Source organism: Micromonospora sp. AP08 (assembly GCF_008085935.1).
Lineage (GTDB): Bacteria > Actinomycetota > Actinomycetes > Mycobacteriales > Micromonosporaceae > Micromonospora > Micromonospora chersina.
Genome location: NZ_VSEZ01000002.1, coordinates 164,337 through 279,679, shown reverse-complemented (window position 1 = coordinate 279,679; position 115,343 = coordinate 164,337). Strand labels below are relative to the sequence as shown.

The 115,343-nt window shown below is 71.2% G+C and carries 97 protein-coding genes and 2 pseudogenes (2 of these 99 cut by a window edge); 52 read left to right on the top strand and 47 right to left on the bottom strand.

The window, feature by feature from the left end; all coding sequences use genetic code 11:
• From FXF50_RS29165 to FXF50_RS04550, 3 genes are all read right to left on the bottom strand, one after another.
• A protein-coding gene (locus FXF50_RS29165) for a hypothetical protein (protein WP_187399513.1) crosses the window boundary here: on the bottom strand, positions 1-233 show its 5' portion. Its footprint begins 46 nt before the window's first position; 233 of the gene's 279 nt are visible here — the first part of the coding sequence; it begins with the start codon at positions 231-233; its stop codon lies beyond the left edge, outside the window.
• 453 nt (positions 234-686) lie between these two features.
• Positions 687-5,792 (bottom strand): hypothetical protein, encoded by a 5,106-nt coding sequence (locus tag FXF50_RS04555; protein ID WP_148425945.1) that lies wholly within the window; start codon positions 5,790-5,792, stop codon positions 687-689.
• A gap of 21 nt (positions 5,793-5,813) precedes the next feature.
• Positions 5,814-8,681 (bottom strand): hypothetical protein, encoded by a 2,868-nt coding sequence (locus tag FXF50_RS04550; RefSeq protein WP_148425944.1) that lies wholly within the window; start codon positions 8,679-8,681, stop codon positions 5,814-5,816.
• 233 nt (positions 8,682-8,914) lie between these two features.
• Between FXF50_RS04550 and FXF50_RS30215 the strand changes: the two genes are divergently transcribed.
• Positions 8,915-9,259 carry a transposase gene (locus FXF50_RS30215; protein ID WP_148425943.1) on the top strand — a complete coding sequence of 115 codons (345 nt, stop codon included), beginning with the start codon at positions 8,915-8,917 and terminating at the stop codon, positions 9,257-9,259.
• A 654-nt stretch (positions 9,260-9,913) separates the two neighbouring features.
• Here the strand turns inward: FXF50_RS30215 and FXF50_RS04540 are convergent.
• Positions 9,914-11,134, bottom strand: a complete 1,221-nt coding sequence (locus tag FXF50_RS04540) for an alpha/beta hydrolase (protein WP_148425942.1) — start codon at positions 11,132-11,134, stop codon at positions 9,914-9,916.
• A gap of 1,083 nt (positions 11,135-12,217) precedes the next feature.
• Between FXF50_RS04540 and FXF50_RS04530 the strand changes: the two genes are divergently transcribed.
• The 6 genes from FXF50_RS04530 to FXF50_RS04505 all read left to right on the top strand — a co-directional run bounded on the left by FXF50_RS04530 (position 12,218) and on the right by FXF50_RS04505 (position 23,528).
• Positions 12,218-14,803, top strand: a complete 2,586-nt coding sequence (locus tag FXF50_RS04530; protein ID WP_187399512.1) for a caspase family protein — start codon at positions 12,218-12,220, stop codon at positions 14,801-14,803.
• A 51-nt stretch (positions 14,804-14,854) separates the two neighbouring features.
• Complete coding sequence (locus tag FXF50_RS04525; protein ID WP_148425940.1) at positions 14,855-18,022, top strand: helix-turn-helix transcriptional regulator; 3,168 nt, start codon at positions 14,855-14,857, stop codon at positions 18,020-18,022.
• Positions 18,022-18,249, top strand: a complete 228-nt coding sequence (locus FXF50_RS04520; protein ID WP_148425939.1) for a hypothetical protein — start codon at positions 18,022-18,024, stop codon at positions 18,247-18,249. The genes FXF50_RS04525 and FXF50_RS04520 overlap by 1 nt, the downstream gene beginning before the upstream one ends.
• Positions 18,250-18,258: 9 nt before the next feature.
• Positions 18,259-21,897 (top strand): CHAT domain-containing protein, encoded by a 3,639-nt coding sequence (locus tag FXF50_RS04515; protein ID WP_148425938.1) that lies wholly within the window; start codon positions 18,259-18,261, stop codon positions 21,895-21,897.
• Positions 21,898-22,037: 140 nt separating this feature from the next.
• Complete coding sequence (locus FXF50_RS04510) at positions 22,038-22,832, top strand: AfsR/SARP family transcriptional regulator (protein WP_148425937.1); 795 nt, start codon at positions 22,038-22,040, stop codon at positions 22,830-22,832.
• Between the two features lie 81 nt (positions 22,833-22,913).
• A complete protein-coding gene (locus tag FXF50_RS04505; protein WP_148425936.1) occupies positions 22,914-23,528 on the top strand; it encodes a hypothetical protein in 615 nt (204 codons plus the stop codon).
• A gap of 157 nt (positions 23,529-23,685) precedes the next feature.
• On the opposite strand, the gene FXF50_RS04500 is transcribed toward FXF50_RS04505, so the two are convergent.
• Positions 23,686-24,972 (bottom strand): erythromycin esterase family protein, encoded by a 1,287-nt coding sequence (locus FXF50_RS04500; protein ID WP_148425935.1) that lies wholly within the window; start codon positions 24,970-24,972, stop codon positions 23,686-23,688.
• Between the two features lie 160 nt (positions 24,973-25,132).
• On the opposite strand from FXF50_RS04500, the gene FXF50_RS04495 reads away from it, so the two are divergent.
• Positions 25,133-25,465 carry a nuclear transport factor 2 family protein gene (locus FXF50_RS04495; protein ID WP_187399511.1) on the top strand — a complete coding sequence of 111 codons (333 nt, stop codon included), beginning with the start codon at positions 25,133-25,135 and terminating at the stop codon, positions 25,463-25,465.
• 80 nt (positions 25,466-25,545) lie between these two features.
• Here FXF50_RS04495 and FXF50_RS04490 read toward each other — a convergent pair whose 3' ends face one another.
• From FXF50_RS04490 to FXF50_RS04470, 5 genes are all read right to left on the bottom strand, one after another.
• A complete protein-coding gene (locus FXF50_RS04490; protein WP_148425933.1) occupies positions 25,546-26,538 on the bottom strand; it encodes a TIGR03842 family LLM class F420-dependent oxidoreductase in 993 nt (330 codons plus the stop codon).
• A gap of 13 nt (positions 26,539-26,551) precedes the next feature.
• Positions 26,552-27,955 (bottom strand): dihydropyrimidinase, encoded by a 1,404-nt coding sequence (hydA, locus tag FXF50_RS04485; RefSeq protein WP_148425931.1) that lies wholly within the window; start codon positions 27,953-27,955, stop codon positions 26,552-26,554.
• Positions 27,952-28,794: a nitrilase-related carbon-nitrogen hydrolase gene (locus tag FXF50_RS04480; RefSeq protein WP_148425930.1), complete on the bottom strand. Its 843-nt coding sequence runs from the start codon at positions 28,792-28,794 to the stop codon at positions 27,952-27,954. Before FXF50_RS04480 ends, hydA begins: the two co-directional genes overlap by 4 nt.
• Positions 28,791-30,353, bottom strand: coding sequence for an NCS1 family nucleobase:cation symporter-1 (locus FXF50_RS04475; RefSeq protein WP_148425929.1), 1,563 nt, complete (start codon positions 30,351-30,353; stop codon positions 28,791-28,793). The genes FXF50_RS04480 and FXF50_RS04475 overlap by 4 nt, the downstream gene beginning before the upstream one ends.
• Positions 30,354-30,580: 227 nt before the next feature.
• Positions 30,581-32,182 carry a PucR family transcriptional regulator ligand-binding domain-containing protein gene (locus FXF50_RS04470; protein WP_148425928.1) on the bottom strand — a complete coding sequence of 534 codons (1,602 nt, stop codon included), beginning with the start codon at positions 32,180-32,182 and terminating at the stop codon, positions 30,581-30,583.
• A gap of 130 nt (positions 32,183-32,312) precedes the next feature.
• On the opposite strand from FXF50_RS04470, the gene FXF50_RS04465 reads away from it, so the two are divergent.
• Positions 32,313-33,617, top strand: a complete 1,305-nt coding sequence (locus FXF50_RS04465) for an aspartate aminotransferase family protein (protein ID WP_148425927.1) — start codon at positions 32,313-32,315, stop codon at positions 33,615-33,617.
• Positions 33,614-35,104, top strand: a complete 1,491-nt coding sequence (locus FXF50_RS04460; RefSeq protein WP_148425926.1) for a CoA-acylating methylmalonate-semialdehyde dehydrogenase — start codon at positions 33,614-33,616, stop codon at positions 35,102-35,104. The genes FXF50_RS04465 and FXF50_RS04460 overlap by 4 nt, the downstream gene beginning before the upstream one ends.
• 93 nt (positions 35,105-35,197) lie before the next feature.
• On the opposite strand, the gene FXF50_RS04455 is transcribed toward FXF50_RS04460, so the two are convergent.
• Positions 35,198-35,377 carry a DUF6069 family protein gene (locus FXF50_RS04455; RefSeq protein ID WP_255509920.1) on the bottom strand — a complete coding sequence of 60 codons (180 nt, stop codon included), beginning with the start codon at positions 35,375-35,377 and terminating at the stop codon, positions 35,198-35,200.
• 215 nt (positions 35,378-35,592) lie between these two features.
• On the opposite strand from FXF50_RS04455, the gene FXF50_RS04450 reads away from it, so the two are divergent.
• Positions 35,593-36,411, top strand: a complete 819-nt coding sequence (locus FXF50_RS04450; RefSeq protein WP_148425925.1) for an alpha/beta fold hydrolase — start codon at positions 35,593-35,595, stop codon at positions 36,409-36,411.
• A 61-nt stretch (positions 36,412-36,472) separates the two neighbouring features.
• Here the strand turns inward: FXF50_RS04450 and FXF50_RS04445 are convergent.
• Positions 36,473-36,853 (bottom strand): annotated as a pseudogene (locus FXF50_RS04445) (transposase); the annotation flags it as partial.
• 218 nt (positions 36,854-37,071) lie between these two features.
• Here FXF50_RS04445 and FXF50_RS04440 point away from each other — a divergent pair.
• The 5 genes from FXF50_RS04440 to FXF50_RS04420 all read left to right on the top strand — a co-directional run bounded on the left by FXF50_RS04440 (position 37,072) and on the right by FXF50_RS04420 (position 41,256).
• A complete protein-coding gene (locus FXF50_RS04440) occupies positions 37,072-37,653 on the top strand; it encodes a hypothetical protein (protein ID WP_148425924.1) in 582 nt (193 codons plus the stop codon).
• A 368-nt stretch (positions 37,654-38,021) separates the two neighbouring features.
• Positions 38,022-38,939, top strand: coding sequence for a CapA family protein (locus tag FXF50_RS04435; protein ID WP_187399509.1), 918 nt, complete (start codon positions 38,022-38,024; stop codon positions 38,937-38,939).
• Between the two features lie 472 nt (positions 38,940-39,411).
• Entirely contained in the window at positions 39,412-40,101 is a 690-nt protein-coding gene (locus FXF50_RS04430; protein ID WP_255509890.1) for a hypothetical protein, read from the top strand.
• 294 nt (positions 40,102-40,395) lie between these two features.
• Positions 40,396-40,776 (top strand): transposase, encoded by a 381-nt coding sequence (locus tag FXF50_RS30210; RefSeq protein ID WP_370464075.1) that lies wholly within the window; start codon positions 40,396-40,398, stop codon positions 40,774-40,776.
• Positions 40,777-40,893: 117 nt separating this feature from the next.
• A complete protein-coding gene (locus tag FXF50_RS04420; protein ID WP_148425922.1) occupies positions 40,894-41,256 on the top strand; it encodes a YciI family protein in 363 nt (120 codons plus the stop codon).
• A gap of 213 nt (positions 41,257-41,469) precedes the next feature.
• Here the strand turns inward: FXF50_RS04420 and FXF50_RS04415 are convergent, their stop codons facing one another.
• The 4 genes from FXF50_RS04415 to FXF50_RS29700 form a co-directional block, all read right to left on the bottom strand.
• Complete coding sequence (locus FXF50_RS04415; protein ID WP_148425921.1) at positions 41,470-41,976, bottom strand: GNAT family N-acetyltransferase; 507 nt, start codon at positions 41,974-41,976, stop codon at positions 41,470-41,472.
• Positions 41,977-42,040: 64 nt separating this feature from the next.
• Positions 42,041-44,569, bottom strand: coding sequence for an FtsX-like permease family protein (locus FXF50_RS04410; protein ID WP_148425919.1), 2,529 nt, complete (start codon positions 44,567-44,569; stop codon positions 42,041-42,043).
• A 1-nt stretch (position 44,570) separates the two neighbouring features.
• On the bottom strand, positions 44,571-45,347 hold the full coding sequence (locus FXF50_RS04405; RefSeq protein WP_148425918.1) for an ABC transporter ATP-binding protein: 777 nt from the start codon (positions 45,345-45,347) through the stop codon (positions 44,571-44,573).
• Positions 45,348-45,378: 31 nt separating this feature from the next.
• On the bottom strand, positions 45,379-45,510 hold the full coding sequence (locus FXF50_RS29700) for a hypothetical protein (protein WP_255509889.1): 132 nt from the start codon (positions 45,508-45,510) through the stop codon (positions 45,379-45,381).
• A 123-nt stretch (positions 45,511-45,633) separates the two neighbouring features.
• Here FXF50_RS29700 and FXF50_RS04400 point away from each other — a divergent pair, with 123 nt between their 5' ends.
• Complete coding sequence (locus FXF50_RS04400) at positions 45,634-45,873, top strand: heavy-metal-associated domain-containing protein (protein WP_187399508.1); 240 nt, start codon at positions 45,634-45,636, stop codon at positions 45,871-45,873.
• Here the strand turns inward: FXF50_RS04400 and FXF50_RS04395 are convergent.
• From FXF50_RS04395 to FXF50_RS04385, 3 genes are all read right to left on the bottom strand, one after another.
• Positions 45,870-48,878, bottom strand: a complete 3,009-nt coding sequence (locus FXF50_RS04395; protein WP_187399507.1) for a BTAD domain-containing putative transcriptional regulator — start codon at positions 48,876-48,878, stop codon at positions 45,870-45,872. The genes FXF50_RS04400 and FXF50_RS04395 overlap by 4 nt on opposite strands.
• 130 nt (positions 48,879-49,008) lie before the next feature.
• A complete protein-coding gene (locus tag FXF50_RS04390; protein ID WP_148425915.1) occupies positions 49,009-50,079 on the bottom strand; it encodes an NAD(P)/FAD-dependent oxidoreductase in 1,071 nt (356 codons plus the stop codon).
• 23 nt (positions 50,080-50,102) lie between these two features.
• Entirely contained in the window at positions 50,103-50,300 is a 198-nt protein-coding gene (locus FXF50_RS04385) for a heavy-metal-associated domain-containing protein (protein WP_148425914.1), read from the bottom strand.
• A gap of 217 nt (positions 50,301-50,517) precedes the next feature.
• Here FXF50_RS04385 and FXF50_RS04380 point away from each other — a divergent pair, with 217 nt between their 5' ends.
• Complete coding sequence (locus FXF50_RS04380) at positions 50,518-53,757, top strand: cation-translocating P-type ATPase (RefSeq protein ID WP_148425913.1); 3,240 nt, start codon at positions 50,518-50,520, stop codon at positions 53,755-53,757.
• Between the two features lie 27 nt (positions 53,758-53,784).
• Entirely contained in the window at positions 53,785-54,420 is a 636-nt protein-coding gene (locus FXF50_RS04375; protein ID WP_148425912.1) for a DJ-1/PfpI family protein, read from the top strand.
• A 288-nt stretch (positions 54,421-54,708) separates the two neighbouring features.
• On the opposite strand, the gene FXF50_RS04370 is transcribed toward FXF50_RS04375, so the two are convergent.
• The 4 genes from FXF50_RS04370 to FXF50_RS04355 all read right to left on the bottom strand — a co-directional run bounded on the left by FXF50_RS04370 (position 54,709) and on the right by FXF50_RS04355 (position 59,322).
• A complete protein-coding gene (locus FXF50_RS04370) occupies positions 54,709-56,031 on the bottom strand; it encodes a glycoside hydrolase family 32 protein (RefSeq protein ID WP_148425911.1) in 1,323 nt (440 codons plus the stop codon).
• A gap of 108 nt (positions 56,032-56,139) precedes the next feature.
• Complete coding sequence (locus FXF50_RS04365; protein ID WP_222865991.1) at positions 56,140-56,895, bottom strand: carbohydrate ABC transporter permease; 756 nt, start codon at positions 56,893-56,895, stop codon at positions 56,140-56,142.
• Between the two features lie 10 nt (positions 56,896-56,905).
• Entirely contained in the window at positions 56,906-57,862 is a 957-nt protein-coding gene (locus FXF50_RS04360; RefSeq protein ID WP_148425910.1) for a carbohydrate ABC transporter permease, read from the bottom strand.
• The gene (locus FXF50_RS04355; protein ID WP_222865990.1) at positions 57,862-59,322 is read right to left on the bottom strand and encodes a sugar ABC transporter substrate-binding protein; all 1,461 of its coding nucleotides are present in this window, start codon (positions 59,320-59,322) and stop codon (positions 57,862-57,864) included. Before FXF50_RS04355 ends, FXF50_RS04360 begins: the two co-directional genes overlap by 1 nt.
• A gap of 119 nt (positions 59,323-59,441) precedes the next feature.
• On the opposite strand from FXF50_RS04355, the gene FXF50_RS04350 reads away from it, so the two are divergent.
• From FXF50_RS04350 to FXF50_RS29695, 4 genes are all read left to right on the top strand, one after another.
• A complete protein-coding gene (locus FXF50_RS04350) occupies positions 59,442-60,479 on the top strand; it encodes a LacI family DNA-binding transcriptional regulator (RefSeq protein WP_148425909.1) in 1,038 nt (345 codons plus the stop codon).
• A gap of 3 nt (positions 60,480-60,482) precedes the next feature.
• Positions 60,483-61,187 carry an IclR family transcriptional regulator gene (locus FXF50_RS04345; RefSeq protein ID WP_148425908.1) on the top strand — a complete coding sequence of 235 codons (705 nt, stop codon included), beginning with the start codon at positions 60,483-60,485 and terminating at the stop codon, positions 61,185-61,187.
• Between the two features lie 218 nt (positions 61,188-61,405).
• Positions 61,406-61,891 (top strand): DUF6882 domain-containing protein, encoded by a 486-nt coding sequence (locus FXF50_RS04340; protein ID WP_255509888.1) that lies wholly within the window; start codon positions 61,406-61,408, stop codon positions 61,889-61,891.
• Between the two features lie 959 nt (positions 61,892-62,850).
• Positions 62,851-62,982, top strand: a complete 132-nt coding sequence (locus FXF50_RS29695; protein ID WP_255509887.1) for a hypothetical protein — start codon at positions 62,851-62,853, stop codon at positions 62,980-62,982.
• Positions 62,983-63,645: 663 nt separating this feature from the next.
• Here FXF50_RS29695 and FXF50_RS04335 read toward each other — a convergent pair.
• Positions 63,646-65,031, bottom strand: coding sequence for a glycoside hydrolase family 6 protein (locus FXF50_RS04335; protein ID WP_148425907.1), 1,386 nt, complete (start codon positions 65,029-65,031; stop codon positions 63,646-63,648).
• A gap of 319 nt (positions 65,032-65,350) precedes the next feature.
• On the opposite strand from FXF50_RS04335, the gene FXF50_RS04330 reads away from it, so the two are divergent.
• The 3 genes from FXF50_RS04330 to FXF50_RS04320 all read left to right on the top strand — a co-directional run bounded on the left by FXF50_RS04330 (position 65,351) and on the right by FXF50_RS04320 (position 69,424).
• The gene (locus FXF50_RS04330; RefSeq protein WP_187399506.1) at positions 65,351-66,046 is read left to right on the top strand and encodes an SDR family oxidoreductase; all 696 of its coding nucleotides are present in this window, start codon (positions 65,351-65,353) and stop codon (positions 66,044-66,046) included.
• Positions 66,040-67,674: an MFS transporter gene (locus FXF50_RS04325; protein ID WP_148425905.1), complete on the top strand. Its 1,635-nt coding sequence runs from the start codon at positions 66,040-66,042 to the stop codon at positions 67,672-67,674. The genes FXF50_RS04330 and FXF50_RS04325 overlap by 7 nt, the downstream gene beginning before the upstream one ends.
• A gap of 313 nt (positions 67,675-67,987) precedes the next feature.
• Positions 67,988-69,424: an aspartate aminotransferase family protein gene (locus tag FXF50_RS04320; RefSeq protein ID WP_187399505.1), complete on the top strand. Its 1,437-nt coding sequence runs from the start codon at positions 67,988-67,990 to the stop codon at positions 69,422-69,424.
• A 100-nt stretch (positions 69,425-69,524) separates the two neighbouring features.
• Here the strand turns inward: FXF50_RS04320 and FXF50_RS04315 are convergent, their stop codons facing one another.
• The gene (locus FXF50_RS04315; protein WP_148425903.1) at positions 69,525-70,664 is read right to left on the bottom strand and encodes an ROK family transcriptional regulator; all 1,140 of its coding nucleotides are present in this window, start codon (positions 70,662-70,664) and stop codon (positions 69,525-69,527) included.
• 91 nt (positions 70,665-70,755) lie between these two features.
• Here FXF50_RS04315 and FXF50_RS04310 point away from each other — a divergent pair, with 91 nt between their 5' ends.
• Both FXF50_RS04310 and FXF50_RS04305 read left to right on the top strand, forming a co-directional pair.
• Complete coding sequence (locus FXF50_RS04310) at positions 70,756-72,027, top strand: YbiU family protein (RefSeq protein ID WP_255509886.1); 1,272 nt, start codon at positions 70,756-70,758, stop codon at positions 72,025-72,027.
• 65 nt (positions 72,028-72,092) lie between these two features.
• Positions 72,093-72,380, top strand: a complete 288-nt coding sequence (locus FXF50_RS04305; protein ID WP_148425901.1) for a DUF2277 domain-containing protein — start codon at positions 72,093-72,095, stop codon at positions 72,378-72,380.
• Positions 72,381-72,766: 386 nt separating this feature from the next.
• Here FXF50_RS04305 and FXF50_RS04300 read toward each other — a convergent pair whose 3' ends face one another.
• Both FXF50_RS04300 and FXF50_RS04295 read right to left on the bottom strand, forming a co-directional pair.
• The gene (locus FXF50_RS04300; RefSeq protein WP_148425900.1) at positions 72,767-74,320 is read right to left on the bottom strand and encodes a GH25 family lysozyme; all 1,554 of its coding nucleotides are present in this window, start codon (positions 74,318-74,320) and stop codon (positions 72,767-72,769) included.
• A 363-nt stretch (positions 74,321-74,683) separates the two neighbouring features.
• The gene (locus FXF50_RS04295; RefSeq protein WP_148425899.1) at positions 74,684-75,613 is read right to left on the bottom strand and encodes an NAD-dependent epimerase/dehydratase family protein; all 930 of its coding nucleotides are present in this window, start codon (positions 75,611-75,613) and stop codon (positions 74,684-74,686) included.
• Positions 75,614-75,926: 313 nt separating this feature from the next.
• Between FXF50_RS04295 and FXF50_RS04290 the strand changes: the two genes are divergently transcribed.
• On the top strand, positions 75,927-76,220 hold the full coding sequence (locus FXF50_RS04290; protein WP_148425898.1) for a DUF1330 domain-containing protein: 294 nt from the start codon (positions 75,927-75,929) through the stop codon (positions 76,218-76,220).
• A 99-nt stretch (positions 76,221-76,319) separates the two neighbouring features.
• On the opposite strand, the gene FXF50_RS04285 is transcribed toward FXF50_RS04290, so the two are convergent.
• A complete protein-coding gene (locus FXF50_RS04285; RefSeq protein ID WP_148425897.1) occupies positions 76,320-77,192 on the bottom strand; it encodes an LLM class F420-dependent oxidoreductase in 873 nt (290 codons plus the stop codon).
• 138 nt (positions 77,193-77,330) lie between these two features.
• Between FXF50_RS04285 and FXF50_RS04280 the strand changes: the two genes are divergently transcribed.
• Genes FXF50_RS04280 through FXF50_RS04270 form a run of 3 tightly spaced genes read left to right on the top strand, consistent with a single transcriptional unit; the run spans position 77,331 to position 80,556 of the window.
• Positions 77,331-78,296 carry a carbohydrate ABC transporter permease gene (locus FXF50_RS04280; RefSeq protein ID WP_222865989.1) on the top strand — a complete coding sequence of 322 codons (966 nt, stop codon included), beginning with the start codon at positions 77,331-77,333 and terminating at the stop codon, positions 78,294-78,296.
• Positions 78,293-79,123: a carbohydrate ABC transporter permease gene (locus FXF50_RS04275; protein ID WP_148425895.1), complete on the top strand. Its 831-nt coding sequence runs from the start codon at positions 78,293-78,295 to the stop codon at positions 79,121-79,123. Before FXF50_RS04280 ends, FXF50_RS04275 begins: the two co-directional genes overlap by 4 nt.
• A 47-nt stretch (positions 79,124-79,170) precedes the next feature.
• Complete coding sequence (locus FXF50_RS04270; protein ID WP_148426269.1) at positions 79,171-80,556, top strand: ABC transporter substrate-binding protein; 1,386 nt, start codon at positions 79,171-79,173, stop codon at positions 80,554-80,556.
• 61 nt (positions 80,557-80,617) lie between these two features.
• Here FXF50_RS04270 and FXF50_RS04265 read toward each other — a convergent pair whose 3' ends face one another.
• Positions 80,618-81,826, bottom strand: coding sequence for a glycerophosphodiester phosphodiesterase family protein (locus FXF50_RS04265; RefSeq protein ID WP_255509885.1), 1,209 nt, complete (start codon positions 81,824-81,826; stop codon positions 80,618-80,620).
• 257 nt (positions 81,827-82,083) lie between these two features.
• On the opposite strand from FXF50_RS04265, the gene pepN reads away from it, so the two are divergent.
• Positions 82,084-84,534 (top strand): aminopeptidase N, encoded by a 2,451-nt coding sequence (pepN, locus tag FXF50_RS04260; protein WP_148425893.1) that lies wholly within the window; start codon positions 82,084-82,086, stop codon positions 84,532-84,534.
• A 50-nt stretch (positions 84,535-84,584) separates the two neighbouring features.
• Here the strand turns inward: pepN and FXF50_RS04255 are convergent, their stop codons facing one another.
• Positions 84,585-85,808: an NAD(P)/FAD-dependent oxidoreductase gene (locus FXF50_RS04255; protein WP_148425892.1), complete on the bottom strand. Its 1,224-nt coding sequence runs from the start codon at positions 85,806-85,808 to the stop codon at positions 84,585-84,587.
• Positions 85,809-85,837: 29 nt separating this feature from the next.
• Entirely contained in the window at positions 85,838-86,413 is a 576-nt protein-coding gene (folE, locus tag FXF50_RS04250; protein ID WP_255509884.1) for a GTP cyclohydrolase I FolE, read from the bottom strand.
• A 124-nt stretch (positions 86,414-86,537) separates the two neighbouring features.
• Here folE and FXF50_RS04245 point away from each other — a divergent pair, with 124 nt between their 5' ends.
• A complete protein-coding gene (locus FXF50_RS04245; protein WP_148425890.1) occupies positions 86,538-87,197 on the top strand; it encodes a metalloregulator ArsR/SmtB family transcription factor in 660 nt (219 codons plus the stop codon).
• A 4-nt stretch (positions 87,198-87,201) separates the two neighbouring features.
• Here the strand turns inward: FXF50_RS04245 and FXF50_RS04240 are convergent, their stop codons facing one another.
• Positions 87,202-88,347 carry a hypothetical protein gene (locus FXF50_RS04240; protein WP_148425889.1) on the bottom strand — a complete coding sequence of 382 codons (1,146 nt, stop codon included), beginning with the start codon at positions 88,345-88,347 and terminating at the stop codon, positions 87,202-87,204.
• 149 nt (positions 88,348-88,496) lie between these two features.
• Here FXF50_RS04240 and FXF50_RS04235 point away from each other — a divergent pair, with 149 nt between their 5' ends.
• From FXF50_RS04235 to FXF50_RS04220, 4 genes are all read left to right on the top strand, one after another.
• Positions 88,497-89,969 (top strand): M1 family metallopeptidase, encoded by a 1,473-nt coding sequence (locus tag FXF50_RS04235; RefSeq protein WP_148425888.1) that lies wholly within the window; start codon positions 88,497-88,499, stop codon positions 89,967-89,969.
• Between the two features lie 260 nt (positions 89,970-90,229).
• Positions 90,230-91,189 carry a ketopantoate reductase family protein gene (locus FXF50_RS04230; protein ID WP_148425887.1) on the top strand — a complete coding sequence of 320 codons (960 nt, stop codon included), beginning with the start codon at positions 90,230-90,232 and terminating at the stop codon, positions 91,187-91,189.
• An 11-nt stretch (positions 91,190-91,200) separates the two neighbouring features.
• Positions 91,201-91,542, top strand: a complete 342-nt coding sequence (locus tag FXF50_RS04225) for a MarR family transcriptional regulator (RefSeq protein WP_255509883.1) — start codon at positions 91,201-91,203, stop codon at positions 91,540-91,542.
• Between the two features lie 138 nt (positions 91,543-91,680).
• Positions 91,681-92,475 (top strand): trypsin-like serine protease, encoded by a 795-nt coding sequence (locus FXF50_RS04220; protein ID WP_148425886.1) that lies wholly within the window; start codon positions 91,681-91,683, stop codon positions 92,473-92,475.
• A gap of 71 nt (positions 92,476-92,546) precedes the next feature.
• Here the strand turns inward: FXF50_RS04220 and FXF50_RS04215 are convergent, their stop codons facing one another.
• From FXF50_RS04215 to FXF50_RS04195, 5 genes are all read right to left on the bottom strand, one after another.
• A complete protein-coding gene (locus FXF50_RS04215; RefSeq protein WP_148425885.1) occupies positions 92,547-92,831 on the bottom strand; it encodes a hypothetical protein in 285 nt (94 codons plus the stop codon).
• 32 nt (positions 92,832-92,863) lie between these two features.
• Positions 92,864-93,736: a class I SAM-dependent methyltransferase gene (locus FXF50_RS04210; protein ID WP_148425884.1), complete on the bottom strand. Its 873-nt coding sequence runs from the start codon at positions 93,734-93,736 to the stop codon at positions 92,864-92,866.
• 5 nt (positions 93,737-93,741) lie between these two features.
• Positions 93,742-95,145: a Si-specific NAD(P)(+) transhydrogenase gene (sthA, locus tag FXF50_RS04205; RefSeq protein WP_148425883.1), complete on the bottom strand. Its 1,404-nt coding sequence runs from the start codon at positions 95,143-95,145 to the stop codon at positions 93,742-93,744.
• A 52-nt stretch (positions 95,146-95,197) separates the two neighbouring features.
• A complete protein-coding gene (locus FXF50_RS04200) occupies positions 95,198-95,638 on the bottom strand; it encodes an MmcQ/YjbR family DNA-binding protein (protein ID WP_148425882.1) in 441 nt (146 codons plus the stop codon).
• Positions 95,639-95,735: 97 nt separating this feature from the next.
• Positions 95,736-96,449 (bottom strand): hypothetical protein, encoded by a 714-nt coding sequence (locus FXF50_RS04195; RefSeq protein WP_148425881.1) that lies wholly within the window; start codon positions 96,447-96,449, stop codon positions 95,736-95,738.
• A 73-nt stretch (positions 96,450-96,522) separates the two neighbouring features.
• Between FXF50_RS04195 and FXF50_RS04190 the strand changes: the two genes are divergently transcribed.
• The 4 genes from FXF50_RS04190 (at position 96,523) to FXF50_RS04175 (ending at position 98,708) form a co-directional block, all read left to right on the top strand.
• Positions 96,523-97,350, top strand: coding sequence for a PIG-L family deacetylase (locus tag FXF50_RS04190; protein WP_148425880.1), 828 nt, complete (start codon positions 96,523-96,525; stop codon positions 97,348-97,350).
• Between the two features lie 119 nt (positions 97,351-97,469).
• Entirely contained in the window at positions 97,470-97,913 is a 444-nt protein-coding gene (locus FXF50_RS04185) for a phage holin family protein (RefSeq protein ID WP_148425879.1), read from the top strand.
• 24 nt (positions 97,914-97,937) lie between these two features.
• Entirely contained in the window at positions 97,938-98,372 is a 435-nt protein-coding gene (locus tag FXF50_RS04180; RefSeq protein ID WP_255509882.1) for a ChaB family protein, read from the top strand.
• Between the two features lie 33 nt (positions 98,373-98,405).
• Positions 98,406-98,708: a GNAT family N-acetyltransferase gene (locus FXF50_RS04175; protein WP_148425878.1), complete on the top strand. Its 303-nt coding sequence runs from the start codon at positions 98,406-98,408 to the stop codon at positions 98,706-98,708.
• Positions 98,709-98,730: 22 nt separating this feature from the next.
• Here FXF50_RS04175 and FXF50_RS04170 read toward each other — a convergent pair whose 3' ends face one another.
• Entirely contained in the window at positions 98,731-98,964 is a 234-nt protein-coding gene (locus FXF50_RS04170) for a hypothetical protein (RefSeq protein ID WP_187399502.1), read from the bottom strand.
• Between FXF50_RS04170 and FXF50_RS04165 the strand changes: the two are divergent.
• Both FXF50_RS04165 and FXF50_RS04160 read left to right on the top strand, forming a co-directional pair.
• Positions 98,965-99,135 (top strand): annotated as a pseudogene (locus FXF50_RS04165) (transcriptional regulator); the annotation flags it as partial.
• Between the two features lie 37 nt (positions 99,136-99,172).
• On the top strand, positions 99,173-99,667 hold the full coding sequence (locus FXF50_RS04160) for a hypothetical protein (protein WP_148425877.1): 495 nt from the start codon (positions 99,173-99,175) through the stop codon (positions 99,665-99,667).
• Positions 99,668-99,684: 17 nt separating this feature from the next.
• Here FXF50_RS04160 and FXF50_RS04155 read toward each other — a convergent pair whose 3' ends face one another.
• A complete protein-coding gene (locus tag FXF50_RS04155) occupies positions 99,685-100,176 on the bottom strand; it encodes an aldo/keto reductase (protein WP_255509881.1) in 492 nt (163 codons plus the stop codon).
• Positions 100,177-100,263: 87 nt separating this feature from the next.
• Here FXF50_RS04155 and FXF50_RS04150 point away from each other — a divergent pair, with 87 nt between their 5' ends.
• Positions 100,264-100,683 (top strand): OsmC family protein, encoded by a 420-nt coding sequence (locus FXF50_RS04150; RefSeq protein WP_255509879.1) that lies wholly within the window; start codon positions 100,264-100,266, stop codon positions 100,681-100,683.
• A gap of 21 nt (positions 100,684-100,704) precedes the next feature.
• Here the strand turns inward: FXF50_RS04150 and rph are convergent, their stop codons facing one another.
• Together rph and FXF50_RS04140 are read right to left on the bottom strand one after the other, a co-directional pair.
• Complete coding sequence (gene rph, locus FXF50_RS04145; RefSeq protein WP_148425876.1) at positions 100,705-103,302, bottom strand: rifamycin-inactivating phosphotransferase; 2,598 nt, start codon at positions 103,300-103,302, stop codon at positions 100,705-100,707.
• A 426-nt stretch (positions 103,303-103,728) separates the two neighbouring features.
• Complete coding sequence (locus FXF50_RS04140) at positions 103,729-104,385, bottom strand: DNA alkylation repair protein (RefSeq protein ID WP_148426266.1); 657 nt, start codon at positions 104,383-104,385, stop codon at positions 103,729-103,731.
• Positions 104,386-104,563: 178 nt separating this feature from the next.
• Between FXF50_RS04140 and FXF50_RS04135 the strand changes: the two genes are divergently transcribed.
• Positions 104,564-105,091: a hypothetical protein gene (locus FXF50_RS04135; protein WP_148425875.1), complete on the top strand. Its 528-nt coding sequence runs from the start codon at positions 104,564-104,566 to the stop codon at positions 105,089-105,091.
• A 25-nt stretch (positions 105,092-105,116) separates the two neighbouring features.
• Here the strand turns inward: FXF50_RS04135 and FXF50_RS04130 are convergent, their stop codons facing one another.
• Both FXF50_RS04130 and FXF50_RS04125 read right to left on the bottom strand, forming a co-directional pair.
• Positions 105,117-106,397 carry a D-alanyl-D-alanine carboxypeptidase family protein gene (locus FXF50_RS04130; RefSeq protein ID WP_148425874.1) on the bottom strand — a complete coding sequence of 427 codons (1,281 nt, stop codon included), beginning with the start codon at positions 106,395-106,397 and terminating at the stop codon, positions 105,117-105,119.
• A gap of 129 nt (positions 106,398-106,526) precedes the next feature.
• Positions 106,527-106,829, bottom strand: a complete 303-nt coding sequence (locus FXF50_RS04125; protein WP_148425873.1) for a helix-turn-helix transcriptional regulator — start codon at positions 106,827-106,829, stop codon at positions 106,527-106,529.
• 66 nt (positions 106,830-106,895) lie between these two features.
• On the opposite strand from FXF50_RS04125, the gene map reads away from it, so the two are divergent.
• A complete protein-coding gene (gene map / locus FXF50_RS04120; protein ID WP_148425872.1) occupies positions 106,896-107,660 on the top strand; it encodes a type I methionyl aminopeptidase in 765 nt (254 codons plus the stop codon).
• Here map and FXF50_RS04115 read toward each other — a convergent pair.
• The 3 genes from FXF50_RS04115 to FXF50_RS04105 are packed head-to-tail and all read right to left on the bottom strand — an operon-like array spanning position 107,657 to position 110,228.
• On the bottom strand, positions 107,657-108,367 hold the full coding sequence (locus FXF50_RS04115) for a DNA alkylation repair protein (RefSeq protein WP_148425871.1): 711 nt from the start codon (positions 108,365-108,367) through the stop codon (positions 107,657-107,659). The two genes, map and FXF50_RS04115, sit on opposite strands and share 4 nt — an antisense overlap.
• Before the next feature lie 21 nt (positions 108,368-108,388).
• On the bottom strand, positions 108,389-109,051 hold the full coding sequence (locus FXF50_RS04110) for a response regulator transcription factor (protein ID WP_148425870.1): 663 nt from the start codon (positions 109,049-109,051) through the stop codon (positions 108,389-108,391).
• 1 nt (position 109,052) lies between these two features.
• Positions 109,053-110,228, bottom strand: coding sequence for a sensor histidine kinase (locus tag FXF50_RS04105; protein WP_255509877.1), 1,176 nt, complete (start codon positions 110,226-110,228; stop codon positions 109,053-109,055).
• A gap of 143 nt (positions 110,229-110,371) precedes the next feature.
• Between FXF50_RS04105 and FXF50_RS04100 the strand changes: the two genes are divergently transcribed.
• Genes FXF50_RS04100 through FXF50_RS04090 form a run of 3 tightly spaced genes read left to right on the top strand, consistent with a single transcriptional unit; the run spans position 110,372 to position 113,562 of the window.
• A complete protein-coding gene (locus FXF50_RS04100) occupies positions 110,372-111,361 on the top strand; it encodes a carboxymuconolactone decarboxylase family protein (protein WP_148425868.1) in 990 nt (329 codons plus the stop codon).
• Positions 111,362-111,370: 9 nt separating this feature from the next.
• Positions 111,371-111,823 (top strand): DUF6220 domain-containing protein, encoded by a 453-nt coding sequence (locus tag FXF50_RS04095; protein WP_148425867.1) that lies wholly within the window; start codon positions 111,371-111,373, stop codon positions 111,821-111,823.
• Positions 111,820-113,562 (top strand): multicopper oxidase family protein, encoded by a 1,743-nt coding sequence (locus FXF50_RS04090; protein ID WP_148425866.1) that lies wholly within the window; start codon positions 111,820-111,822, stop codon positions 113,560-113,562. The genes FXF50_RS04095 and FXF50_RS04090 overlap by 4 nt, the downstream gene beginning before the upstream one ends.
• A 6-nt stretch (positions 113,563-113,568) precedes the next feature.
• On the opposite strand, the gene FXF50_RS04085 is transcribed toward FXF50_RS04090, so the two are convergent.
• Complete coding sequence (locus FXF50_RS04085) at positions 113,569-114,036, bottom strand: hypothetical protein (RefSeq protein WP_148425865.1); 468 nt, start codon at positions 114,034-114,036, stop codon at positions 113,569-113,571.
• A 170-nt stretch (positions 114,037-114,206) separates the two neighbouring features.
• Between FXF50_RS04085 and FXF50_RS04080 the strand changes: the two genes are divergently transcribed.
• On the top strand, positions 114,207-114,635 hold the full coding sequence (locus tag FXF50_RS04080; RefSeq protein ID WP_148425864.1) for a Fur family transcriptional regulator: 429 nt from the start codon (positions 114,207-114,209) through the stop codon (positions 114,633-114,635).
• Between the two features lie 23 nt (positions 114,636-114,658).
• Positions 114,659-115,343: the beginning of a catalase/peroxidase HPI gene (gene katG, locus FXF50_RS04075; RefSeq protein ID WP_148425863.1), read on the top strand. 1,592 nt of this gene lie beyond the right edge of the window; the window shows 685 of its 2,277 coding nt (coding positions 1-685); the start codon lies at positions 114,659-114,661; its stop codon lies off the right edge, out of view.

Here is a 115,343-nt window from a genome sequence, read left to right as displayed (position 1 = left end):
TAGCCGATGATCAGGCGGCGGCGGGAGGCGTTCGACGTTGCACCGGACGCACCCGAGACCGGCCGGTAGAGCGTTCGCGCCGTTCCCGGGCCCACTTCGTGGCGCTGGTCGGCACCCGGATGGCCGGCCTGCACCCGCTGGTTAACGACGAACAGCTCGCCCTGCTGCGGATTTTGATCGACCGCCGCCGGTTCCTCGGCGCCGATCACACCCGCACGATCTGCCAACTGCACCAGCTACTGCTGGAACTGATCCCCGGCGGGGCGAGGCAGCATCATTGCCGGTCGATAGCGGACCCCCGAACCCGTCGGATGTCCGTCTCATCCAACCCGTTCCGGCCCCGCCCCCGCCAACCCGGTAAACGTTCCCGGTCAGAGCACTAGCTTGATTTTCTACCTTTGCGTTTTTGCTGGTCGGCTTGGGTGCGGGCGCGGTGGATGGTTTTGCCGACGTCGTGGCGGGGTGCGCGGTGTCGGTTGGGGTTGGGTGGATGCGGGACGGGACGGTCAGGCTGTGGCGGTGGCAGATCCCGTACGCGTGCGGCGGCTGAGTGATCAAAGGTCGGCAGCTGTTGCGCATCACCCGCAGAGGTACCGGTTCACCGATCCGATTACGGGGAGCGATGGTCGTGCTCGCCTCGGCCGTCGCGAGCACTGGTCCGGCGATTGCTGTGAACGCGGCACCGTTTACGACCACCAGGTGCGCACGAGGTCGCCGTTCACCTTCTCGACGTACAGCTCCAGTTGCCTGTTGACGCGGTGCACGAGCAGTGGGGTGCGGCTGGCGGCGCGGAAGTCCGGCGGGTTCGGGCCCGCCGGAACCCAGCCGCCCCAGCCGGATTCGGTCCAGGTCGCCGTGTAGGGGGCGGCGCCGGCGACTACGAAGATGTCCAAGCGATCCGGGTGCGTTGTCGCGCAGGCCACACGGACGCCCGGCGGCACGGTGCCGGCGGCGGGGAAACCCAGCGGCATCCACAGCGGGGATTCTCCTTCTGAGATGGTCACGTCCCACACGTGCCCGGCCGCGGAGGTCACGAGCAGCCGCACCGGGGATGAGCCGGCGACAACGGTGAAGGTCGTCACGGCGACCTCGGCTGGGCTTATCCGCACCCACTCGGGATCCGCCGGGAGAAGCGGTGCGCGTTCGATGGACGTGGACCACATCGCGCCGCCGGTGTCGAGGACGAACAGCCTGTCGTCCACAAGTTCGCAGTCACCGTCGGGCTTGAGGGTGAAGCCGGAGACCTCGAGCTTGCGCCACGGCGCCGATCCCAGGACCCACCAGTCGAAGTTGGCGTAGATGTGCCCGTCCGCGCCGGTGACCACCAACTCGATGCCCTGGTTCGACAGGTGCGAGGGTCCGGCGTAGACCATGCCCGGCGAGGCGAGCGGAACCGGTTGCGGCGCGGAACCCGGCAGCAGTGGCTCGTCCCGCGTCCAGGCGTCCCACCGTCCGCTGCTGTCGGGGGAGGAACGGAACAGCTTTCCCGACTCAAGCACCACTGCAACCAGGTCCCCGGGAAACCGGGAGAACGCCCGGACCGAACATCCCGGCGTGAACTCAGGTCCGCCCGGCGGAGTGGGGATCGCGGCCCAGCGGACCGGCTTTTCCAGGCACGGCTCCAGCCGACGATGCTGCATCAGCAGCCGCGGCGCCGCGACAAGTAGATCGGCGTGGTCGTAGTAGGAGCGATCCGGCGACGGAAGTTGCGCCAGGACAACGATTTCCCACATTCGGCTGTCCGGCACCGGTTCCCAGGGCCGCCACCGATCGGTGCCGACCGCGAACGGCAACGGACCGGCGGCGCGGCGATCCTCGTCGAACTGAGCTGCGTTGAACGACAGCGCGCAGTCACGGAGCGTGTGGTCGCCCATCAACGCCTTGAGGCTGAAGCTCATTACCCATTCGGCCTCGTCGTCACCGTCGTCGATCGCCCGGTGCGCCAGCTCGATGGTGCAATCCGGCGACAAGCGGATGGGCATGTCGAAGAAGATCCATTCCGCGTCGTGTGCGGAGTTCTCCGCCGCAGGCCCGACGGCGATGATCTCGTTGTCGGCCACGGTCGCGCATCCGATCCGGACCGTCGCCGTGCCGATCGTGAGCTCCTCCATCTCCTCCTTGCCTGTGTGGGCGAACATGACCAGGGCGCGGACCGTGTCCCGATCGGCGTCGGAGACCGGAACATCTTCGGTGCGAACAGGATCGGTGAAGTCGTGGAAGTCGTGGAGCAGCGTCTTGCCGTTGTACTCGATGACGTAGGCGCGTTGCCCCCACTCCACACGGCGACCGCGTAGGTAGGGGTTCTCGAACCGCGGATACAGGTTGGTCGCCAGCGGACTTCCGCCGAGGCCGAACTCGCCGCCGTCCTCGTACTTGAGGGACAGCGCCGTGCTGGTGCCGTCGGGCAGCGGCATGTGATAGGTGCACTCCAGGTCGCCCGCGTCGTCGAGGGTCACCTTCGCGCGGCTCACTGAGGACTTGAACGTCTCGTAGTCCCCGAACTCGGCCTTGCTGCCAACCTGGATGATCCACACGTTCTTGCCGTTGACATACCAATCCCGGTCCGCGAAGTAGTCCTTGGGCAAAGGCTCGCCCCAGATTCGCTCCAGTTCCACCTTGTCGTGTTCGAGCTTGCGTTTCTCGTCCGAGTTCTCGGTGTCGTCGATTTTGTCTTGCAGCTCCTCGATCGGCTTCTCGCTCGCGTCCTCAAACACGCGATCGTAGACATCGGCGTGCTCTTCCCGACTGAGCCAGTCGGGGCGCCGGTTGGAGAACAGCCCGATGTAGGCCTCCGGCCGATCCGCGACCGCGACGCCCTCGACCTGGTGGGTCACCTTGCCGAACAGCCAGAATCCCTTCGGCCCGATGTCGAAGACGTCTTGCAGGAAGAGGTTGTCGTCGTCGTAGGCGGAGCAACGAACCTCGTCAGTGCGCTCAAAACCATACTTGGGGAACCAGGCATGCGATCCGGTCTCGGCGAGCAGGCTCTGGATGTCGTGGAAGTTGTAGGCGATGATCGAGGCTCCGCGGTCCTGGACCACCATCGGCAGCGCCCAATACCCGGTCCACCACGCCGGCCCGTCGGTCTCGTCACCGAACAGGTTCTCGCCTTCGAGCCCGAATTCGTTCCCGGCGACAGCGCCCGCCGCGCCCACGATCGCGCCGGGGATGCCGCCGGCGGCGCCGCCAACAACGGCCCCAACGCCCGCGGCGACGAGAAACGAGATGTCGATCCCCGCGTACCCGGCCGTGGTGAAGACGTTGAGGGCGCTGTTCACCGTCGCCTGGTTGACGTTGGACTGGTAGTTCAGCTGGCCGGCACGGAAGTTCTGGATGCTGGACAGCATGATGTCGCCGTTGCTGTAGGTGTAGATGTTGGCGCGCGTTCGCGTAGAGCCCTCGAGAAGCACTGAGACGTCATCGGCGATGTCCTCGACGTTGTCGCGCGTGAGGAACCCGATTACGGCACCGGCAACGGCACCCACCCCGCCGCCCACGGCCGCACCAATCACCGCCCCGGCCACGGTGTCGATCACATCTTTGACCGCAGTGAGGATCCCCATGATCAAGGCGAGATCCTTGAATGCCTTGTTTTCGTTGAGGCCGAACGCCTCTATGCAGTCGAGGGAACCGACAGCCATCTGCTTGTTGAAGAGTGCCGAAGTGCCCCACCAGAAGACGATGCTGTCCTCGAACTGACCGTAGCCGCTGTGGCACTTGGCGATCTTGTCGTTCACGTCCCCGATGAAAGGGAAGTGTTTGGCCAGCTTCGGCGCGTAACCCTTGCGGAGCGAGTCGATCTCGTCCGACTCCTGCGATTGGAGGATGCCGTACTTGGGGGCCTCGTCGAAAGTTATGGATACCCGTGAGCGGTCCACGAACCCCGTCTTCGGCGGGTTCACGCCGATCTCGAGCAGCACATCGGGGACCTTGTAAGTCGACGTCGCAAAGCTCGCGCCCACAAGCGAATCGCCGTCGGTGAACAGGCCCCGGGTCCCGAAAGCCATCTCCACCACGTCGCCGAGCGCGTTATCCCATCCGCTGCACTTCGACTTGAACTGGCTGCGCCCGCCCGCCGCGCCCATCGCACCCTTGTGCTGGAACCGCGCCACATCGAACATCAGAAGATCGGTGACAAGGGTGGCCTTCTTGCGTACCTCATCGTCCAGCGCGAAATCGACAAGGTTCAGCAACGCCCACAGATGCTCGCGGTAGTAGCCCGACGAGTTGAACTCGGTCCAGCCGAACATGAGCCGGTGGTTGAGCCAACGCAACACCCGCGCCTTGCCGCGCTCCCTGCGCTCGGCCCCGGTCCGCACGCCCGTCTTGCTGCCCGCATCGAGAAACTCCTTGCCTGGCTGGAACTCGTCCCCAGGCCACAGCTGTCCAGCCAGATACTCCGAGGACGCAAACATGATGTAGTGGTTCTCTGACCAGTACTCCATCTCACCCATGGCGATGTCGCCGAAACCGAGGTCGGTCCGCGCCTGCTGCAGCTTGGTGTTGCGGTTGGCGTGCAACGGCTCGTCGAGCCAGAACTTGTAGCTGTGGATGGCCTGCCGCAAGACCTCCTCGACGACCGGTGAGAAGGTGACAGCGGCGGTGTGGGGCAGCGCGGCGCTCGCCTCCAAGATCTTCCGCAGTTTGGTGCGAGCATCGGAGAGCCTAGTGAAGTCGTCGGGGTGTTTCTTGAAGTACTCATCGGCGGCGCGGTTGGCGAAGAACTCCTCGAACTCCGGTCCGGGCGCCGCGCGGGTGCGCCACCGCAGATTGTCGGCGGTGGTCACGTCCTGCCTGACGGTCCCGAACAGGTACAGCATCCGGATGAGCAAGCACAGGCCCATGTCGGAGTTTTCCTTGTTGACGTAGACCTCTTTGACGGTCGAGTCGATGACCCGCGTCCAGTACTTCACCTTGTGCGAGAACGGGTACGCGTCCGCGTCGCGGAGCGGGTACCCATTGGTCTCGACGCTGATGCTGTAGGAGTAGGTGAGCCCGCCCTTCTCTTTGGGATTCTGAGCCAGGAACTGCACCTTCACCTTGGGGTCGTTCTTCAACGACTCCGTCAAGAAGTGCTCTACCCAGCCGCGGTATGCATCTGGGGCGAGGCGATCGAAAGGTAGCCTGCTCCAGCCGGACCCGCCCACGCTGTTGAGCAACTCGCGCTCAAAGTCGGCGACCAAGCGTTCGAGATTTTCGAGCCACCTCGACATCTCCGTGCTGTCGCGGTGAACCGGATGATAGAGCTCGGGCAGCAGCCAGGGCTTCGCCGCGGCGATCATCGCCCGGCAGATCGCCTGCCCTTTCTGGTCGGTGAGGTCCCGCTCGTCCCACGGGGTGTTCGGGTCGTTGTCGGCCGTGGCGGCCCTGCGCCGGAACAAGCCGATGGGCGACTTCTCCAGTACCGAGGTGAACCTGTCGGTCTCGAACTGCGCGGCATAATCGGCCAGCATCTCGGCCAGCCGGCGGGGCTCCTTAAACTCCAGCCAGTCGCAGCGCGGCCCGATGAAGTTAGCGAACGCGCCCCGCCGTGCCCGTTCGTCGAACGTCCAAACCGGTTGCCTGCTGTCCAGGTACACGTCGCCGAGCGGGGACTTCGAGCTTCCCACCTGCAGGCGAGGTATCGCCGGCGACACGAAGGGTTCGCTGATCAGGTCGAGCAGCTGCTTCTCGTCCGGGTCCGCCGTCTCCCTAACGAGGTCACGGAAGGTGCCGAGGTTGAGCCGACGAAGCTGCGTCTCGAAGAACCACCTCCGGCGCTTCGCCAGCGCGGCCTGCAGATCATCAGCCATGGCTGGTCACCGCGATCCGGCTCAGACAGCTGGATTGCAAGGCGTGGGAGTCCATACCGGCAGAGTGTCGTCCTCGCGCAGCATGACCAGCGTCGTCGGAAGCCGGACCTCCCATTCCTCCACGCAGACTTCCTGACCCGCGTTGGCGTTGCGGGCCTTGATCTCGGCGATGATCGACACATAGCGTTCGCTGAACATGTCCGGGATCTCCTCGCCCATCCACACGTCCCCGGTCTCGTGGAAGTGCGCCAGCGCGGCCTCGTAACCCGGCCTGACCGGCACCACGACGCGGGCCGCGCCTGCCTTCAGGAACGCTTCGAACCCCGGGTCGAGGTCCTGGATGAGGATCAGCTCACCCCACTTCGCGCTGCGGCCCCAGAAGTACGGGTAGTAGACGTACATCAGGTGTTCCCACTCGAAGGCGCGCTCGAAGAACGCCACCACCGCGCCCCAAGCCTTGATGTAGTGGGGATCCGGCGGGAAGCTCTCCGGATTCGGTGTCGGGTAGTAAACGGCCCCGAAGTGCTCGCTCATCAGCAGATGGATGAAGGCCTTCTTGAGCTCCTGGCGCTCCATGCCAGTGTCGCGGGAGAATCCGTGCGCCAGGGCCATCTGGGTGCGCACCGCCGCCTGGTGGCGGGAAAGCTGGTCGAGGTACTCGGCACGCTGGCGGTGGTAGCCCGCGACGATCTGCGCGTGGGTCTTCAGCTGCCATTGCCCGTAGGCCTCAGGGGACAGGCGGCAGTTGATCCCGACCGCGTAGTTGAACTGGACGATTTCCTCGAAGGTGCGCACGGTGACCGGGATCTCGCCGCTCTCATCGTTGAGGGCGAACGACTTGTTGAGGCGGTCGATGTCGTTGGCCCCGAACCGTAGGAAGGTGTTCTCACCAATGAAGAACTCGAACAACTTCTTGTGCTCGGTCTCGTTCGCCCGGTTGTGGTTGGTGCGCTGGACGTAGCCGCCGATGGCGCGATAGCCGTCCGGTATCCGGATCTTGAACTGGCTGAAGTGCTGGGTGAAGAATCCCTCGTAGGGGTTGGTCTTCTCGGTCACCTTGCCGGCGTCGCTGTGCGCGACGGTCGTGATGAGGTCGGGCGGGGGAGGCGTGACCGCCCCGCTCACCCCGTACTGGGCCGCCCAGTACATGTAGTTCGCGACATTGAGCGCCGAGGGTGAGATGGCCGGCTCGGTCGGCCGGACGAGCTGGAAGTTCTCCGGCTGCGCGGCCGTCTTCAGCGATTTGATCAGGAAAGCGGCCGGTTCAGGCACGACTACGTCGTAGAGCAACCGCTTGCCGTAGTTGAGGACCTTCGTCTTGTACTTCTTGTCGACCCATTGATACAGACCACGAATCGGATGCTGCCCCGGCCCCTGCGTGTTGTTGATCTCATGCATGACCTCCTCGGTGTAGACCCGCTTCTCGCGCTGGATCCGTTGCTGCTGAACGCCCTGCGTCACTTTGTTGACGGCGCGGTCGGTCACGCTGCGCGCGTAGTTGGTCTTGCTGTTCTCCACGAGGCTGCCGTAGTTGGAGGTCGAGGTCTGCTCTTGGGTGGAGAAGCTTTCCTGGCCCGCCTCTTTCTGAGCTTCGACCGCCAGTTCGTTGCGCTGCGTGGTCTGGGTATCGCGTTCCTGGCTTTGCGTGGTCCCGGTTTCCTCGGTGACGACCAGCTCGCCGGTCTCCTCGCGTTTCGTGGTGCGGCGCACCAGCTCCCTGGGTAGCACGTTCTCGATGTGGGAGATCTCGGCGGGCACATAGCCAATCAGTTCCTGGCGTACCACCTGCAGATCGCCGACCCCGACCGGGCGGGTGACGGCATGGCTGAAGTCGGGCGTCGGTTCCTCCTCCGCTGCTGCTTTCGCCGACGGCGCGGGCTCCTGCACGGCGAAGACGTGGGCGCCGAGGCGGTAGGTTCTCGCGGGCGCGGGCACCTTGCCCGGCTCCACCTCGCGCGAGACCTCGAGCCACCGGCGTTTCACTACCTCGAGGATGTCGGTCAGGGGGGCGGACCCGACATCGAACAGCTCGGCCCGCAGGTGCTCCAGAACCGTGGGATCCAAGGCTTCCAGGGTGTGCTGGGACACCCCGAGCACGCTTGGCGCCGCGACGGCCTGATCGCTGGTGGCGTGACCGTCACTCCTGTCTCCCGGATAGGCGGTCTCGTTTCCGGTGTCCTCCGCGGTGCCTCCCGTGACCGCGAGCTGGCCCGGGCGTACGGTCATCAGCAGGTCGTAGGCGCGCTGCAAGGCTTCCTGGTCGGCGACCAGTGAGGCGGTCCTCGCGGCCTCGTGATCGGGAGGCGATGTCGCGGTGAGCGACGCGGCGGGGGTCGGCTCCGGCGGCAGGAAGGCCTCCGGGAAGCGCAGCGGCCGCTCCAGCAGCTTGACAATGGTCTCGGCAGTCAGCGGGGTGACCCGGCCGGCCACGAAGTCCTCCAGGAACGCGATCACCACTCGCATGGTGGCGATCGTCGGAGTGTCGACCCTGTCGAACCGCGTCGTGATCTTCACCGCGACGAGCACGTCGCTGGACAACTGTTTCTCGTTCGCGAACGCCTGCGAGCCGACCAGGCTCTGTGCGTTGTTCACGCCGAACACGTCCTTGACGGCTTGATCAATCTTCGTGGGCGTAGGCGGGGGCAAGGTGGCGAGCATGTCGAGCAGCCTCTGCCGCAGCGTCCGGTAGTTCGCCGCCCGGGACAACCCACTGCTGGTGAACGTGTTCAGGAACTGCTCGGCCTTGGTTCGGACCGCGCTGTACGGCTGACCGCTAGTGATCAAACCGCGCAGTTGATTCTGGAAGGTCGATGTCGTCGTGAGATCGATGGACCCTCCGTCCACCGGAACGACGACCGCCTTCTGAATGAAGCGGAACAGCTCTACCACTAGAACCCCTCAGCGGATCATCCTCAACAGAGGGAGGTAACGGCTCGTGCTCAGCACACTACCCCATAATGGCAGATACGTCGCAAAGGGGTCGAAAGGTGCACGCCTTTTGCAGCTGTCTCACCCAACCCGGGGGGCGCAGCGATCACCTCAGTGCCGCAGACTGGCTACGGACCCGGACCCGGACCCGGCCCCAGCCGCCGGCCGTGTCCCGGCGACCGCGCTACCGCCAGGTGATCGCGATCGATGGCAAGACAATGCGGGCCGCCCACCGCGCCGACGGCAGCCAGGTGCATCTGCTGTCCGCCCTGGACACCAGCACCGGCATCGTCCTGGCCCGGGTCACCGTCGCGGCGAAATCCAACGAATTCCCGGCCTTCGGCCCGCTGCTGGACGCGGTCGAATGGGTCCTCGGCACAACCTCCCGATGCTTCAGGAGGTGGTGCGGATTCAGCCGGAACCACGTGGTCAGTTTTCAGGCGGAGCCGACAAGAGGTCACTGGCTCGGCCGAGCGACGGCCGCCAGACGCGAGCCCGGATCAGGGTTCGCCGCAGCGGACCGGCGGACGAGTTGGTGAATACCTCGCCGCGAGGGGCGGCCGAAAACGCCTCGCAATGGGCCGCCATTAGGTCAGCCGCGAAGTCCGGCACCGGGACGGTACGCCGGCCTGCCCGTGACTTCGGGTATGCCTTGATCGTGATCGTGTCCGCAACCCTCGGCACGGCCTCCCTCAAAGACCCCAATGGGTCTCCTCGCCGGCCATCACAAGGGGCTGCCCGAGAACCCCCGGCCAGGTCAAGGCCAAGCCGCTGCGCGGTGGCCTTCCGCGAACCGTGACCCCACCGAGAACCCTGGGGCAGGAATTTGCCCGCCCGACCGAGAAGGCCCGCCACTGCAGCGGCGCTTGCCAGCCTCCAATGAGACTCGTCCAGTAGGGCGCGTCACCTTGTCGCCCTGGCCCCGGCCCGCTCCAGGGAGTGTGGGTCGACGGCAGACAGTGAGGATGGTGGGATGGGTCGCCGGGTTGGTCTGACTCACCGGCAGACCGACGTTGCTTCGTCGGCCGGCCCGGTGGCCCTCGCGAGCCGCACGTCACCGGTCAGGCGTCGTGACCTGATAGGAGCCTGTGCGAGAGGGCGCCCACCGCTGTGTTGTTTGCATCGCCCACAGATTGTCGACGCAGACGAGAAGGACGGACTTCACAGCATGGAGGTCGCCTAACAGTCACTACTCAGGGGACGGATACCAGGCCGCCGGAGCTGTCTCGGTGGTAACGCCCCTGGGTTTTATTCTCGATCGACTTCTTTGTAATCCAATCTGCGGTATACCTGTGCAGGACCTCGGCCTGTTTTTCCCATTGCATGAAGTGCCCCGTCTTGTCGATAGAAATCTCCAGCTTGCTGCCACCCTGTATTGCGGGGTATAGCCGTCTGCAGTCGAATGGGGGGCCGGACTTTTCCGGCCGGGGGCTCGGATCGATATCAAGTACGGGCTTGCCATCATCGGGTCGTCTCGTAATCACCTGCGTGTCGCTTGTTCCGTAGACAATGGCTACCCGAACGTCGTTGCCGAGGTGACTGTCGGCTCTCACCTTGGCGTCGTTCCAGCCCCACCACAGGCGTGTCGGGTACCGGATTACGCCTCCTACTTGACGACCCCACTCGGCGCCTTTCGGGTCATGTTCTAGGATCCTTTCCCACACCATGTCCTCGACATACCCCTCCCGCTCTGCCCCGAGTCTTTTGTCGAAGTTCCATGCGGCCAATGTTTCTTTCTTGCCCTGAAGCTTCAGCGGGAAGCCGAACAGTTCCGGCACCGGGTTAGCTGGTTTCTCGCTCAGGCCCCATGGTGGGAAAGCGGGAGCGCACAGGAACAGGCTGGCGACCATTTCCGGCCACTCCATTGCGCACCGCCCAACGATGAAAGACGCCCCGGAGTACCCGACGAGGTGAATGGGCCCCGCTAGGCGAGTCGCGATCCAGTTGAGGACCGTGCACAGTTCCGCTATCTCGCTGCTTGAGTCGGTCAGATGATGCGGATACGAATACGGAAGGGTGGAAGTCGGCGGGCCCGGGATGGTTCCTCCGTAAAGCTTCGGCAGATCGGTCCTGTCCGCATTGATCACATCGTCCATCACGACAGGTCGGGTCGAGTCGCCCAACCCTTGAAAGTCCATGAAGAAGACGTGGATACCCGACTTTGTCAGACTTTGGGCCCACTGGTAGGTGCCTCCCCATCCACTGAACACCTCTTCAGCGGGCACGCTCCTACCGCCCACCATGAGCACGATCGGAGCATCTCCTGTCGCTCCCGGTCGTGGGTCATATTCCGTCACCGCGAGTTTGACCAGCTGACCCCGGTTCGCCTCAAGGGTCGAGTAGTGATCAATGAACCAGTCTCTAGCGGCGTAGCCCATGTCGATCCAATCATGGATGTAATCAGTTGCACCCAATCTTGGATGATCGATCTGTGTAGTTGCGGGCAGTCGGACCAACGATCACCTAGATGAGCGATTGGCGCAGGTCGGCGGCGGCGAGCACGGCCACGGAGGTGTAGCCGTCGGTGTCAGCCTGCAGGGCAGTGAGGCATCCACCTCCCCATAGTCATCGCCGCGGCTGGCTTCGATAGCCGGCTCGGCGTACATCCCGGGATCTTTTCCTACACCAACGCCGTCGATGATCTTGTCCACTACGTCATCGACGTCATGGAACGCGTCAAGTCGGGACAGCCTTTTGGCATCGAGCCGGCTAGGACGACACATGGCTCTGCCAGTTCTCGCGAACCCACAAGTCAGCGGAAAGTCAGGTGAACCCGTCCGGCGGGCGATCAACGCCGCGACGACCCTGCTGTCATACGGGCCGCTGAGCTGGGCAGTGGCTCGGCGGCAAATTGCTGGTGCGCGACATCGCACAGGTGGCCCGCTATCTGGCCCGCGGTGAGGCGGACGAGCATGGACTGTGCCTTGATGTGCGGATCCGTCAGCGGCTGCACGCAGCATTCGCCAGCCGCCCCGTGGTCCTCGTCGCACACTCGCTCGGATCGGTCGTCGGCTGGGAGGCCCTGCACGAGTATTCCCAGCAGGTGCCGTTGTTGGTGACGCTCGGTTCGCCGCTGGCCATGCGCACCGTCGTCTGGCCTGATCTCATGCCGGCCCCGCTCGTCACACTCCCGACGGTGCAAGCGGTGGCTCAATATTTGGGACCGCGACGACATCATCGTCGCCGTAGAAGGTGCGCTGTGGTTCACCGATCACCACGGCATCGAATCGCGGCGTGTGTCGCGTAGCGCCGCGAGCAGGCGGGCCGCTTCCGGGCGGCGCTGCCACGGCACGGAGCGGGACAGGCCGACGTCGAAGAACTCGACGACCACTTGGCCGCCTGCCGGCTCGATTCAGCGCTCGTGATCGGGACAGTTGCCAGGACCGGGAAGCATTGTGGACGGAAATCCGACGATGGACCTGGTGACCGGGAAGTCGACAGCGCGTAGCCTGTTGGCTACGCCGGGGCAGGACAGCGGGGCATGGGGAGGCGGCGCGGTGCTCAGGGCTCTGTTGGTCGGGTCGCAGACCGGGGAACTGTCCGGCGTGGCCAACGACCTCGCCATCATGACCTCGCTGCTGGAGTCCCGCGGGTTCGAGATCCGCCTGCTCACCGGCGGGGACGCGACGCGCGGCGGCATCATCGACGGGTACGAAAGGCTGATCGCCGACAGCGGTCCGGACGACGCCGCCGTGGTCTACTACAGCGGCCATGGGCTGACGGTCTCGCCCGCCGGCGTGGACCCCGCCGAGGCGGCCGCGCTCATGGGAACGTCCGGGCCGCCGCCGGACCTGCAGGCCATCGTTCCGACCGACTTCGCCGAGTCCACCGAGACGGACTTCCGGGGCATCACCGCCGTCGAACTCTCGGTGCTGCTGGCCCGGCTCACCGACGCCACCCGCAACGCCACCGTCATCCTGGACTGCTGCTACGCGGCCCACATGTCCCGCGACACCGACCTGCTGCCGAAGGCCCTGCCGCACCCCAGCTACCTCGACATCGCCGCTCACCTCGGCCGCCAGCGCCGGGCCAGCCTGCCAGTCGACCAGCCCCACCCGGTGAGCAACCCCCACGCGGTACGGGTGGTGGCCGCCGCCGCGTACCAGAGCGCCTACGAGCACACCAACGCCGACGGCGTGCGGTGCGGCCTGCTCACCGACACCCTCCGGGTCGCCTTCACCGAGGCCGGGGACCTGCCGGTCACCTGGGACACGCTGCTGCGCGCGGTCCGGGCCCGCATCGCCCGCAGCCTCCTCGGGCAGCGGCCGGACGTGGAAGGGCCACGGGACCGGTTGCCGTTCGAACTGCGCGAGGCCACCCGGTCCGGCGTCCTTCCGGTGGTGCCACTGACCGGAAACCGGGTGTCCCTGCCCGGCGGGCGGCTGGTGGGCGTCGAACCCGGGGACGAGTTCTCGGTCATGCCCGCCGGCGCCGCGACCCGCGACCCGGCCACCGAGATCGGCACCGCCACCGTCACCGCCGTGGGCACCGTCGCCGCCGACGCCACCGTCGCCTTCCGGCCCGGCCACGACACGCTGCCGCTCGGCGCGGAGGCGCATCCGGCACGGGTCGCGGGACGCCGCCAGCCGATCCGCGTCTACGGCGACGGCTCGGCGGCCGACGACGTCCGGGCGGCGATCACGGCGGCACCGCAGTTGCGGCTGGCCACCGCCACGGATCCGCTGCCGATCGCCGAGGTGGCGGTGGGTGAGCGGCTCCGGCTGCGCGACCGGACCGGTCCGCTCGCGCCGGAGCGGCCCGCCGACCCGGCAGGCATCGCCGGGATCGTCGCCGACCTGGAACACCTGTCCCGCGCGGCGACCCTGCGCGCCCTGGAACCGACCCCCGCCGAGCAGCTTCCCGACCCGTTCACCGTCGAATGGGGCCGGGTGGTCGACGGCCAGCGCCGTGCGCTACCGCCCGGCGACGAACGGCTGCATGTCGACGAGCCGGTCTATCTGCGGCTGCGCAACGACAGCGACCGGAACCTGTTCTTCTTCGTCTTCGACATCGGCGTGCACGGCCGGGTGGAACTGCTCACCGCAGCCGACCCGAGCGGCCTGCGGCTGCGGCCCGGCCAGGAGGAGACGATCGGCGCCGACCGCGGCGGCACCCTCACCGGCCTGCCGCTGCGGTGGCCGTCGGGAGCGGTCGCCGACGGTACGCCCCGCGGCGAGTCGCTGCTGGTCATCGTGACCTCGACCGAGCAGGACCTGTCGGTGCTGCGGCAGGACGGGATACGCGGCGGCGCGGCCGAGCCGGCCACCCGTAACCTGCTGGCGTCCGGTTCGTCGCTGGAGCGCCTGCTGGCCCAGGTCGCGACCGGGGCTGTCCGCGACCTGGCGCCGCCGTCCGCGGCACCCGTCGTCCGGTACGCGACGCGGCACCTCACCTTCCTGCTGGATCCGGCCCCGGCGCCGAGCGCGGAGACCGTCCGCTTTCTCGTCGACGAGCGGCCCGATGCGTCGGTACGACAGCTCGCCGCCCGCGGGGCAGCGGCCGCCCCGGCCACGGCGGGCGCCCCGGCGTCGGTCGCCGTCCGGCTGCCCGAGATCGTCGTGCACCGCAACCGGGCCCTGCGCAGCGCCGACATCCGGGTCGACACGCTCGTGGTCACCGGTGCCGACGGTGACACTCCGGCGTACCGGGCGGCGAGTGCGCGGTTCAGCGGGATCCGCGACGAGACCCGGCTGCCGATGGACAACATGCTGATCTACCACGGTCCGGCGGTCGGCTTCCTCGACATCGCGGTCTTCCTGTCCCGGGACCGAGCCGGCAGCCTGGAACTGAGCCAACTGCTCCAGGACCAGCTCACCGCTGCCCCCGTACAGCAGGCGGCGGTCCAGGTGGCGGGCCTGGCGGTGGCCGCCCCGCAGGCGGCGGTGGCGGTCGCCGTGGTCGGCGCCAGCGCCGTGCTGGTCAACACCGCCTACCGACTGCTGTCCAAGGCTGTCGGCGACAGCATCGGCCTCTACCGCACGTCGCTGCTGGCCTCCGAGGGCTTCGGCGTCGGGCGGCATCCGGCGGGCGGGCTGCTGCGCGCCCAGGACTACTCCTTCGCGTACGAGGTCGTGCCCGCATGAGCCGGGTATCCGACTGTGGCAACCGCCGGACCGGGGGGTGAAGATCACGTGATGCCCGTCCCCCCGCCGGCGCGACCGCCGCTGAGTCCCCGGTTCGTGGGCCGCGACGCCGAACTCGCCGGCTTGGACGAGGCGCTGCGGCAGGCGGTGGCCGGCTCCGCTGTCACGGTCCTGGTCAGCGGTGAGGCGGGGGTCGGCAAGAGCCGGCTGCTGCGGGAGTTCGCCGAGCAGGCCCGGGCCGGCGACGCGCGGGTGCTCTGCGGGTCGTGCATCGACCTCGGCGCGGGTGACCTGCCGTACGCGCCGCTGATCGAGGCGGTGCGGCGGCTGGTCCGCGAACTCGGGGTGCCGGCCCTGCGCGAGCTTGTCGGCCCGGCCTACGAGGAACTTGCCCGGCTGGTGCCCTTCGTCGGCGACTCCGAGGAGCGCGACAGCGTCCCAGAGACCTCCCGGTCCCGCTTCTTCGGCGCCGTACTGCGGCTGCTGGAGCAGCTCAGCGCGGACGCCCCGGTGCTGCTCGTCGTGGAGGACCTGCACTGGGCCGACCGGTCCACCCTGGACCTGCTCACCTTCCTGGTCCGCAACCTGGGCGAGGAACGGGTGCTGCTGCTGGCCAGCTACCGCATCAGCGACCTGCCGCCGGGGCACCCCCTGCGGGCCGTGCTCGCCGAGTTGGACCTCGGCCGCCGGGTACGCCGCCTGGAGCTGTCCCGGTTCGGCCGCGATGAGCTGCGGTCGTTCCTCGCCGGCCTGCTCGGCGAGCAGGTGCGCTACGACCTGGTCGAGCTGGTGTGGGAGATGTCCGACGGCAACGCCTTCTTCGCCGAGGAGATCGCGGTCGCGCTGGCGCCCAGCGGGACCCAGCCCGCCGCCGTCCAGCCCGGCGAGCCCGGAACCCCGCTCGCCGGGCACGGCGTCCGGCCCGGCGAGGCCACCCGGCCGCCGAGGACCGGTCTCGACCGGTCGCTGCCCCGGTCGCTGCGGGACCTGGTGCTGTCCCGCATCGAGGTGCTCGGCGAGGACTCGCAGGAGGTGCTGCGATCCGCCGCGACCGCGGGCCGGCGGGTCAGCCACACGCTGCTCGCCAGCGTCTGCGACCTGCCACGGCGGCGGTTGGTGGCCGCGCTGCGGGAGTGCGTGGACCGTCACGTGCTGCTGGCCGACCCGGCGGACGGCACCTACGTGTTCCGGCACGCGCTGACCCGCGAGGCGGTGCACCAGGACCTGCTGCCGGGCGAGCGGATCCGACTGCACGCCACGCTGGCCGCCGCCCTGGCCGAGGACCCGAGCCTGAGCTACGCCCAGGAGCTGAGCGTCGCGGCGGAACTCGCCTACCACTGGCACGAGGCCGGCGACCTGCCCCGGGCGCTGGCCGCCTCGGTGCGGGCCGGCGAGGCGGCGGCCGGCGTGCACGCCTTCGCCGAGGCGGAACGGCAGTACGAGCGGGTGCTGCTGCTGTGGGACCGGGTACCGGACCCGGCCGCGGTGACCGGCCTGCCCCGCGAGCAGGTGCTGGCCCGCGCCGCCGACGCCGCCCGGTGGCAGGGCCACGTCGGCCGGTCGGTGGAGCGGGTGACCGCGGCGCTGGCCGAGGTGGACGAGACGGCGCGGCCGGTGCGGGCCGGGCAGCTCCACGAACGTCTCGGACGGTACCTGTGGGAGAGCGGCGACATCGCCCGCTGCCGGGATGCCTACGAACGGGCCCACACGCTGCTCGCGGCGCACGCCCCGGCCGCCCTGACCGCCGGTGTCCTCGCCGACCTGGCCGGCACCGATCTCATCACCGGCCGCTACTCGGCGGGACTGCGCCGCGCCGCCGAGGCGGCCGAGCTGGCGCACGCCGCCGGGGCGGTGGCCGAGGAGGGGCGGGCGCTGAACTTCACCGGCGTCGCCCTCACGATGATCGGCAAGCCGGAGGACGGCGTGGGAGCGCTGCGCCGCGCCGTCGAACTCGCCGAGGCCGGCGGCCACCTGGAGGACATCTTCCGCTCGTACGGCAATCTGAGCTTCGCCCTGGAGAACGCCGGCCGGCTGGAGGAGTCGTTGGCGGCCGCGCTCGCCGGCCTGGAACGCGGCCGCCGCTACGGTCTCGACCGGGCCAGCGGCACCGCGCTGCTGATCAACAACGCCACCGCCGCGCTGCTGCTGCTCGGGCGCTGGGACGAGGCGGAGAAGCTCGCCGGCGCCGCTGTCGACCGGCAGACCCCCGCCGGCGTGGCCGTCTATCCGCACCTCGTCCTGGCGCAGATCGGCGCCGCCCGGGGCCACGTCGCCGACGCCGAGCGGCACCTGGCCACCGCACGCGAACTGCTGGCCGTACGCCCCGAGACACAGCTCGTCGGGCCCCTGCACGCCGCCGCCGCGGAGCTGGCCCTGTGGCGGGGTGAACCGGCCGCCACCCGGTCCGCGGTCCACGACGGACTGGACGCCCTCGACGGCGTGGAGGACACCCCGCAGGTGCTGCGTTTGGTGGCGCTCGGCCTGCGCGCCGAGGCCGACCACCACGAACGCCTGCTGGCCCGGTCCCGGGGCACGGCGACCGGTGACACGGACGCGGGGGAGCGGGTCGAGGCCCTGTGGCGGCGTGTTTGCGACCTCGCCGGGCAGCCGCTGCTGCCGGAGGCCGCCGCGCTCGCGGCGCTGGCCGGCGCCGAGTACGCCCGCTTCCACGACAAGGCCGACCCGCGGAGGTGGGCGGCGGTCGCCGCCGCCTGGACGGCCTTGGGCTGCCGCTACGCCGCCTCCTACGCGTACTGGCGGCAGGCCGAGGCGGCCCTGGGTGACCGGCTGCTGCCCGGCGGCGGCCCGGCCGGCACTGACCCCGCGAAGGTCCTGCGCCAGGCGAGGGACATCGCCGCCGACCTGGGAGCCGCGCCGCTGCTCGCCGAGATCGACGCTCTGGCCCGGAGGGGCCGCATCCACCTGTCCACACCGGCCGGTGCGCCGCCGCCCCAGCCGGCCGCCGCCGGACCCGAGGACCCGTTCGGCCTCACCCCCCGGGAACGCGAGGTGCTGCGGCAGGTGTGCGCCGGTCACAGCAACCGCCGGATCGCCCGGGAGCTGTACATCAGCGACAAGACGGTGAGCGTTCACGTGTCGAACATCTTGACCAAGCTCGGCGTGTCCAGTCGCGGCGAAGCCGCGGCCGTGGCGCACCGGCTCGGTCTTGACGGCCGCGACGAGCCGGCCACCCCGCCCAACACCACGAGGAGAACCTGATGGCAAAGCGGATCACGATCGGTGACCGGTCCTACTTCCTCCCGGACGACACGGACATCCAGGAGACGGTCGACGCGATCAAGACGGCGATGGACGCCGGCACCTCGTTCACCTGCCGGGTGATCGACAGCAGTTCGAACATCCTGGTGCTGGTCGTCAGCACCCGGGCACTCGACCTGGTCGAACTGGACACGGACGCCGACGCCAAGGGCCAGATCTCGTTGTAGGAGGCGGTCATGGCGAGCCCGGTCGAGGCGCTCCCCGGCGGTCTGCTCGACCGCCTGGTCGGCGGCCTCGACCCGGCCGCCCCGACGGCGGAGGCCGCCCGCCGGTGCGCGGCGGGCGGCTACGCCGCGGCCCTGCGCGCCGTGCCGGCGACTGACGATCCCGTCACCGCCGCCTGGCGTCACTTCGCCTGGCACTGCCGCTGGCTGGGCCTGCCTGACGGCACCGCCCGCCCGATGATCTCCCTCGGCGCACGGCTGGCCGAACGCCCGCCCCGGCCCGTCCCCGAGCAGGCGACCAGTGCGCAGGTGTGGATCGTCGGCCGGCTGCTCACCGAACTGCGCGACACCCGGGCCCTGTTCACCCCCGACCTCGCCCTCGGCGAGCACCGCGCGGGCCTGCTCGCCGGCGCCTACGCCGCCATCGAACAGGCCCGGTCGGCGGTGGCCGACCTGCCGGATCTGCATCCCCACCTCGATCTGGTCGCCGCTGACATGGCCGCGCGGGGCGGCGACCACGAGGCGTCGGCCCGGTATCTGGCCGCCGCCTGGCAGGGGCTGTCGCGCGGTGAGGACCACCGTGGAATGGGCGTCGCCGCCCTGCTGGCGGGCGACGTGGCCGCCGCGCCGCTGACCTCGCCGCTGCACTGGAACTGCCTGCTCACCGTCAACCCGTCGGCGCCCGACAACGGGCTTGTGGACGCCGTCGAGGCGCTGGAGTTCACCGGCTCCATCGGGGAACTCGACCAGGCCCGGGCCGCGTACGACGAGGCCGCCGGCCGGTACGCGGCCCTGGGCGACCCCGCCGGCCTGGCCACCGTCGGGCTGCGGCGCGCGTACCTGCTGATGCTGGACGGGCAGCCGGCCGCGGCGTACGACGAGGCCGACATGGCGTACCAGGCGTTCGTCGCCGCCGGGCGGCCGGGCGACGCCGCGACTGCCGCGACCCACCGGACGCTGGCGGCCATCGCGGACGGCCGGCTTCCGGTGGACCCGGCCGGTCCGGAGGCCGTCGTACGGGCCGCCGGCGAGGTCGGACCCGGGCCGGCCACCGGTCTCGGCCTGCTGTACGGGCGACTCGGCCGGTACTGGGCCCGGGACCGGCGGGAGCCGGAACGCGCCACCGCCGCCTTCGGCGCCGCCGAGCGGATCTGGGCGGAGCTGGCCGAGCCGGAGCTGCGCGCCAAGGCCCTGGTCGACACCGGGCAGGTGGCCGGGGCGGTCGGCGAGTTGGCCGCCGCCCGGCTCGCCGCGCTGGCCGCCCTCGACGCGGACCCGGCGCCGCTGGCCGAGCCCGCCGACCCGGAGGATCCCCGCCGCTGTGCCCGCGCCATCCTCGCCGGCCGGCTCTACAGCCTCGCCAACCAGGTCCGGGACGTGGCCGCGATGGAACGGGCGGAACAGACGATCCGGGAGGCGGTGGAGCCGCTGCGCGCCCGGTTGAGCGAGTTCACCGGCACCGCCCGCCTGATGGCCGAACACCTGCTGTCGCTCGCCGACATGTCCGGCGGCCAGGTGGTGAGCCTGGTGTACCGGGCCAGCCAGGCGCGGGAGAACGGCGACGACGACCGGGCCGCCGCCCTGTTCGCGCAGGCCCGAGCGGCACGACGGCCGGGGTGGGACGGCGACTTCGACGAGGCGGTGGTGCGCGCCTACCAGGGCGACGACGCCAGCGCCTCGGCGGCGTACGCCCGGTTCGCCACCGCCGCCCTGGCCGACCTCGACGCCGAGCCCGCGGACCAGTACACCCGCGCCCGGCGCCGGATGCTGCACGTGCAGGCGTTGACGTTCCAGCTCAACGTGGGCAACCCGGCGCTGGCGCGGGCCCACTTCGACGCGCTGCGCGCCGACGCCGAACCGTGGTGGGCCGGCCTCGGCGAGGCCTGGCAGCACCTGCACCTGGAGGGCCGGCTCGCCGAGCAGGAGGACGACCTCGCGGGGGCGTCGGCCGCGTACGACCAGGCGCTGACCGAGGTCGAACGGATGCGCGGCGCCCTGCGCCGTGACGTGCTGAAGGCGTCGTTCTTCGCCGGGCGGGACGTCCAGGAGGCCTACCGGGACGCCGCCCGCGTCGCGCTGCGCCGCCGGGAGGCCGCCGCGGCAGCCGGCGATCCGGACGCCGTCCGCCGGTGGAGCGCCACCGCCTTCCGGTACGCCGAGCGGGCCCGCGGCCGGGCCCTGCTCGACCTGTTGACCGCCAACGGCGGGGTCGAACGGTTCGACCTGCCGCCGGATCTGGTGCGGCGCTGGCGGGCGGCCGACGCTGAGGTGGCGCTCGCCCGCGACCGGTTGGCCGCTGCGCCGGACCAGGGCCCCGACCCGGATGCGCCGACCGCAGCGACCGATGAGGACGCCGGCCAGCATCACCCGGGGCCGCGCGATCAGCTCGCGAGCCTGCGCGACCAGCTCGCCCGCGACACCGACGCGCTGCACCAGATCGAGGACGAGTTGCGCCGGATCGACCCGCAGTTCTGGGCGGCGATCAACCCGCAGGCCGACGTCCGGGACCTCGACACCGTGGCCGCGGCGCTGCCGGCCGGCGCCACGGTCATCCAGTACCTGGTGGGGCGCACCGACCTGCTCGCCTGGGCGATCACCCGGGACGGCATGGCCGCCGCCCATCGCCTGGCCGGACCCAACGATGTCGAGCCACTGACCGCCCGGGTCGTGGCCGGCTGCGCCACCGGCGGCCGGTACGAGGAGTGGGCCCGCCAGTTGGCCGACCTGCTGCTGGCACCGCTCGGCGACGCCATCGACGCCGCCACCGCGCTGCTGGTCGTCCCGGCCGGGGCCACCATGCGGCTACCGTTCGCGGTGCTGCCCTGGCGCGGGACGACGCTGGGCGCGACCGTCCCGCTGACCGTGCTGCCCAGCGCCGGCACACTCTGCCTACCGGCGCCGCCCCCGGCCACGGGTTCGCCGCTCGTGGTGGGCGACCCGGCCCACATGGCCTACCCGCCGGCACCGGGCGCCGCACCGGTGCCCCAGGCCGCGCTGCCCGGCGCGGGCGTCGAGGCCGGCTGCGTGGCGGACCTGCTGCCTGGAGCGACACTGCTGCTCGGCCCCGACGCCCGGGCGACCACCGTCCGGGAGCGGATGGCCCAGGCGCCGGTGATCCATCTGGCGACCCACGGGGTGCTCGACCCGATCGCGCCCCTCGGGTCGGCGTTGCTGCTCGCCGACGGCGACAGCCTCACCGGTGCCGAGCTGCTCGGCCTGCGGCTCGGCGCGGAGCTGATTGTGCTCAGCGCCTGCCGTACCGGCACCGGCTCGGTCGTGCGCGGCGAGGAACTGCTCGGCCTCGGCCGGGCCCTGCTCGCCGCAGGCGCCCGGGCGGTGGTGGCCACGCTATGGGCGGTGAACGACGTCTCCGCGGCGCTGCTGATGACCGAGTTCCACCGCCGCCGGCTGGCCGGCGCCCCGAACCGGGCCGCGCTGCGACAGGCCTGCGAACACGTCCGGCGGCTCGGCCGCGACGAGGCGATCGCCGCGTACGAACGGCTTCGCATCACCGCCGCGGCGGCCGGCCTCGACCGGTTCGCCTCGTCGGTCGGCGCCGAGGTCCGTGACCTGCGGGCCGCCGAGGCCGGCGAGACGCCCTACGCGCACCCGTACCACTGGGCGCCGTTCGTGCTGGTGGCCGCCGCCTGACGGCCTGCCCTGAGGCCCCGTCCCGGAGCATCTGAGGGGTTCCTGAGCCGCGATCCACGCATTGCTTCCGATGTGGTGCCACCGTGCCCGGCGCGACCGTGGGAGGGCGGTGAATCGCCGCGGCCCACGAAGGAGGACGTGTGAGGATCGATGTCCTTGGCATGCTGCGAGTGCGCGGCGACGACGGCGCGGAACACCGGCTCTCGGGGGAAAAGGCGCGCGGCATGCTCCGGCTGCTCGTCGCGGCCGGCGGGCAGCCGGTGCCCATCCAGACGATCAGTGACGTCCTGTGGGACGGCCGGCCGCCGCGATCCTGCCTGCCCAACATCCAGACGTACGCCTCGCGGATCCGCGCCCTGCTCGCGCGGGCGGGCTGCCCCGGCGACCAGCGACTCGACTACGCGTCCGGGGCGTACCGGCTGCGGCTGCTCCCGCACGAATCCGACCTGTTGTGCTTCGCCGACCTCGCCCGCCGCGGCCGGACGGCCGTGACGCACGACCCGTCGCTGGCCGCCCGGGTCCTGCACGAGGCGGCCGCCCTGTGGCAGGGACCGCCGCTGCCCGCCGACCTGCTCAGCGCGACGAGCCCGGCGTACGGGATCGCCCGGCGCTGGGAGGAGCTGCGGTTGTGCGTCTACACCGGACTGGTCGACGCCACCTGTGCGGGTGCGCACCTGTCCGGGCTGGTGGGGGAGTTGCAGCAGCTCGCGGCGCAGCATCCGCACCGGGAGAGCGTGCAGCTACTGCTGTTGCGAGTGCTGTATCTCAGCGGCGACGTGGCTCTGGCCCTCGCCACGTACCACCAGTTCCGGTGCGCCCTCAGGGACGAGATGGGGGTCGAGCCGGGTGCCCGGCTGCGCCGGATCTACGAGGCGATCCTTCGCGAGGAACCGCTCGACGCGGCGGCACCCCACCGGGCTATGGCGAACGTGTAGTGGCCGTGTGGCCGGCGTCGCGATGCTCAGAACGTGCCGCTGGACATCCCAGCAAACAGCACAACCCGAAGGGAGCACATCATGTTCCGTACCTCTCTCCGCCGCACGCTTGTCGGGCTGGCCGCCGTCGCCGCGATGGCCACCGCCGCGCTCGCCGGCTCCGGCTCCGCGGCCGTCGCCGCGCCGTCGGACAGCCCGAAGGCCGCCGCAGTGGACAGCGCGCGCATCAAGGCCGCCGCCTACAAGGAGGCCGCCCGGATCAAGGCCGCCGGTGGCGTCACCACCCTCGCGACGTACCCGAGCGTGTGGACCCTCAGCAAGCGCGACACCACCTACGACGGTGGCTGCGACGCCACCACGTCCGTCTCGTACTACCCGGCCAACGACCAGGCGGTGATGCGGACCACGATCACCGACCCGTACTGGTTCGCGGCCTGCCGGGTCAACGCCCGGCTGTGGATCAACACGAATGGCGGCTCCTTCCCGAGCGCCGTCAACTACGCCATGGCGTGCGCCGTGACGGACGCGAGCTGCGCCTCCACCCAGACCTGGACCGGCAACTACTACGGCGCCACCCCGCAACTGACCGCGTACGTCGACTCGGTGAACGCCGCGTTGGTGTCGATGGGGCTGCCGCCGACCTACACCCGCGCCCAGGCCGTCACCGGGATCAGCATCACCCACTCGAAGGCCTGACCCGACCGGAAACAGTCGCCGGCGCCGCGAGGCGTCGGCGACTTCCGTGTGTGACCTTCGTCCTGTTCCGGCGCTGACCGGGGTTCATCGCGTATCGCAGTCCGGGCCGACCCGCGGCTCCACGCGCACATCCGGGACATGACCCAGAGGGCTGCCGTCAGACGCCGGAGGGGTACGTCTCGGGCTCGGCGAAGCGGCCGGGCCGCACGCGCAGCGGCTGGACCGCCTGGGTCTCGTCCATCCAGCAGAACGCGTCGTAGCGGTCGCCGAGCACGGTCGGGACGTAGTTGCCGAAGCGCTCCCGTTCGGGGTGGTAGACGACCCCGATCGCCCGGTGGTCGAGTTCGTCGGTGAGCAGTTCGACGCGGCCGTCGTGGGGAAAGACGAAGAGGGCCTGCGCCGGTGCCGCACCGTGCAGGGCCTCCTCCAGCGAGTGCCGGCGCCCCGGCGGCACCGGCATGACCTCCATCGGCGCTCCCCAGGCGTCCCCGGCCACCACGGTGCCGTGGTGGGTGCCGAAGCCGACCAGCACGACCTGGTCCGAGCCGTACCGCTCCCGGGCGAGCTGGCCGATGTTGACCTCGCCGGCGTCGGCCATGTCGGTGGCGCGGGCGTCACCGACGTGCGTGTTGTGCGCCCAGACGACCGCCTTCGCGCCCGGCCCGTAGTGCTGCAGGAGCCGGTCCAGGGTTTCGTCCATGTGCCGGTCGCGGACGTTCCACGACTCGCGGCCACCGCGCGCCATCGTCCGGTAGTAGCGCTCGGCCCCGGCGACGACCTCGGCGTTCTGCCAGGCCCCGAAGCGGCCCTCGCCGCCGGCCACGGCCCGCGCGCGGAGCCCGACGAGCAGGTCCACCACCTCGTTCTCGCAGTTGTTCGGCACGAGTCGGGTAGCCAGCGCGTACTGCTGCGGGTCCTCGTCGTACGGCTGAAAGCAGCGGTACGCCGCGAGCGCCGCCGGCACCTGCTCCGGGTCGTGCTCCTGCAGCCAGGTGAGGATCTCGCGCAGCGACTCCCACAGCGAGTACACGTCCAGGCCGTGGAAGCCGGCGCGGTCCGGCTCGTCCACCGCCGCGTTGCGGGTACGCAGCCAGCGGGTGAAGTCGATGACCTCCTCGTTGGCCCACATCCAGGTCGGCCAGCGCGTGAAGGTGGCGAGCGCGTCGCGCGGGTCGGTGGGCGCGTCGGGGCGGCAGCGTACGCTGCGGTCCACCCGGTCGCAGTCCGGCCAGTCGCCCTCGACCGCGACGAACGAGAAGCCCTTCTCCTCGATCAGCCGCCGGCTGATCGCGGCGCGCCAGGTGTAGAACTCGTGCGTGCCGTGGCTCGCCTCGCCGAGCATCACCACCCGGGCGTCACCGATCCGGTCCAGCAGCACGTCCAGGTCTCCCGGGTCGACCAGCGGCGCTGCCAGCCCGGTCACCTCGTCGTCGTAGCGTCCCATCGTTCACCCCCGCCGCGTCGGATCCGGGCGCTGTAGGCCTCGGAGGTACCCGGTGCGGCCCGGGCCATGCGGAACCACCGGGGGCAGGTCCCCGAGGTCGCGGTGGCGAATGACGGGGGACCTGTCGGGTATGCGGGCGGCGACATGCGAGGAGAGGCAGATGACCGTAACCGTTCCCAACGTGATCGTCCGCTACTTCGAACTGACTGCCGAACCTGACGTCGACGCCTTCGTCGCCTGCTTCACCGACGACGCGATCGTGGCCGACGAGGACCGGACCTACGAGGGCCCGGCGGCGATCCGGGCCTGGCGCGAGCGGACCACGGCCGAATACGACTACAAGGCCATTCCGGAGACGGTCGAGGAGGAGGCCGGCGGCAACGTTGCGGTGACGGCACTCGTCTCGGGCACGTTCCCGGGCAGCCCGGTCCGGCTGCGCTACCGCTTCACTCTTCGCGACGGCCTGATCGGCGCCCTGGACATCCGGCCGTAGGCTCAGCCGTCGGCGAGGGGCGGTGCGGCTCCGGCCGGGACGGGATAGGCAGGGCGCAGGCCGCCGCCGTGCGCGACGCACTAGACGTGCGTGATCACGTTCTTGCCGTACGCGGTGAGGGTCTTCTCCTTGTCGTCGTGCATGAGGTAGAGGGCGAAGTTGTGGACCCCGATCTCCTTGAGTTCCTGCAGCCGGTCGACATGGGCCGACTCGGGGCCGAGCAGGCAGAACCGGTCGACGATGGCGTCGGGGACGAAGTCGGTGGACGGATTGCCGGCCCGGCCGTGGTGTGCGTAGTCGTAGCCTTCGCGGCCGGTGATGTAGTCGGTCAGCGCCTTCGGCACCACGCCCGAGTCGCCGTAGCGGGCGACCAGGTCGGCCACGTGGTTGCCGACCATGCCGCCGAACCAGCGCAGCTGATCCCGTTGGTGTGCGAGGTTCGTGCCCACGTAGGCGGGGGCGGCCACGCACATCGTGATCGAGTCCGGATCCCGGCCGGCGGCGCTGGCCGCGGCGCGTACCGTGCCGATCGTCCAGCGGGCGATGTCCGGGTCGGCTGTCTGCAGGATGAAGCCGTCGGCCTGCTCGCCGACCAGCCGCAGCGCCTTCGGGCCGTAGGCGGCCATCCAGATCTCCAGCTTGCCGTCACGCACCCACGGGATGCGCACCGGCGTGCCGTGGTGTTCGACCTCGCGTCCCTCGGCCAGTTCCTTGATCACGCGCATGGCGCTGCCGAGGGTGGCAAGGCTCGCCGGCGGTTGGCCGATGACCCGGCGCGCCGAGTCGCCGCGGCCGATCCCGCAGACGGTCCGGTTGCCGAACATGTCGTTGAGGGTGGCGAAGAGTGACGCGGTGACCGACCAGTCGCGGGTGCTCGGGTTGGTCACCATCGGTCCGACGATCAGGTGCTTGGTCGCGGCGAGGACCTGCGAGTAGATGACGAACGGCTCCTGCCACAGCACGCAGGAGTCGAACGTCCACCCGTAGCGGAAGCCGTTGTCCTCGGCGGCGGCGAGGCCCGCCACGACGTCGCGGGCGGGCGGGTCGGTCTGCAGTACGACACCGAAGTCCACGGTTGCCTCCTCGTCAGACCAGGTACTGGCTGAGGTCGCGCTTCAGGAACGTGCCGTGTCCGGCGGCGCCGTGGAAGGCGTTGTCGTCGACGACGATCCGGCCGCGGGACAACACGGTGGAGACCTTCCCGGTCAGCCGCATGCCCTCGTACGCGGAATAGTCCACGTTCATGTGGTGGCTGCGGGCGGAGATGGTCTGCTCGGCCGTCGGGTCGTACACCGTGATGTCCGCGTCCGCGCCCGGGGCGATGACGCCCTTGCGGGGGTAGAGGCCGAACATCCGGGCGGGCGTGGTCGAGCTGATCTCGACCCAGCGTGGCAGGGTGATCTCGCCGCGCACGACGCCCTGGTAGAGCAGGTCCATTCGGTGCTCGACACCCGGCATCCCGTTGGGGATCTTCGAGAAGTCGCCCCGGCCCAGCTCCTTCTGGTCCTTGAAGCAGAAGGGGCAGTGGTCGGTGGACACCAGCGACAGGTCGTTGGTGCGCAGGCCCCGCCACAGTTCCGCCTGGTGTTCCTTGGGTCGCAGCGGGGGAGAGGCGACGTACTTCGCGCCCTCGAAGTCGGGTCGGGCCAGGTCGTCCAGCGACAGGAACAGATACTGCGGGCAGGTCTCGGCGAACACGTTCTGCCCGGTGTCGCGGGCCTGGGTGACCGCGTCGAGGGCGTGCGCGGCGGACAGGTGCACGATGTACAGCGGCGCGCCGGTGACCTTCGCCAGGGTGATCGCCCGGGAGGTCGCCTCGCCTTCCAGCTCGGGCGGCCGGGTCAGCCCGTGCTGTACCGGGTCGGTCCGCCCGCTCGCCAGTGCCTGCACGACGAGCTGGTCGATGGCGATGCCGTTCTCCGCGTGCATCATGATCATCGATCCGGTGTCGCGGGCCTTCTGCATCGCCCGCAGGATCTCCCCGTCCGTGGCGTAGAAGACACCCGGGTAGGCCATGAACATCTTGAAGGTGTTCACGCCCGCGTCGATGCAGGCCTCCATCTCCTTGAGCGACGTGTCGTTGACGTCCGAGACGATCATGTGGAACCCGTAGTCGATCGCGCAGTTGCCGTCGGCCTTGCTGTGCCACCTGTCCAGCGCGGACAGCAGCGACGTGCCCTTGCCCTGCACGGCGAAGTCGATGATCGTGGTCGTGCCGCCCCAGGCCGCCGCGGTCGTCCCGCTCTCGAAGGTGTCGGCCGAGAAGGTGCCGCCGAACGGCATCTCCATGTGGGTGTGGCCATCGATGCCGCCCGGCACCACGTACTTCCCGGCGGCGTCGATCACCCGCTCGGCGCCGGAAGACCACTGCTGGGCCAGACCCGAGTCCGGCGCGGCGAGCGCGACGATCCGCTCGCCCTCCACCAGCACGTCCGCCGGGTACTCCCCGGTGGCGTTGACGACTGTTCCGTTGCGGATGACGATGCTCACGGCGTCACCAGCGATTCGTAGGTCTCCGGCCGGCGGTCGCGGTAGAACGCCCACAGGTCGCGCACCTCGGCCAGCCGGTCCATGTCGAGATCGCGGACGACGACCTCTTCCTCGGTGTCCGACGCGGCGTCGCCGACCAGTTGCCCCCGCGGGTCGACGAAGTAGGACTGGCCGTAGAAGTCGTTGTCGCCCAGCGGTTCCACGCCGACGCGGTTGATCGTGCCGACGTAGTACTCGTTGGCGACCGCGGCGGCCGGCTGCTCGAGGCGCCAGAGGTACTCCGACAGGCCCCGGCTCGTGGCGGAGGGGTTGAAAACGATCTTCGCGCCGGCCAGCCCCAGCGCCCGCCAGCCTTCGGGGAAGTGCCGTTCGTAGCAGATGTAGACGCCGATGCGGCCCACCGCGGTGTCGAACACCGGATAGCCGAGGTTTCCGGGCCGGAAGTAGAACTTCTCCCAGAACCCCTTCACCTGCGGGATGTGGTTCTTGCGGTGCTTGCCGAGGTAGGTGCCGTCGGCGTCGATCACCGCCGCCGTGTTGTAGTAGACGCCCGGTTGTTCCTGCTCGTACATCGGCACGATCAGTACCACGCCGTGCTGCTCGGCCAGCTCACGCATCAGCGCGGTCGTCGGCCCGTCGGGAATCGCCTCGGTGTACGAGTAGTAGTCGGCGTCCTGCACCTGGCAGAAGTACGGACCGTAGAACAGCTCCTGCAGGCAGACGACCTGTGCGCCCTGCGACGCGGCGCTGCGGATCGCCTCGACCGCGTTCGCGATCATCGACTCCTTGTCGCCGGTCCACTTCTGCTGCACCAGCCCGGCTCGGACGATGTTGCTCACCTGATCTCCCCCTTCGCGTGGCCGCGGCGCGGCGGCATCGACAGCGCCAGGTAGACGAGGAACCCGGCGATCAGACCGACCACCCAGCTGTAGTCGTAGAGCGGCTTGAGGAACGGGATGAGCCCGTCCTCCGGGAACGGCCCCTTGCCGGGGGCGGAGTAGGCGCCACCCACCGCGAGGACCGCGCCGACGACGGTGGCGACGATGGCCGCCCAGTTCCAGCCGCCGGAGAACCAGTAGCGGCCCTCGGGACGGTAGAGGGCGGGCAACTGGAGGCGCGTGCGGCTGCGGACCCAGTATCCAGCGATGAGCACCCCGGCGACGGCGCCGAGCAGGCCGCCGTAGAACCCGAGCCACACGAAGATGTAGATGTTGGGGTCCTGCACCAGCCGCCACGGCTGGATCAGGATGCCGAGCACGCCGGTGATCAGCCCCCCGGTCCGGAAGCTCACCAGTCGGGGTGCCGCGTTCGAGAAGTCGTACGCCGGGCTGACCGTGTTCGCCGCGACGTTCACCGACAGCGTCGCGACCACGACCGTGAACAGGCCGAGCGCGACCACCAGCGGGTTCTCGAACTTGGCCGCCAGCTGGATCGGGTCCCAGATCGCCTCGCCGTAGATCACGGCCGTGCCCGAGGTGATCAGGATCGACAGGATGGCGAAGAACGACATCGTCGTCGGCAGGCCGAGGACCTGGCCGACCGCCTGCTGCCGCTGGCTACCGCCGAAGCGGGTGAAGTCGGGGATGTTCAGCGAGAGGGTCGCCCAGAAGGCGATCATCCCCATCAGCGACGGCGCGAACAGCTTCCAGAAGTCGGCGCCCCAGCCCAGCTTCGACGGCTCGGACAGGATCGGGCCGAGCCCGCCCGCCTCGACCAGGACCCAGATCAGCAGGGCGACGGCGACCACGATGACGAACGGCGCGGCCCAGTTCTCGAAGCGCCGCAGGGTGTCCATGCCCCGCCAGATGATCGCCATCTCGATCGCCCAGAAGACGAGGAACGAGGCCCACAGCGTCCACGGGTAGTCCATGACCTTCGCCGCGTCGACCCACCAGGAGCCGAGCAGCTTGCCGGCGATCGCGTAGATCGCCTCGCCGCCGATCCAGGTCTGGATGCCGAACCAGCCGCACGCGATGAACGCGCGGAGCAGGGCCGGGAGGTTCGCGCCGCGGACTCCGTAGAACGCCCGGGCGAAGACCGGGAACGGAATCCCGTACTTGGTGCCCGCGTGGCTGTTCAGCAGCATCGGGATCAGGACGAGCAGGTTGCCCAGCGTGATCGTGAGGAACGCCTGTACCCAGTTCATCCCGAGCTGGATGAGCCCGGCGGCGAGCAGGTAGGTGGGGATGTTGTGCGCCATGCCGATCCACAGCGCCGCGAAGTTGTACGTGTTCCAGGTGCGCTTCTCGATCGGTACCGGGGCGAGCTCCTCGTTGAAGTAGCGGCTGCCGGCGATCGTGGAGAAGTCTCGCAGCTCGACCCGGCCGTCCGGATGGGTGATCTGCGTGCCGGGTTCGACAGCGGTGGTTTCGGCCGGGGGCAGGGGTTCGACGGTCATCGGTCACCTCCTGTTACGGTGCCGCAACACTGGCCGACCAACCCGGCTCACGCGCTCCTGGTGGGCGGTTCAGCGCGATCTTTATGGGGGAATGGTGGGTGTCGCGGGCCCGCCACGGGCAGCGGCAAAGTGTCCACGCTTGCCATGATCGGGGCACACTCTGTCCACGGCATGCCCGCGCCGACCTGTCAATCAGCACGGTGGGTGGATTAGCGCGGCGAGGGGCCCTACGCGTCGAGTTCGTGCACCAGGAGCGCGACGTACAACGACAGCACCGACTCCGGGTCCTCCAGCGACACCCCGAGCACCTGCGCGATCCGCGACAGCTGCTGGTAGTAGGCCGTGCGCGACAGGTGCGCCGCTGCGGCCGCCGCCGACTTGTTCCCGCCCTGCTCGCAGTAGCAGCGCAACAGCTCCACCAGTCGGCTGCGCTGGTGGGCGTCGCGCGCCAGCAGCGGGCCCAGCTCCCGATCCGCGAACGCCTGGACCCGCTCGTCGTCCCGCAGCAGGTGCAACAGGCCGCGCAGGCGCACGTTGTCCAGCTTGTGGTAGAGCTGCGCACCGGGGGCGCGCAGGGCCGCCCCCGCGACGTGGGCCGCCTCGCCGAGGCTGCGTCGCACCTCGGCGGCGTGGGACACGGTGGTGCCGACCGCCACCAGCACCGGGCCGGCTGTCGAGCGGTGCACCTCCTCGGCCAGCCGACGCAGGACCGCGTCGACCCTGGCGTGGGCGGGCAGCGACAACAGCGCCCGTACGCTCGTGTCGTCCACGACGCCCACCAGGGCGGGCACCGACACCCGCCGTGCGGCCGACGCGGTCACCTCGGCGAGGTCGCGCAGCACCTCCTGGGTGGCCAGCGCAGGCGCGCGTGGCGTCATGTGCCCGGGCCGGATCGCCACCCCGACAAGCTGCCGCCGTTCGAGGGCGACGCCCAGCGCGGCCGCCCGGGCGGCCAGATCCGGCGGCGGTACCGCCTGACCGAGCAGTTGGGCGAGCAACATCCGATGGGTCTGCCGTTCCAGGCTCTCCCGATCACGTGCCACGAGGCGGTGCACCGCCAGCGCCGACGCGGCCCGCTCCGCGACCACCATGTGCCGGTGCGGCGGAGGGTCCGGCGAGAGCAGCACCAGGCGTCCCCAGTCGGCGCCCTGCGCGCCGACCACCGTGACCAGCCACCCGGCCTCCTCGTCGTAGGCCGTTCGCTCGGGCACCGCCACGGACCGGGACCGCTGGCTCCAGTCCGCGAGCAGCTCGGTGGGATCCTGCCCGGCCGCGTCGTACGCGAGCACCTCGTGCCCCAGCGTCTCCAGCACGACGGGCAGCCCGGAGATCCTGGCCACCTCGCGCAGCACCTCGGCCGGCTCGGCCCCGGCCACGGTGAGCGAGGTGAACGTCTCGTGCACCTGCTCGGCGGCCCGCAGCTCGGCCAGCTGGGCGTCGACGATCAGTGCCACCACCGCCTCGGTGACGGACACGAACCGCGTCTCCTCCGCGAGCGTGATCAGGGGGAGCCGGTGCCGGTCGGCCGCTGTCACGAGCGCCTCGGGTACGTGATCGTTCCACCGGCGGACCAACTCGATGACCAGTCCCGCCGCGTGGACCGCGGCCAGGTCGTCCACGTAGCCCGTGAGCGCCTCCGGCTCCTCCGGCAGCGCGATGCCGGTGGTCAGCACCAGTTCCCCGCCGCGGAGCAGGTGCGCGATATCGGCGACCTCCGCCACGTGGACCCAGCGGACCCGGCCCTGCATCCCGGCCGACCCGGCCACCACCTGCGGCCTCGCCCGCCGGATCACCGGCAGCGCGACGGCTTCTGCGACAGAGGGATACATCGCGACCTCCCTACTACCGGGATTGCACACAACGTAATGGCAGCGGCCGCGAAGCGGTACAGGTTGCACATAGCGGTTGCACAACGAATGCCGCCACACTCGGCCTACCGGCGGAGATACGGAGGACGCGATGGCGCACCGCGAGCTGCTGACCAGACACCGGTCCGTGATGCCGAAGTGGCTGGCGCTGTACTACGAACAGCCGATCGAGTTCGCCAGCGCGTCCGGTCGCCGGGTGACCGACCGGGAGGGACGCACCTACCTCGACTTCTTCGCCGGCATTCTCACCAACGCGATCGGCTACGACGTGGCCGAGATCAGCGACGCGGTCCGGTCGCAGATCGACACCGGCGTGCTGCACTCCTCCACGCTCTACCTGATCCAGTCGCAGGTCGAGCTCGCGGAGAAGATCGCGGAGCTCTCCGGGATCCCGGACGCCAAGGTGTTCTTCACCAACTCGGGCACCGAGGCGAACGAGACCGCGCTGATGCTCGCCACCCAGCGCCGGCGCAGCGAGCAGGTGCTCGCCCTGCGCAACTCCTACCACGGCCGCGCTTTCGCCACCGTCGGCATCACCGGCATCCGTGGCTGGTCGGCCAGCGCGCTCAGCCCCGTCAAGGTGAGCTGGGTGCACGGCGGCTACCGCTACCGCAGCCCCTTCCGGGACCTGTCCGACGCGGACTACGTCCGCGCCTGCGTCGCCGACCTGCGCGAGATCATCGAGACGACGACCGCGGGTGACGTGGCGTGCATGATCGTCGAACCGATCCAGGGCGTCGGCGGTTTCGCCACCCCACCGGACGGGCTGTTCGGCGAGTTGAAGAAGGTGCTCGACGAGTACGGGATCCTTCTCGTCTCCGACGAGGTGCAGACCGGCTGGGGCCGCACCGGCGAGCACTTCTGGGGCATCCAGGCCCACGGCGTCGTACCCGACGCGATCACCTTCGCCAAAGGCCTGGGTAACGGCCTGGCGATCGGCGGAGTCGTCGCCCGGCCGGACCTCATGGACTGCCTCGGCGCCAACTCGATCTCCACCTTCGGCGGCAACCCGCTCGCCACCGCCGGCGCACTGGCCTCGCTCAACTACCTCCTGGAACACGACCTCCAGGCCAACGCCGCAGACCTGGGCGCCCGGCTGCTGGACGGTCTGCGGGCGGTCGCGCGGGCGCATCCCGTGGTCGGCGACGTCCGTGGCAAGGGCCTGATGATCGCGCTGGAACTCGTCGGACCCGACGGCGCGCCCCACCCGGCGGCCGCCGCCGCACTGCTGGAGGAAACCCGGGAACGGGGACTGCTCGTCGGCAAGGGCGGCCTGTACGGCAACGTCATCCGCCTGGCACCACCGATGACGCTGACCCGGGCCGAGGCGGACGAGGCGCTGGAGATCCTCACCCAGTCGATCGAGGCCGTGGCCAAGGAGGTACAGCAGCGATGAGGACCACCCATTGGATCGGCGGCAAGCCCTGGACCGGCGTCGCCGAACGCGCCGGCGACATCTACGACCCCGCCACCGGACAGGTCGCTGGGCACGTCGACTTCGCGTCCGCCGCGGTCGTCGACCAGGCCGTCGCCGCCGCCGGCGAGGCCTTCACCCGCTGGCGTACGGCGTCCCTCGCCCAGCGGTCGAACGTGATGTTCGCCTTCCGGGAACTGCTGAACGCCCGCCGGCGCGAACTGGCCGAGATCATCACCGCCGAGCACGGCAAGGTGCTGTCCGACGCCGCGGGGGAGATCCAACGCGGGCTGGAGAACGTGGAGTTCGCCTGCGGCATCCCGCAGATGCTCAAGGGCGGGTTCAGCGAGAACGCCTCCACCGGAGTCGACGTGTACTCCATCCGGCAGCCGCTCGGGGTGGTCGGCGTGATCACCCCGTTCAACTTTCCCGCCATGGTGCCGCTGTGGTTCGCGCCGAACGCGATCGCGTGCGGCAACAGCGTGGTCCTCAAGCCGAGCGAGAAGGACCCGTCCGCGGCGAACTTCCTCGCCGAACTGTTCGGCGAGGCCGGGCTGCCGGACGGCGTGTTCAACGTCGTGCACGGCGACAAGGAGGCGGTCGACCGCGTTCTCGAACACCCGGCGGTGAAGGCGATCTCCTTCGTCGGCTCCACCCCGATCGCCCGCTACGTCTACGAGACCGGCACCCGCAACGGCAAGCGGGTGCAGGCGCTCGGCGGCGCGAAGAACCACATGGTCGTACTGCCCGACGCCGACCTCGACCTCGCCGCCGACGCCGCCGTCTCGGCCGGCTTCGGCTCGGCCGGCGAACGCTGCATGGCCATCTCCGTCGTCGTGGCCGTCGACCCGGTCGGCGACGCGCTGGTCGGCAAGATCAGCGAGCGGATCGCCGCGCTCCGGGTCGGCGACGGCCGTCGGCCGGGCTGCGAGATGGGACCGCTGGTCACCGGTGCCCACCGCGACCGGGTGGTGTCGTACCTGGACGCCGGACGGGCCGCGGGGGCCGAGCTGGTGATCGACGGGCGGAGCCACCCGATCGACGGTGAGCGAGCCGGCTTCTGGCTCGGGCCGACCCTCTTCGATCGCGTCGACACCGACATGTCCATCTACACCGACGAGATCTTCGGACCGGTGCTCTCGGTGCTGCGCGTGCCCAGCTACGACGACGCCGTCGAGGTGGTCAACACCAACCGCTACGGCAACGGCACCGCCATCTTCACCAACGACGGCGGCGCGGCCCGGCGCTACCAGAACGAGATCGAGATCGGCATGGTCGGAGTGAATGTGCCGATCCCGGTCCCGGTTTCGTACTACTCCTTCGGCGGGTGGAAGGACTCCCTATTCGGTGACGCGCACGCGTACGGGCCGGAAGGAGTGAACTTCTTCGTCAGATCCAAGGTGGTCACCAGCCGGTGGCTGGACCCCTCCCACGGTGGAGTGAACCTCGGCTTCCCACAGAACAGCTGAGCTACGCGGAGGTGGGTCGTCCGTCCCCGCCGGTCCACAGGCGCAACCCGGCGCCGCGCGGTCCATCGGTAGTTCGACGTGGGTGCCGGCAGATCAGGCGGCCAGGCGGCGTGCGACAGCGGAGATCACGATCGCGGCCGCGACGAGGTGGGTGAGCATCAGCAGCGCCTTGGTGGCCGTCCCGGCGTCGGCGATCACGTCCAGCGACAGGACGGTCAGGGCCACCGTCGTGCGGACGAACGTGCGGCGCGGACGCCGGGCGAAACGGGACAGGATGCGAGACTCGCGCCATCATGCCGGCGAGTATGGTCAGGCAACGTCCGCTTCTACCACTGGTCGGGCGTTGACAGCTCACCGAGCGGGCACGTCCGACCCTGCCGAGCTGCGGACGTTCACCCCGCGCCAGGGTCCAACAGGTTGGCGGTGCAACAGATCAATCAGATCGACCAGAGTGCGTGTCGCTGAGACCACGTCGGCCCGGGGTAGCGATGGGGGATCGCGAAGAATGCGCGGAAGGCCGTAAGACTGCCATGAGTTCGGCACGATCACCTTCAGAGCCCCTCTACTTCACCGAGCGCGGATCGGGGTCGCCACTCCTGCTCGTGCATGGGCTGATGGTCACCGGCGAGATGTTCGAGCCGGTGATGGAGCATTTCGCCAAGCGGCATCGCGTGATCGTTCCCGACCTGCGCGGCCACGGGCGCAGTCGGGGGCTTCCGCCACCGTACGCGGCGACGCGGCTCGCCAGCGACCTAGCGCAGCTGCTCGACCATCTGGGCATCGACACCACCGCCGTGCTCGGCTACTCGCATGGCGGTGCAATAGCTCAACAACTGATTCTCGACTTCCCCAACCGATGCGACCGCCTCGTGCTCGCTTGCACCTTCGCGTTCAACATGGCGACCCGCCGCGAGAAGGTTGAGGGGCGCCTCCTGCCGTTGGTACTCCAGGTCCTCGGCATGCGGCTGCTGGCGAAGTTGGTCGTCTCACAGGCGGCGCCGCAGCTCGGCAAGGACCGCGCCGACTGGCTCGCCGGAATCATGGCGGACCAGGACCGCAAGCTGATGGTGTCTGCCTGGAAGGAGACGATGGCGTTCGACAGCAGGCGCCGGCTGGCGGAGATCAGTTGTCCGACGCTCGTCATCGCCGGGTCGAACGATCAGGCCGTACCGATCCACCACGCGAACATGCTCCACGACGGTGTCGCTGGTTCCCAGCTGGTCGTCATCGACGATGCTGACCACGCGCTCATCTGGACGCACTCCGAGGAGTTCGAGCGTGTGACAGACGATTTCCTCGGGGCCTGATCGGGGTAACCCCCGCAGAGGGACATCTGCATTTGCCGCCGATCGGCGCGCCGTGCAACGGCTATCGGGGCAAGTCCCGCCCTCGGGCCGCATCGACCGCAGCACGTCCATGGGCGTGCGGACGGTTGCCGCCGCTGAAGGTGATGGCGAAGGCGTTCAGGGCGGGTTTCCAGCGCACCGTCCATCGGGTCCTGCATGCTCCAGTGGGGTCCAGGGATCGGGTCACCAGGCACAGACACTTCAACGCGGCCTGCTCGTTGGGGAAGTGGCCGCGGGCCTTGACCGCCCGCCGGTAGCGAGCGTTCAACGACTCGATCGCATTCGTCGAGCAGATGACCTTGCGGATCTCCAGGTCGTAGCCGAGGAACGGAATGAACTCCGCCCAGGCGTTGTCCCACAGCCGGATCACCGCCGGGTACCGGCCACCCCGTCCTGCCACGTCGGTTGGGCGAGGAGGCCTGCCCGGGAGTCGCAGCTCGCGGATGGCCTACCACGACCCTCTGGCCCTCCGGGGAAAAGCGGGATTCTGGCAACCTGCAGCCGCCATCCGTGGTTGCCTGGCATCGGGTCGCGCCCACTTTACGAGGTGTTAACAATAATACGCTTTCTGGGGGGATTTCGTTGACCAGACCATCATTCACCCGCATTGCGGGGGCAACCGTGCTGGCCGCCGTGATCGGCCTTGGGTCTGCCGCACCAGCGTGGGGCAGCGGGGGTGGCACGACGATCAACATCGATCCGGCGGACACCGGCACGACGGCGGCCGCGTTCGGCACTCACAGGTGCGACCCGAACCTCGGTGGTGGCCCCTTCCAGGCCGAGGACGTCTGGGTCTTCGCCCTGCCGGCCGCGCAGCAGGGCAACTTCACCTCACTGACCATCCAGTTCGCCACGGAGGGTGGCCCCGACACGGAGACCATCACGACCACGCCCGCCGGTGACCGTGCGATCGTCGGCAACCGGGCGTGGATCAGGACGCCAGCCGGCCTGTCCTCGACCGGCGAACTGGTGAATCCGTTCGCCCTCACCAACGCTACGGCGGTGATCACGGGGACCGACGGAACGTTCGACCTGGCACAGACCTGCCCGGCGAGTGGCGCGACAGCCAGCCCCCGCCTGCCGGTGACCGGCGCGGCATTCTCCGGCCCGACGCTCGGCAAGCTCACTGCCGTGGGAGGCAGTCTCATCCTGGTCGGCCTCGTGCTGCTTCGCGCGCAACGGCGCCGTCGCTTCGTCGCCTGACCTGAGCCGGTTCATCCGCACAACGGGGTCTGCCCCGGCGGGACGGGTCAGCCGTCGCCCATGAATGGATGTGCTGCCTGGCCGGCACCCGACATGTCGGGCGCCGGCCAGGCAGCTGTCGTCCGGGTTCCGCCCACCGTGCCACCTCGGCTCCGACATCACGCCGGTCAGGCCGAGGTCAATCCTGCAAGTAGGCCCAGGGTGCGGCGGGTTTACGTACGCTGCGCTGAGTGAAATGGGCACGTTTCTTCGTCGCGCTGGCAGCGACTCTGACGGTGACGGCGTGCGAGGCCGCCCGGACCCCACCGGCTGGTGCGCCCACCCGTCCTGCGCCGGCGGGGCCCCCGTCCCAGCCTGCCAAGATCACCTTGGCGTTCGCGGGCGACGTGCACTTCACCGACCGTACGCGTGATCTGCTGGACGACCCGGCGACCGCGTTCGGGTCGATCTCGTCAACCCTGTCGGCCGCGGACCTGGCGATGGTCAACCTGGAAACGGCGGTCACCACGCGGGGCGCTCCTGAGCCGAAGGAGTTCCATTTCCGCGCGCCGGCAAGCGCGTATGACGCGGTGAAGGCCGCCGGCATCGACGTCGTGTCGATCGCGAACAACCACGCGCTGGACTACGGGCGGACCGGGCTGGCCGACACCGTGGACGCGGCCAGGGCCGCCGGGGTGCCGGCCGTCGGGGCGGGCGCCGACGCTGCGGCGGCGTACCAGCCGTGGATCACCAAGATTCGCGGCACCAGAATCGCCGTACTCGGGTTCAGCCAGGTCGACGAGCTGTGGTCGCAGTGGCGGGCCACAGATACCCGGGCCGGCATCGCGATGACCAGGGACCTGCCCCGCGCCGTCGCCGCGGTCCGGGCCGCTCGACAGCAGGCCGACGTGGTCGTCGTCTACGTCCACTGGGGCATGGAGGGCGACGCGTGTCCACCCGACGAGGCTCGCGCGTTCGCCGGTGAGATGGCCCGGGCGGGCGCCACGATGGTGGTCGGCACCCACGCCCACCTCCTGCTCGGCGACGGGTGGCTCGGCAGGACCTTCGTCCAGTACGGGCTCGGCAACTTCGTGTGGTGGCGCGACGACGCGTACAGCAACGACACGGGGGTGCTGCGGGTGACCCTCGACGGATCGGCGATCTCGAAGACGGAACTGGTGCCCGCGATGATCTCCCGACGCACCGGCCTTCCCGAACCCGCTGGCGGGGAGGACGCGGCCCGGATCCGCCGGGAGTACGCGGACCTGCACACCTGCACCGGACTCGCCGCGAGCCCCGCCCCATAGTCGGACCAGGTGCGGACGGGCACCGTGGAGCACAGGGGAGTGAAGCGGGCCGACCCCTCCTAGCTGGAAGGCGGATGACCAGCCGGACAGCGAGCGGCTAGCACCCGACTTTCGGCATGTGAGGGTGTCCGCCACCGCGCCTGGAACCCATAGATCCAGGGCCGAACAGACAAGATCCGAACATGTACGGCATGGTCAAGGCGGCCGCTGATGACCTTGGCCGGCCCGGGCAGAGCCCGTTGGTCAGCGCTGACACGGTGCGCCGGCCTGGCGCGAGCCGGGCGAGCAGCGACAGCCGCCCGGGCGAGGCACGGCTTCCGGCAAGGCAGTGATCGCGGCGCGCCTGTCGCGTGCCCGATGAGACCGGACCCCGACGGGTTCAGCGGCGGTCATCTTTGGTCGGCTAGCTGTACTGCCCAGGCCCGGCTAGACCTGCCGCGAGGGTCTGTGTCGGTACTGGCAGGCTGGCGGAGTGTCTGCGGAGTTGCATGGCGACTGCTTCTGGATGTTCGACCTGGTTGCCACGGACCAGGCTGTGCGACGCCGTGCGCTTGCTCGTCATCAGGCGTTGGTTGCGGCTGCGAGCGAGGCGCTTGACCGATGGAACGCGCTGTGGGCCGTGGAGAGAACGGCCGCGCCGACCCAACCCCACCTCGTCGCCGAGATGGACCAGGCCAGCGCCGACCGGTTCTGGCATCAGAAGCGAACGATCAAGGGGCCGATTCGCGCGTTCCTGGACTCGGCCCTCGGAGATGACGTCACGGAGGCGTTATGGGCGCCGTTTGCGGTGCTGTACCTGCGATGGGAGGCCGACTATCCGACCGAGTGGGGAGCGCCTGAGTCGTGGATGTGGTCCCCATGGGGGACCAAGGAAGCGCTTCTCCGGCGGTTCGAGCGCGGCGGTCTTCCGGAAGGTACTCGGCCTCAGATAGCCGAGTTGATTCTCTCAGCGTTGGGGCGACCGTATCGGTGCAAGGACTGGATGTACGCTCGGCTGGTCCGCCACCTTGACCCGTCGTTCCTCGACAGGGTCGCCGCACTGGCTTCGGCGGACGACCCGTTCGTCCGGCTCCGGGCGCAGTTCGTCCTACACGCGACCGAGAGCGGCAAGCCGCGGATTACACGTACCAGCTGGCAGCGTTGGCTCAGCGCAGGCGGATGACTCAGCGTTTCGACTTCACCGTGCCACTGGCAAGTGTCACCGAGGTGCTGATAACGATGTGTCACGCAGGTTCCTAGACCGGACACAGGCTAGACCTAGGCCTGCTTCAAAAATGAAAACCGTCTGATCGCCCGTCGTTGGCCTGGGCTGGGCCGGCACCCGGCGTGTCGGTGATCGATAGATGGCGAGGTCTCCGGTAGAGGGTTCATCGACCAAGACGAACTTTCATACCGGAGACCTCGTGGCCACGTTAGCGGTGACAGGCGACACGACCTGACCGACGCTCAGTGGGCGGTGCTGGAGCCGTTGCTGCCGAGGCCGTGTGGGTCAGGAGGCCCGCCGAAGTGGAGCAGACGGCAGTTGATCGACGGGATCCGGTGGCGCACCCGGGTCGGCTCGCCGTGGCGGGACGTGCCGGCGCTGTATGGGCCCTGGCAGACCGTCTATGGGCTGTTCCGCAGGTGGCAGCGGGCGGACGCGCGGATCTGCCGCATTCCGCGCGCCGACTGTGGCGGATCAGTTGGCGGACGCGTGTCGTACGTCAGTCGACGGCGCTCGACCGCGTCTGTGATCCGACAGCTGATGTGCGACGCAGCTCCGCCAGGTGACGTGCGACAGACCAAGCGATATAGGGCGGCAGGAGCCGCCGACGAACGCCCTGTCATACCGATGTGAGTGCGACGGTTGACCGGTTGACAGAAATCAAGCTGGAGGGTGTCGGATCTGCCGGATGCCGTTCGTAGCGTATGCAGAGACGGACGTCGGGTCCGGGGACGATCAGAGGGAGCGGACATGCCTGAGTACCTCATCTACTTCAATCAGCAGTGGGTGGGTGACCACACCGAGGAGTGGTTCCGCGGGCGCGGTCCACTCGCCAGGGCGGTTGTTGATGAGATCAAGGCGGCCGGGGCATTCGTCTTCGCCGGGGGCCTGGAGGAGGAGGACGGCCCAGTCTTCAGCGCGGACGCCACAAGCGGTGCGGTGGTCTTCACCGACGGGCCGTATGTCGAGAGCAAGGAGTTTCTGGGTGGCCTGACCATCGTGGACGTGTCGGATGAGGCGACCGCGCGGATGTGGGCCGGCAAGATCGCGGAGGCGTGCGGCTGGCCGCAGGAGGTTCGCCGGTTCAAGCCGCGGCGCGTCTTGCAGGGATGAGATCGTCACTCGTCGGCTGAGGCTTGAGCCGAGGCGTGGCCGGCACCGGGGTGACGTCGCTGCTGCGGTATCGGCAAGGATTCGACCAGGCACGGGGGCGGCCAGAAAAGCGCCGCCCCCGGAGCGCCCGCCGGGCGATCCGCGTGAACCCGGTGTGGCGGGCCGCCGCACCACCCGGCCGGCCCTTCACGCCGACCCGGTTCTGCGGGCCCCTCAGACCGGCCTGACGCCAGATGCCTCGATGTCTCCCGGCGAGAGCAGCGGGAGGTAATCCTCCGGACGCCAGCCGACGATCACCTTGGTGAAGAGCCGCGCGCCGAGCCGGCGGTAGAACCGCTGCGCCGCCGCATTCTCGGGCTTGACCTCCCAGCGGATGGTGAGGCGGTCGACGGCGGCGCGGCGAGCGAGCGCCGTCATCAGCCGCCGTCCCACCCCGCCGTCGCGGGCCTGCGCGCGGACGTACAGGTCGTCCAGGGCGAGGATGTCCGCGCCGGTCCACAGGTGCAACCGGCGCTGCGCCGACACGTAGCCCAGAGGCTCGCCGGCCCGCTCGGCCAGCAGGACGGTGACGTCAGCTCGTGCGAGCAGGCTGCGCCACCCGGCGGCGGTCACGGTGACGTGGGCGCTGTCTCCCTCGTGGGCGGCGATCTCCCGGACCAGGATGTCCACGGTCGTCGCGTCGTCCGGGCCGGCCCGGCGGATGGTGATGGTGTCGTTCATGGTGCTCTCCTTTCGAAGGTGGCGGCCGGGCGGCACGGGACGAGGCCGGTGCCGCCCGGGGGAGTCACGGGGTGCCGACGGCGGTGAGGACGTCCAGCCGGGCGGCTCGCCGGGCGGGCAGCAGCCCGGCGAGGAGACCGGCGGCGAGCGCGACGGCCAGCACCAGGAGCAGCCGGCCGGTCGGCACCGCGAGCACGGTCGGGGCGTCGCGGCCCAGCGCCCGGACCGTGGCGGCGGCGAAGCCGCCGCCCAACGCGATCCCGAGGACGCTGGCCAGCGCGGCGATGAGGACAGCCTCGCCCCGGATCATCCAGCGCAGTTGCCGGCGGGTCATGCCCACCGCGCGGAGCAGCCCGATCTCCGCGGTCCGCTCGGTGATCGAGAGGGCCAGGGTGTTGGTGATGCCGAGCAGTGCGATCAGCACGGCCAGCATCAGCAGCACCGTCACCAGACCGAGCACCTGGTCGATCATCTGGGTTCGGCCGGCCACCGCGGCGGCCTGGTCGCGCAGTTGCGCGGTCGGGGTCTCGGACAGCGCCGCCCTGATGGCTAGCTCGGCGGCCGCCCGGTCGGTCCCCTCGGCGGTGCGGATCAGCACGCTCGCGTCCATCTCCTCGCTGTAGAGCCGGGCGAACGTGTCCAGCGAGATGAGGTAGTCGGTGGACAGCGCCCGAGCGTCCCCGTCCCGTAGCAGGCCGACCAACGGAAGGCGGCGGGCGCCGGTGCGGGAGAACGTCATGGGCAGCTCGTCCCCGACGGCCAGGCCCCGGTCCCGGGCCACGTGCTCGGCCAGCACGATGCCCCCGCCGTTCAGGGCCGCCAGGTTGCCGGCGGTGAAGTGCAGGGACGTCACCCGGGGCAGCGTCGACGGGTCCACGGCGGTGAGGGCCTGGGTGGCGTCCCCGTCGCGCCAGTGGCCGTAGCGCAGCCGGGACGCGACCGCCACCTCACGCAGCCGGCTCACCCGGTCGTACACGGTGGGGGAGAGGCCACCGAGCATCTCGTTGCGGGCGCTCTCCACGACGTGATCGGCGGTGATCACCTCGGCGTACGTCTGGCGGACCGAGCTCTTGACCGACGTGCCGAGGACGGCCATGAAGCTGATCAACGCGAGGCCGAGGGCCAGCGCCAGGGCGGTCGCCGCGGTACGCCGCGGGGTGCGGGCCGCCGACGCGGTGGCCAGGCGGCCGGTCACGCCGGCGGCGGCCAGCGGCCGGCCGACGAGGCGTACCAGGGTCGGGGTGGTGGCAGGGCCGAGCAGCGCGAGCCCGCCGACGGCGCCCAGCGCGGCCACGCCGAGCAGCGGGACCGGCGCGTCGGCGGCGAGCACCGCGGCGGTCGCGGCCAGGCCGGCCGCGGCGGCCAGCGCACCCGAGACCACCCGGAGCCGTCCGGTCCGGGCGGCGGCCGCCTCCCGCAGCGCCGCGACCGGCGCCACCGCCGCGGCCCGCCGAGCCGGGCCGACCGCTGAGCCGACCGTGACGAGCACGCCCACGGCGAAGGCCACCAGGACGGTACGGACGGTCAGCACCAGCCCGCCCTCCGGCAGCGGTACGCCGAATGCCCCGGCCAGGTGCCGGATGCCGGTGGCGGCGGCGACGCCGAGGCCGAGGCCCACGGTCGAGGCGGCGAGCCCGATCACCAGCGCCTCACCGAGAACGGAGCGCAGCACCTGCCCGCCGGTCGCCCCGGCGGCCCGCAGCAGGGCGAGTTCCCGGGTGCGCTGGGTGATGACGATGGAGAACGTGTTCGCGATCAGGAACGCGCCGACCAGCAGGGCCGCCGCCGCCAGGGCGAGCAGCACCAGTTGCAGCCAGCTGAGCTGGTCCCGGGCGGCCGCCGCCCCGGCCGCCGCGATGTCACGGCTCGGGGAGACCTCGTAGCCGGGGCCGACGGCGGCGCTGACGCGGTCCCGCAGTTCCGCCGGGGCGACGTCGGGTGCCGCGACCACCGCCACCTCGGAGACGGCGGAACCGAGCCGGAGCAGGCGCTGCGCCGACGGGAGGGTGACCAGGGCGACCGTGCTGTTCGGCAGGCCGTCGCGGGCGCCGAACCCGGCCAGTCCGACCACCCGCAACCGCGCGATGTCGGTCGCCCGCAGCGTCACCGTGTCGCCGAGCCCGATGTGGTGACCGCGGGCGGTGCCCTCGTCGATCATCACCTCGTCGTCGTCGGCCGGCGGCCGGCCGCTGCGAACGGTGAACGGGCCGACCGGCGCCGGCACCCAGGAGGACAGCACGGAGGTCCCGCTCGGCACGATCGCCGTGCCGTCCACCTCCAGCAGGCCCTCGCCCCGGACCTGTGGCCGGGCGGCGGCCACGCCGGGCACCGCGCCGATCCGTTCGGGCAGGCCGGCCGGCAGCGGGTCCCGGGCGACCTCCACGCCCATGGCGGAGTCGAAGGCGACCGCGTCGCGCACGGTCAGGTCGACGCCGGCGGTCGCGGTGCGGAACTGGTCGTCCAGCAGCCGGCCGGACGTGTCGGTGAGGATCAGGCCGCCGGTGGCGAAGGTGACGCCGAGGACGACCGCGAGCAGGGTCAGCGCCAGCCGGGTCCGGCGGGCGAGGGTGGTACGCAGGGTCAGGCGCCACATGTCAGTTCCCTCCGGTGGCGGCGGGCGCCACCAGGCGCGCCATGCGGGACAGAATGGCCGGCACGGTCGGTGCGTCGAGTTCGCCGTCGATCCGGCCGTCGGCGAGGAACACCACCCGGTCGGCGTACGCGGCGGCGTGCGGGTCGTGGGTGACCATCACGATGGTCTGCCCGAGTTCGTCCACGGCCTGTCGCAGGAAGCCGAGCAGCGCCTCGGCCGCCTGCGAGTCGAGGTTCCCGGTCGGCTCGTCGGCGAAGACGATCTCCGGGCCGGTGACCAGGGCGCGGGCCACCGCGACCCGCTGTTGCTGGCCGCCGGACAGTTCCCCGGGCCGGTGCCGTAACCGGTCGGCCAGGCCGAGGGTGGCGACCAGGTGGGCCAGGCGCTCGGGGTCGGGCCGGCGGCCGGCCAGGGTGAGCGGCAGGACGATGTTCTCCCGGGCGGTCAGGGTCGGCACCAGGTTGAAGGCCTGGAACACGAAGCCGATCCGGTCGCGGCGCAGCAGGGTGCGCTGCCGCTCGGTCAGCTGGCCGAGGTCCGTCCCGCCCAGCAGGACCTGCCCGGCGTCGACGGTGTCGAGGCCGGCCAGCGCGTGCATCAGCGTCGACTTGCCGGAGCCGGACGGGCCCATGATCGCGGTGAAACGTCCGCCCGGGATGGACACCGTGGCGCCGTCCAGGGCGCGGACGGCGGCGTCGCCACGGCCGTAGGTGCGGACGACGTCCCGGGCCTGCACGGCGACGGTGGTGGCGGGTGCGGGAGCGGTGCTCGTGGTCATCGGGGATCTCCTGGCTGGTGCGTCGGGGGCTTCAGCGGGCGGTTCGGCGGCGCAGCGGGCTGCGGGTCGCGCGAACGGTGGCGGCGTGCCGGTCCCGACGCAGCCGGCGGACCAGCTCGGCGCGCTCCAGGTGGACCAGCTCGGCGGTGAGCAGGTGGTTCATGGCAACTCCTCGGTGCGGTTCGGGTGACACGAGGAGAGTCGCCGGTCGCGCTGTCCACACGCTGGCTGTCGTCGGGCTGGTGGCGGACAGCGAATGGACAGCGGCCCCGGCCAGGCTGGCGGCATGGTGGAACGGAACCAGCCCCGGGCGTCAACGCCGGTGACCACCGTGCGGCTGCTGCCCGGCATGTGCCGACGGTGCGTCCGCGCGGTCAGCGGGCGGGTGAGTGACCTGCCCGGGGTGGTGTCGCTGGAGTTCGACGTGAACGCCGGCACGCTGCGAGTGGGCGGGGAGGTGGATCCGGCCGCCCTGCGCCGGGCCGGGCTGACGGTGTGCCGCGCCGGGCCGGACTGCTCCGGTTAGCGGGCCGCCGTCAGGTCCTCGGCGGCTCGCCGGGCCGCGTCCGCCTCCTGCGGCCGCCCCGCGGCCGACGCCGCGTCGGCCGCCAGGCACCAGAGCCGGCGCCGCGCCCACGGGAACTCCCGCTCCTGCAGCAGGTCCAGGGCGCGGCGGCACTCGTCCGCCGCGCCGGCGGCGTCGCCCTTGGTGTACCGGATCCGGGCCCGGCCCCAGGCCGACCAGGCCTGGCAGCGCGGGTTGCCGCTGCGGCGGGCGGTGTCGTCCGCCTCGGCGAGCATCGCCGTCACCCCGTCGACCTCGCCCCGGTCCAGCCGGGTGTGGGCGAGCTGCACGAGGGTGAACGCCGTCGCGTGGGGGGAGGGGTTGCGCCGCGCCTCGGCCGCCGCCTCCTCCAGCGTGGCGATCGCCTCGTCGGGTCGGCCGGCCTCACGCAGCGCGATGCCCAGGTGCGCCAGGATCCCGGCGGGCAGCAGCAGGTCCCCCGCCTTCCGCGTCCACTCCAGGCTGCGGGCCCACTGCTCGGCGGACCGCTCGAAGGCGCCGGTCCGCAGATCCAGCAGCGCTTCGACGTAGTGGACCGTCCCGTGCCACCAGGGGTCGTCGGTGTCGCCCCGCTCGCGTACCGCCTGGGCGACCATCGCCCGGTACCGGTCCGGGTCGCCGTCGTACTGGCCCTCCCACGCGACGACCAGCCGTGAGGTGGCGGTGTTGACCGGGTCGCCCAGGCGCTCGAACGCCACCACGCTGTCCCGGGCCGCGGCCCGGGTCTGGGCGGTGGGGTAGTACACGCCGAGCAGGCCGATCCGCTGCAGGGTGGCGGCCCGGCCGGCCGGTGTCGGGACCCCGGCGGCGAGCAGCGCGGTCAGGGCGCGGACCCCCTCGTACCGGGGGCCGTAGTTCCAGAACAGGAACAGGGCGTCCGCCAGCCGCAGGCCCGCGTCGACCCCGTCGCGCCGGTCCAGGCAGCGGTCGATCGCGGCGCGGAAGTTGTCGTGCTCCTCGGTCAACCGCGCCCAGGCGTCGCCGTCGGAGCGCGCGTGCGGTCCGTACCGCTCAGCCAGTTCGATGAAGTGCGTGAGGTGCCGGTCGCGGGCCGCCTCCGTCTCGCCGCACTCGGCGAGCCGGGCGGCGGCGTACTCCCGGATGGTGACCAGCAGCCGGAACCGCCCGGTCGTCGGGTCCGGCACCACGAGGGACCGGTCGACCAGGCGGAAGAGCAGGTCGAGGACCTCGTCGGTGGCCAGCCCGTCGAACGCGCAGACCTGCTCGGCGGCGGCCAGGTCCCAGCCGCCGCGGAACACCGCCAGCCGGCGCAGCAGCCGCCGCTCGGCCTCGGACAGCAGGTCGTGGCTCCAGTCGAGGGTGGCCCGCAGCGTGCGGTGCCGCGCCTCGCTGGTCCGCGCGCCCGCCGTGAGCAACGCGAACCGGTCGTGCAGCCGGGCCGCGATCTCGCCCGGCGGCAGCGCCTTCACCCGTGCGGCGGCCAGCTCGATGGCCAGCGGCATGCCATCGAGCTGCCGGCAGATGTCCGCGACCACCGGTGCCGTCGTCTCGTCGAGGACGAACCCGGGGCGCACCGCCCGCGCCCGGTCGGCGAACAGGGCCACCGCCGGGCTGTCGCCCAGTCGCGCGAGATCAGCCGGACCGTCGGGTACGCCGAGCGGCGCCACCGCGAGCTGGGTCTCGCCCGGTACCGCCAGCGCCTCGCGGCTGGTGGTCAGCACGGTCACCGCCGGGCAGGCCGCGACGACCTGCTCGACAAGTTCGGCGGCCTCGTCGATGACGTGCTCGCAGTTGTCGACCACGAGCAGGGCGCGGTCGGCGCCGAGCCAGGCCACCAGCGCGGCGGTCGCAGCCGCTACCGGCCCGCCGGCTGGCACGCCGAGCTGACCGGCGACCGCCTCGGGCAGGTCCGTCCCGCTCGGCAGGGCGGCCAGCCGGACCAGGTGCACCCGGTCGGCGAGGGTGTCGTCGGCGCGGCGTGCCACCTCCAGGGCCAGGGTGGTCTTGCCGACGCCGCCCGGTCCCGTCAGCGTCACCACCCGCGTCTCGCGAAGCCGGTCGAGCACCCGCCGCACGTCGTCCTGGCGGCCGATGACCGAGGCGAGCCGGCGGGGCAGGTCGCCGCGTTGCGGCGCCCGGGGGACGGGGACCGGCGGCGCCGCCGCCGTCCGGGCCGGCGGCGCGGCGGGCGGGGCGTCCGGCTCGGCCGCGGGCGGGGCGGCCGGGGCCGGGGCGGGCACCTGCTGGCGCAGGATCGCCTCGGCGAGCGCCTGGAGTTCGGGCGCCGGGTCGATGCCCAGCTCGTCGGCTAGGCGGTGCCGCAGCGCGTGGTACGCGGTGATCGCGTCCGCCTGCCGCCCGCCCCGGTAGAGCGCCAGCATCAGCAGCCGGTGCAGCCGCTCGCGCAGCGGGTGGGTGGCGACCAGCCGTTCGAGGTCAGCCACCGCCTCGGCCTGCCGGCCGGTCTCCAGCAGCAGTTCCAGCCGGTCCTCCACCGCGCCGAGCCGTAGCTCTTCCAGGCGGGCCGCCTCCGCGAGCGCCCAGTCGGCGTCCCCGACGTCGGCCAGGGCCGGTCCCCGCCACAACCGCAACGCCTCGTCGAAGCGAGCCAGCGCCGCCGCCGGCCCGCCGCCCGTGGTCGCGCTGCGCGCCGCCTGCAGCAGCCGTTCGAACCGGTACGCGTCCACCGCGTCCACGGCCACCGCGAGCTGGTAGCCGGGGGCGCGGGTGACCAGCAGGTCGCCGCCCGCCCCGGCGGCCACCAGGGCGCGGCGCAGCTTGGACACCCGCAGATGCAGCGCGTTCGTGGCGCCGGACGGCGGCCGCTCGCCCCACAGCGCGTCGGTCAGCGCGTCCGCGGAGACCACCCGGCCCGCGGCGAGGACCAGCCGGGCCAGCAGCGCACGGACCGCCGGGGCGAGTGGCGTGGCGGGACGGCCGGCCACCTGGAGCTCGACGGTGCCGAGCACCCCGAAGCTCACCGTGGGCTCGCTGTCCCGGCTCAACGCACTCCCCGTCCGCCGCGGCGGACGCCCCGGGGCCCGCTCCGGTCGCCGGGCGGCTGCCCGGGCGGGCCCCATGGTACGTCCCGAACGTCCTCGAAACGATCATCCGAGCGGCGGTGAGCTGCCCCGATCAGGCCGAGACCACCGGTCGGGCCGGCGCCGGCCGCCGGCCCTCGGCCAGCCGAGCGGCCAGCACCTCGGCGTCCCGGCCGACCCAGCCGAGCACCGCCGAGCCCCGCGCGCGTTGCCAGGGCAGGCCGAGGAAGTACAGCCCCGGCCAGTCCGTCACGCCCTCCCGCTGGACGGGCGCGCCGGACGGGTCCAGCACCGGCACCTCCAGCCAGGGATAGTGCGGGCGGAAGCCGGTGGCCCAGATGACCGCGTCCACCCGCCGCCGCCCGCCGTCGGCGAACCGCAGGTTGTCCCCGTCGGCGTCCACCACCCGACCGACCCGGTCCACCCGGCGCAGCAACCCGGCCACATCGGTGCCGACGACGGGGTTCTGGGCGGCGATCCGGCGGCCCAGAACGCTCTCCGGGCTCAACCGCATGGTCCCCAGCCGGGAGAACCACCAGAAGATGTCCCGGCCCAGCCAACGCTGCGGCAGCACCGGCCCGAGGGACGGCGCGGCGAGCACCACCCGGCGGCCGTCGTCGGCGAGTTCCGCGGCGATCTGCACCCCGGTGTTCCCGCCGCCAACCACCAGCACGTCGTGCCCGGGCAGCTGGCCGGGCCGGCGGTACCGGCTGCTGTGCAGTTGCACGACCCGCGGCGAGAGCTTCCGGGCCACCTCGGGGATCCGGGGCGTGTGGAACGCCCCGGCGGCGACCACCACCCGCTGAGCGCGCACGGTTCCGGTCGACGTGTCGACCGTGAAGCCGCCCGCCGTTCCCGGGCGGACCGAGGTGACCCGGCAGCCGAGCCGGACCGGCAGGTCGAAGTGCGCGGCGTACCGGGCGAGGTAGTCGGCGACCTCGTCCTTGCCCGGGTGCCCCTCCGGGTCGCCGGGGAACGGCAGGCCCGGCAGGGCGGAGAACCGGCGCGGTGTGAACAGGGTCAGCGAGTCCCACCGGTGCCGCCAGGCGTCGCCGACCCGGTCCTGCGCGTCGAGGATCGCGAAGGGCACGCCGGCGCGGCGCAGGTGGTGGCCGAGCGCCAGCCCGGCCTGACCGCCGCCGACGACCACGGTGTCCAGGTCCATCGGTCCGTCTCCCTTCGTACCGCTCAGGCGACCTGGTGGCCGGCTTCACCGATGGCGGCCACCACCGCGGCCCGGTCGGCGTCGCCGTCGACCCGGACGGTGCGGGTCGCGAGGTCCACCGCCACGGCGCGGACCCCGGCGACCAGGCCGACCTCCTCCCGGATCGCCTCGACGCAGCGGCCGCAGCTGATCCTCGGCACGGACAGCACGAGCTGGTTCACGGTTCACTCCTTCGTCCCGCGGGCCGCCCTCGTGGCGGCCGGCGGTTCGAACCGTGCCGGGCAGCGCTGTCCGCGCCCTGTCGCGTACGCCAGGACGGGCGGACGGGTCGCGGACAGCGGGCGGACAGCGGCGGCCGGGAGCGTGGCGTCACCGGCCGGCGAGGGCCGCCGGACCAGCGAGGGCGCCTGCGACGCCCGGTACGAGAGGAGCAGTGCGATGACGACACCGACAGTCGTCTCCGGCACGCTGGACATCGGCGGGATGACCTGCGCGTCCTGTGTCCGGCGGGTGGAGCGGGCGGTGAGCCGGGTCGAGGGCGTCGAGCGGGCTGAGGTCAACCTGGCGACCGAGACGGCCACCGTGGTCTACGACCCCGCCCGGGTGACCTCGCCGGCGCTGATCACGGCGGTGGAGCGGGCCGGCTACACGGCCACGGTCCAGGCCGACGAGACCCGCCGGCCGGACTCCCCGGCCGCCGGAGGCGCCGATGACGACGCCGAGCTGACCGGGGCCGCGGATCGGGAGATCACCCGGCTCAAGCGGATCTGGCAGCTCACCCTGGCCACCGGGCTGTCCATGATGGTGCTGATGTATCTGCCGCTGTCCGTCGACGCGATGGACTGGCTGATGCCGGCGCTGCTGGTCGTCGCGACCGTGGTGCAGTTCGGGGCGGGCCGGCCCTTCTACCGGGCGGCGTGGGCCGCGGCCCGGCACGGCGGCGTCAACATGCACACCCTGGTGGCCCTGGGCACCACGGTCGCATACGCCTACAGCGCCTTCGTCACGCTCTGGCCGGCGACGGCCGAACGGCTCGGCCTGCCGCTGCACGTCTACTTCGAGATCTCCGTGGTGGTCATCGCGCTGGTGCTGACCGGGCGCTGGATGGAGGCCCGGGCGCGCCGGCAGACCGGCGCGGCGATCGGGACACTGCTCGGGCTGCGCCCGCGGACCGCCCGGGTATTGCGCGACGGCGTCGAGATCGAGGTGCCCGTCGACTCGGTCGTCGTGGGCGACCTGGTCCGGGTGCGACCTGGCGAGAAGGTGCCGGTGGACGGCATCGTCACCGAGGGCGCCTCCACCATCGACGAGAGCATGTTGACCGGCGAGAGCATGCCGGTGTCGAAGACCGCCGGGGACGCGGTCATCGGCTCGACCGTCAACCGGACCGGCGCCCTGGTGTTCCGGGCCACCGCGGTCGGCCAGGACACCACCCTCGCCCAGATCGTCCGCCTGGTCCGCGAGGCGCAGGGCGGCAAGGCGCCGATGCAGCGGCTGGTCGACACCGTCTCCGCCTGGTTCGTCCCGGCGGTGCTCGGGCTGGCGCTGCTCACCTTCGCCGTCTGGGCGATCGCCGGACCCGCCGACGGGCGGCTGACCCTCGGCATCGGCGCCGCCATCGCGGTGCTCATCATCGCCTGCCCCTGCGCCCTCGGCCTGGCCACCCCGACCGCGATCATGGTCGGCACCGGCAAGGCCGCCGAGCTGGGCATCCTCATCTCCGGCGGCGAGGCGCTGGAGCAGGCCCGGCGGATCACCACGGTGGTGCTGGACAAGACCGGCACGCTGACCCGCGGCCGTCCCGACGTCACCGCGGTGCACACCGTCGACGGCGTCGACGCCGACCAGCTCCTGGCCTACGCCGCAGCGGCCGAGACCGGCTCGGAGCACCCGCTCGGCGAGGCGATCGTCCGGCACGCCCGCGCCCGCGACCTCACCGTGCCGGCGGCGGACACCTTCACGGCGGTGCCCGGGCACGGCATCGAGGCGCGGGTCGAGGGCCGCGACCTGCTCATCGGCAACGCAGCCCTGATGCGGCGCCACGACGTCGACGTGACCGCCCTGTCGAGCCAGGTCACCGCCGTCGCCGCCGCCGGTGGCACCCCCGTCTACGTCGCCCTCGACGGCCGGCTCGCCGGCGTCGCCGGGGTCGCCGACACCCTGCGGCCCGAGTCCGTCGAGGCGGTGGCGCAGTTGCAGGCCCTGGGCCTGGAGGTGTGGATGCTGACCGGCGACAACACGGTCACCGCCGAGGTGGTCGCCCACGAGGTCGGCATCGACCACGTGATCGCCGACGTGCGGCCCGAGGAGAAGGCCGCCCGGGTCGCCGCCCTGCAGGAGCGGGGTGCGGTGGTGGCGATGGTCGGCGACGGCATCAACGACGCTCCGGCGCTGGCCCGCGCCGACCTGGGCATCGCCATCGGCACCGGCACCGACGTGGCGATCGCCGCCTCCGACATCACCCTGGTCGGCGGGGACCTGCGCGGCATCGTCTCGGCGATCGCGCTGTCCCGGCGTACGGTCACCACGATCAAGCAGGGCCTGGGCTGGGCGTTCGGCTACAACGCCCTGCTCATCCCGGTCGCCGCCGGCGTGCTCCACCCGACCTGGGGCATCCTGCTCGACCCGTCGCTCGCCGCCGCCGCGATGGCCATGAGTTCGGTCAGCGTGGTCACCAACGCGCTGCGGCTGCGCCGCTTCCGCCGCCCGGCGACCGCCGCCGCGCTACGGCCCCGCCTGGGTGCCCGGCTCGGCGAGTGGGCGTACCTCACCGGAGTCGCCGCCCTCGCGCTCGCCGTGGGCGCCGGCTTCACCGCGCTCAGCCGCACCGACGCCGCCGCGCGGGGCATGAACGGGGTACTGGCCTGGACGCAGAACACCGGCATGCCGATGCGGCCGGCGATGAGCACCATGATGACCGCCGAGACCGAGCCGGTGCACGCCGAGGACGCCGGCGTCCGGGTCGACGTCCGGCTGCCCGCCGACGTCGTGCCAGGCCGGCCCGCCACGGTCCGGGTCCGGATCACCGACGCGGAGAGCGGCCGGCCGGTCCGGGACGTGGGACGCAGTCACGAGGCGTGGATGCACCTGATCGCCGTGCGCGACGACCTGGCCAGCTTCGCCCACGTCCACCCGCAGCCTGCGGGCCGGCCCGGCGAGTTCGACGTGACGCTCACCTTCCCCACCCCCGGCCGGTACATCGTGCACACCGAGTTCCGGCGCAAGGGCCAGCTGACCGACGTGCTGCAACGGCACGACGTGGTGGTCGGCGACCCCGCCGAGGTCATCCACCAGCGGCCGGAGGTGTCCGGGCGGCAGCAGGTCGTCGACGGCGTGCGGGTGACCCTGGACGGGACCGCCGAGGTCGGCGGCAGCAGCTTCACCTACCGCTTCGCCGACGCGGCCACCGGCCGGCCGCTGAACGGGCTACGGCCGTACCTGGCTGCCGCGGGGCACGTGGTCGTCCTGTCCGAGGCGGCCGACAGCTTCGCCCACGAGCACGCCGAGACCACCGACGCGGACGGCCGGCCCGTCTTTGCCCTGCCCGGTCAGACCTACGGACCGGACCTGGACCTGCACGTCGACTTCCCCCGTCCGGGCCGCTACCGGCTCTGGGGCCAGTTCCGCCTCGCCGACGGCCAGGTGATCACCGTGCCGTTCACCGTCGACGCCCGCTGACCGGCCCACACCCTGAAAGGAACAGCCATGCAGATCGCCGTCCTCCTCTTCGACCGGTTCACCGCCCTCGACGCCGTCGGCCCGTACGAGGTGCTCGGCCGGCTCCCCGGCGCCCGTACCGTCTTCGTCGCCGACCGACCCGGCCCGGTCACCACCGACGTGGGCACCCTCGCCCTCACGGCCACCGCCACCCTGGACGAGGTGACCCGCCCGGACGTGCTCGTGGTCCCCGGCGGACCCGGGCAGATCGCCCGGATGACCGACGCCCGGCTGCTCGACTGGCTGCGCGCCGTCGACGCCACCACCACCTGGACCACCTCCGTCTGCACCGGCTCGCTGCTGCTCGCCGCCGCCGGGCTGCTGGACGGTCGCCAGGCCACCTCGCACTGGCTGGCCCTGGACCAACTGCCCGCGTTCGGGGCGGTACCGGCCGAGGAGCGGGTGGTGGTGGACGGCAAGTACCTCACGGCCGCCGGGGTGTCGGCCGGCGTCGACATGGCCCTGACGCTGGCCGGCCGGATCGCCGGGGACGCCGTCGCCCAGGCGATCCAGCTCGGCATCGAGTACGACCCCCGGCCGCCGTACCCGGCGGGATCCCCGCGCACCGCGCCGGAGCCGCTGGTCGCCGCGCTGCGCGCGAGCCCGCAGCGGGTGCTGGGCTGAGCGCCCTGCCCGGGTGGGCGTGTTACATGCCCACCCGTTGCACCGCATTGCCAGATTGCCCCGGGCTTGAGAGCCCGGGGCAACCCAGTCTCCGTAGGTTACTGTCAGCCGAGCGGAATGGCGGGCGCCGACAAGACCAACCCGTAACCGTCCGGACGTAGCCGAGATGAGCGCATTTGACCTTGTAGTAGCGAACGGGATCGGGCTGGTGCAGACCACGATCGGCCCGTTGGGATCCTTGCGGACGGCGGGCCGCTCAACGTCCCGTCAGCGGGTGAGTGCCCGTCTTCAGGCGGGAGAGCGCCGGTTCTCTGGCGGGCCGAGCCGCCATGCCTGGATTGCACGGGGCCCGGCCGTGCGCAGCAGCCACCGGCTCGTCGCGGTCGGGTATGCGCGGGTGGTGTACGGCGCCGCGGCGCCGTCGAAGACCTCCACGAGGGAGCCGTCGACCAGGATCTGTGCGTCGTTCCGGAGGTCGACGACGGGCAGTTCCGCTGCGCCGTCCACCAGATGCAGCGAAGCCGGGCCGCCGGTCTGGATCTCGAAGGCGGCGGCCGTGAACGTTTCGTCGCTGGTCACCTCGAGCGGCTCGCGACGCAGCGCCGTCAACTCGGGCGCGGGACGCGACACGAGCGCGTCGCCGACGAGCGTCAGCTCGCGGCAGAACGTCAGCGCCCCGGCCCAGCCCGCGCCGAGGATGTCCTCGGCCGACCGGCCGTGGCCGGGAAGCTCGGGCGACCAGGCCCACATGAGGACCCGCCCGGGAAGGGTGAGCACTTGTGGGGCGTAGAAGCACGGCCCGCGGTCGAGCACCGCCCCGTGCGCGGCGGTGAAGCGCGGCCCGTCCGGACCCACCGACAGGTCGCCGACGATGTATCGCACGCCGTCGAAGGCGTTGCCGTCGCCGATGTGTTTCAACAGCGAGAAGATCAGCACCCAGCGGTCGCCGAAGCGGATCAGGTTCGGGCACTCCCAGACGTTGCCGACGGCGACCCCGGCAGCGGCGGCAACCTCGGCGCCGTTGGCGCCGGCGACCTCGGCGGCCACCGGGTCGACGTTGGTGAGGAACGGCCCGAGATACGTCCACGAGGTCAGGTCGTCACAGCCGTAGACGAGGATCCGTCCGTGGCCCTGACGGTGACCCGCGCCCTGCAGGGCGTACCGGCTCCCGTCGACCTCGAACACGAACGGATCCCGCACGTCGGTGACGGCGGGATCGTCGGGCATGCTCGCGGCGGACTTGCGGCCCTGCTGCCAGAACCGCATCTGCCGGTCGGATCGGGCGAGCAGCACCTCGGCGCGGCGGGAAGCGTCGGCCACCGCGCTGTAGACGGCCGTCGGCGTGCCCGCGTCGTCGACGACGCAGCCGGTCCAGCAGCCGAACTCGTCGAGCTCGCCCGGCCGGTTGACCAGGGCGATCGGCTCGGGTCGCCAGGTGACCAGGTCGGCGGAGCTCATGTGTCCCCACTTGATCGCGCCGTGCACCGGTGCGTCGGGGTTGTACTGGAAGAAGACGTGGTATCGCCCGTCGATGTACGAGCAGCCGTTCGGATCGTTGACCCAGCCCCGTAGCGGCCGGCCGTGCAGGGCGGGGAACGCGGGATCCGTCATTTGTTCGTGCCTGCCGTCAGGCCCTCCCGCAGGGTCCGCTGCCCGACGATGAAGACCACGAGTGCCGGGATCATCGACAGGACGACGCCAGCCAGCACCGTGGCGACGCTACCGGTGCCGAGGTTGCCCTGCAGCGAGACGAGCCCGAGCGGCAGGGTGAAGTTCTCCTCGCTGATCGTCAGGATCAGCGGGCGGAAGAACTCGTTCCAGTGGTAGTTGAAGGCCAGGATGCCGACGATCGCGAGGCCGGGCAGGGCGAGCGGAGCGTAGACGGAGAAGAAGGTCCGGAAGGGGGCTGGCCCCGTCGATCTCGGCCGCTTCGGCCAACTCCGGCGGCAGGCTCATGAAGTACTGCCGCATCAGGAACGTGCCGAACGCGGTCGGCAGGGCGGGCAGGATCAGCGCGAGCAGCGTGTCCGACAACCCCATGCCCCGGATGATCATGAATACGGGGACGATGGTGACCTGCATCGGCACCATCATCGTGGCCAGCACGACACCGAAGAGCAGGTTCTTGCCCCGGAATTCCACGCGGGCGAAGACGTAGCCGGCGAGCGCGGCAGTGAACATCTGCCCCGCCGCGACGAGCCCCGTGACCAGGATTGTGTTCCAGAACAGCAGCAGCATGTCGACCCGCTCGAAGGCGTCCCGGTAGGCGCCGAGCCCGACCTCGGCCTCGCCACCGCCTGGCGGCTCCGGCGTCACGGAGGTCCAGAACGTCCAGATCACCGGGCCGAGCGTGAGGAAGGTAGCGATCGCGAGCACGAGAACACGGCCGGCTGTGCCGACGGCGAAGTGCCGCCGGTGCACCGGTTCCGGTGTCTCGGCGCGACGTGAGGTCACGGCGGGGGCGGTGGTCGTCATGACGCGCTCCTCACTGGTAGAAGACGAAGCGACGGCTGAGGCGGAACTGCAGCGCGGTGACCGCCATGATCACGAGTGTCAGGACGATGCCGATCGCCGACGCGCGGCCGAACTCCAACTGCTGGAAGGCCGACTCGTAGATCACCATCACCGCTGTGCGGGTGGAGTCACCCGGGCCGCCGCGGGTGAGCACGTACGGCTGGTCGAAGATCTGCAGGGCGGCGATGATCGCCATCACCGAGGCCACCAGCAGGGTCGGGCTCAGCAGCGGCAGCGTGATGCTGCGGAAGCGGCTCCACCCGGTCGCGCCGTCGATCGAGGACGCCTCGTACACGTCCTGCGGGATCGCGGCCAGCCCGCCGATGAACAGCAGGAACGTGAAGCCGAAGTTCTGCCAGACGTAGACCAGGATTACCACGGTCAGGGCGCCGTACTTCGAGGTCAGCCACGGTACGTCGGCCACGCCGACAGCGTTGAGCACCTGGTTGACCAGCCCGAAGTCCTCGTTGAACAGGTAGGCCATGATCAGGGAGACGGATGCCGCCGAGAGGATCAGCGGAAAGAACAGCGCCGACCGGAAGAACGCCCGCAGCCAGTTCGGCATCCGCGACTGCACCAGAACGGCGAGGCCCAGCGCCACCGTCAGTTGCAGCGCGACCGCGACCACCACGAACCCGAACGTGTTCAGGAACGCCACCCGGACGGTGGGGTCGCCGCCGATGTCGGCGAAGTTGTCGACGCCCACGAACTCCGGGCTGCTGATGATGTCCCAGCGGAAGAACGCCAGCAGGATCGAGGCGATGATCGGCACGACGGTGAAGACGAACAGGCCGATCACCGTCGGCGCCAGGAACAGGACGGTCAGCAGCTTCTGCGATCGTCTGGTCTTTCGGCTCCTCTGCGGGTGCGCGTGGTGAATCTCCGGCGCGGTCGTCGTCGCGGCCGCCGGTGGTTCGATGTTGACCATCACGTCCTCCCCAACGCCAGTTCGAGGTCGCGTTGCATCGTCCGCAGCGCGGGGCCGACGCTGCCGGCCGGTCCGGTGACGGCGGCCAGGACGTTCTTGATGAGTGCGGTCTCCACGGCGGCCTGCTGCGGCGGCGCGGGGATCGGCCCGGTGGTCGGGAAGCGGTCGAGGGTGTCGTAGAAGACCTGCCAGTGCCGCGGGCCCTTGCCGCTGTAAAAGGCGTCGTTGACCATCGAGCGCCGGGTCGGTGTGGTCTGCGGTAGTGGGATCGCGAGTTGCATGGCCTCTTTGGTGGCGCAGAACTTGACCCACTCCCACGCCTCGTCCTTGCGCTTGGAGGTGCGCATGATGACGTAGCCGGCGGCGCCGAACTGGTGCCGCTGCGAGCGCCACTTCGGGAAGAACGTCACGTCGAACTCGTCTTCGGCCATGCCGCCCTGGTTGAGCCCGTAGACCCAGAAGCCGCCGGCCGGCGTCATGCCGATGAAACCCTCCGCGAAACGGGCAACCAGTTCCCCGCCGCCGCCCTGGGCGGGGCTGGAGCCCAGCCCTTCCTGCACCATCGCGCGCAGGTACTCGAACGACTCTTCGACGCGGGGATCGTCGGCGTTGGGTTCGAGCCACTGGTAGCCGCCGCCCCGCTGCCCGGCCTGCGGGTCGTTCGGGTAGAAGTCCTTCCACAGCCACTCGCCGCCAGGCGACTTGGACTCCTTGAGGAAGCTGGTGTCGTTGATGTACAGCCACGGCACCACGCCGCCCCAGAGCCGGTTGGTCCAGAAGTACGGGCGGAACTGGTCGCCGCCGGTGCGTCGCATGGCGCGCAGGACGTTGAGAAAGTCGTCCTTCGTCCAGTCCTCCGCCGGCCGTTGCAGGCCGGCCTTCTGCAGCGCAGACGTGTTGTAGTAGATGTTCGCCGCGTTGAAGTCCAGTGGCAGTTGGTACAGGCTGCCCTGGTACATGAATGCCTCGATGAGGGACGGGTGGACGTCGTCGAAGTACTCCTGCACGTCGGCCCGATCGCGGCGGACGAAGTCGTCGAGCGGTTCGGCGAGGCGGTCGGCGAACAGTTGGGTGCCCTCGGTCGCCACGTAGCAGACGTCCGGCGGCGTTCCGGCGGCCACCAGCGTCAGAAGCTTGGCGAAGAAGTTGCTCCAGTCTGCGCCCTGGATCGCCTGCACCCGCACCGGGATGTCGGGATGCACGCGATTGAATGCCTCGACGAGGCTCCTGCGCGCGGCGGCGTCCTGGGCCGTGCCGAGGATGGCCACGTTCAGGGCGTCGGCGTCACGACCCTGGATGTCAGTCGCGGTCAGCCGCTCCCACGACAGGGCGGTGCCGACGACACCGAGTCCGGTCAGGGCGAGCAGGCTGCGGCGCGTGAGATCTGCCATGGCGGCTCCCAAACGAGTCGGCGTCCGGCCTGTTTCGCCAGTCTCGCCAGCGCACCCGGCGGCGTCCATGCGATACCCACTGGGCGGATATGTCCCACCGTGCGCTTGACCCCTCGACCTCGCGCAGCTAAGGTACTGGAACGTTTTGCTAAAACGTTTCGGCACCCTTCGGCCGAGAGAAGAGGATCATGCGCGCCGCTGGACGGGTGAGCATCTCCGACGTCGCCGCCGATGCCGGGGTATCCATCTCCACCGTCTCCGCCGCGCTCAACGACGTCGGGTCCGCACGCATCAGCCCGCGGACGCGGGACCGGATCCGCGAGGTCGCCGGGCGGCTCGGCTACGTACCCAACGGGTTGGCCCAGGGCCTGCGGCGCCAGCGATCCGGGATGGTGGGCTTCATCGGCGACGAGGTGGCCACCACTCCCTACGCCGTCGGCATGATTCTGGGCGCGCAGGAGACGCTGCGCGCCGCCGGCATCCTGATGGTGCTCATGAACAGCCAGGGCGACCCGGCGCTCGAGGCTCGCGAGATCGAGGCGCTGCGCCAGCAGCGGGTCGAGGGCATCCTCTACGCGTCGATGTACCACCGGCGGCTCGAACCACCCGCCGCGCTACGTGACATGGCGACCGTGCTCCTGGACGCCGAGACCCGCGTTCCCGAGGTCTCCTGGGTGGTCCCGGACGAGGTGGCAGGCGCCCGCGCGGCGGTCGGTGAACTGCTGGCCCACGGGCACCGGCGCATCGGGTTCCTCAACAACGACGAGGACATCCCGGCCGCGCGGCTGCGACTGCGCGGCTTCCGGGCGGCCATGAAGCAGGCCGGGGTGGCTGTCGACCCAACGCTGGTCGGCGGTGCTCCGCCGAGCACGTCCGGCGGCTATGACGCCGCACGCCGGATGCTTCAACGCGCCGACCGGCCGACCGCGCTGTTCTGTTTCAGCGACCTGATGGCTATGGGCGCGTACCAGGCCGCTCGCGAGCTCGGCCTCGACGTGCCGGCTGACGTGTCGATCGTCGGGTACGACAACATGCCGCACGTCGCCGACGGGCTGCTCCCCGGTCTGACCACGGTCGAGTTGCCGCATTACGAGATGGGCGCCTGGGCGGCCGGGCAGCTACTCGCGTTGATCTCCGCGGAGCCGGGTCAGGCGCGGCATGTGCGGCTGCGCGGACAACTTGTCCGCCGCGGCTCGGTCGCCGTGCCCCGTCCGGTCGGAGGGTGAGCGATGGCGGGGAGGAGCAGGCAGCGGGGCCGATCGGTAGCGAGCAAGCTGGCGTCGATCCTGGCGGAGTTCGACGCCGACCGGATGCAGTTGCGGGCGTCCGACGTCTGCCGACGCACCGGCCTGCCATTCTCCACCGTGCACCGGTTGCTCGCCGAACTGGTAGACCACGCGCTGCTCGAGCACCTTCCGGACGGCACGTACTCCACCGGCATCAAGCTTTGGCAGATCGCCGCCCCGCAACCGGAGGTGTCCCGCCTGCGGCATGCTGCCCTGCCGTACATGGCCGAACTACACGTGGCGCTGCGGGCGTGCGTGCGGCTGAACGTGCTGGTGGGAGCCGAAGGCCTGTGCGTGGAGGAGTTGTGCGGGGTGCACGATGCCCGCACCAGGCACCGCTTCGGCATCCGGTTCGCGCTGCACACAACGGCCGGCGGCCACGTCCTGCTCGCGTTCGCCGGGCCCGAGGCGCGGCGCCTCGAGTCGTCCGCCTGGCATCGTCAGCTGGACCGGATCCAGCGCACGGGAATGGCGATCACCCGCAACGCCACCCACATCAGCGTCTCGGTTCCGGTATTCGCGGTCGCCGGCCCACCCGCGTCGCTGGAGGTTCTAGCCACGCTGCCCGCCGACCCCGTCCGGTTGATCGCTCCAGTGCGGTCCGCCGGCGAGCAGATGTCCAACGTGCCGGCGGCCGTCCGCCTATAGAGTGGCGCGATGACAACCTGGTCTTGCTCGGTCGCACGGAGATGGTCCAGCCTCGCGAGCTCCCTCCCGCGGGAGCGTGGGTTCGGCCGATTCCGGTAGAGGTCGACCGCTGGCGGGGTGGAGTGCTTGACGGTTGACCTAGGTTTACCGTGCCGAGGTTGCGGAGTCGGTAGGTTCTGGCCCGGCTGTGCGGGCTGTGCCGCGAGGGCAGGGGGGTCGTGGATCACGTGGATCAGCAAAGTGTGCACGACCACGAGTTGTGGGAGCGGGTTGCTTCGGCCGCTCGCGACAGGGCTGGGCAGCGGCAGGCAGCGATGGTCTCCGACCACGGACTCAGTGGCGATGTGCAGTACCACTGGTCGATGGACGACGCCACGATCGTCTGGTCGCGCGGCGGCCGGAACTTCCTGCAGGGCCGGATCACCGTGATCGGCAGCGTGGACCACGTGCAGCAGTCGTGGTTGTGGTCCTGGGCCAACCACTCCCTCCCGCAGGCAGTGCTCGGTGACATCACTGACGTTCGCCGCTATGGGGAAGAGCACGCGTTTCCCCTGCTGGTCTGGCCGAGCTTCCGTGCCGAGCAGAAGCCGGTGGCGCAGGCGAGGATCGTTGCCGCCGACCTGCTGGCCGCCGAAGGTCTGTGGTTCGAACCCGGCGATGAGATGGACCTGCATTTCGCCATTCACGATCTGCGCCGGGTCTGAGAGGCGACCGCAGCGTGGGCAGCATCCGTGGACGCGCCGCATGCAGCCGGGCCGGCTGGCTTTGATGTTGCGGACGGGCTGGTCGGTGGTGCGTCGGACGATGCGGGTGCCGTCGTCGCAGGCGATGGCCAGCTCGGTGTCGGTGATGTGGATGGTGACGGTCTTCCCGGGGTGCACCCGTCCTAGCGCGGCTTCCTGCCCGCCCCAACCCGCTCACCCCCCGCCGAGGTGGTCCGGCTGCGAGGCGTCCGACCCGCCGGACCTCCCCCACGAGCCGCAGCCGGACCCATGCAGGTCCAGCGTCGCGCCTCCGATAGCGGTGTAGTCATGGTCGTCGGGTGCGTAGCAGCTGGCGGGTGTCGAGGTCGAAGAAGCTGAGCGTCGTGTCCTCGATGCGGATGCCGACGCGTTGCCCGCCGAGGATCGCGGCGGCCAGGACGATGGGTTGGCCCAGCGAGACGTGACCGGCGCGGCTGATGGTCCGGTCGACCTCGACCGCCTCGCCGGGTGGCGCCGGCGGCAGGGGCGGTTCACCGGCGGTGCGGCCTCCCTGTCGCAGCAGGGCGGCGAGGTCCCGATGACGCCGATGCCTGCGGTTAGTCGGTGGCGGGTCAGCGCCGGGCCATAGGAATGCGTGCCCTCCACCCGGGCCCGTCGAATTGGGCCGAGCCTAAGGGCCCAGTTCAACATCGCCTGGTAGCCCTCGGCGGTGGTGGGGAAACCACCCGATCGTGGGCCCGACGCATCAGGCGATCATCGTCGACGTCCCGGTTTGACGCGCGCCACGGTAGGGAATCTCGCGGACACCTCAATGAAGGAGGTTGTATGGAGACGTCCGCGAGCGCCGGGCGCAGTTGCCGACAGCCGACAGGTCAATGCGCGGCGGCGCGTGTTGCGGCGCCAACCGCGATGGGGCCAGCCTAATGGCTCGCGTCGGTCGCTACGGGATCCCAGGGTTCGTGTGGTTCCTGATCTGGCTTGTCGTCTGCATCCTGATCGTCATCCTGTTGGCTATGCTCATCCACCACTTTGGAGGCGCCTCGCTGTCACTCAAGCTCGGCCACTTCTACCTGAACATCGGCGTCACCTGACCCGCCAGATCGTGGACACGCTCGCGCCGGTATCGCACAAGCCGTTTGGCCGTCACCTTCGGGTGACGGCCAACACGGGGTGAAAGCGTGGAGTGCAAGCCGGTAGTTCTGCCGTGTGCCGACGCGTCAAACCGTTCTGGGGTGCGGTCGAGGAGACAGCGGATCAGCTGCGCCTGAGAGCAAGGGGCGAGCAGGGGGAGCAGCCGCTCACGCCCGTGCCCGCGCTCACGACGATCCCCACGACAGGTCGGCGTGCCGGTACCGATCGGTGTCGTCGTTGCTGGCCATGACGATCATGCCCGTCGCGCTGGTGTCGCCTGCGTGGTGGTCGTCACGTTGTTGAGAGCGGGCGACAGCTGTCCCGGATGACCGGCATCGTCTTGTCGATCCCCTCGAATTTACTGACCAGCTCGACGGTGAGGCGGCGCCTGGCAAGACCCGCAGGACATGAGAGAGCCAGACCAATGACACCGATGGCAGCCGCAACGTGGGAGCGTCTCGCCGAGCACCTGGACCGAGTCTGGCCGGACATGGACCGATCTGCAGAAAGTCTCTAAGTAGCCGCGATCCGGCGTGACGACGTCAAGGCGACTCGTACGCTGGCACCCACCGCGCCCGGCGCGGAGCGTGGTCCTCCGCGCCGGGTCGCGAGATGGGGTGGGATCAGCCCGTCGCGCAGGTGGCCGTCGCGCCGGGGCCGGTGCCGGTGCCCTGGAAGCCGAAGTTGGTCGACTGCCGGGCGCCGACGTGTCCGTTGTAGCTCACGTTGGTGAACCGGACGGTGCCGCTGGTGCCGCTGGCCTGGGCGTTCCATGCGCCGGTGACCGCGGCGCCGCCGGGCAGCGTGACGGTCACGGTCCAGCTGTTGATGTCCGCAGAGCCGGCGGTGACCGTCACGCTGGCGGTGAAGCCGCCGGTCCACTGGTTGACCGCCACCGCCGCGGAGCAGCCGTTACCGGCCGGCGGCGTGGTGGTGGGGGGAGCCGTGGTCGGCGGCGCGGTCGTCGGCGGGGCCGTGGTCGGGGGAGCGGTGGTCGGCGGCGTCGTCGTCGGCGGCGCGGTGGTGGGCGGGTTCGGCGCACCGTTGGCCAGGCTGTAGGCCAGGTCGGGCTGGAACGAACCGGCCGTGTAGCGGCAGCCGTCCGCCTCTCCCGGCGGCTTCACCCAAAGGTACGCGTCGATGTTGCCGTCGCCGGTGTTGGTCGTCGGGTACATCCCGATGCGCCGGTCGGTGTTGTCGTCGGCGCACCAGTCTCCGCTGGCGCCCCCGTTGCGGCTGGTGTCGATGACCTGGCGCTTGCCCGGGATGCCCATGCCGGCGAGGGCGGAGATGACGGCCCGGCCGAAATTCGCCTCGCCGGAGGTGGAGTTGAAGTTCGAGACGTTGGTGAAGAAGCCGTCGGCGTACTGCACGCCGGCCGCCCGGAGCCGGTTGGCCTGCTCGCCCGCGCTGTTCCAGGTGGAGTGGCCGCCGTCGAGGTACACCTTAGCGTTGGGGTTGGCCGACTTGATGGTCTGGGTGGCCGTCGTGAGCGCCTGGTTACGCGCGCTGATCTCGCCGCCGCTCAGGCACGTCTGCAGGGCGAGGGAGTCGGTTTCCAGGATGATGATGACGGTCTGGCTACCGAGTCCTCTGGCGAAGTTGGACACCCACGTCTGGTACTGGTTGAGGTCCGGCGCCCCACCTGCGCTGGCCCCGCCGCAATCCCGGTTGGTGATCTCGTACACCGAAAGCACCGGGATCTGCTGCGCCGCGTTGGCGGCACCGATGAACCCGGAGACCTCGGACTGCACGGTCGACGGGTTGAAGTTGGCGAACCAGCGGGCCTGTGGCTGACTCGCGATCTTGTCCCGGATGACGGCGGTACGCGAGTCGCCGGGATTGGCAGCGACCCAGCGGACGACGGCCGAACTCGGGTCGCGGTAGAGCGATCCGGAAACGGTGCCGGCGGAAGCGCCGCCGACGGCGAGGCAGACGCCGGCGGCGGCGACGCCCGCGATTGCCGCCACACCGATGGCAGACCTGTGCCGGGGGGAGAGGATAGCCACGACGTGTTTCCTCCTGGTTGCATAGATGCATCTGAGTTGTGGGAGCGCTTCCATGGACGGTAGCGGAGGCGCGTGCCGCTGCCAAGATGTAAAGACTCGTCGTTATGGCCGCGGCCGCGTTTGCGCGTCACGGCTCGGGCAGCGGTTCTGCCAGGAGGCGCACCCGGCCGCGGACGGTATCCGGTCTCAGGACGTGCGAGACAGGCGGGCGGGAACGCGCGTCGCCGACAGCAAAACCGGGGTGTGGAACCGACGCCAGCGGGAAGCCACCCCCGGCGCACCCGCGAACCGCTCGTGCGTCCCGGCGTTGGGGGAGGGCATGGGTGCCAAAACTTTCATCGTGGTCGGGGGGACCAGCGGTCTCGGTCTCGAGGTCGCCCGGCTGCTCGTCGACGAGCACCAGGTGGTCGTGCTCGGCGACGTGGCCGACGAGGTCGATGCGGCGGCGAACGACCTGCGCTGCGGCGGGATCCTCTGCGACATCTCCTCCTACGAGCAGGTGCGCGACGCCTTCGCCGAGGTGGCCGACCGGTACGGCACGGTCGACGGGGTGGCTGACTGCGCCTCGGTGTGGGCCGGCGGAGACCTGGCCGAACTGTCCCCGGAACGCATCCGCCGGGCGATCGAGGTCAACGCGCTCGGCACCACGTACGTGCTCAAGGTGGCGTTGGACCACCTGCACCGGCAGGGCTTCGGCAACGTGGTGTACGTCGGCGCGATCGCGGTGACCCAGGCCCGCCCCGGCATCCCCGTCTACCGGGCCAGCAAGAGCTACGGCAGCAGCCTCGTCGAGTCGCTGGCCGAGGCGCAGCACAGCAACCGGATCAAGGTGATGCAGGTGCTTCCTGGGCCGATGCCGACCCGGTTGCAGGAGCGGGCTGGCGACCCGTTCCTCGACGAGATCTACGCCCTGCCCGACCAGGTCGCCACCGAGGTCGTACGCCTGCTCCGGCTCGCCCCCGACGACCTCTACGTCTCCGGCGAGCTCGTGCTGCGCTCGGACGGGCGGTGGTAAGCGCCACCGACGCCACGGCCGAGCCGTCGGTCTCGGCTTGGTCGCCGCTGCGCACCGCCGTCTACCGCAGCCTGTGGCTGGCCCTGCTCGCCGCGAACATCGGGACCTGGATGCAGACCGTCGGCGCTCAGTGGCTGCTGGTGCACCAGGCCAACGCGTCCACCCTGGTCGCTCTGGTGCAGACCGCCAGCCTGCTGCCGATGCTGCTGCTGGCTTTGCCGGCCGGCGCGCTCGCGGACACCTTCGACCGCCGGCACCTGCTCATCTCCGTACAGCTGTTCCTGGTCGCGGTGGCGGCGGCGCTGACGCTGCTCACCGCGGCCGGCCGGATGCCGCCGGCCCTGCTGCTCACGCTCACCTTCGCCTTCGGCGTGGGCCAGGCGCTGACCCTCCCGGCCTGGGCGGCGGTGATCCCCGAGCTGGTGCCGCGCGAACAGCTGCGGGCGGCCTCCGCGCTCGGCTCGATCAGCGTCAACGTGGCCCGGGCCGTCGGCCCGGCCACCGCCGGTGTGCTCATCGCGAAGCTGGGCGTGGCGCCGGTGTTCGGCCTCAACGCGCTCGCGTACCTGGTCTTCGCGATGGCGCTGATCCGGTGGCGACCCGGCGACGCCCGCGCGGTGGAGGTGCCCGAGCGGTTCACCGCGGCGCTGCGCGCCGGCGGCCGCTACGTGCGGCACTCGCCGACCGTACGCCGGCTGCTGCGCCGCGCGCTGGTCTTCGTCATCCCGGCCAGCGCGCTGTGGGCGCTGCTGCCGCTGGTGGCGAGCCGCCGGCTCGGCCTGGACTCCAGCGGGTACGGCCTGCTGCTGGCCGCGCTCGGGGTGGGCGCCATCCTGGGCGGGCTGCTGCTGCCGTGGATCCGCACCCGGGTGAGCGCCAACCGGTTCCTGCTGGTGGCCGGCGCCCTGTACGGCGGCACCCTGATCGTGGTGGCCTCGGTCCAGGTCGTGCCGGTGGTGCTGCTCGCCCTGCTGCCGGCCGGGTTGGCGTGGGTGACCGTGCTCGCCAACGTCAACGCGGAGATCCAGCTCTTCCTGCCGGGCTGGGTACGCGCCCGCGGCCTGGCCGTCTACCAGGTGGTCCAGGGCGGCGGGCAGGCCGTCGGCGCGCTGATCTGGGGTCTGGTCGCCGACGTCGGGGGCCTGGTCGTGGCGTTCGGTGTGGCGGCCGCCCTGATGCTGATCGGGGCCGTTACCTCGCAGATCTGGCCGCTGCCCGACCTGCGCGGCGTAACCAGGGACCCGGCCGCCTACCGGCCGCCGCTCACCCTGGCGCTGCAGCCGGACCCCCGGGTGGGGCCGGTGCTGGTGACCGTCACCTACCGGATCCGGCCTGAACGGGAGGCCGAGTTCCTCGACGCGATGGAGCACGTCCGGGGGTCGCGGCAGCGTACCGGGGCGATGCGGTGGGGCCTGTTCCGGGCGGGTGAGACGCCCGACCAGTACACCGAGGTTTACCTGGTGCCGTCGTGGGACGAGCATCTGCGCCAGCACGGCGGCCGGCTGACCGAGGCGGACGAGCAGGCCGAGTATCGGGCGCGGGATCTGAGCGACGGCGCACCGGAGGTGCGGCACCTGCTGCCGGCCGCGGCCGAGTGGACGAGCGACGTCGGCCGGCAGGCGGCCTGACCGGGGGTTCAGGTCCTCGGGCACTGGCTGCCAGGTGAGGCCGGTGATTGGGCGTCGCCGGTGGTGACTACTTGAGCACGGCGCGGCGACCGCAGCCGAGCCTGGCTCATCAACATGACGAGAGCCCGGGCGGCGGCCCGCTGCGGTGCGCAGGGTCCGGCGGACCCGACGCTTGTGCGGCTCACGGCCATCGCGCGGGCAGGGGCAGCGCGGGCAAGCGCCCGACACTATTCTCCGGGCCATGACAGCCACCTCACCCGATCGGCGCGGCGTCGACTCCGCACTGGACCCCTCAGCGGAGCAGATTCGGGACATGGGTGGGCGTGCCGTCGAGTGGGTCGTCGCCCACCACGACTCGATCCGCGACCTGCCCATCGCCCCGCGGACCTCCGCCGCCGCGCTGAAGAAGGCGCTCGCGGAGCCGCTGCCCGTCGAGGGCCGTGACTTCACCGACCTGCTCACGGTGTTTCGTGACGTGGTCGTGCCCGGCAGCCGGCACAACGGGCACCCGCGCTTCTTCGGGTACGTCTCCGCGCCGGGCACCGCCGTCGCCGCGGTCGCCGACTTCCTGGCGTCGGCGCTGAATCCGAACCTGACGGCGTGGCGGTCCGCCCCGGCTCCCACCGAGCTGGAGCACGTGACCATCGACTGGATCAAGGAGGCCCTCGGCTGCGACCGGGGCGCCGGGGGCCTGTTCACCAGTGGCGGCTCGATGGCCAACTTCACCGCGCTCGCCGCCGCGCGACACCGCCGCTGCGGGGATGCCGTCGCCACCCACGGCGCGGCCGCCCACCCCGCGCCGCTGCGCGTCTACGCCTCCACCGAGACCCACCACTCGATCCACAAGGCCGCGGCACTGCTGGGCATCGGGCGGGCGAACGTCCGTGAGATCCCGGTGGACGCCCGCTTCCGGATGGACGTCAACGCCCTCGTCCGCGCCATCGAGGAGGACCGGGCCGCCGGGGCGGAACCGTTCTGCGTGGTGGCGAACGCCGGCACGGTCGTCACCGGCGCGGTGGACCCGCTCACGGAGATCGCGGCGGTCGCGCGGAGGTACGGGCTGTGGATGCACGTCGACGCCTGCTACGGGGGCTTCGCGCGGCTGGCTCCCTCGGCCCGTCCGCTCTTCGACGGCATGTCGGAGGCCGACTCGATCGCCCTCGACCCGCACAAGTGGCTCTACCTGCCCGCGGACTGCGGCTGCCTGATCTACCGCGACCCCGAGGCGGCGCGGCCCGCCTTCAGCCTGGACGCCGACTACACCCGGGTCATGCAGACCGAGCCGGCCGAGGCGTTCGCCTTCTGGGACTACGGTCCGGACCTGTCCCGGCGATTCCGGGCACTCAAGGTCTGGATGGCGCTGGCGCATACCGGCTCGCGAGCTCTCGGCGACGCGATCGAGGGCAACCTCGACTGCGCCCGTTACGTCGCCGAACTCGTCGCCGCCAGCGCCGACTTCGAACTGCTCGCCCCGGTTGGGCTTTCCATCTTCTGCTTTCGCTACCTGCCGCCCAGTGCACGCGCCGGCTCGGGATCCCAGGCCGACGAGGATGAACTCGACCGCCTCAACGAACGGATCATGATGGCATTGCAGCAGGCTGGCAGCTCGTACCTGTCGAACGCGACCATCAACGGCCGCTTCGCGCTGCGCGGCTGTGTGCTCAACTACCGCACCACCCGCCGCGACATGGAGATCCTGCTCGACGACGTACGCCGCGCCGCCAAGCAGGTGATCGGGGAGAGGCTCTGAGACTCATCCTGCGGCTGTAGACCGGCGTGACGGTGCACCTGGCGATGCCATGGCTGAACGGCCGGTGGCGCGTGCGGCTGCTCCGGGCTGCCAGTGCAGCTCAACCTGGCCGACCAGCTCCGCGTTCCGGTCGGCTGCTGGCCGTGACCGATGACCGCAGGCGCCGCAGAGCCTCGGCTCGCACTCCGGCCAGGACCGGCTCGCTGGTCAACTCGGCGGGCCGGACGGGCACCTGTCGCGGCATCAGTGCGGTCGCCGCACGGATGCTGTCGATCAGTGCCGGGCCCCACGATCCGCCGATGACGACCTCCTGCGGGTCGGCGAGCGCGACCACGGCGGCGACGACCCCGCTGACGGCCGTGCCGATGGTCTCGTGCGTGGCTGCCGCGCTGTCGAGAAGCCGCTCGGTGTCGATCGCCGTGGATCCGTTGAGGCGCAGCCCCAGCTGTTCGAACAGCTCGATGAACCGGACCGCCCGGCCGCCCGGCCCGGCAGTCACCACGTGGGCGATCTCACCGGTCAGGCCGGCGCGCCCGCGCCGGACCTGGCCGTCGTTGACGATCGCGCATCCGAGGCCCTCGCCCAGATAGAGGTACGCGAAGTCGCGGAGCTGCTCGGCGTCGACACTGTCGCGCTCCGCCAGGGCCGCCCAGTTCACGTCGTTGTCGACCACGACCGGTCCGTCGGCGTAGGGGGCGAGGACAGCGACCGGGTCCAGCTCGCCGACCAGGAAGGGCGCGTCGGGCAGTTGCACCAGCCGGCCGGTGGCGCGGTCCACCGGGTCGGCCGCTCCGACGACGGCCAACCGGGCCGGCTGCCCGGCGGCAGCACCCGCCTCCGCCGCCGCGGCCCGCAACGCCGACGAGACCTGGCTGGGCTGGGCAGGCCGGTCGACCGGGCGGACCGCTCGGGTCACGGTGTCGCCGTAGACGTCCACGCACTCCGCCACCACGCCTTCCGGGGCGATGGTGACCGCCAGCGCCACGCCCACCGTCGGCGCCAGCGCATAGTACGAGCCGACCCGGCCGCGGCCGCGCCCGCCCGGCGTGCGTTCCCCGGTGTCGGCCACCAGCCCGAGCTCGGTCAGCCGGCGCACGCTCTCACCGGCGGTTGGCTTGGAGATGCCGACCTCGACGGCGAGTTCGGCCCGCGTGAGGCGGCGGTGCTGCATCAGTGCCCGCAGCACGTGCTCGTCGGTCAGCGACCGGACCAGATCCACTGACGGCTTGGCGGATTCCACGCCGCGATTCTAGTCAGGGCCCTTGCCTTGAAGCGAGGACAGCACCTACAGTTGCATTCAAGTAAGCGAGGTTGACTTGAAGGGATCTGCCGTGACGACTGCCGCGCTGCCGCACTGGGAGGAGACACCGGCCGACCTCAAGGCCGCGACCCGCGAGATCAAGAAGGCGCTGCGGGAGCGGATCGCCGCCTCCGGCCGGACGGTCGAGGAGGTCTTCTCGGTCGTCGAGCAGCGCGTCCAGGACGCGGTCGACGACATCTCCACGGCCCGCCGCCGGGGCGAGACGATCTGGCCGGTCATCGAGTACGCCGACATCGCCGCCGGCGCCGTCCCGGCCGAGCAGGTCGCCCTGCTGCGACGCCGCGGCTGCCTGGTCGTGCGCGGCCACTTCGACCGTGATCAGGCCCTGGCCTGGGACCGGGACATCGTCGACTACGTCGAGAGCAACCACTTCTTCGAGAACTACCGCGGCCCCGGCGACGACTTCTTCGGCAGCGTCGGCTCCAAGCCCGAGATCTACCCGATCTACTGGTCGCCGGCGCAGATGCAGGCCCGGCAGAGCGAGCGCATGGCCACCGTCCAGGCGTTCCTCAACGGCCAGTGGAAGCACGAGTCCGACGGCGTGCGGTGGTTCGACCCCGACCGCGACTCGCTCTACCCCGACCGCATCCGCCGCCGCCCCGAGGGCGCCGACTCAGCCGGCCTCGGCACCCACCTCGACCCCGGCACCCTCGACCTGTGGATGACCCAGGCCTACCAGAAGGCGTTCCGGCACCTGTTCGACGGCAGCGTCGAGCAGTACGACCCGTGGGACGCCGCCTACCGCACCGCCGGACCGCAGTACCCCGGCTCGACCATGTGCTCGGCCTTCCGCACCTTCCAGGGGTGGACCGCGCTGTCCGACATGGATCACGACCAGGGCGTCCTGCACACCGTGCCGATCCCCGAGGCGATGGCCTACCTGATGCTGCGCCCGCTGCTCGACGACGTGCCCGACGACGACATGTGCGGCGTCACTGTCAACCAGGTCTTCCCGGCCGGCCACAAGTGGCACACCCCGCTCATGGAGGCCCTGGCCGGCATCCCCGACGTCAAGGCCGGCGACTCCGTCTGGTGGCACTGCGACATGGTCCACAGCGTGGCCCCGGTCGAGAACCAGAAGGGCTGGGGCAACGTCATGTACATCCCCGCCGCACCCTGGTGCCCGCGTAACGAGCAGTACGCGGCGAACGTGCGGGAGGCGTTCCTGACCGGGTCGAGCCCGAGCGACTTCCCGGCCGAGCACTACGAGCGGCATTGGCCCAACCGCTTCCGGGTCGAGGACCTCAACGAGATCGGCCGCCGCGGTCTCGGCCTCGACTGAATGCGAGCGGGAGCCAGGAGGGCAGCAGGAAGACCGACGGCGGGTCGGCCTGGCATGGTAGAGGGATGTGCAGGAACATCCGCGTGCTCCACAACTTCGAACCCCCGGCGACCGACGACGAGATCGAGGCCGCCGCCGTCCAGTACGTGCGCAAGGTCAGCGGCGCGACCCGGCCGTCCGCCGCCAACGAGGAGGCGTTCGACGAGGCGGTCCGCGCTGTCACGGCCGCCACCCGAACGCTGCTGGACAGCCTCGTGACGAAGGCGCCGCCCCGCGACCGCGAGGTGGAGGCCGCGAAGGCCAAGGCGCGCGCCGCCGAACGGTACGGTCTTCGAGGGTCAGCCTCCGCCTGACGGCATCAGGTCTGGCAGGGCCGGCCCGTCCCGGTCAACGGCGCCGAGCACGGCCATTGCCTCGTCAGCGAGGGCGGGACCCGCTGACGACGCAATGATCACCGGAGGGCGCCGTGGCTACTGTCCGGTGACCGTGATCGTCGCCGTGCGGTAGTCGTTGCGCCTGTCGTTGCTCGACGGGTCGTAGTTCTGCTCGATGTTGCCGGCGCTGTCGACGAGAACCAGCGGAACGTGGTCACAAGGGCTACCGCGGCCAGCGCGGCTACCGCGCAACTGTGGGACTGCCATGTGGGTTCTCTCCCTTGGACTGCCGTTGGCGCCGCTGGTCGCCAGGGTGCGTACGCCCCATCCACCCGCATCGGACGCGCAGCCGTCAAGGTCTCCGGTCAACCGGTCAGCCGGATGAACTTCTCCCAGGGTCCGATGGCGCTCCGGTTGGCGATCAGCGGCAGGGTGCCGGACTGATCGGCGGTCACGTACCGGTTGTTGGCGTTGGCCAGCAGGCTGACCGTGCCGTCGGCGTTGGTGACAAGGCGGAACTTCTCCCAGGACCCGACCGCTGTGCGGTTGGCGATCAGCGGTGAGGCGCCGCCGTTCTCGGCCGTGACGTACCGACCGTTCACCCGGGCGCGGAACGCCACGAACCCGCCCCCGACGTCGACCTGGTCGAACTGCTGCGATGGACCGGTCATGGTCCCGTTGGCGATCAAGGCTGAGGTGCCGCCGCTCTCCGCGGTGACATACCTGAGGTTCACATTGGCCAAGAGGTGGACGAGGGCCGGCGGCGTCACGGCGCGGAACTTCTCCCAGGGGCCGATGGCGGTCCGGTTGGCGATCAGCGGCAGGGCGCCGGCCTGTTCCGCGGTCACGTACCGGTTGTTGGCGTTGGCCAGCAGGCTGACCGTGCCGTCGGCGTTGGTGACAAGGCGGAACTTCTCCCAGGACCCGACCGCTGTGCGGTTGGCGATCAGTGGCGAGGCGCCGGCGTTCTCGGCCGTGACGTACCGGCCGTTGACCCTGGCGCGCAACGCCACGAATCCGCCGTCCACGTCGATCTGGTCGAACTGCTCCCAGGGGCCGATGGCGGTCCGGTTGGCGATCAGAGCCGAGGCGCCGGCCGTCTCCGCGGTCACGAAACGGTTGTTCACCGTCGCCCGCCAACTCGTCGCGGGACCGCCGAGGAGCCGGGCCAGCGACGCGTCGTCGCCCTTGAAGACGTCCAGGTCGGGCGTGGCGAAGTCGGAGCCGGGGATCGGCGCTCCCGCGGCGTGCTGCCAGACGGTGAAGGACGACCAGCCGGCCGGCAACGGCGGCGGATTCTGTGCATAGTTCGCGATGAACAGCGGGTTCGCCGCGAAGCTCTGGCTGCTGCCCGTACAGGGGTTCCACCAGTTCGTGTTGGTGTAGATCATGGCCTGCCGGCCGGTGCGTACCGCGATCTCGGTGACGAAGTCCCGGATCCAGGCCACCAGTTGCGCGGGGGTCATGTTGTAGCAGTCGTTCACACCCCAGTCGGCCCGGGGCCACTCGATGTCCAGCATCGGCGGCAGGCTGCGTCCATCGGCGGTGTAGGGGGCGAAGCCGAGCAGGACATCCGCCTGCTGTTTGCCGCTGCTCAGGTCCGGGCGGGCCCGGTGGTACGCCCCGGTGTACAGGCCGTTGGCCCGGGCGCCGGCGTAGTTGGTGGCGTAGAAGGGATCGGGATTGTTGTGCGGCACCGCTCGGCCGTCCTGCTCGCTGGCCCGGATGTAGGCGAACCTCGCGCCGCCCCGGGCTGTCGCGGCCCAATCGAACGATGGTCCCTGGAAGTAGGACACGTCGACACCGGTGATCGCGTATCCACTCGGGGTCGGCAGCGCCCGGGCCGGCGACGCGCCTCCGGCAAGCCCCACGAACCCCATCGCCGCACCCAGCAGCACAGCCAGACCTCTGCGTACCATGGCTTGCCTCCAGACACCGGCCAAGGCGCTACGCCGCGTCCGTCGAAAGCGTAACCTCCGTCTCTGGCGCACAGGTATGGGTCACTTGTCCAAAGCTGCTGGTCGTCGGGCCAGCTCCACGAGTTGCCGCACACGGTTCCGTCGGCCACGGCACGCAGCCGGTTTCAGCCAGGCCGTCGACCAGGCTGCGACAGCTGTTGTCGGGCCAGGGCGGTGACGACGGCGACGTGAACCGCCTGGAGCAGCTCCGGTGATGCGACGTCGGCCTACGGGTCGCCCAGATCGGTCAGGAGCCGGCGCACCACGCCGTCGGCGTGCCGCTCGGGGAGGCCGAGGTCGGTCAGGGCCTCGGAATCCGGTTGATCACCGCTGGGTTTCCCACGACATCTCCCGGTCGGTCGGGGCGTAGGTCAGCTGGCCGTGCCGCCGGAACCAGGCGAGCGTCTCGGCCAGGCCGTCGCGCAGCGACACCGGGCGCAGCGGCTGCACCCGTTCGATCGTGGCAGTGTCGAGCACGAGGCCGTAGTCGCGGAACGGAAAGTACTGCCGGGCGGGCACCGAGGGGTCGGCGACGTACCGGATCCGGGCCGGGCGACCGCCGACCTCAGCGAGGAGGTCGACGTACTCGGCCAAGCGGTACGCGCGGCTCTCGCCGACGTTGTACGTCCCGGCGGGCACCGCCCCGGTGGCCGCGCCGAGCACGAGCTCAGCCAGGTGGTCGACCGGGCAGAACTGCACCGGCGTACTGCCGTCACCGGGCACGTAGACAGTGCGGTCGGTGAGGATCCGCGCCCAGAGAAACTGTTCCCGGGGCTCGTTGTTGCGTGGCCCGTACACGTACGGCGGGCGTAGGACGGTCAGTGCCGGGAAACTGAGTTCGGCGAGTCGCCGCTCGCACTCGGCCTTCGCCGCGCCGTACCCGCCCCAGACCGGATCGCCGGGGGTGGGCGCGCGCTCAGGGAATGGCCGGGGGGTGGTCGAGCTGTCGTACACCCCACCGGAGCTGACGAAGACGTAGTGGCCGAGACCGCCGTCGCGCAGCACGGGGGCGGTGCTGTCGATGTGCGCCCGCTCGGTGCCGGAGACGTCGACCGCCACGTCGAAACCGTTGCCGCGCAACACCCGTTCGACGGTGGTGGGATCGTTGCGGTCGGCGGTGAGCTGCCCGGCCAGCGGGACCCAGATCGGGTTGGTGCCGCGGTTGAGCAGCGTGACGGTGTGGCCGTCCCGCAGCGCCGCCGCGACGACCGCGCGACCGATGAAGGTGGTGCCGCCGAGGACGAGGATCTTCATGCCGTTGCTGACCTCAGGTCGAGTAGTGGTTGGCTGCGCTCGGACCCAGGCCACGACGGCGAGCTACTCGTAGGCCGCGACCAGGTCGAACAGACAGGAGCGCGTGGTTCCGGTTCCGCATACACCACGGCAGCCTGCCACCTCGGCCCGGTCGGACGGCATCGCGGCGCTGCGCCGCTGGCCGGGTACAGCTACGGAGGCTTGTCCGTGGACGAGGCGCCGAGGCGTGACCGAGCGCGCGTCGGTGACCGTTACCCTTCGTAGGGCGATCCAGCAGGGAACGCCCGAGCGGAGCAGCGGGAGTCAGCGACAAATGTCCAAGGCATACTGGATCACCACCTACCGGTCCATCAGCGACGCCAAGAAGGTCGCCGCGTACGCGGAGCTGGCGGGTCCGGCCCTGAGCGCCGCCGGTGGCACGTTCCTGGCGCGCGGCCTGCCGTCGTACGCGTTCGAGTCGGGCCAGCTGGAGCGCACGACGCTGATCGAGTTCGACAGTGTCGACGCCGCGCTCGCCGCCCACGAGACCCCCGCCTACCAGGAGGCGCTGCGGGCGCTCGGCGACGGCGCCGACCGTGACCTGCGCATCATCGAAGCGGCATCCTGAGGCTGGGGCGCCGGGCGTCGACAGCGAGGACGGGCAGCACCGACCGCGCCAGCATCGCGAGCGCGCGGGCTGACTTTCTGGTGACCGGGTCCGGGCGGATCAGGCGAGTTCGGCGAGCCGCGCGGCGACCCGCTGCTCGGCCAGCTCCCGCGCGAACTCCACCGGGTGGCGGTCGGGCATCGTCTGCACCTCGGTCACGCCGAGCGCCGCGTACTCGGCCACCTCGGCCACGAACGCGTCGACGTCGGGCAGGGGCGGCCGCATGACCAGCACGGTCTTGTCGATGGCGTCGTAGTCCCGGCCTTCGGCGGCGCAGTGTTCCCGCAGCACGTCGAGCTTGTGCGCGACCTCCGCCGGGCTGTTGCCGAACAGGTTGCACGCGTCGGCGTAGCGGGCCACGAGCCGCAGGGTCCTCTTCTCGCCGCCACCGCCGATCATGATCGGGGGGTGCGGCCGGCTGATCGGCGCCGGCACGTTCAGCGTCTCGGCCAGCTGGTAGTGCCTGCCGTCGAACCGGCCGTTGTCGTCGCTCCACATCTGCCGGCAGATCTGCAGCGTCTCCTCGAGCCGCTCGAAGCGCTCCGCGACCGGGACGACCGGCACGCCGAGGCCGCGCTGCTCGCGGTCGTACCACGACGCGCCGATGCCGAGCCGTGCCCGCCCGCCGGACAGCACGTCGAGCGTGGTCACGATCTTGGCGAGCAGGCCCGGATAGCGGTACATCACGCCGGTGACCAGGACGCCGAGCGTCATCCGCTCGGTCCTGGCCGCCACGTAGCCGAGGGTCGTGTACGCCTCGAGCATCGGCTCCTCGGCGGAGGTGGTGAACTCCATCTGGAAGTAGTGGTCCATGACGCTGAACGCGGACACCCCGGCCTGCTCCGCGATCCGGGCGGTCTCCGCCAGGGTCCCGGCCATCTCCGACGGGTCGGCAGGCGTGGAGAAGTTCCAGTAGTGCAGACCGAGCCTCATCGATGATCCCCTCGCGTCCCTGGGCCACCTGGCATTATGCCGGGCACTCGGCCTCCGCGCCGCCGAACCGACCGCTGCCGGAAAGAACTTCCAACTCGGGGTCCTGCGCAGAAGGATTTCTTTCGATACTGTGCTGCCGTGCCGCCCCCGCCTACCGTCAGCGCCCCACCGGACGACCGCGCGCTGACCACAGAGTCCACCCGCTCCACCGTCCGCCGAAGGGAGCCGGCGCGCTTCGCCGAAACCGGTCTCGGATGGCTGCTGCTGTTGCCGTCGGTCGTGGTCTTCGCGCTGTTCGTGTTCTGGCCACTGGGACGCACGCTCTACCTGTCCGTGCACGGCAACGACCTCTTCGGCGCCCCGTCGGTGTACGTCGGTGCGGAGCACTACCGGGAGATGCTGTCCGCCGAGTTCGGCAAGGTGCTCGCCACCACGGGCCTGTTCACGCTGTTCTCCGTGGTGCCGGCCGTCCTGGGCGCGCTGGTCGTGGTGCTGCTGCTGGAGGCGCGCATCCGCGGCGTACGGGTGCTGCGCACCGCGTTCGCGCTTCCGTTCGCGTTCTCGGTGGCCACCGCGTCGGTCGTCTTCGCCGTCATCTACAACCCGGCGATCGGCGTGGCCAACGGCGTGCTCGGATCCCTCGGGATCGACCGGGTCAACTGGCTCACCGACCCGTCGATCGCGCTGCCCGCCGTGGCCGCCGCGACCGTGTGGATGAACTTCGGCTACAACGTCCTCGTGCTCTCCGCCGGCGTCGCGGCGATCTCACCCGAGGTGGTCGAGGCGGCGCGGCTGGACGGTGCGACCGGCTGGCGGCTGGCCTCCCGGATCACTGTGCCGCTGCTCTCTCCGCAGCTGTTCTTCCTCGTCGTGGTGTCCACGATCCACGCGTTGCAGAGCTTCGGGCAGATCCACATCCTGACCAAGGGCGGCCCGGACCAGGCCACGACGACGCTGGTCTACTCGATCTACGAGAAGGCGTTCGCCTTCGGGTCCTCCGACTTCGGATCAGCCAGCGCCCAGGCCGTCGTGCTGCTGATCGTCATGCTCGCCTGCACGGCCGTCCAGTTCGGCATCCTCGAGCGGCGGGTCCACTATCGATGAAGAAGCTCAGTTTCGGGCAGGTCGCCGTCTACGTCGTGCTCGGCCTGGCCGCGATCCCGGTCCTGTTCCCCATCTACTACGGCTTCGTCGGCGCCGTGATGGGCCCCGGTGACCTGGCGACCTACCCGCCCGCGCTGGTGCCGCACGAGCTGTACTGGAAGAACATCAGCGGAGTCTTCGACTCGGTGCCGCTCGGTCGCTTCTACGTCAACTCCGCCATCCAGGCCGGGGTCATCACCGTGGCCCAGATCGTCACGAGCATCCTGGCCGCGTACGCCTTCGCGTTCCTTCGCCTGCCCGCGAAGGCGGCGACCTTCGCGCTGTTCCTCGCCACCCTCATGGTGCCGTGGGAGGCGATCATCATCCCCAACTACCTGGCCATCTCCGGCTGGGGCCTGGCGCGGGGCGGCCTCACCTACCTCGGTCTCGTGCTGCCCTTCCTCGCCTCGGCGTTCGGCACGTTCCTGCTGCGCCAGGCCTTCCTGCAGTTTCCCACCGAGTTGCGGGACGCCGCGGTGATCGACGGGTGCGGCCACTGGCGCCTGCTGTGGCGGGTCATCGTGCCCCTGTCCAAGCCGTCGATCGCGGCGGTCGGGGTCTACGTCTTCCTCTCGGCGTGGAACCAGTACTTCTGGCCGCTGATCCTGATCCGCGACTCCGACTTCCAGACCCTGCAGATCGGCATCTCGCAGCTCAACGACGCCGAGGTGGCGCAACCGGGCCTGGTCCTCGCCGGCGTCGCGCTGTCCCTGCTCCCCACGCTGGCCGTCGTGCTCTTCGGCCAGCGCTTCATCGTCCGCGGCCTCACGGCCGGCGCGCTGCGTTAATTCTCAAAGAGGAGAAACCCGTGAGACATTCCAGGCTCCGCCGGAGCATGACGGCATTCGTCGCCCTGGCCGCCGCCGCCGCCGCGCTGACGGCGTGCGGTGGTTCCGGGTCCGGCACCGAGTCCGGCAAGGACGCGCTCGAGGCGCCCGGCGCGGAGGTGCTGGAGAAGGCCACCGACAAGACCACCATCGAGTTCTGGCACGGGATGAAGGGTCCCAACGCCGCGGCGATCGACAAGCTGGTCGCCGACTTCAACGCCCAGAGCGGTGGCAAGGTCGAGGTCAAGGCCATCTTCCAGGGCAACTACGACGAGACGATCGCGAAGTACAAGGCGTCGGTGCAGCAGAAGAACACCCCCGCGCTGGTGCAGATCTACGACATCGGCTCCCGCTTCATGGTCGACTCGAAGCAGACCGTGCCGATGTACAAGTTCATCGACAAGGATAAGTTCAACGCGGGCGACATCGAGCCGAACATCGCCAACTACTACTCGATCGACGGCAAGCTCCAGTCGATGCCCTTCAACACCTCCACCCCGCTGCTCTACCTGAACAAGGAGGCCTTCGTCAAGGCCGGCCTCGACCCGACGAAGCCGCCGCAGAACCTCGACGAGATCGGGGAGATGGCGAAGAAGCTGACCGTCAAGGACGCCGGCGGCAAGACCGTCCAGTACGGCTTCGGCGCCGCCATCTACGGCTGGCTGCTGGAGCAGCTCATCGCCACCGACGGCAAGGAGTACTGCGACAACGGCAACGGCCGCAAGGGTCTCGCCACGAAGGTGCAGTTCGACCAGGAGACCGGCGTGCGCGTCGCGCAGTGGTGGGCGGACCTGGTCAAGGGCGGCTACGCCACGAACACCGGCCGCAAGACCGACGACGCCCAGGCCGCATTCAAGGCCGGCACGGTGGCGATGCACCTGGAGTCCACGGGCGCCATGCGCGGCTACATCGACGCGGCCAAGGGCAAGTTCACCGTGCTCACCGCGCCGTACCCGAAGGCGAGCAGCTCGGCGACGGGCGGGCCGATCATCGGTGGCGCGTCGCTGTGGATCAACGGCGTCGGGCACAGCGACAAGGAGAAGCGGGCCGCCTGGGAGTTCGTGAAGTTCGCCTCGAGCCCGGCCCAGCAGGCCAAGTGGCACACCGGCACCGGGTACGTGCCGGTGAACGCCAAGGCACTCGACGAGCAGATCGACAAGGACTGGGTGGCGCAGTACCCGCAGTTCAAGACCGCCGTGGACCAGCTGCACGCCCTGCCGCCGTCGGTCGCGTCGGCCGGCTGCCTGCTCGGCGTGATGCCGCAGGCCCGCAAGGCGTCCGAGGACGGCCTGGAGGCGGCGATCCTCGGCAGCAAGCCGGCCGACCAGGCCATGAAGGACGCCGCGGCGAGCGTGAAGCCCGCGATCGACAGTTACAACAAGTCGGTCAGCTGACCAGCGGGTCGTGAGTGGGGCCGGCTCCGCGGAGCCGGCCCCACGTCATGTCTCCGCCAGCTCAGATGACGTACGCGTACAGGTCGACGATGACGCCGTCGGCGCGGTGCAACCCGGCGGAGTCACCGTGGGTGCTGTTCCAGAACGCGGTGGCACGCCCGTCGTGGTAGGTGGTCGCGTCGTCGGCGCCCGGGCCGGTGTGCACCCGCAGCCGCCCGCCCGGTGGGATGACGTGGCCGTCGCCCACCACGATCCGGTCGGACGCCTGGTTACGCAGGTACCAGCCGCTGACGTCCACCGGCTGGTCGGAGACGTTGCGCAGCACGACATGCTCGCGCGCTCCGTCGCCGGGGGAGTGGTACCGGATGTCCTCGATGACCACGCCCGCCGCGCCGCGTGCCGGGCCGTGGCCGTGCAGCAGGTCCTTCAGGGCGGACGGATAGTTGGTGATCATGCCGTCGACGCCGAGGTCGAGGGCCCACCGCCAGAGCTCCGGCGAGTCGACCGTCCACGGCACCAGGGCCAGGCCCGTCTCGGTGACGCGGGCCGCGTCCTCGGGCCGCAGCCGCCGGATGTCCGGGTTGACCGAGAAGATCCACCCGGCGAGGTCGGCCAGCCTCCCGCTCGCCGGCACGTCGTAGGTGATCAGCGAGACCGGGACGTCGGGCAGCCGCGTGTGGACGTCCCGGATAGCCTGCTCGTCGAACGAACCGACGATCAGCGGCCGCGGGTGGGCGCCCGGCGTGATCCAGTCGCGGCGCCGGCGCAGCCGGGCGACGACCGCCTGCGCCAGCCCGGGATTCACCGCGGGGGACTTCAGTTCGAGGTTCAGCCCGACCCGATCGCCGAGCAGGTCGAGCAGTTCGTCGAGGGTGAGGATGTGCTGGCCGGCGAACTCGGCCGCGTACCACCCGCCGGCGTCGAGCTTCTTCAGCTCGGCGAGGGTGAAGTCGTGCACGTTCCAGGGCGGGCGGTCCGCGAACACCCGGCGGGCGTCGGTGGTGCGGGTCAGCGTCACGTCGTGGATGATCACCAGCTCCCCGTCGGCGCTGAGCTGCACGTCGGTCTCGACGTAGTCGGCGCCCTCGGTGATCGCGAGCTCGAAGGCGGCCACCGTGTTCTCCGGCGCCCTCCCGGACGACCCGCGGTGCGCGTACGTCGCGGCGCGCCTGCCGGCACCGCTGACCGGCGGTGTCGTGCCGGCCCGGGGAACCGGCGCCGTGGCCCGCCCTGACCGAAGACCGCGCCTCGATGACGGACTCGTGTGCATCCGAAACTCCCTGCGAACGGGCCGACGCCTCCGGCTACCGTCTGACCCTACCGAGATTCGGCTCGGACCTCCCATGAGGGACCGCCGCCGAGGCCAGCCGGACCTGGTCGACGGGCACGTGCCGCGGACGTGCGGGCGGCCGCGGGATCAGCCGGCCGGCGCGGAGCGAGCGGTTCTGCCCCGGGACAAACAGCCTCGACAGGCATCCTCGCCGGGCCATAGCGTGTGAGCGGTCGAAGACGTGAGAGGGGCACAGCATGACGGGGGCAGCCAGTCTGACGCAGGAGGAGGCGCGGGAACGTGCCGCGCTGCTCGCGGTCGAGAGGTACGACATCGCCGTCGATCTCACCGGCATGCTGGCGGGGGGCGAGTTCCGGGCGACCTCGACGATCACCTTCCGCTGCCTGACGCCCGGCGCCGGGACGTTTGTCGATTGTGTCGCCGAGGTGGAAGAGGCCACGCTCAACGGCGAGCCGATCGACCCGGACACCGTCCGGGACGGACGCATCGCCCTGACCGGCCTGACGGAGCGGAACACTCTCGTCGTCACGTCCGTACAGCGTCAGACCGACCGCGGGTCGGGGGTGCACCGGGCGGTGGACCCATCGGACGGCAAGGTCTACGTCTGGACGACCTTCGAGCCCGACGACGCTCGCCGAGCCTGGGCGTGCTTCGACCAGCCCGACCTGAAGGCGCCCTTCGCGATCACCGTCACCGCCCCGGTCGACTGGACGGTGCTGAGCAACTCCGGTGACCCCACGGTGAGTGAGCCGTCGGACGGCGCCAGGACGTGGGCCTTCCCGGACACGCCGCCGATGTCGACGTACATTCCGGTCGTCAACGCCGGACCGCTCCACGAGCTGCGCTCGCAGCGAGGGGCTTACGACCTCGGCCTCTACGCGCGCGCGTCGTTGGCGTCGATGCTCGACCGGGACGCGGAGGAGCTGTTCGCCATCACGGCGGCAGGGCTGGCCTTCTACGGGGAGCGGTTCGCGTTGCCGTTTCCGCAGCGCCGCTACGACCAGGTGTTCATGCCCGAGTTCGGCGGCGCCATGGAGAACTACGGGTGCGTCACCTGGTCGGACGTCTTCGTCTACCGGGAGCCGCCCACGTTCGGGGAGCGCCAGCTGCGGGCCCAGGTCCTGCTGCACGAGATGGCGCACATGTGGTTCGGCGACATGGTGACGATGCGCTGGTGGGACGACCTGTGGCTCAACGAGTCCTTCGCCGACTGGGCCTGCGCCTGGTCCGCGGCGAACGCCACGGAGTTCACCGGCATCTGGACCACGTTCCTCGCGAACGACAAGCAGTCGGCCTACCTCGCCGACAAGGCGCCGACCACGCATCCGATCAGGCAGCCGATCGCCGACACCGACGCGGCCGCCGCCACCTTCGACGCGATCACCTATCCGAAGGGTGCGAGCGTGCTCAAGCAGCTCGTCGCGTACGTCGGTGAGGACCGGTTCGTCGAAGGGCTGCGGGCGTACTTCCGCAAACACGTGTGGGGGAACGCCACGCTGGAGGACCTGTTCGCCGAACTCGAGGGCGTGAGCGGGCGCGACCTGGCGTCCTGGCGCAAGACCTGGCTGGAGACCTCGGGGACCGACCGGCTCACGCTGGAGCGGCACGGCGACAACCTGGCACTCCGTGCCGTCGGGCCCGACCGGGCCGAGCCGCGACCGCACGTGCTGCGGATCGGGCTGTACGACGGCCGGGAGGACACCTTCACGCTCCGCGCGTCCGCCCCGGTGGAGGTCCGCGGAGAGTTCACGCCGCTCTCTCTCGACGAGGCGGATCTGGTTCTGCTCAACGACGGCGACCTGACGTTCGCCTCTGTCCGGCCGGAGCCCTCCACCCTCCGTACCCTGGTCGACCGCGCCGGCCAGCTTCCGACGGCGACGGCGCGGATGCTGGCGGTGACCACGGTCTGGGACATGCTCACCACCGGGGAGGTCACCACCGAGGACTTCGTGCGCTGTGCCACCGGAGCGCTGCTGCGGGAGTCGACGGACGCGGTGGTAGAGCCGCTGTTGACGCTCGCCGTGCGGGCGGGGGAGTACTGGTCGCCCGACAGCACCCGGAACGAGCTGCTGGCCTCGATCGCGGACACCTGTCTCGCCCTGGCCACTGATCCGGCCCGGGAGCAGGTGGCGCTGCGGACGCTGGCCCGGACCGCCACCACGCCGCAGCAGCTGTCGCAGCTCGCGGAGCGGGCGACCACGCCGGACCTGAGGTGGCGGAGGTTGTCCCGGCTGGCCGAACTCGGCCAGGTCGATCTGGCCGAGGTCGACGCCCTGGAGCGCGAGGACACCAATCCCGATGCCTGGATCAAGGCCATGCTGGTGCGGGCGGCGCAACCCACTCCAGAGGCCAAGCGGGCAGCCTGGGAGGCGCTGGTCGAGCAGCGGCGGGTGCCTGCGGGAATGATGCGAGAGGCGGGTCGCGCCTTCTGGCGCCCGTCCGCGGGAGACGTGCTTCGCCCCTTCGCGGATGCCTACATCGCGGCGGTGCCCTCGATGCACGAGGGCGGCATGCTGTGGGCGCTGGTGTTGTCGTCGGGGATGTTCCCTGCGGTCGGCGTGGACGGGTCGGTGGCCGACCGGCTCGAGGAGACGGCGGATCGCGCGGGCGTCAGCGCTCTGGTGTCGAAGAGCGTGCGGGAGCGCGTTGACGAGCTGCGTCGGATGCTGAGGGCTCGACGCGGGTAGGGCAGCGGGCGCGGGCGGAATCGGCCGGCCGGGTGACCGATGCGTGGCGGCTACAGCTCGTCGAGCGGCACCTCGGGGTCGGCCAGGCGGTCGAGGTCCACCGGATCGGCGGCCGCGACGAGACGCCGGATCGACGGGACGACGTCCCACACGTTGACGTTCATGCCGGCCAGCACCCGCCCGCGCGCGGTCCAGAAGGCGATGAACTCCCGCTTGGCGAGGTCGCCCCGGACGACGACCCGGTCGAACGCCCCGGGCGGCGCGTGTCCCACGTACTCCATGCCCAGGTCGTACTGGTCGGTGTAGAAGTAGGGCAGGGCGTCGTAGCTGACCGCCTGCCCCAGCATGGCGCGGGCCGCCGCCGGACCGCCGTGCAGGGCATTGGCCCAGTGCTCGACGCGCAGGTGCCGGCGCAGCACGGGATGGTAGGCGTTGGCGACGTCGCCGGCGGCGTGGATCTCCGGGTCGGCGGTGCGCAGGGACGCGTCGACGACGATTCCGTTCTCGACGGTGAGGCCCGCCGCCGCGGCCAGCTCGGTGTTCGGCCGTACGCCCACAGCCACCACCACGGCATCGGCGGGCAGGTCGGTGCCGTCGACCAGCCGGACCGAGGACACGCGGCCGGTGCCGCGGATCTCGTGGACCTCGGCGCCGAAGTGGAAGGTGACACCGTGGTCCCGGTGCAGGTTGGCGAACACCCGGGCGATCTCGTCGCCGAGGACGCGGCGCAACGGCAGCGCGGCCGTCTCGACGATGTCGACCGTGACGCCGCGCTGCCGGGCGGCCGCGGCGACCTCCAGGCCGATCCACCCGGCGCCGACGATCACGAGGTGCGCGCCGTCGCCGAGCGCCGCGGTGATCCGGCGGCTGTCGGCGAGGGTGCGCAGCCGCAGCACCCCGTCCAGGCCGACGCCGGGCGCCGCCAGGTCGCGGGGTGTGACGCCGGTGGCCAGCAGCAGCTTGTCGTACCGGAGGTGCTGGCCGTCGGCGAGCCGGACCTCGCCGGCGGACCGGTCGACGGCGACGGCGCGGGTGTCGGTGCGCAGGTCGACGTCGTGCGCGGCGTACCACCCGGCGTCGTGCACGTACACGCTGTCGGGTTCGGCGCCGCCGGTCAGCAGGCCCTTGGACAGCGGTGGCCGCTCGTACGGTCGCTCCGGCTCGTCGCCGACCACGACGATGCCGCCGTCGAAGCCCTCCTCCCGCAGCGTCTGCGCGGCCCGCGCGCCGGCGAGCCCGGCGCCCACGATCACGAACGTGCCGGTCTTCGACATCCGTCCAGCTCCTCTCGGGGGTACGTCGATCAGCGGGGGCCGATCCCGGCCAGGGTGAAGAACTCGGCGCGCGAGCGGTGGTCGTCGCGCAGGGTGCCGAGCAGGGTGGAGGTGATGGTGCTGCTGCCGACGGCCTGGACGCCGCGCAGCGTCATGCACAGGTGTTCGGCTTCGATGACCACGCCGACCCCGCGCGGGCGCAGCTGGCCGGTCAGCCAGTCGGCGATCTGCTTGGTCAGGCGCTCCTGGACCTGCGGGCCGTGGGCGAACAGCTCGACCACCCGGGCCAGTTTGGACAGCCCCAGGATGCGCTCGCCGGGCAGGTAGCCGACGTGCGCGACGCCGACGAAGGGCAGCAGGTGGTGTTCGCAGACCGACCGGATCGGGATGGCGCGGGCCAGCACCAGTTCGTCGTAGCCCTCGTCGTTGGCGAAGGTGGTCAGCTGGAACTCGCGGGGAGTGAGCAGTTCGGCGTAGGCGCGGGCCATCCGCCCCGGCGTGTCGGCGAGCCCGTCGGCGGAGAGGTCCACGCCGAGCGCGGCCAGGAAGTCCGCCGCCGCCTGTTCCGCGGCGGCCGGGTCGCGGCGCGGACGCTGGTGCTGCACTCGTAGCGCGCTGACACTCACTCGGACCCCCAGAGATTTTCACCAACGCTCATTGGTGATAGCGATCATGCTGCCCCACCACGTCCCGAATTTCAATAGCCTTCATTGGTGATAACCTTTCGGCATGAGCACGGGGGAGCGCTGGAACGCGATGGCCGCGCTCGTCGACCGGTCCCGACGGGCGCTCTACGACTACGTGTGCCGCGCAGACCACCCGGTCACCCGCGAGGAGGCCGCCGAGGCGCACGGGATGTCCCGCAACCTCACCGCGTTCCACCTCGACAAGCTCGTCGAGTCCGGTCTGCTGCGGGCTCACTACGGGACGCCGGCCGACCAGCCCCGCGGCCGCGGCCGGACGCCGAAGGTCTACGAGGCGACCGGCGACGGCGTGGCGATCACCGTTCCCGAGCGGCGCTACGAACTCATCGCCGAGATCCTCGCCGACGCGGTAGCCGACGACCCCCACGACGCCCCCGAGGCGGCGCGGCGGCACGCCCGGCGGCGCGGCCAGGAGATCGGAGCACGGGTACGCGATTCCGGCGAAAACCTCGTCGCCGCGCTCGCCGGCCTGGGCTTCGAGCCGGAGGCGCTCGACGACCACGTGCTGCTGGGCAACTGCCCGTTCCACGTCCTGGCCACCCGGCAGACCGCCCTGGTGTGCGGGCTCAACCACGCCTTCCTCACCGGCCTGGTCGACGGCGCGGGACGCGCCGACCTGCTGCCCCGGCTCGCGCCGCGTCCCGGGGCCTGCTGTGTCCGGTTGGACGGCGTCCCGGGCAGCTGACCGGTCACGGTGAGATGCGCACCTCGACCGAGTTGATGTACCACCGGAAGTCGGACGTGCTGTCGATGGACACGTCGTTGGTGCCGCTCTTGTCGAAGGAGCGCGTGCCGGCGCACACGATCACCGACTGTCCCGCCGGCACCGGGCCCGCGCTGAACAGCTGCGCGAAGTAGTGGGTGCCGCGGGTCAACTTCTCCTGGTGGAAGCTCTCGTCGTCGTCGGTGGTCTCGTCCAGGGTCGACATCGCGGCGTACGACGGCTCGGCCACGTTGGGGTGCAGCACGTCGAGCATGAGGAAGTTCTGCTGGCTGGTGTGGGAGTTGGACCAGCCCCACTCGTCGGTGGTGTCCAGTCGGTGCGTCGCCTCGACGCACTGCGCGTCGATGAGCACCTCGACCAGGCCCGTCGTCAGCGGGACGAAGGCGAACGCGACGGCGCTGAAGCCGTCGCCGGACGCGTAGTCGAAGTCACCGGCGTCATCGTCCTTCATGGTGATCGAGATACCGACGTCCCCGACCGACGGGTTCAACGTGTGGACGCGGTCGACCACGAAGTTGTCGTTGCGCACCGGGACGAAGCCGAAGTTGAACCCGAAGAAGGGCGGCCGGAAGACCTCCCACCGGTGCGGGTCGTCGCTGTCGTCCGGCTCGAAGACACCCCAGGGGAGCGCGCGGTCGTGCAAGGGGGACAGGCTCAACCACGTGTCGAGGTGGTGCCCGAGGTGGAACCCGGGACCGACGTTCTCGTCGGCGGCGAACACGTCGGCCAGCGCCTCGTGGTAGTCGGCCGCTATCGCGACGATCGCCTCACGCCGGATGTCCCGGCTGCGCAGGAACGCCTTGGCCTTCCGTCGCCGGGCCCGGTTCACCGCGTCGTAGCTCGTCGTCAACCCCTCGGGCGGCTGGAGCAGGTCACGGACGGTCAGCCGTTCCTGCCGCATCAACTCGCGCAGCTCCGCCCAGTCGTCGTCGCCCAGCAGGCGTCGCAGCCGCTGGCTCGCCTCCGCCGACAGCTTCGCCGCCCGGCGGCTGCGCCTTTTCGTGACCGCCTCCAGGCGTTGGTCACGTTCCTCCGCCGCGGCCTCCGCCGACCGCCGGGCCTGCACGGGAAACTGGCGGAAGTTGTGGACTGTCTGGTCGGTGCCGACCATGGGAACCACCCACCCATCAGAGCCTCGCCCTCATCCTGCTGCGGGACGCGCCCGCCGGCCAGAGGGGTTGTGCCAATCTGGCAAAGCCGCAAAAGGCGCCAACCGACGAGGGCCCCCACGGAAGTGGATCCCTGCCGTATGGTGCGCTGATGCGTCGCCGCGTACCCCTGACCCTGCTTCTCGCACCGCTGCTCGTCACCGCGTGCACCAGCGATCCGGCCGCCCCGGCCGCCGGCCCGTCCGCCCCCACGACCACGCCGAGCCCGACCGCGCCCGCCGTCGACTACACCGCCTGGCAGGCCGGGCGCTCGACGCCGGTGGCCGACACGATCTACCCGGCCCGGGGCACCGACGCGCTCGACGTCCTGCACTACGACCTGGCGTTGGACTGGGCGCCGGCGACGAAGACCCTCACGGGCACCGCCACCCTGCGGATCCGGCCCACCAAGGACGCTCCCAGCCTGGTCCTCGACTTCATGCCCTACCAGGTCGACGGGGTGACGCTGGACGAGGCGACGGTCACCGGCACCGTCGCCAAGGAGAAGCTGACCGTGACCGCGCCGGTCGTGGCCGACAAGCCGGTGACGCTGGTGGTCAAGTACCACGGCACGCCGAAGACCACGCCGATGCCGTCGCACCGCAAGGACGTGGAGGACCTGGGCCTCACCGTCACCAAGGAGGGCGGCCTCTGGACGATGCAGGAGCCGTTCGGGGCCTTCACCTGGTACCCGGCCAACGACCAGCCGTCCGACGAGGCCCTCTACGACATCAAGGTCACCGTCCCGGCGGGCTGGTCCGCGATCGCCAGCGGCACCCCGGCCGGGCAGTCCGGGACCACGTTCACCTACCGCAGCGCCGACCCGGTCGCGTCGTACCTGACCACCCTGGCGGTCGGGAAGTACCAGAAGCTGACCGCCAAGGGCCCCCGGGGCATCCCGCTGACCTTCTGGTACCGCAAGGGCGCCGACGACAAGCTGCTGCCGTACCTGAAGAAGTCCCCTCAGTACCTGGCCTGGCTGGAGAAGAAGTTCGGGCCGTACCCGTTCCCGTCGGGTGGCGTCGTGGTGGTGGACTCGGCGTCCGGCATGGAGACCCAGCAGATGATCACGATGGGCCGGAAGATCGAGAACACCAAGGCCCGCCGGGACCGCTGGGGAGGCGACCTGCTGCACGAGTACGCCCACCAGTGGTTCGGCGACTCCGTCACGCCGACCACCTGGACCGACCTGTGGCTGAACGAGGGCTGGGCCCAGTACGCGCAGGACCTCTACACCAAGGAGACCCTGCACCTCAGCGACGCCAGCCTGGACCGCTACCTGCGCGACGCCGACGCGGCCATGCGTAAGAAGCTCGGCCCGCCCGGCAAGCCCAACCCGAAGAACTTCGCCGAGGGCAACGTCTACCTGTGCCCGGAGGCCATGCTCCACGAGATCCACCGGCAGTTGGGTGACAAGGCGTTCTTCGCGCTGGCCCGCGCCTGGGTGCAGGACCAGCGCAACACCCAGCAGGACCGGGCGTCGTTCATCGCCTTCGTCAACAAGCAGACCGGACGCGACTTCACCAAGCTCATCAACACCTGGCTGGACTCGAAGACCACGCCGAAGCCGATCAAGGCCACCTGAGCCAGGCTGCCCGACAACGACGACGTCGCAACGGCCGGCGGGGCCACGGTGCCTCGCCGGCCGCCGGCCGACCTCCGCGTCGGCTGGTGACGGCACCCACAGATCGCGCCGCCAGCCTTGCCGGAACGACCCCGTCGACCAGAATCGGGAGCGGATCCGCGCCAGGCCGACCGGCTGATGGCGACCACGGTCATCGCCCACCAGGTGCAGGCCGAGGACCGGGCGCGTCAACCACGAGACGCCGGAGGAGAGGCCCAGCAGTGAGGATTCTTGTCGTCGGGGCGGGAGCGACCGGAGGCTACTTCGGCGCCCGGCTCCAGCAGGCCGGCCGGGACGTCACCTTCCTCGTCCGGCCCAGGCGCGCCGACGTGCTCCGCGAGCGGGGGCTGCGGATCACCGGCCTGGGGACCGACACCGTGCTCACGCCACGGCTGCTCACCGCGGCCGACGTCGACGGGCACTACGACATCGTCCTCGTCTCGGTGAAGGCCACCGCGCTGCCGGCGGCGCTCGACGACGTGTCCGCCGCGGTCGGTCCGCGTACCACGGTGATCCCGTTCCTGAACGGCATGGCGCACATGGACGCGCTGAACGACCGGTTCGGTGAGGACGCCGTGCTCGGCGGGGTGGTCCGCGTCCTCACCACGCTCGACGCCGAGGGTGACATCGTCCGGCTGGGCGCCCTGGCCGAGATCGTCATCGGCGAACAGCAGGGCGGCACGTCGCAGCGCGTCGCGCGGATCGCCGAGGTGCTGTCCGGCGCCGGCTTCGACCTGTCCGTCTCGCCGGACATCTGTGCCGCCATGTGGCACAAGTGGGTCTTCATCAGCACGCTCGGCGCCCTCAACACCCTGGTACGCGGCTCGGTGGGCGACGCCATGGCGGTCCCCGGAGGCGACCGCCTCGGCCCGCAGATCGCCGCCGAGGCCGCGGCCGTCGCCGCGGCGGCCGGGTATCCGGTGCCGAGGCAGACGCTCGACACCGTCCGGGCCTTCACGACCCGGCCCGGCTCGGCCGACACCGCGTCGCTCTACCGGGACCTGGTCGCCGGGCAGCCGACCGAGGCCGAGCAGATCTTCGGCGACCTCACGGCGCGGGCCCGCGCGCGCGGCGTACCCACACCTCTGCTGGACGCCACGACGGTGGCTCTGCGCGTGCACGAGCAGCACCTCGCACGCCGGGCCATCGTCGAGACCGTGGCCTCCCCGTCGGCACGCTGACTCCAGCGGCCGTGGCGGTCACCCAACAGGTGGGCGCTCTCGACGACCAGTACATGTCCCGCGACCGGCCCCTCGCCCAGGCGCGGCTGCTGTGGGAGATCGGCCCCGACGGCGCCGAGGTCGCTGCCCTGCGGGCCCGGCTCGGGCTGGACTCCGGGTACCTCAGCCGGCTCCTGCGCACCCTGGAGGGCGACGGGCTCGTGCGGGTCGGCGCGGCCGACCCGGCCGGCGGCGACGGACGGGTACGCGTCGCCACGCTGACCGCGACCGGACGGTCGGAGTGGGCCGAGCTGGACGAGCGCTCCGACGACCTGGCCCGATCCATCCGCACCACTGGTTCGAGAAGCGCCTGACGCCCTGACGGGTTGTGCATACCGGGGCGATACGACCCGAAGAGTATGGCCAACAGATCTATTGATATCAATATGCTGTCCGCAATCTCGAATCAGGTGCGCTCCCCGAGGCGCACCGGTCCTGATGCGGAGGAACTCATGGTTCGCTGGCGCACCCTCACCGGCCTGCTGGCCACCGCGTTGGCCGCGGTGACCGCGGGCAGCCTCACTCTCGCCGCACCCGCCGTCGCCGATCCCGGTCCGATCACGCCGAACGTCGTCGGCGGCACCCGCGCCGCGCAAGGCGAGTTCCCGTTCATGGTGCGGCTCTCGATGGGCTGCGGCGGCGCGTTGTACAGCCCCCGCCTGGTGCTCACCGCCGCGCACTGCGTCGGCCGTACGGGCACCAACACCAGCATCACGGCGACCCTGGGCGTGGCCGACCTCCAGTCGTCCAGCCGGATCACGGTCCGCTCGAACTACGTCTACCGGGCGCCGGGCTACAACGGCAGCGGCAAGGACTGGGCGCTGATCCGGCTGGCCACCCCGGTCACCAGCCTGAGCACCCTGAAGATCGCCAACACCACCGCCTACGACAACGGCACGTTCACGATCGCCGGCTGGGGCGCGGCGACCGAAGGGGGCGGGCAGCAGCGGTACCTGCTCAAGGCGACCGTGCCGTTCGTCAGCGACGCCACCTGCAGCGCCAACTACGGCGGCGACATCATCCCCGCCGAGGAGATCTGCGCCGGCTACGCCAGCGGCGGCGTGGACACCTGCCAGGGTGACTCGGGTGGTCCGATGTTCCGCCGTGACGCCAGCAACGCCTGGATCCAGGTCGGCATCGTCAGCTGGGGCAACGGGTGTGCTCGTCCCAACTACCCCGGTGTCTACACCCAGGTCAGCTACTTCGCATCGGCCATCGCCTCGGCCGCGGCGAGCCTCGGCGGCTGACGGTACGACCTGACGGGCGGCCCGGCGTACGACCAACCGGGCCGCCCGTTCCCGTGCTCCAGGGGCTCGGCTCAGGCGTAGAGCGGGCTGCCGGTCTCCAGCAGCGACTTCAGGTCGCTGAGGATCTCGGCCCAGCCGCCACCGGCGCCCTCGACCTCGCCGGCGACCTGCGCCAGGGTCTGCGGCGCGCCCTCCAGCTCGCCGGTCACCGTCAGCGACGTGACGCCGTTGCCCCGCTCCGCGATCTCGCGGCCCGGTGATCGCGTCCCAGGTCGCCTGCGGGGTGGCCTTGATGTAGACGCCGGCACCGGGTTGAGGAAGTGCAGCTTCTCCCGGCCCTGCCGCCTGGTGACCACAGGTGATGGCGGTGGCGGACCGCCGCCGGCGGTCAGGGGCGGTCGGCGACCATCACCCGGCTGTGGCGCAGCGACGTGCCGCGGCGGACCGGGAGAGCCAGGGCCCGCGCGGTGTCGAGCAGGTCCTCGTCGCGGGTCACGGTCCAGCCGTGACGGGTGAGCAGGGTGGCCATGGCGGTGGAGGTCCAGGTCGAGCGCCACGGCTCGTTCGCCCAGACGCTCGACCCGCCGGTGGACGCCGTGAGCAGCCGGGCCACGACGCGGCCCAGCGCCGTCGAGGCGGCGGGGCTCTGGAAGTTGACGACCAGGCGGCTGCCCGGCGCCGAGCAGGTGGCGAGTTCCGCCGCCGTGGCGGCCACCTCCGCCCGGGTCAGGTACGGCACGACGCCCTCCCAGACCCAGGTCGTGGCGAGGGAGGCGCGGTGCCCGTGGGCCGCCAGCGTCGCGGCCAGCCGGTCACGGCCGAAGTCCACCGGCACGAACCGGGGCGGCGTGCCGGACAACCCCGCGGCGCGCTCGCGCTTGTCCTGCTGGGTGGCCGGCTGGTCGACCTCGAAGACCGCCACCCCGGCGAGTTCCGGCATCCGCCAGGCGCGGCCGTCCAGCCCCGCGCCGAGAATCACCAGCTGCGGGGACGGGTGGGCGCGGATCGCGTCGTCGATGGCGATCGTCCGGGGCGCCATGAGCTCGGCGGCGGCGCGTACGGTCTCGTAGTCGACCCGCTGCCGCCACGCCCGGGGTGGCACATGGTCGCGTACCCACTGGACGGCCTCCCGCTCGTCCGGCCGCAGCAGGGTCAGGGCGGTGGGGTCCGCGAAGCGGCCGGGGGCGATCAGGGCATCCGCGGCGGCGCGACCCTGGCACACCAGCACCGCGGTGCGGCTCGCCCGCGGAGTTCCCGGCATCGCCGTCAACCGTCGATCCGGGTGATGTTTCGGATCTTGTTGGCGGCGTCCAGGGCGGCCACCTTGTACGCCTCGGCCAGCGTGGGATAGTTGAACACCGCGTCCACCAGGTAGTCGACGGTGCCGCCGCAGCCCATCACCGCCTGCCCGACGTGGACGATCTCGGTGGCGCCGGTCCCGAACACGTGCACGCCGAGCAGCCGGCCGTCGTCCGGCGAGACGAGCAACTTCAACATGCCGTACGAGTCACCGACGATCTGGCCCCGGGCCAGCTCCCGGTAGCGGGCGATGCCCACCTCGAACGGGGTCGAGCTGTCGGTCAGCTCCTCCTCGGTCTTCCCGACGAAGCTGATCTCCGGGATCGTGTAGATGCCGATCGGCTGCAACTCGGGCATCGCGCGGACCGGTTCGCCGCAGGCGTGCTGCGCGGCCAGGCGGCCCTGCTCCATCGAGGTGGACGCCAGCGCCGGGAAGCCGATCACGTCGCCGACGGCGTAGATGTTGTCGACCGCGGTGCGGTAGGTGCCGTCGACCTGGATCCGGCCCCGGTCGTCCGCCGCCAGGCCGGCCGCCTCCAGCGCCAGGTCGTCGGTCTGGCCCTGGCGGCCGGCCGAGTACATGACCGTGTCGGCGACGATCCTCTTGCCACTGCGCAGGATGCACAGCGCGGCGGTCCGGTGCTTCTCCACGGCGGCGACCTCCTCGCCGAAGCGGAAGGTCACCGACAGGTCCCGCAGGTGGTACTTGAGGGACTCGACGATCTCCTCGTCGCAGAAGTCGAGCATCCGGTCGCGGCGTTCCACCACGGTCACCTTGGTGCCGAGGGCGGCGAACAGGGACGCGTACTCCATGCCGATGACGCCGGCGCCCACCACGACCATGCTGCGGGGCACGGCCTGGAGGTTGATGACGCCGTCGGAGTCCACGATGGTCCGGTCGTCGAAGTCGACGCTGTCCGGGCGGGCCGGCCGGGTGCCGGCGGCGATGACGATCTTGTCGAAGGTGACGCGGGACTCGCGGCCGGAGCCGCCGTCGACCCAGACCGCGTGCGCGTCGGCGAACCGCCCGGTGCCGGTGATCATGGCGACCCGGTTGCGGGCCAACTGGTTGCGGATCACGTCCGTCTGGCGGCTGATCACGTGCTGGGTCCGGGCGGCCAGGTCGCTGACCGTGATCTCCTCCTTGACCCGGTAGCTGCTGCCGTAGAGGTCCCGCTGGCTCAGGCCGGTCAGGTAGAGGACGGCCTCGCGCAGCGTCTTGGACGGGACGGTGCCGGTGTTGATGCACACCCCACCGATCATGTCGCGGCGGTCCACGATGCCGACCCGTCGGCCGAGCTTGGCCGCGGCGATCGCGGCCTTCTGACCGCTCGGTCCGGAGCCCAGCACCAGCAGGTCGTAGTCGTACACAACCGTCAGCGTGGCAGCATGTCCGGGCGCCCGCCAGAGGTGATCCGACGCGTCAGTGCGGCGCGGGCCCGGCCGGCGGAGGCCCGGACGGCCGGTCGACCAGCGCTGCCAGCTTCTTCGGGGCCAGAACGCAGTAGCTCTCGGTGAGCAGTTCGCCGACCTCGGCCCAGTCGACCCCGTCGTCGAGCACCATGACGACGACGTCGGCGCCCCAGTCGGCCTTGTAGAACGGGTGGCCGCCGGCGAGCAGCCCGGCGATCTCGTCGCCGGGGGAGCGGAAGGTCAGCACGCAGATCGGCTCGTCGCTGGCGACGGCCCGGGCATAGGCGGCCTGGTGGTCGGGGTCGACGGTGAGCACGTGGGCGAAGGTCCGCTTGCGGATCCGCCACCGGGTGCCCACCCAGGCCGGCTCCTCGTAGGCGTCCGGCAACCCGAGGCAGGCGGGCCGGAGCCGATCGAGGATCTCGGGTGGGACGTCGCCACGATCGGTCACGCCGGGGACGGTACGCAGCCCCTCCGACAGTTCCGCGCTCGTCCTGCGCACGTACGACCACTCACGCGGATGACGCCGGCCTCCCGCGGCGGCGGCCTCAGGCCAGGAGTGTCTCGCGCATCCTCGCGCCCGGATTGATGAGGCCGACCACCCGAGGGCCCGCCGGGTCGTACACGCCGAGGGTGTTGTTGCGGCGCATCAGCTCGCGGACCGCCGGCGGCAGCCGGGGCGGGTCGTCCATGGCCGCGAGGACCTGCCCGGCGGTCGAGATCAGACGATCGGCCAGCGCGGCCGCGTCGGTGTCCACTCGCACCCGGCCGTACTCCCAGCCGGCGGTGGTGAGGTCGAGCAGCTCGAACACGTGGGTCAGCAGCGGGTTGGGGTCGGTCACCCGGTCGAGCCGGGGCGCCCCGCCGCCGACCACCGCGACGGCGGCGGCGACCTGCGCGTACGGGTGGAAGCCGCTCGGCAGCGCGAACAGCGGCCAGCGCAGCATCGCGCCGGCCTCCTTCCACAGCGGCCGGTAGTTCCCACGGTGGACCAGGAGCCGCCGGCCCGTCCGCCGGTGTACCTCGTGGGCCTGGGCCCGCAGGTCGGCGTGCGCCTCCTCGGCGGCCTCACTCACGATCCGGGCCGCCACCACCAGTCCGTCGTCGTCGGCCAGCAGCCGGCTGACCGCCTCGACCTGGTCGGGAAACCGGATCTGGGCGCGGGCGCCGTACCGGTGCTGGACGTCCCGCAGCAGCGCCTGCTGCCGCGCCGGATCGAGCTGGACCCGCCTGCCACCCAGCAACTGCCGGAGCCAACGCATCTCGCCTCGTTTCAGCAGCGGTCGCGGACCGCGGCAATGCTAGTGCGTCGGGTGTCTCTCGTATGGTGTTGGGGTGGCTGAGCGATCTCTGACCCTGATGGCGGTGCACGCGCACCCCGACGACGAGGCGACGAGCACCGGTGGCGTCCTCGCCCGCTACGCGGCGGAGGGCATCACGACAGTGCTCGTGACCTGCACGGACGGGCGGTGCGGCGACGGGCCCGGCGGGGTGAAGCCGGGCGACCCGGGGCACGACCCGGAGGCCGTGGTGGCGATGCGCGCGGACGAGTTGACGGCCAGTTGCGAGGCGTTGAAGGTCACGCACGTGGAGACGCTCGGCTATGCCGACTCCGGGATGATGGGCTGGGCGACAAACGACCTGCCCGGCGCGTTCTGGAACACGCCGGTGGCGGAGGCCGCCGACCGGCTGGCCGAGCTGATCCGGCGCTACCGCCCCGACGTCGTGGTCACCTACGACGAGAACGGCTTCTACGGCCACCCGGACCACATCCAGGCGCACCGCATCACGATGGCCGCCGTCGAGCGGACGGGTATCCCCGCGAAGGTCTACTGGACCACGGTCCCGCGCAGCGCATTCCAGGAGTTCGGCCGCGTCATGAAGGAGATCGGCGTCGAGTTTCCCGAGCCGGACGGGTCGGACGAGATGCCGCAGCTCGGCCTGCCCGACGAGGAGATCACCACCTGGGTGGACACGAGCGCCTACGGCGGGCAGAAGTTCGAATCCCTGGCGGCGCACGCCAGCCAGGCCGAGAACATCTTCTTCCTGCAACTGGGTCAGGACCGGTTCACCGAACTGATGGGCGTGGAGACCTTCGTCCGGGTCCGCGACACCACCGACGCGCCGACGCCCGAGGACGACCTGTTCGCCGGACTGCGCTGACCGGCACCGCTCACGCGCGACCGCCTGCCTGACGACCGAGGAAACGCCTCCCCTCCGGTGTGTTGCCCGGCCACCCGGGTACCCGCAGGGCCCGGGAACCAGCTCAGGGGGAGGCACGCATGAGCGACGCGATCGGGCGTCCGGGCCGGAACGGGCACAGCGGCAGCCCGACCGACCGTCTGGCGCAGGACGTCGCGGACGTCGTCCGCGAGGAGGTCCGCGCCGTCCGAGGCCAACTCACCGAGGCGGCCCGCCCGGCCGGGCTCGGGATCGTGCTGCTGGCCACCGCCGGCGGCTGCCTGGTCCTCGGCGCCGGCGCGGCCTCCACCACGGTCCTGCGCCTGCTGGAGACGTTCCTGCCGCGCCGGCTGGCCGCCGCCGGCCTCACCGCCGGCTACCTGGCCGCCGCCGTCGTCCTCGGTGGGATGGGGCTGGAGCAGCTGCGCGCGGCAGGGGGCGGCTCCGCCCGACTCGCCGACGAGGTGCGGGACATGGTGTCGGCGACCGCCTCCCGGGTCGTCCCGGCCGGCACCGACGCCGCACGTGACGAGCTGGGCCGGTAACGGGGACCGGACGGGAGGGATCTCATGCCGGACAAGCACGAGCAGGCGGAGCAGATGCGCGACGACGTGCCGTCTACCGTCGCCCGCTCCGACGACAAGGCGGTCCGCACGTACAAGAAGACGCTGGAGTCGGCGGAGGAGACCTACGGCGACGGCGAGCGGGCGCACCGCACGGCGTACGCGTCGTTGAAGCACACCCACGAGAAGGTCGGCGACCACTGGGAGCCCAAGGAGCACAGGGGGCCGTCGGATCCGCAGGCGGCCCTGGGCACCCCGGCCTCCCGCGACCGGCGCCGCCCGACCGCCCAGGGGGTCGACGCCAACGCCAGCACGGGGCACCTCGAGGACGTGGCGCGCCGGGTGGGCGTCGACGACCCGCAGAACCTGAACCGGGACGAGCTGGTCCGCGCCATCGAGAAGGCCAACGCCCGGCTCACCGCCCGCGCCCGGCGGAGGTGAAACGCCGAGCGCAGGGCATGGTTGGATGGGCGAATGGGTTTCACGGTGGTGGACGTGCCGGAGCGGGAGCGGTTCGAGGCGCGGGACGAGGCGGGCGCCACGGCCGGCGTCGTGACGTACCAGCTGACCGGCAACATCATCGCCTACACCCACACCGAGGTCGCCCCGGAATTCGAGGGACGCGGCGTCGGCTCGACGCTGGCCCGCGCGGTGATGGACCACGCGCGGGCGAACCGGCGGACCGTGGTGCCCATCTGCCCCTTCCTGAGCGGCTGGCTGGAGAAGCATCCCGAGTACGACGGCATCGTGGCCCGATCGACCCGCAAGCTCAAATAGCTCCCGGCGCCTCCACCCGGGGTCAGCCGATCAGGGGTCGGCTGACGACGCTGTCGGTGCGGCCGCTCAGCTCCCGGTCCAGGGTCTCCTGCGCGTCGCGCATCGCCTCGGCGTACCGCGGCTCGGCGAGCCGGCGCATCCCCACCTCGGGTGCGACATCCTCGACCACCGCACTGATCCACCAGATGGTGCCAAACGAGTCGCGCACCCGGCCGCCCCGCCGACCGAAGGCGTGGGTGGCCGGTGCGGTGATCACGCGGCCATGCCGCCGCTGCTGCTGGAGGACGACGAGGCGGTCGCCGTCGCCATCGGGCTGCGTACCGCCGCGGCGCAGCCGGTGGCCGGGGTGGACGAGGCGGCGGTGCGGGCGTTGGGCAAGCTGCTTCAGGTCCTGCCGGCCCGGCTGCGACGCCGGGTCGACGCGCTGTCGTGACCGTGCAGCTTCCGCGGTGGATCTTCGGGCGATGTCGTACGCCCGTGGTGGAGTGCTCGCCATGGGCGTGCTGTACGACTACTTCCGGGCCGCGGACGACGCTGCCGCCGTCCGGCTGATGGACGAACTCGACGGTGGGCCGGTCGCGGTCAGCGGCGACGGCGGGGCTGTCGACGCGATCGACCTCAAGGGCATCGACCCCGCGGTGATTCTCGGCCAGCTCGTGAGCCTCGTCCGAGGTGTCGACTGGGAGGTGGACACGATCGTCTCCGGCCTGCTGTGGAGCGGGGACGAGCAGGAAGGCCCCTGGCTGATGTCCATCGACTGCGCCACGCGGGACACTCTCGCCTCGATCGACGACGCGCAGGTGCGTGAGCTGTCGGCACGGTGGGGGCGGATCGAGGAGTTGGCGTGGGGAGGCCCGCCGGCCGACGACGAGATGCGGCCGGTCATCGAGCAGATCGCCGCCCTTGCCCGACGTGCGCGAAATGCGGGCGACAACCTCTACTGCTGGTGCTGCCTCTGACTGGACGTGGCGACCGATCACCGGCGGCGCAGCGCCGGGTCGAGCAGGGCGGGTGGGGTGTCGTGCTTCTCGTCCGGGGCGAGGTCGACGCCGGGCGCCACGATCGCGTCCAGCACGTCGGTGGAGAGCACGGTGTCCGCGGCGGCGAGCTGCGAGCGAAGGTGCTCCGCCGTGCGGGGGCCGATGATGGCGCTGGTGACGCCCGGGTGCGCGGTGACGAATCCGAGTGCGAGCTGGATCATGCTGAGCCCGGCCTCGTCGGCCACCATGGCGAGCTGCTCCACGGCCTCCAGCTTGGCCAGGTTGGCCAAAACGCTGATGTCGTAGCGCTGCCGCATGAAGCCCGAACGGCTCGTGGTGATCTCCCGTCCGGCACGGATCACGCCGGACAGCCAGCCCGAGGCCAGCGGGCTCCAGGCGAGCACCCCCATGCCGTACTCCTGCGTCACGGGCAGCACGTGGGTCTCGATGCCGCGTTGCAGGATCGAGTAGCTGGGCTGCTCGGTCACGTAACGGCTCAGCCGGCCGGGCCGATGGCTCGGGGACCTGCCGGCCTCGGTAGCTTCCCTGTCATGAGTGAGGACACCTTCCGCTCGGTGGAGATCGAGCGCACCAGTGCGGGGAACTACGTCGCACGCAACGTCCGCGGCGGATCGCTGCCGATGGGCACGGGCGAGGACGCCGCCTTCACGCCGGTGGAGCTCCTTCTGGCTGCCATCGGCGGCTGCACCGCCATCGACGTGGATTACATCACCAGCCGCCGCGCCGAGCCCACCCGGTTCGCCGTCCAGGTCACCGGCGACAAGATCCGGGACGAGGCCGGCGGAAACCGGATGCAGCACCTCAAGGTCGAGTTCACCATGACGTTCCCGGCGGGCGCCGACGGCGACAAGGCACGCGAGGCGCTGCCCCGATCGTTGCGGCAGTCGCACGACCGGCTGTGCACCGTCTCCCGTACCGTCGAACTCGGCACTCCCGTCACGATCGTCGACGCTGCCGGTTCCACCGGGGACTGAGGGCTGGAACGTGATGGGCGGTCAGGGCAGGATCTCGACGTACCCGTCGGTTCCGTGCACGCGAATGCGCTGACCGTCCTGGATGAGCCTGGTCGCACCCTCCACACCGACGACAGCGGGCAGGCCGTACTCCCGGGCGATCACCGCCCCGTGGGTCATGAGGCCGCCCACCTCCGTCACCAGTCCCTCGACCGCCACGAACAGGGGTGACCAGCTCGGGTCGGTGTAGGGGGTGACCAGGATGTCGCCCGGTCCGAGATCGGCCTCGGCCAGGTCCAGGATGACGCGAGCCCGACCCTCGACGATCCCGCCCGAGACCGGCAGGCCGACCAGCGCGCCGGCCGGCACCCCGTCGCGTCGGTACGCTCCGGCGATGCCCTCACCTTCGGAGGTGAGCACCCGGGGTGGGGTGAGCGTCTGATACCACCGGAACTCGTCCTTCCGCCGCCGGATGAGCTGATGATCCGCCTGGTGCGTGCGGACGACGTCGTGGAGCTCGGCGAACGTGAGGTAGAAGATGTCCTCCTTCGCACCGAGCACGCCGGCCCGCACGAGGCGCTCGGCCTCCTCCAGCAGGGCCCGCTTGTAGACGAAGTAGCGGCTGATGATGGCGTACTTCGGATACTCCCGGTACCCGATGAAGGTGCGGACCCGGTCGATCATCCGCTTGGTCTCGTCGGCCTTGCGCTGCCCGTCCGGCAGGGCACGCAGCCGCTCCAGGACGTCCTGTTCCTTCTTCGCCGCCTCCTGGCGCCCCTGCTCGAAGCGCCGCCTGCTCTCGCCCGGCTCGAAGTTCCTGACGTTGTCGAGGATGACGGGCACGAGCGTGCTGGGGCGCTCGCTCCAGCGGGGCCTCGTGATGTCGATCTCGCCGACGCAGCGCATGCCGTACCTGTCGAGGTAGGCCCCGATGGCGTCGCGCGCTTCCGGGCCGCCCGGGAGCTTGGCCAGCTCGTCGAGGAAGCTCTCGTCCTCGACCTCCTGCAGGAAGGCCACCACCTCCGGATAGGGGCGGACGACGTCGGCGACGTCCAGGAGCGCCAGCCCCATCTCGGAGGTGATGTTGTGGGGCGCGGACAACGTGAGCGTGTCCGCCGCGTTCTTCTCGCCCAGCCACGCCTCCAACTGGTCGTTGAGCCACCACGTGGCGTCCATCCCCGCCATGATCGCCTGCATGCTCCGCGGATCGCTCAGGAGCCGTTTCTGTTCCGCGAAGGCCGCCAGGAGGAAGTCGAACAGCGCAGGCCCGGACTTCGTCCCAATGTCGCGCCGCAAGGCGGCGACGGCCGCCTCGCTGCGTGCGATCAGGTCGGCCACGATGGCCGGATCGGTCTCGATGGGGGCGGGCGTGCCGCCGGCCGGCAGTCTCGGGGGAGCCTGATCGGGCAGCGACGGGATGAAGTCGCCGCGGTCGATGACGGTCTCCAGCGCGTCCCTGGTCAGCGGATCACCCCTCCCGGCCATCTCCAGGAAACCGTCGCGGTTCGCTGGCGAGGCCAGATGCCGGGTGACGTCGACGAACAGCCTGCCGCCGGCCTCGTGCATCGGCGCCATGGCCGTCATCTTCCACATGGACAGCCCCAGGGGCTTCATGGCGTCCGTCATCATCTGCTGGTGACCGACGGAGAGGTAGACGTGGTTCTCTCCGTCGTCGGCCTCGGGGATCGGGAACAGCGTGGTGATCGGGCGGCTCTGGACGACCTGGAAGCCGTCGTCGACAAGGCACCATTCGATGTCCTGCGGGTGGCCGAAGTGCGCCTCGATCCGCCGGCCCAACTGCACCAGCCGCACGACCTGCGCGTCCGTCAGCGCCGGCTGGTCCTGCCGCTCCGGCGCGATCGTCTCTTCCTGCGTCCCGCCGGCCGGCACGGCGTGGACGGCGAGCCGCTTGGTGGCGATCGCCCTGTCGATGATCTCACCGTCCCGGACCCGGTAGGCGTCCGCGTTCACCAGCCCGGAGACCAGGGCCTCACCGAGGCCGAAGCTGGCCTCCGCGGACGCGACCTTCCGGTTGGACGTCACGGGGTCGGCCGTGAACAGGACGCCGGCCGCCTGCGGGAAGACCATCTTCTGCACGACGACGGCCATGCGGACCGTGCGGTGGTCGATGCCGTTGCGCTGGCGGTAGGTCACGGCCCGCTCGGTGAACAGCGAGGCCCAGCAGCGGCTGACGTGCCGGAGGATCGCCGCCGCCCCGATGACGTTCAGGTACGTGTCCTGCTGGCCCGCGAACGAGGCCGTCGGCAGGTCCTCGGCCGTCGCGCTGGACCGGACGGCGTACGCGGCCTCCGCACCGAGTTCCGTGACAGCCCGGGTGATCGCCGCCGCCACGTCGTGGGGGAGGGGCGTCCCTTCGATGGTCCGGCGGATGTCCGCACTGAGCGTACTGATCGCCTCCCGGTCGTCCGGGTTCAGGCGCGACAGCTGATCGAGCCGGTCGTCGATCGACGGGGCGTCGGCCAGGACCCGGCGGAAGGCGTCCGTCGTCACGCAGAAACCGGCCGGCACACGGAGGCCGTCGATCCGCGCCAACGCGCCGAGGTGCGCGCCCTTGCCACCGACGATCGCCACCCGCGTCTCGTCGACCTCCTGGAGGCCCAACACGTACCGCTCGCTCATTTCCCGCCCCATTTCTTCGCCCGTTCCCGGGTCCGGCCGACGATTCTGCGTCACGACCCGGGTCTTGCGGCAAGGCCCCCGGTGCGATATACGTTAAAGTGGGAGCGATTTCTTGTCGTTGTATCCCTGCCGTGGGCCGAAACCGTTTCTCCTCAAAAGCGGAAGTGGCACATTCGGCTTTCCGCGGCGCACCACCGCCTGTCTGTCAGTCGTAGAGCTCGGGCCGCCACAGAGTCTCTGCGCTACGATCCCGCGCCGGTGGAGCCTGGAACAGGGGATGGTCACGTAGCCGGCGAGATCGTTTCCTGGTGAGACGGCGCGGAAGTCGCCGGATACCCGCCGGGAGGCGGATGCAGATCCAGAGCAGGGCCAGCGACGCCGCAAGGTTGAGCAGGCCGATACACAGGAGGCCGGCGAGCACAGTGGTCATGCGCCGTCCTGGCGGTCCTGCCGGCGGCGCACCGTTTCGGTGATCCAGGTGGGCGCGTACGGAGAGGTGCAGCCCGGGGAGGTCGGGTAGTCCTTGAGCACCGCCAGGCGCTCGCCGATGTCGATCGCGCGGGCGCGGTGCTCGGCGTGGTCGATCCCGATCTGCGCCAGGCAGTTGTTCATGGCCCACTGCAGGCGGTCCGGGGCGTCCTTCATCTCCGCCTCGATGACGTCGAGCAGCCCGGCGAGGTCGAGGCCCTCGGGCTTCCTCGCCACGCGTTCGGTGGTCAGCGCCCAACCGGCGCTCGCCACCATCGGGTCAGGGTCGGCGGACCAGGCCAGGCGCAGCTCCTCGGCGTGCGGGTTCTTCTTCACCACGTTGTTCACGAGCCAGTCGTGCACCTTGGGCGTGCGCGCCTCACGCAGCATGACGTTCAGCTCGTCCCGCTCGAACGCCTTCGGGCGGCAGACCAGGATCGCCAGCAGTCTCGCCGCCGTGTCACCCGTCTGCCAGAGCTGGCCCGCCAGGTCCTGCTGCGTCTTCAGCCGCTTCGCGAGCGCGCGAAGCTTGCCGAGGTTCACGCCGTGGTCGTCACCGTGTCTCTCGTTCACCTGGCGCGCCTTCGGGTCCTCCAGCGCGGCCAGTTCGGCCATCACCTCGGCCAGCCTGGTGTCGGCCACCTCAACCTCCGCCCGTCGCGTGCGAGACGCAGCCTACGACGGAAACCGGCCCGACACGCGCGGCCGTATTGACACCCTCACCGAGCGCGAGCAGATTCCCGGTGAACCCGGCCGGTCGCGGCCGGGGCGTCCACGCGGAAGGACGATCGCCATGCACAGGATCAGGTTCACCGGCCGGGCCCGGATCGCCTCGGCGGTGGCGCTGCTCGCGCCGTCGCTCGTGCTCGTGGCGGGACCGACACCGGCGTACGCCGCGGAGACGACCACCCGGATCCTCCGGGCCCCGCTGGACCTCTCCGTCGTCCTGCCCTGCGCCAACGGCGGGCTCGGCGAGGTCGTGAACTTCGACGGCACGTTCTCCGAGGTGTACCACGTGACCGTCGACGAGACCGGCGGCTTCCACGTGCACATCGTCGAGACCCAGTCGAGTGTCCACGGCGTCGGTGCCACGACCGGCGACCGGTACGTCAGCACCCGGGTCAACCTCTTCGCCTACAACCAGGGCTCCGGCGGGCTGCCGATCACCTCCACCCAGCAACTGGTGTTCCGGATCGTGGGGCCGGGGCCGGGCAAGGACGCCTCGCTCCGGATCACGAACCACACCACCCTGAACGCCGACGGCACCGTGACGGTCGCCTTCGACACGTACGCGGCGGAGTGTGAGCCCACCGCGCCCTGACCCGCCGGGCGCGGCTCCCGCCGGGTCAGCGGTGCCGTCGGATGCGGTCCCAGGTGCTGGGGGCTTCGAGCCGTACCCCCGATCGGAGCGGGGTTGTGACGGGCCTGCCGCCGCCGGCGACGGCGGTGACGCGGCCGTGTTCGGCGCCGGCGGGCAGTTCGGCCGGCACGGCCGGGATGTCGGTGTCCAGCTTGACGGGAAGGCCGGGCCAGCCGACCACGGCGAGGTCGTTCGCGGCGTGGATCGTGGTCTCGGCGCCGAGTGGCCCGCGTACGGTGGCGACCGGGTCGCCGGCCCGGACGACCGGGTGCAGCGTGATCGCGGAGGTGGTGGTGCGGATCAGCGAGCGGGTCACCCGGAAGACCCGCTCCAACTGGACGGGGGTGTCCGCGCCGGGCTGCCCGAGGACGGCGCCGACGACGGTGATCTTCCGGCCGCCGACGGTGACGACGAACGCGAAGGACAGGCACCCGCCGGCCTCGTCGGTGGACCCGGTCTTGATGCCCACGACGCCGTTGCGGCCGACGAGCGAGTTGTAGTTCTTGACCTCGCCGGCGACGGGCAGGGTGGCCGTCTTCTGGGCCACGATCTCCGCGAACGCGGGCAGGGCCATCGCCTTGCGGGCGAGGGTCACCTGGTCGGCGGCGGTGCTGACGGTCGCCGGGCTGAGCCCGGACGGGTCGGTGTAGTGGGTGTTCCGCATGCCGAACTCGGCGGCCGTGTCGTTCATCTTGTCGACGAACGCGTCGATGCTGCCGGCGTCCCAGGCGGCGAGGATCCGCGCCATGTTGTTCGCCGACGGCAGCAGCACCGCCTGCAGGGCCTGACGCTCGGTGAAGACCGCGCCCGCGGCGACGCGGATGAGCGACTCGCCGCGCGCGAGTTCGCCCGGGTAGGCGGCGGCCTGCGCCGCGCTGACGGTCAGCTTCGGTCCGTGCTCGCCCCGGTCCAGGGGGTGCTCGGTCAGGATGACGTAGGCCGTCATCACCTTGGCCACGCTGCCGATGGGCAACGGCCGGCTGCCGCCCGAGGCGCCGATGGATCCGACGCCCTCCACGTAGAGTGCGGCCTGCCCGGACTGCGGCCACGGCAGCGCCGGCGCCTTGCCGGGGATGACGGTCGAGGCGGGCAGCGTCCGCGTGACGGTCGGCGCGGGCAGCGGGTGGCGCAGCGGTGCGACCGCCACCAGCGCGGCGGCGAGCAGGAGCAGGGTCATCAGGATGCCGATCAGCGCCGGGAGGCGCCGCCGGCGGCGTGGCGGTGGCGGGACCCGCGGGATCACCTGGGTCGTCGCAGAGTCGGGCATGCTGATGTCTCCCCGTGTTGCGCCGCGCGGCCCGGCAGGCGCCGGCGTGGTGATCTCGGTATCACCGGTGCGGTCACCCGGTCAAGGCGGTGCCGGCGTCGTAGCGCCACGTGCGGCCGGGGGAGAGACCTACGAGGCCAGCCGCTCGCCCGCGTGGCGACCTGAGCCGGCGAGCCCGACCCGGCCGTCCGACGGGTTGATCTCGGCCCACACAGCGTCGAGGGAGAGGCCGAGAACATCGGCGATCGCGGCGATGGTCGGGAAGGCAGGCGTGGCCACGCGACCGGACTCGATCTTCCGGAGGGTCTCCGGTGAGACACCCGCGTCCAGCGCGGTGTGGAGCATCGACCTCTCCCCGCGGGCGCGCCGCAGGAGGGCGCCGAGGCGCTGCCCGCGCTCGACCTCCGCGGGAGTGAGCGGCAACCTGACCATGACGCCGATTCTAGTACCGGGATAGTATGGCCGGGATACTTATTGGTCGCACGAGTGAGGCGCCGCATGATCGAGATCCTGGACCCCACCGAACTGCCCCGAGCCAGGGAGGCCGGCGCCCTGGTCGCCCAGATCCTGCGGACGCTGCGGAGTCGCTGCGAGGTGGGCACGAACCTCCGGGACATCGACCGGTGGGCCCAGGCCATGATCACCGAGGCCGGAGCGCAGTCCTGCTACGTCGACTACGAGCCGTCCTTCGGGCGCGGGCCGTTCGGCCACTACATCTGCACGTCGGTCAACGACGCGGTGCTCCACGGGCGGCCGTACGACTACACACTCGCCGACGGCGACCTGCTGTCGCTCGACCTCGCCGTCTCCCACGGCGGAGTCGTCGCGGACTCCGCCGTCAGTTTCATCGTGGGCGACGCGAAGCCCGCGGAGAGCGTGGCGCTGATCAGCGCGACCGAGCGGGCGCTGGCGGCGGGGATCGCCGCGGCCGGGCCGGGAGCGCGCATCGGCGACATCTCCCACGCCATCGGCTCGGTCCTCCGTGCGGCGGGATACTCGGTCAACACCGAGTTCGGCGGTCACGGCGTCGGATCGACGATGCACCAGGACCCGCACGTCCCCAACACGGGGCGGCCCGGCCGCGGCTACCCGCTGCGCCCCGGGCTGCTGCTGGCGCTGGAGCCGTGGGTCATGGCGGACACCGCCGAACTCGTCACCGACGCCGACGGCTGGACGCTGCGCAGCGCGACGGGCTGCCGGACGGCGCACAGCGAGCACACGATCGCCATCACCGCCGACGGCGCCGAGGTGCTCACCCGCTAAACGGCGCCGGACAGGTACTCGCCACGTCGCCGCGGGTCGAACTTCTCGATCGCGTACCGCAGCATGACCCGGGGCATCGCCCGGTAACGGGAGGCCAGGAACTCCTCCTCGGCCGCCCGGTCGCGGTTGCCCACCTCGCGCAGCATCCAGCCCACCGCCTTGTGGACGAGGTCGTGCGGGTCGCGCAGGAGCCGATCAGCGAGGCGGAAGGTCCAGTCGAAGTCGCCGGCCCGGATGAAGGCGAACGTCGCCATGACGGCGATGCGCCGGTCCCACACCAGGCTCGACCCGGCCAACCGGTCCAGGACGCTGCGGTCCTTGTCGAGCAGCCAGGGGCCGAGGATGTACGGGGCGGAGGAGTCCACCAGGTCCCAGTTGTCGATGTGGCGGGTGTGGGAACGGACGATGTCGACGATCCGGCCGCGTTCCGTCTCGTCCGCCTCGGCGAACTTGCGCACCAGGACGAACAGCGACGTGAGGCGCTCCTCGTGCACGCCGCCGGTCAGCAGATCGGCCGTCTCGGCCAGGGAAAGGTCGCGCCAGTACCGGGCGGCCACCCGGCGCTGGTCCGGCACGCAGACACCGATGGCCGTGTCGCCCTCGCCGTAGCCGCCGGGGACCATCTGCAGGAACCGGCTCGACGCCTCCGCCCGGCGCGGGTCGGCGAGGCGGGCGAGTTCCTGTCGCACGTCGGCGCTCGTGGCCATGACTGTGCAACCTACCGGCTGTCACCGGCGGCGCGGCGTGATCAACCCCGCCTCGTACGCCCACACGACCAGTTGGGCGCGGTCGCGGCAGTGCAGCTTCGTCATGGCCCGGTTGACGTGGGTCTTGGCGGTCAACGGACTGATCACCATGCGTTCGGCGATCTCGTCGTTGCCCAGCCCCCGGGCCACCAGCTCCACGATCTCCCGTTCGCGGGCGGTCAGCACGTCGCGCCCGGCTGCCGGGTCGGCCGGTGGGGAGGCGGCGACGAACTCGCTGATGAGCGTGCGGGTGACCGCGGGGGCGAGCAGCGCGTCCCCGCGGGCCACGACGGCGATGGCCTGGAGCAGGTCGGCGGGGTCGGCGTCCTTGAGGAGGAACCCGCTGGCGCCCGCGCGGAGGGCGGCGAAGACGTAGGAGTCGAGCCCGTAGTTGGTGAGGATGAGGACGCGGACCGCCGTGAGGTCGGGATCGGCGGCGAGGCGTCGGGTGGCTTCGATGCCGTCGAGTCCCGGCATCTGCACGTCCATCAGCACGACGTCCGGCCGCAGGCGTCGGGACAGCTGGACGGCCGACGCGCCGTCGGTGGCCTCCCCGACGACCTCCAGGCCGTCCTCGGCGTCGAGCAGGGCCCGGAATCCGGCCCGCATGAGCGCCTGGTCGTCGGCGAGCAGGACCCGGATCATGTCAGCCATGATCCGTGGCGGGCTGGGCGGGTAGGACGGCCCGCGGCGTGCCGGCTGTGTCCAGCGGGAAGGTGGCCCGTACCGCGAACCCGCCGCCGTCGCGGGCGGCGGCCTGGAGCGAGCCGCCCAGTCCGGTGACCCGTTCCCGCATGCCGCGCAGGCCCACACCCGGTGTCACCGGCCGGGCCGGCGACGCCTGTCCGTCGTCGGTCACCGAGACGGTCAGCCGCGCCGGGGCGTACTCGACGTGGACCCGGGCGGTGGCGGGGCCGGCGTGGCGGGCCACGTTGGTCAGGGCCTCCTGGACGACGCGGTATCCGGCCTGGTCGACCTCGGCGGGCAGGTCCCGGGGCTCACCGGTGACGGTCACCTGCACCGGGACGCCGGCCGCCCGGGTCCGCTGGGCGAGTTCGTCCACCCGGGCCAGCCCGACGGGGTCCTCGTCGGAGGGTGCGCGCAGGACGTCCAGCGTGGCGCGCAGTTCCCGCATCGCGGCGGCGCTGGCCTCCTGGATCGCCAGCAGCGTGGCCGACGGTTCCTCGCCGTGCTTGCGGGCCAGGTGCACCGCGATCCCGGTCTGCACCTTGATCACCGAGATGTTGTGGGTCAGCGAGTCGTGCAGGTCGCGGGCGATGCGCAGGCGCTCCTCGCCGGCGCGGCGCAACGCCACCTCCTCCCGGGTGCGTTCCGCCTCGATCGCGCGCTGCTCGACCTGCTCCAGGTATGCCCGGTGCTGCCGCGCGACGAGCCCGGCCACGTTGGCCGCCACGAACCAGCCCAGCAGCAGGGCGGTCCGCTCGGCGATCTGCTGGCCGGGCCGGCCGGCGGGCGCGACGGAGACGTCACGGGCCAGGAATCCGCCGAGGAAGACGAGGCTGGCCAGCACGGCGGCCGACCGGTGCCCGCGCCAGGCGGCGAGGTAGACCGCGCCGAGGACCGGGAACGCGGCGGACACCCCGCTGTGGACGCGCACGTGCAAGGCCAGCATGGCGACGGTCACCACGACCAGCGCCACCACCGGATACCGCCGGCACACCGTCAGGGCCGCCGCCATGACCAGGACCAGGGCGACGTCGACCACCCGTACCGGGGCGGCGTCCGGTGCGAGCGCGGCGTTGCCCAGCAGGAGGCCGCCGAGAGCGAGGCCACCGAGGGCGTACGGCAGATCACGGCGCATGGCCGAACTGTAGAACGGCCGTCGCGGGCGGAGCATCCCCCGCCCGTGGTAGGTGGGCGTACCGCGGACGCGGTATCGGCGGCCGGTCAGATGCCTGCGGCGGCACGACGCTTTCCCGGCCCGCCGCCGCGAGCATCGAGCCCATGACATACCGCTTCTTCACCCCCGCGAGGGCATCGGCCGCGACCGGTCTCACCGCCGACGTCTACCGGCAGCTGCGGGACGACTTCCTCGGCCCGGTGCCCACCTTCCAGGCGCTCTCGGCCGTGCCGGAGCTCATGGCCGCGACCTGGGCGCTGATGCGCGAGGCCCTGCTCGCCGGGGACGCGTCCCGGGTCGACCGCGAGCTCGTGGCGTCGGCGGTGTCCCGCGCCAACCGCTGCCGGTTCTGCGTCGACGCCCACGTGATGCTGCTGCACGCCCTGAGCGAGCACGCGCTGGCCGAGGTCATCGCCCGGGGCGGGACGCCGCCGGAGCCGCGGCAGGCCGAGCTGGTCGCCTGGGCCGAGGCCAGCCGCAGCCCCGCGGCCGCCGCCTGGACCGGCCGTTACCAACCCGAGGTCACCGGCACCCTGCTCGCCTTCCACTTCATCAACCGGATCGTGTCGGCGTTGCTCGACCCGGATCTGCTGCCCGGCGGCCTGCAACGCTCCCCGGTGGTGCGGTCGGTCGGGGGCCGGCTCTACGCCCGGACGGCCCGGGAGCAGAAGGAGCCCGGCCGCAGCCTCCCGCTCCTCGACGCCGGCACGACGGCCCCGCCGGCCTGGGCGGGGGACCGGCCGGTGGGCGTCGCGTACGCGTCGTTGCGGGCCGCCGCCCTGCGCGGCGGCGACCTCCTGGGGGACGTCGCCCGCCGAACCGTCGAGGCGACCGTGCGCTGGGAGGACGGACAGTTCCCGGCCCGGCCCGCGGACTGGGCCCTCGACCTCGTCCGGGACGTGCCCGGCACGGACCGCGTCGGGACCCGCATCGCGCTGCTGGCGGCGTTCGCACCCAGCGCGATCAGCGCGGGCGACGTCGCCCTCTGGCGGCTCTCCCACCCGGACGACGCCGACCTCGTGCGGCTGGTCGCCTACGGCGCCATCACGGCCACCGACCACGTCGCCCGGGCACTGTCCGCGGCTCACCTCTAAGAGGTCACCATGCGCAAGCTCTTCGTCGTCGTCAGCGCCCTGTCGCTCGCCGCGTTCGCCCTGCAGTTCGTCTTCGCCGCCGTGGGCGCGTTCACGAAACCCGCGGGCGACGGCGCCTACGCCCTGCACAGCGTCACCGGGATGGCCGTCATCCCCGTACTCACCCTGCTCACCGTCCTGTTCGCCGCGCTGGCCAAAGCGCCGGGCCGGCTCATCGGCCTGGCGGCCCTGCCGCTCGGCCTCGTCGTCGTGCAGGCGCTCCTGGCCGCGCTCGCCATCGGGTCCACCGACGCCGCGGGCGCCAGCACACCGTTCGGCCTGACCATCGCCGGACTGCACGCGGTCAACGGCATCGTCGCCGTGCACGTCGTGGTCAACGTCCTCAGGGGAGCACGGCAGCTGGCCCGCCCGGAACCGGTCGCGACCACGCCGGTGGCCGTCCGGGAGGGGGAGCCGGCATGAGCACCGGCTCGCTGCTCGCGGCCGACCTGGTGATCGCGGTCCTCGCGGCCGCCGCGTGGCTGGGCGGCGGCGCCGCGTCGGCCGCCCGCCGCCGTCCGCTCGCACGATGGCTGGCCGCCGTCGCGCTGCTCGCCACCCTCGCCCGCGCCGTCACGATCGCCGCGCTCGCCCGCGCCGGCTGGTGGTTCGCGGCGGAGAAGGTGCTCATCGCCGCGCCGCTCTCGCTCGCGGCGGTGCTCGTCGCCGGGCCCCGGCTGCTGCGCGCCCGGGGCGACATCCGGTCCGTCGCGGTCCCGCTCCTCTTCGCCGGGTACGCCGACAGCGCCGCCCTGCTCGTGACGGTCCTGGACGGCTACCCGGCGTCGGCCGACGCGGGACTGCTCGCGGTCGCCGGGATCGTCGGGGCGACCGCGGTGTCATGGCGGCTGCTCGGCGCGCCCCCGTCCCCGACGGTCTCCCGGACGGCCCTCGCCGTGGCCGTCGCGGCGCTGCTGACCGGAACCGGGCTGGCCGCCGCCCCGGGCGCCGCTCCCGCCGTACCCCATGATCATGGGGCTGGGGACGCGCGGCCCGCCGGCGAAGCGACCAGGCGGTTCACCCTGACGGCCGCCACGGCGACGGTGCGGGTGAGCGGCCGCGACGTCGCGGCGTGGGCGTTCGACGGGCAGGTTCCCGGCCCGGAGTTGACCGCCACCGTCGGTGACGTCCTAGAGGTCAAGCTGCGCAACCGGGACATCGCGCGGGGCGTGACGCTGCACTGGCACGGCTACGACGTGCCGAACAGCCAGGACGGGGTGCCCGGCGTGACGCAGGCCGCGGTGCTGCCCGGACAGGAGTTCGTCTACCGGTTCCGCGCCGATCAGGCCGGCACCTACTGGTACCACACGCACGCGGTGTCGGACCTCGGCGTGCGGATGGGCCTCTACGGCGTCCTGGTCGTGCGCCCGGGCCCGGCTACCGGCGTTGACGTCACGGTGCCGGTGCACACCCTCACCGGCCTTCCGCTCCCCGCCCCGCGCGTGGAACCGGTGGCGGCGGGAACGCCCGTGCGGCTGCGCCTGATCAACACCGACAGCACGACACACCGGTACGCCCTGGCCGGCACTCCGTTCCGGGTCGCCGCGATCGACGGAGCCGACCTGCAGGACCCCACCTCTCTCGCGGAGAGCGCCGTGCTGATCCCCGCCGGGGGACGCTACGACCTGGTGTTCACCGCGCCCGCCACGCCGGTGGCGCTCTTCGTCGACGGGCGGGCCGTCTACTCCACCGGACCGGTGTCGACGGCGACCGGCGGGTGGCCCGTGCTCGACCCGCTCACCTACGGCACGGCTGCTCCGGTGCCGTGGTTCCGGTTCGACCGGGAGTTCACCCTGGTGCTCGACCGCGGCCTCGACCTGCACGGACTCCTTCCGCGATACGCCCACATCGTCAACGGCGCGGCCGACCCGGACATCCCGCCGCAGGTCGTCCGCCTCGGCGACGTCGTGAAGTTCACGATCGTGAACCGGTCGCAGACCGTGCACCCGTGGCACCTGCACGGCCATCACGTCCTGGTGCTGTCGCGCAACGGGGAACCGGCCACCGGAAGCCCACTGTGGCTGGACTCCTTCGACGTGCGGCCCGGCGACGTCTGGGAGGTGGCGTTCCGGGCCGACAACCCGGGGACGTGGGCCAACCACTGCCACAACCTGAAGCACGCCGACGCCGGGATGACGCTGCATTTGATGTACCGGGGCTGACCGGTTTCAGTCGAGGCGCAGGCTGACCAGCGTGCCGATCAGCTCCCGCTCGGCGTACTGGCGAGTGTCCCGGTCGGCGACCATGACCAGGTAGGCGTCCTGTCCGGTCGGGACCCCCCGGACGGAGAACCAGAATCGGCAGGTGCCGTCCGTGAGCGCCCGCCCGTCGGTCAGGCTCCCGGCGGCCATCCCGCCGGTGGTCATGATCAGCACCGGGGCGCCGTCCACGACGTCGGCACGGGTTCCGGTGCCGGCGCAACCGCCGCGGTCGTCCCTGGTGAAGGACGCGCCGTCGGCGAGCACCGCCGCGCCGGAGACCACGACCGTGGCGGTGGGCGGCAAGCTCGCCGCCGCGCGCGTGCGCGGTCCGTTGTTGTTGAGGAACATCGTGAGGGCCAGGGCGAGCCCCGCGGCGGCGCCGGCCCACATCCAGACCGGGCGCCGTGTGGTCGGCTCCGGATGCAACGGCTGCATGGCGTCCCCTGCGCGATGAGGCCCGCCGCTGTCCGGCGGGGCGGTCCGGGGGAGTGTCGTCGAAGATCGTTTATTCCCGCAACCCCGTTCCGGCCGCGGTGTCCAGATCCGGTCATCCGCAACTTCGCCAAAACTTGATTCGTTCCAGAAGAGTGGGTTATGTTCGGGACATGACGTCCGACTTCGAGGCCCAGCTCCGTGCGGTCTCGTTGCGCGTGACCCGGCCCCGGTTGGCGGTGCTCAGCGCGCTGCGCGACCACCCCCACGTCGACACCGACACGGTGATCGCGTTGGTACGGGCGAATCATCCCACGGTGTCCCACCAAGCGGTGTACGACGTACTTCGTGTCCTCACCGACGCCGGCCTCGTGCGGCGCATCCAGCCCGCCCGGGCGACCGCCCGCTACGAGTCGCGGGTGGGGGACAACCACCACCACGTCGTGTGCCGCTCCTGCGGCGCGATCGCCGACGTCGACTGCGCCGTCGGCCATGCCCCCTGTCTCACCGCCTCGGACGACCACGGGTTCGTGGTCGACGAGGCGGAGGTCGTCTACTGGGGCACCTGCCCCGACTGCGCGACCGAACGCACGTCCCAGTGAACCGCCAGTTCGGAAGGAAGTAGATGAGCGACATCCAGGACAACCCTCCCTCCAGCGCGCAGGGCGTGGACAAGAAGGAGGCGGCCGGCTGCCCGGTCGCGCACGACTCCGTGACCGCGCACGGCAGCGAGAGCGAGAACCCGGCGATCGACTCGCCGACCCCGAAGACCGGGGGTCGTCCGCGCACCAACCGCGACTGGTGGCCCAACCAGCTCGACCTGTCGGTGCTGCACGCGCACTCGCCCAAGGGCAACCCGCTGGGGGCGGACTTCAGCTACGCCAAGGAGTTCGAGAAGCTCGACGTCGAGGCCCTCAAGCAGGACATCGTCAACGTCCTCACCACCTCCCAGGACTGGTGGCCGGCCGACTTCGGCCACTACGGCGGCCTCATGATCCGGATGAGCTGGCACGCCGCGGGCACCTACCGCATCGAGGACGGCCGCGGTGGCGCCGGCGACGGCGGCCAGCGGTTCGCCCCGCTCAACAGCTGGCCGGACAACGCGAACCTCGACAAGGCGCGCCGGCTGCTGTGGCCGGTCAAGCAGAAGTACGGCCAGAAGATCTCGTGGGCCGACCTGCTCGTGCTCGCGGGCAACGTCGCCCTGGAGTCGATGGGCTTCAAGACCTTCGGCTTCGGCTTCGGCCGCGAGGACGTCTGGGAGCCCGAGGAGATCTTCTGGGGCCCGGAGGACACCTGGCTCGGCGACG

What these genes read in the sequence shown, in the direction of transcription:
- FXF50_RS04355 (WP_222865990.1), bottom strand. Translation starts at nt 59,322, where the DNA reads ATGGACGCCGCCGGGTGCGCTGGCGAGACTGGCGAAACAGGCCGGACG.
- FXF50_RS04095 (WP_148425867.1), top strand. Translation starts at nt 111,371, where the DNA reads ATGCGCAAGCTCTTCGTCGTCGTCAGCGCCCTGTCGCTCGCCGCGTTC.
- FXF50_RS04525 (WP_148425940.1), top strand. Translation starts at nt 14,855, where the DNA reads ATGCCCGTCCCCCCGCCGGCGCGACCGCCGCTGAGTCCCCGGTTCGTG.
- FXF50_RS04345 (WP_148425908.1), top strand. Translation starts at nt 60,483, where the DNA reads ATGGCGGGGAGGAGCAGGCAGCGGGGCCGATCGGTAGCGAGCAAGCTG.
- FXF50_RS04085 (WP_148425865.1), bottom strand. Translation starts at nt 114,036, where the DNA reads ATGCAGCCGTTGCATCCGGAGCCGACCACACGGCGCCCGGTCTGGATG.
- FXF50_RS04375 (WP_148425912.1), top strand. Translation starts at nt 53,785, where the DNA reads ATGCAGATCGCCGTCCTCCTCTTCGACCGGTTCACCGCCCTCGACGCC.
- FXF50_RS04175 (WP_148425878.1), top strand. Translation starts at nt 98,406, where the DNA reads ATGGGTTTCACGGTGGTGGACGTGCCGGAGCGGGAGCGGTTCGAGGCG.
- FXF50_RS04290 (WP_148425898.1), top strand. Translation starts at nt 75,927, where the DNA reads ATGTCCAAGGCATACTGGATCACCACCTACCGGTCCATCAGCGACGCC.
- FXF50_RS04420 (WP_148425922.1), top strand. Translation starts at nt 40,894, where the DNA reads ATGCCTGAGTACCTCATCTACTTCAATCAGCAGTGGGTGGGTGACCAC.
- FXF50_RS04100 (WP_148425868.1), top strand. Translation starts at nt 110,372, where the DNA reads ATGACATACCGCTTCTTCACCCCCGCGAGGGCATCGGCCGCGACCGGT.
- FXF50_RS04270 (WP_148426269.1), top strand. Translation starts at nt 79,171, where the DNA reads ATGACGGCATTCGTCGCCCTGGCCGCCGCCGCCGCCGCGCTGACGGCG.
- FXF50_RS04465 (WP_148425927.1), top strand. Translation starts at nt 32,313, where the DNA reads ATGGCGCACCGCGAGCTGCTGACCAGACACCGGTCCGTGATGCCGAAG.
- FXF50_RS04185 (WP_148425879.1), top strand. Translation starts at nt 97,470, where the DNA reads ATGAGCGACGCGATCGGGCGTCCGGGCCGGAACGGGCACAGCGGCAGC.
- FXF50_RS04505 (WP_148425936.1), top strand. Translation starts at nt 22,914, where the DNA reads ATGTTCCGTACCTCTCTCCGCCGCACGCTTGTCGGGCTGGCCGCCGTC.
- FXF50_RS04390 (WP_148425915.1), bottom strand. Translation starts at nt 50,079, where the DNA reads ATGGACCTGGACACCGTGGTCGTCGGCGGCGGTCAGGCCGGGCTGGCG.
- FXF50_RS04110 (WP_148425870.1), bottom strand. Translation starts at nt 109,051, where the DNA reads ATGATCCGGGTCCTGCTCGCCGACGACCAGGCGCTCATGCGGGCCGGA.
- FXF50_RS04515 (WP_148425938.1), top strand. Translation starts at nt 18,259, where the DNA reads ATGGCGAGCCCGGTCGAGGCGCTCCCCGGCGGTCTGCTCGACCGCCTG.
- FXF50_RS04180 (WP_255509882.1), top strand. Translation starts at nt 97,938, where the DNA reads ATGCCGGACAAGCACGAGCAGGCGGAGCAGATGCGCGACGACGTGCCG.
- FXF50_RS04500 (WP_148425935.1), bottom strand. Translation starts at nt 24,972, where the DNA reads ATGGGACGCTACGACGACGAGGTGACCGGGCTGGCAGCGCCGCTGGTC.
- FXF50_RS04210 (WP_148425884.1), bottom strand. Translation starts at nt 93,736, where the DNA reads ATGCCGGGAACTCCGCGGGCGAGCCGCACCGCGGTGCTGGTGTGCCAG.
- FXF50_RS04495 (WP_187399511.1), top strand. Translation starts at nt 25,133, where the DNA reads ATGACCGTAACCGTTCCCAACGTGATCGTCCGCTACTTCGAACTGACT.
- pepN (WP_148425893.1), top strand. Translation starts at nt 82,084, where the DNA reads ATGACGGGGGCAGCCAGTCTGACGCAGGAGGAGGCGCGGGAACGTGCC.
- FXF50_RS04380 (WP_148425913.1), top strand. Translation starts at nt 50,518, where the DNA reads ATGACGACACCGACAGTCGTCTCCGGCACGCTGGACATCGGCGGGATG.
- FXF50_RS04475 (WP_148425929.1), bottom strand. Translation starts at nt 30,353, where the DNA reads ATGACCGTCGAACCCCTGCCCCCGGCCGAAACCACCGCTGTCGAACCC.
- FXF50_RS04245 (WP_148425890.1), top strand. Translation starts at nt 86,538, where the DNA reads ATGAGCACGGGGGAGCGCTGGAACGCGATGGCCGCGCTCGTCGACCGG.
- FXF50_RS04300 (WP_148425900.1), bottom strand. Translation starts at nt 74,320, where the DNA reads ATGGTACGCAGAGGTCTGGCTGTGCTGCTGGGTGCGGCGATGGGGTTC.
- FXF50_RS04460 (WP_148425926.1), top strand. Translation starts at nt 33,614, where the DNA reads ATGAGGACCACCCATTGGATCGGCGGCAAGCCCTGGACCGGCGTCGCC.
- FXF50_RS04470 (WP_148425928.1), bottom strand. Translation starts at nt 32,182, where the DNA reads ATGTATCCCTCTGTCGCAGAAGCCGTCGCGCTGCCGGTGATCCGGCGG.
- FXF50_RS04080 (WP_148425864.1), top strand. Translation starts at nt 114,207, where the DNA reads ATGACGTCCGACTTCGAGGCCCAGCTCCGTGCGGTCTCGTTGCGCGTG.
- FXF50_RS04320 (WP_187399505.1), top strand. Translation starts at nt 67,988, where the DNA reads ATGGGTGGGCGTGCCGTCGAGTGGGTCGTCGCCCACCACGACTCGATC.
- FXF50_RS04130 (WP_148425874.1), bottom strand. Translation starts at nt 106,397, where the DNA reads ATGCCCGACTCTGCGACGACCCAGGTGATCCCGCGGGTCCCGCCACCG.
- FXF50_RS04370 (WP_148425911.1), bottom strand. Translation starts at nt 56,031, where the DNA reads ATGACGGATCCCGCGTTCCCCGCCCTGCACGGCCGGCCGCTACGGGGC.
- FXF50_RS04275 (WP_148425895.1), top strand. Translation starts at nt 78,293, where the DNA reads ATGAAGAAGCTCAGTTTCGGGCAGGTCGCCGTCTACGTCGTGCTCGGC.
- FXF50_RS04305 (WP_148425901.1), top strand. Translation starts at nt 72,093, where the DNA reads ATGTGCAGGAACATCCGCGTGCTCCACAACTTCGAACCCCCGGCGACC.
- FXF50_RS04450 (WP_148425925.1), top strand. Translation starts at nt 35,593, where the DNA reads ATGGGGGATCGCGAAGAATGCGCGGAAGGCCGTAAGACTGCCATGAGT.
- FXF50_RS04195 (WP_148425881.1), bottom strand. Translation starts at nt 96,449, where the DNA reads ATGCGTTGGCTCCGGCAGTTGCTGGGTGGCAGGCGGGTCCAGCTCGAT.
- FXF50_RS04135 (WP_148425875.1), top strand. Translation starts at nt 104,564, where the DNA reads ATGCACAGGATCAGGTTCACCGGCCGGGCCCGGATCGCCTCGGCGGTG.
- FXF50_RS04520 (WP_148425939.1), top strand. Translation starts at nt 18,022, where the DNA reads ATGGCAAAGCGGATCACGATCGGTGACCGGTCCTACTTCCTCCCGGAC.
- FXF50_RS04415 (WP_148425921.1), bottom strand. Translation starts at nt 41,976, where the DNA reads ATGAACGACACCATCACCATCCGCCGGGCCGGCCCGGACGACGCGACG.
- FXF50_RS04410 (WP_148425919.1), bottom strand. Translation starts at nt 44,569, where the DNA reads ATGTGGCGCCTGACCCTGCGTACCACCCTCGCCCGCCGGACCCGGCTG.
- FXF50_RS04160 (WP_148425877.1), top strand. Translation starts at nt 99,173, where the DNA reads ATGTCGTACGCCCGTGGTGGAGTGCTCGCCATGGGCGTGCTGTACGAC.
- FXF50_RS04255 (WP_148425892.1), bottom strand. Translation starts at nt 85,808, where the DNA reads ATGTCGAAGACCGGCACGTTCGTGATCGTGGGCGCCGGGCTCGCCGGC.
- FXF50_RS04360 (WP_148425910.1), bottom strand. Translation starts at nt 57,862, where the DNA reads ATGGTCAACATCGAACCACCGGCGGCCGCGACGACGACCGCGCCGGAG.
- FXF50_RS04365 (WP_222865991.1), bottom strand. Translation starts at nt 56,895, where the DNA reads ATGACGACCACCGCCCCCGCCGTGACCTCACGTCGCGCCGAGACACCG.
- FXF50_RS04330 (WP_187399506.1), top strand. Translation starts at nt 65,351, where the DNA reads ATGGGTGCCAAAACTTTCATCGTGGTCGGGGGGACCAGCGGTCTCGGT.
- FXF50_RS04115 (WP_148425871.1), bottom strand. Translation starts at nt 108,367, where the DNA reads ATGGCCACGAGCGCCGACGTGCGACAGGAACTCGCCCGCCTCGCCGAC.
- FXF50_RS04295 (WP_148425899.1), bottom strand. Translation starts at nt 75,613, where the DNA reads ATGAAGATCCTCGTCCTCGGCGGCACCACCTTCATCGGTCGCGCGGTC.
- FXF50_RS04220 (WP_148425886.1), top strand. Translation starts at nt 91,681, where the DNA reads ATGGTTCGCTGGCGCACCCTCACCGGCCTGCTGGCCACCGCGTTGGCC.
- rph (WP_148425876.1), bottom strand. Translation starts at nt 103,302, where the DNA reads ATGAGCGAGCGGTACGTGTTGGGCCTCCAGGAGGTCGACGAGACGCGG.
- FXF50_RS04555 (WP_148425945.1), bottom strand. Translation starts at nt 5,792, where the DNA reads ATGGCTGATGATCTGCAGGCCGCGCTGGCGAAGCGCCGGAGGTGGTTC.
- FXF50_RS04405 (WP_148425918.1), bottom strand. Translation starts at nt 45,347, where the DNA reads ATGACCACGAGCACCGCTCCCGCACCCGCCACCACCGTCGCCGTGCAG.
- FXF50_RS04235 (WP_148425888.1), top strand. Translation starts at nt 88,497, where the DNA reads ATGCGTCGCCGCGTACCCCTGACCCTGCTTCTCGCACCGCTGCTCGTC.
- FXF50_RS04350 (WP_148425909.1), top strand. Translation starts at nt 59,442, where the DNA reads ATGCGCGCCGCTGGACGGGTGAGCATCTCCGACGTCGCCGCCGATGCC.
- FXF50_RS04240 (WP_148425889.1), bottom strand. Translation starts at nt 88,347, where the DNA reads ATGGTCGGCACCGACCAGACAGTCCACAACTTCCGCCAGTTTCCCGTG.
- FXF50_RS04140 (WP_148426266.1), bottom strand. Translation starts at nt 104,385, where the DNA reads ATGGCCGAACTGGCCGCGCTGGAGGACCCGAAGGCGCGCCAGGTGAAC.
- FXF50_RS04090 (WP_148425866.1), top strand. Translation starts at nt 111,820, where the DNA reads ATGAGCACCGGCTCGCTGCTCGCGGCCGACCTGGTGATCGCGGTCCTC.
- FXF50_RS04285 (WP_148425897.1), bottom strand. Translation starts at nt 77,192, where the DNA reads ATGAGGCTCGGTCTGCACTACTGGAACTTCTCCACGCCTGCCGACCCG.
- FXF50_RS29700 (WP_255509889.1), bottom strand. Translation starts at nt 45,510, where the DNA reads ATGAACCACCTGCTCACCGCCGAGCTGGTCCACCTGGAGCGCGCCGAG.
- FXF50_RS04400 (WP_187399508.1), top strand. Translation starts at nt 45,634, where the DNA reads ATGGTGGAACGGAACCAGCCCCGGGCGTCAACGCCGGTGACCACCGTG.
- map (WP_148425872.1), top strand. Translation starts at nt 106,896, where the DNA reads ATGATCGAGATCCTGGACCCCACCGAACTGCCCCGAGCCAGGGAGGCC.
- FXF50_RS04105 (WP_255509877.1), bottom strand. Translation starts at nt 110,228, where the DNA reads ATGCGCCGTGATCTGCCGTACGCCCTCGGTGGCCTCGCTCTCGGCGGC.
- FXF50_RS04125 (WP_148425873.1), bottom strand. Translation starts at nt 106,829, where the DNA reads ATGGTCAGGTTGCCGCTCACTCCCGCGGAGGTCGAGCGCGGGCAGCGC.
- FXF50_RS04265 (WP_255509885.1), bottom strand. Translation starts at nt 81,826, where the DNA reads ATGCACACGAGTCCGTCATCGAGGCGCGGTCTTCGGTCAGGGCGGGCC.